Here is a 113,625-nt window from a genome sequence, read left to right on the forward strand (position 1 = left end):
CATGCTGCAATCGCTGCTTCTTGTTAGTTGCTGCGTTTGCATCAGAGACTCGAATTATAGACAGGTTTTTAGCGGTTTTTCAAACGGGCCAGAATTTTTTCACGACCCAGCAGCTCCAGCACCGCGTCCACCGAAGGCGTGTGCGCCGTGCCCAGCGTCAGCACGCGCACCGGCATGGCCAGTTGCGGCATCTTCAGGCCCTGGGCCTTGAGCACTTCCTTGATCAGGGCGGCAATGGCTTCCTTGCTCCACTCCACCGAGGCGATGCCTTCGGCGAAGGCGTCCAGGGCGGGCGCCACGGCGTCGGTCACATGCTTGGCCAGGTCTTCGGCGTTGCGGTCGAAGGCGTCCACATAGAACAGGCGCACCCAGCCGGCCAGATCGACCAGGGTTTCGCAGCGGTCCTTGAACAGGGCGCAGATGCGCGGCAGGCGGTCGTCGGCATCGAGCAGGGCCTGGTCCAGGCCGGTCTTGAGCACGAAGGGGCACACCAGCTCTGCCAGGGCCGCATCGTCCAGGGCCTTCAGGTGCTGGGCATTGACCCAGCGCAGCTTGGCCTCGTCGAACTGGCCTGCGCTGCGGCCCAGGTGGTCGAGGTTGAACCACTCCAGGAACTGGGCGCGGCTGAAGATTTCGTCATCGCCGTGGCTCCAGCCCAGGCGGGCCAGGTAGTTGACCATGGCGTCGGGCAGGTAGCCTTCGTCGCGGTACTGGGTGACGGCCTTGGCGCCGTTGCGCTTGCTCATCTTCTCGCCCTGCTCGTTGAGCACGGTGGGCAGGTGGGCGAACACGGGCACGCTGGCGCCCAGCGCCTCGAAGATGTGGATCTGGCGCGGCGTGTTGTTGACGTGGTCATCGCCACGGATGACATGGGTGATGGCCATGTCCATATCGTCCACGCAGACGCAGAAGTTGTAGGTGGGCGTGCCATCGGGGCGCGCGATCACCAGGTCGTCCAGCTCGCTGTTCTGGAACTCGATGCGGCCCTTGCACTTGTCTTCCCAGGCCACGACGCCGCCCTGCGGCGTCTTGAAGCGCAGCACGGGGCGCACGCCTTCGGGCACGGGCGGCAGCACCTTGCCTTCTTCAGGGCGCCAGGTGCCGTCGTAGCGCGGCTTTTCCTTGTGGGCCATCTGGCGCTCGCGCAGGGCGTCGAGTTCTTCCACGCTCATGTAGCAGGGGTAGACATGGCCCGAGGCCTGCAGGCCTGCCAGCACCTCCTTGTAGCGGTCCATGCGCTGCATTTGATAGAACGGACCTTCGTCATGGTCCAGCTGCAGCCAGGCCATGCCTTCGATGATCACGTCCACCGAGGCCTGGGTGGAACGCTCCACGTCGGTGTCCTCGATGCGCAGGATGAAATCACCACCCGTGGCGCGCGCGAAGGCCCAGGGATACAGGGCCGAGCGGATGTTGCCCAGGTGGATGAAGCCCGTGGGAGACGGGGCAAAACGGGTTCGTACTTTTTGTGTCATTGCAGGGTATCCAGTCCGCGGGACAGATCGTTCTTGATGTCGCCCAGGTATTCCAGTCCGACGGAGATGCGCAGCAGGCCCTGGCCGATGCCGGCGACGCGGCGCTGCTCTTCGCTCAGGCGGCCATGCGAGGTGCTGGCCGGGTGGGTGATGGTGGTCTTGACGTCGCCCAGGTTGGCCGTGATCGAGCACACCAGGGTGCTGTCGGCCACATGGAAGGCATTGGCGCGCAGCTGCTCGGCGCCCTCGCCCACCACGTCGAAGGACAGCACGCCGCCGCCCATGCCGTTTTGCTGGCGCATGGCCAGCTCGTGCTGCGGGTGGCTGGCCAGGCCCGGGTAGTAGACACGGGCGACCTTGGGATGGGCCTCCAGCCAGGTGGCCAGCTCCAGCGCGGCGGCGCTTTGCGCCTTGACGCGCAGGGACAGCGTCTCCAGACCCTTGAGCACCACCCAGGCGTTGAACGGCGCCAGGTTCAGGCCGCCGCTGCGCAGGAAGGTGCCCATGACCTTGTCCACCAGTGCCGTCGTGCCACAGACCGCGCCCGACATGACGCGGCCCTGGCCGTCCAGCAGCTTGGTGCCCGAATGCACGACCAGGTCGGCACCGAACTGCGCGGGCCGCTGCAGCGCGGGCGAGGCAAAGCTGTTGTCCACCGCCAGCAGCGCGCCATGGGCGTGCGCCAGTTCGGCCAGCGCGGCGATGTCGCACAGGTCGGTCAGCGGGTTGGTCGGCGTCTCGGCGAACAGCAATCGCGTGTTGGGACGGATGGCGGCCTTCCAGGCCTGCACATCGGTCTGCGAGACAAAGCTGGTCTCGATGCCGAAGCGCGCCATCTCGCCGCCCAGCAGCTTGATGGTGGAGCCGAACATGGACTGCGAGCAGATCACATGGTCGCCCGCCTTGAGCGTGGTCAGCGCCACCAGCAAGATGGCCGACATGCCGGTGGACGTGGCCACGGCGCATTCCGTGCCTTCCATGGCGGCCAGGCGCTGCTCGAAGCTGGTCACCGTGGGGTTGGAGGTGCGGCTGTAGGTGTAGCCGGGCTCTTCGTTGGCGAAGCGGCGCGCTGCCGTTGCGCAGTCGGGCTGCACGAAGCTGCTGGTCATGTACAGGGCTTCGCTGTGCTCGCCCCACTGGCTTCGTTCCACGGCCACGCGCAGGGCCAGCGTATCGGGATGCAGGCCTTCGGGAAGTGTCTTGTTCGTCACGTTGATGGTCCTTGGGGTCGGGCGCGGCCCGCCGATGGCGGCGGTGCCCGGAAAAAAGGAGCTAGAAACACTTGTCACCTGGGGACTTGCTGGGCGTTGCAGCCTGCAGTCCTCCAGCACCAGCGCTTTTAGCTCATTTGTCAAAAAAGGGCGGGCCTCAGGCCCGCCCCCGTATTGTCACTGAAGCCCGATCGCTCTGACTCAGGCTTCCTGGGCGTTGGGCAGGGACAGGCGCGAGGCGTCGCTGGACTCTTCCTCGCCGCCGCGGTTGCGGCCTTCATTGAGTGCCGTGACTTCGTCCTCGGAGATGTCGCCCGTGATGTAGACGCCGTCGAAGCACGAGGCCTCGAAGCCCTGCACCTGCGGGTTGATCTTGCCCACGGTCTGCTTCATGGCGGCCACGTCCTGGTAGATCAGCGCGTCGGCACCGATGACCTGGCGGATTTCCTCGACCGTGCGGCCATGCGCCACCAGTTCGGCGCGCGTGGGCATGTCGATGCCGTAGACGTTGGGATGGCGCACCGGAGGCGCTGCCGAGGCCAGGTAGACCTTGACGGCACCGGCATCACGCGCCATCTGCACGATTTCCTTGGAGGTGGTGCCGCGCACGATGGAGTCATCCACCAGCAGCACCTTGCGGCCCTTGAACTCGCTGCCGATGGCGTTGAGCTTCTGGCGCACCGATTTCTTGCGCGAGGACTGGCCCGGCATGATGAAGGTCCGGCCCACGTAGCGGTTCTTGACGAAGCCTTCGCGGTACGGAATGCCCAGCAGCTGGGCCAGCTGCATGGCGCTGGGGCGGCTGGATTCGGGAATCGGGATGATGGCGTCGATCTCGTTGGGGGGCACGGTGGAGACCACGCGCTTGGCCAGCGTCTCGCCCATGTTCAGGCGGGCCTGGTAGACGGAGATGCCATCCAGCACGGAGTCCGGGCGGGCCAGGTACACGTACTCGAACACGCAGGGGTGCAGCTCGCTCTTTTCAGAGCACTGGCGGGTTTCGACCTGACCGTCGCTGTGCACGAACACCGCCTCGCCCGGGGCGACATCGCGCTCGAGCTGGTGCAGCGTGCCTTCCAGGGCCACGGACTCGCTGGCCAGCATCACCGAGCCGTCGGCACCGCGGCCCATGCACAGGGGGCGGATGCCGAACGGGTCGCGGAAGGCCAGCAGGCCGTAGCCGGCGATCAGCGCGATCACCGCATACGAGCCCTTGATGCGCTTGTGCACGGCGCTGACGGCCTGGAACACGTCTTCGCTCTTGAGCGGCGCGCCACTGCTGGCGCGGGCCAGCTCGTGGGCCAGCACGTTGAGCAGGACTTCGGAGTCGCTCTCGGTGTTGGTGTGGCGGTGGTCGGTGTCCGACAGCTCCTCGCGCAGCTGCTTGGCATTGGTGAGGTTGCCGTTGTGCACCATGACGATGCCGAAGGGCGCGTTCACGTAGAAGGGCTGGGCCTCTTCCTCGCTGGTCGCGTTGCCGGCCGTCGGGTAGCGCACCTGACCCAGGCCCACCGTGCCCGGCAGGGCACGCATGTTGCGGGTGCGGAACACGTCGCGCACCATGCCCTTGGCCTTGTGCATGAAGAACTTGCGCTCCTGCTGGGTCACGATGCCTGCGGCATCCTGGCCACGGTGCTGCAGCAGCAGCAGGGCGTCATAGATCAGTTGATTCACGGGCGCGGTGCTGACTACACCAACGATTCCACACATAGTTGCGTTCCATCCGTTTGCGAAGGTCGCCCTTCGCTGTCTGGGCCGTAGCAGCCACCCATTGGCCACGCCTGCGCCCGATTTCTCTATCCAAACTGTTTCTGCCAGCCGACTCCTGCGCTGCAGCGCCTTGTCATGCAGCCGGCAGATAGCGTCCCCATTCCTGCGGCAGCTGTGGCAAAACCACAGCCAGCGCCTGCATCAGCCATGGCGCCAGGGCTGAATCCTGCCACCACTGCCCCTGGTGCAGCGGCGTGTAGCTGATCACCATCGTTGCCACCAGGGCCAGCAGCGCCCCGCGCAGCACGCCGAACAGCGCGCCCAGCGTGCGGTCCACGGGCCTCAGCCCCACCGCCTCGATCAGCCGGCGCGACAGCCAGGACACCAGGCCCCAGCCGAACAGCGCCAGCACGAACAACAGCACAAAGCCTGCGGCGTAGCGCAGCTGCATGTCCCAGTCCTGCATGGGCAGCCACAGCGCCACGTCGGCTGCCCAGATGCGGGCCACGACAAAGGCCACCAGCCAGCCCAGCAGAGACAGCACCTCGTACACCAGCCCGCGCCAGGCGCCAAGCAGCATCGAGGCCAGCACGCAGGCCAGCAAAACCCAGTCCACCGTGGACATACGCTATTTCTGTGCGCCCGTGCTGCTTTGCAAGATGTACGTCACCGCGTCAGAGCTTGATCACCGACGCCGGCAGGCCCTGGCCCTTGACGCGCGCCGCCGCCTTGTCGGCTTCGGCCCGGCCATTGAACGGGCCCACACGCACCCGCGTGCGCTTGCCGTCCTTGGTGTCCACCACCTGCGTGAAAGTCTTCAGGCCCGCCAGCTCCAGCTTGGCGCGGATTTCCTGGGCCTTGCCGGCGTCGGAGAAGGCACCGACCTGCACGATGAAGCGTTCGTCCGTCGCTGCGGCCGCCGTTGAAGCGGCGGGCGCGCTGCGTCCTTCCAGCAGGGCCCGGGCACGCGCGGCGTCGTCGCTCCTGGACGGCTCGGGCTTGGGTTCGGGCTTTGGCTTGGGCTCGGGTTTCGGCTCGGGCTTGGGCTCCGGCTTGTGCTCGGGTTTGGCCGGCTCAGGCTTGGGCTTGGGTTCCGGCTTGGGCTCGGGTTTGGTCTCAGGCTTGGCGGCGGGCTTGGGCTCCGGCTTTGCCTCGGGCTTCGCTTCAGGCTTGACCGGAGCCACCTGGGAAACGGGAGGGGCCACAGGCACGGACGGCATGGACGGCGCCGAAGGCCTGCCCATGGGAACCTCTTCCTCATCGGCACCCAGCGAGGCCTGGGCCGACACGCGGCCCGTCGGCGCAGCCGCGCCATGCGAATGGGCGTCCACGGCATTGGCGCCGGGCACGACCAGGGGCGCAACCTTGTCGCGGTCAGGAATCTCGATGGGGATGTCTACGGGAATCGGACGCGGCTGGGTGTCGAACAGCAGGGGGAAGCCCACCACGCCCGCCAGGACCAGCACGGCAGCGCCGATGAGGCGGTGGCGCGCCCGGCGGCGCATGACATCGACGCTTTCCGCCTGTCCCAGCCGTGTGGGCCGCCTCGATGCGGACGACGAATCACCGTCGTCTTTTTTGCCGGGCCAACGAAAATTGAAAAATGCCATGGAGTGCGGACTCGTTCATATCGGCCACCACAGCGGCCACGATGGCCGCCTGCGGTGCGGATCACTGGATTCAGGTGCCCAGATGCTTGGCGTTCAGCCGGGGCGGGCCGTCCTGCAGCACGCCGCCCACCGTGAAGAACGAGCCAAAGACCACGATTCTATCAGTGGGACCTGCGGCCAGAACCGCTGCATCCAGCGCCAGCTGCGGGTTTGCGAAGGTGGCCACCGACAGCTCGCGGGGCACGCCGGGTGCGGGCGGCAGGGCTTCGATCTTCTGGCGCAGCACTTCGGCGCTTTCGGCACGCGGCGTGGGCAGGTCGGTCAGGTACCAGCGGTCGATCAGCGGTGCGATCCTGCCCAGCATGGGCGCCAGGTCCTTGTCGTGCATGGCGCCGAACACCGCATGCGTGCTGGGGAAGTAACCCATGGCGTCGAGGTTGGCCGTCAGCGCCGCCACCGAATGCGGGTTGTGCGCCACGTCCAGCACCAGCGTGGGCTGGCCCGGAATAATCTGGAAACGCCCTGGCAGCTCGACCATGGCCAGCCCCGTGCGCACGGCCTGGGCCGTGACCGGAAGGCGGCTGCGAATGGCTTCGAGCGCGGCCAGCGCACCCGATGCATTGACCAGCTGGTTGGCGCCGCGCAGCGCCGGATAGGCCAGGCCCGCATAGCGCCGCCCGCGTCCTGCCCAGCCCCACTGCTGCTTGTCGCCCGAGAAATTGAAGTCCTGGCCCAGGCGCCAGAGATCGGCGCCAATGGCCTGTGCATGGTCCAGCACGCTTTGCGGCGGCATGGGATCGCTGACCACCACCGGCCGACCGGCGCGCATGATACCGGCCTTCTCGCGGCCGATGCTCTCGCGGTCCGGGCCCAGGAATTCCACATGGTCGATGTCGATGCTGGTGATGACGGCGCAATCGGCGTCGATCACGTTCGTGGCATCCAGCCGTCCGCCCAGCCCCACTTCGAGAATCGCCACATCCAGCCTGGACTGGCTCATCAGCCGCAGGATGGCCAGCGTGGTGAATTCGAAATAGGTGAGCGCCACTTCCGTGCCCTGCACGCGCGCCTGCTCCACGGCCTCGAACTGCGGCAGCAGCTCGGCGGCCTTCACGATCTCGCCGCCCACGCGGCAGCGCTCCTCGAAATGCACCAGATGCGGCGATGTGTAGACGCCGGGACGAAAGCCCGACTGCAGCGCCACGGCCTCCAGCATGGCGCAGGTCGAGCCCTTGCCATTGGTGCCTGCCACCGTGATCACGGGGCAGTCGAAACGCAGGTCCAGGCGCTGGGCGACTTCGCGCACGCGTTCCAGGCCCAGCGCGATATTCTTGGGGTGCAGGCGCTCGCAATATGCGAGCCATGCATCCAATGTGGGAAATGAGGTGTGCATACTGCGCGCTATTGTTACCCAGGGACAGTGTCCTTATGGGGTCCTCGCCATCCGCGGACTGCGGCAACTGCAACCAATCATGACCACCTCAAACACTGTGACGCTCTACGGCATTCCCAACTGCGACACCGTCAAGAAGGCCCGCGCCTGGCTTGCCGACCAGGGCATCGCCTACGAATTCCACGACTTCAAGAAACAGGGCGTCCCTGCCGCGCAACTGCCTGCCTGGATGCAGGCCGTGGGCTGGGAAAAGCTGCTCAACCGTCAGGGCACGACCTGGCGCAAGCTCGATGCCGACACCCAGGCCGGCGCCCAGGATGCGGCCGGTGCCGCCGCCCTCATGCAGCAGCAGCCCAGCGTCATCAAGCGCCCGGTCGTCCAATGGCCGCAGGGACGCATCACCGTGGGTTTTGCGCCCGACGCCTGGGCAGAGCTGGCCCACGAGGGCAAGCGCTAACACTGCCGTCAGGCCTGGAACAGCTTATTACGTGGATTTACGCGGCCGCAAACTGCTTTTCGGGCCCGAGGAATACACTTGCATGGAGCCTGGCAGGAAGTACCGCCAGCGCAACAGGAGTGCAATCATGAAATCCCTGGTTCTTTTGACGCTGGCGGCCACGACCGCCACCGTAGCCCTGGCCCAGGAGCAAGGCCGGGTGCTTTCCGTGACCCCGGTGACGCAACAGGTGGCCGTGCCCCAGCAGGTCTGCCGCGATGAGAACGTCTACTCGGGCCAGCGCAGCACTTCGGGCGCGGGCGCCGTGCTGGGTGCGCTGGCGGGCGGCGTGGTGGGCAACGCCATTGGTCACGGCGGCGGACGCGCTGCGGCCACGGCAGCCGGCGTGATTGGCGGCGCCATGCTGGGCAACCAGGCGGAAGCCTCGGGACAGCAGCCCCAGTACCAGACGGTGCGCAACTGCACCACCCAGACCTACTACCAGAACCGCGCCGTGGCCTACGACGTGGTCTATGAGTACGCGGGCCGCAACTACACGACGCGGACCACCACGCCGCCTGGCGACTGGATTGCACTGAGCGTGCAGCCCGCCGCCAACAGCGGCGCCTACGGCAGCAATGGTTACTACAGCACCAACCAGCCGCCCCAGGCCGCGTACTCCACCACGCCCGTGCCGCCGCCCGTGGTCTATGAAAGCAATTACTACGACGGTGGTTACTACCCGGCCCAGCCGGTGCAACCGGTGTATTCGGCCGGTGACTATGTGGCGCCCGTGGTGATTGGTGCAGCCCTTGCTGCCGGCGTGTACTACGCCTCGCGCCCCAGCTATCACGGCTGGCGCGGCGGCTACCGCCATGGCTGGCGCCGCTGAAGCCGCCATGCGCTCGCCCCGCAAGCCCCGACAAGGGGCTTTTTGCATGGCGGCGGCCAGCACGTACGGGCAGCGGCCGGGTGCTGGCCTAAAATGGGCGGTTTAGTCCACCCTCTGCCCAGCTTCCATGACCACCGAAACCATCTCTGGCATCACCCTGACCACCAAGGCCAATGTCTATTTCGACGGCAAATGCATCAGCCACGGCTTCACGCTGGCCGATGGCACGAAGAAGTCTGCCGGCGTGGTGCTGCCCAGCCAGCTGACTTTCGGCACGGCCGCTGCCGAGATCATGGAATGCGTGGCCGGCTCCTGCGAGTACAAGCTCGACGGCTCGGACCAGTGGCTGACCTCCAAGGCCGGCGAGTCCTTCCAGGTGCCTGCGAACTCCAAGTTCGACATCCGCGTGACCGAGGCCTACCACTACATCTGCCACTACGCATAAGCGCCTGAGCAGACCGACGCATTCGACCTGACGGCGCCCAGGCGCCTTCCGTGTTTTCCGGCAGCCGCGTCCCGCACGCCAGCCGCCATCGTTATTGAGAGAAGCATCGTATGGAAACCATCCTGCAAAACGTTCCCGTCGGCCAGAAGGTCGGCATCGCCTTCTCGGGCGGCCTGGACACCAGCGCTGCCCTGCGCTGGATGAAGAACAAGGGCGCCCTGCCCTACGCCTACACGGCCAACCTGGGCCAGCCCGACGAGGCCGACTACGACGAAATCCCCCGCAAGGCCATGGAGTACGGCGCCGAGCAGGCCCGCCTGATCGACTGCCGCTCGCAGCTGGCCGGCGAAGGCATTGCCGCCATCCAGGCTGGCGCCTTCCACATCTCCACGGGCGGCATCACCTACTTCAACACCACGCCCCTGGGCCGTGCCGTGACCGGCACCATGCTGGTGGCCGCCATGAAGGAAGACGACGTCAACATCTGGGGTGACGGCTCGACCTTCAAGGGCAACGACATCGAGCGCTTCTACCGCTACGGCCTGCTGACCAACCCCGCGCTGAAGATCTACAAGCCCTGGCTGGACCAGACCTTCATCGACGAGCTGGGCGGTCGCGCCGAGATGTCGGCCTTCATGACCAAGGAAGGCTTCGGCTACAAGATGAGCGCCGAGAAGGCCTACTCGACCGACAGCAACATGCTGGGCGCCACGCACGAGGCCAAGGACCTGGAGTTCCTGAACAGCGGCATCCGCATCGTCAACCCCATCATGGGCGTGGCGTTCTGGAAGCCCGAAGTCGAGGTCAAGGCCGAGGAAGTGTCGGTGACCTTTGACGAAGGCCGCCCCGTGGCCATCAACGGCAAGGAAATCGCCGACCCCGTGGAGCTGTTCCTGGAAGCCAACCGCATCGGCGGCCGCCACGGCCTGGGCATGAGCGACCAGATCGAGAACCGCATCATCGAAGCCAAGAGCCGCGGCATCTACGAAGCCCCCGGCATGGCCCTGCTGCACATCGCCTACGAGCGCCTGGTGACCGGCATCCACAACGAGGACACCATCGAGCAGTACCGCATCAACGGCCTGCGCCTGGGCCGCCTGCTGTACCAGGGCCGCTGGTTCGACCCGCAGGCCATCATGCTGCGCGAAACCGCCCAGCGCTGGGTGGCCCGCGCCGTGACCGGCACCGTGACGCTGGAACTGCGCCGCGGCAACGACTACTCCATCCTGAACACCGAATCGCCCAACCTGACCTACGCTCCCGAGCGCCTGTCGATGGAAAAGGTCGAGGACGCGCCCTTCAGCCCCGCCGACCGCATTGGCCAGCTGACCATGCGTAACCTGGACCTGATGGACACCCGCGACAAGCTGGCCATCTACTCCAAGGCCGGCCTGCTGTCGCTGGGCACCAGCACCGCCCTGCCCCAATTGGGCGGCAAGGAATAAGCCACTCTGCGGCGCCCTGCCGCAGATTGCCAAGAGCCGCCGCAAGGCGGCTTTTTTACGCCCTCGCTACCAGCGCGCGCCCTCGAAGCGCTGCACGAGAAAATCCAGCAGCGCGCGCACGGCCACCGGCAGGTGGCGGCGGGAGCTGTACAGCGCATGCACGGTCAGCGGCTGCGGGCGCCAGTCCGGCAGCACCAGCTCCAGCTCGCCGGCCTGCAGCATGGGCTGGACCAGGTAGGTGGGCTGGAAGGCGATGCCCGCGCCCTCGACGGCGGCGGCGGCCAGCACGGTGGCTTCGTTGGCGTTGAACCAGGTGGTGACGGCGATCTGCTGCTCATCGCTCTCATCGTCACGCCGCGCCAATTGCCAGACATTGCGGCCCACGCGCATATGGCCCAGGCAGCGGTGGGCCTGCAACTGGGCCGGTGTCTGCGGCCGCCCTGCCGCGTCCAGGTAGGCAGGCGAAGCCACCAGCACCGATTCGCACACGGCCAGCGGCCGGCCGATGAGTGCGGCGCCCGGATCGGCGCTGATGCGTATGGCCAGGTCGATGCGCTGCTGCACCAGGTCCAGCGCGCCGTCGTCCACCAGCAGGTCGATCTTGAGGTGCGGGTGCTGCCGCATGAACTGCGCAATGGCCGGCGCCATCTGCGCATGGCCGAAGGACATGCTGCAGGTCACGCGCAGCAGGCCGCGCAGCTGGCTGTCGCCCGAGCGCATTTCACTTTGCACCTCATCGGCCAGGGCCAGCATCTGCTGGCTGTAGCGCAGGCACTGTGCACCGGCATCGGTGAGCGAGACGCGGCGCGTGGTGCGGTGCAGCAGGCGCGCGCCCAGCCACTGCTCCAGCGACTCCACATGCCGCGTGGCCATGGCACGCGACAGGTCCAGCCGCTCGGCCGCCGCCGTGAAGCTGCCGCATTCGGCCACCGTGGCAAACACCTGCATCGCCAGCAATCGGTCCATGGATCTGCTCTATTTCTGCAACAAACAAGCGCATATTCTGCGGTTTATCTGCTCGATTTCAAAAACTAAAGTACGACACATGGCAGCACGGCGCTGCCACCCGTTTTCTGTCTTGTGCTTTTTTCAAAGGAAATCGACATGCTTCGCACCACCGTGCTTTCGCTCACCCTGGCCCTGTCGGCCGGCCTGTCCCATGCCCAGGCGCCCGCCCCGCTGCAGATGAAGGTCTACCAGGCAGACGAACACAGCTTTGCCGTGACCTCCACCCTGATCACCGGCGCCAAGGAGGCTGTGGTCGTGGACAGCGGCTTCACCCGCGCCGACGGCCTGCGCATTGCCGCCAATGTGCTCGACAGCGGCAAGCAGCTGACCACCATCCTCATCAGCAATGCCGACCCCGACTACTACTTCGGCGCCGAGGTGCTGAAGAACCTGTTCCCGCAGGCCAAGGTCGTGGCCACGCCCGCCGTGCGCGAGAAGATCGAGTCCAAGCTGCAGGGCAAGCTGGCCTTCTGGGGCCCCAAGATGGGCGCCAACGCCCCCAGCCATCCCGTGCTGCCCGAGGCCCTGCAGGGCAATACGGTGACCGTGGACGGCCAGACGCTGGAGCTGCGCGGCACCACCGGCCCGCTGGCCCACCGCCCCTATGTCTGGGTGCCTGCGCTGCAGGCCATCGTCGGCAACGTGGGTGTGTTCGGCAACCTGCATGTCTGGACGGCGGACACGCAAAAGAGCGCCGAGCGCAAGGCCTGGCTGGCGCAGCTGGACGAGATGCAGGCCCTCAAGCCCGCCGTCGTCGTGCCCGGCCACATGCAGGCCGGCACCGCCATGGACGCCAGCACCATCGCCTATACACGCGACTATCTCCAGCGTTTCGAGGCCGCCGCCGCCAAGGCCGCAAACAGTGCCGAGCTGATCGGCGCCATGAAGCAGGCCTACCCGCAGGCCGGCATGGCGCTGTCGCTGGACATTGGCGCCAAGGTGAACAAGGGCGAGATGCCCTGGTAAGCAGGCACTTTCACAAAAATCCTCATGGAACCTGCATGCTGCGGCCTTGATCCAACGAGTTGCCGCCCTCATTCGTCGTGGCGGCAGGAGGTGCAGCCATGAAATACATGAAGCATTGGCAGGACCCGATCAATGTCCTGCTGGGAGCCTGGTTGGCGGTCTCGCCCTGGGTGCTCGGTTTCCAGGACCAGATGGCGCCCACGGCCAATGGCGTGGTCATCGGCCTGGCGCTGATTGCCGCTGCGCTGGGGGCCATCTTCATGCCCCGCGCGTGGGAGGAATGGACCGAAGGCCTGCTGGGACTGTGGATGGTGATCTCGCCCTGGGTGCTGGACTATGCGGGCCAGATGGACGCCATGCGCAATGCCGTGGTGTCCGGCGTGGTGGTCATGGTGCTGGCGCTGTGGGTGCTGATGACCGACAAGGACTACATGAGCTGGCGCAGCAGCCATTCCGCCCACTGATGCGCTGAAGCACTGAAGCGCTGATACAAAGCAAGCAAAGCGGCCCGCAGGCCTTCATGGTCTGCGGGCCGCTGTTTTCTTGAGGCCGTCGATCGATCAGACCACGACGGGCTCGGGCTCCAGCCGGATGCCGAATCGCTCGTAGACGCTGGTCTGTATCGCGCCGGCCAGCGTCATGACTTCGCCGCCGGTGACGCTGCGGTCCACGCTGTGCCGGTCGCCCCGGTTGACCAGCACCAGGGCCTGCTTGTCATACACCCCGGCGCGGCCCATGGATTTGCCCTTCCAGCCGCAGGCATCGATCAGCCAGCCGGCGGCCAGCTTGATGGAGCCGTCGTCCATGGGGTAGTGCACGATCTTGGGCTCGCGCGCAATGATGTCGGCGCACTGCTCGGGCGTCACCGTCGGGTTCTTGAAGAAGCTGCCGGCGTTGCCGATCTGATCCGGGTCCGGCAGCTTGGCGCGGCGGATCTCGCAGACCCAGTCGAAGATCTGGCGGGCCGTGGGCTCGGCCACGCCGGCCTCGGCCTGGCGGCGCTGCAGGTCCAGGTAGCCCAGGCCGGGCTTCCAGTCCTTGGGCAGGGCCAGGCGCACGCGCGTGATCACGGCGCGGCCCTTGAGGCCCATGCCGCGCGGCGGCACGCCGCTCATGCGCGCCCGCGCCACGGGCGTGGGTTCGGCCGGGGCGTGCTTGAACACCGAGTCGCGGTAGCCGAAGGCGCATTGCGCGGCATCCAGCGTGAAGGACTCGCCCGTGGCCAGGTCGATGGCATCCAGCGACTCGAACCGGTCCTGCAGCTCCAGCCCGTAGGCGCCGATGTTCTGCACCGGCGATGCGCCTACGGTGCCGGGAATCAGCGCCATGTTCTCCAGGCCGCCATAGCCCTGCGACAGGGTCCAGGCCACCAGGTCGTGCCAGCGCTCGCCGGCACCGGCCTCGACGATCCAGTGGCGCTCGGTCTCGCGCAGCAGGCGCATGCCCGCTATCTCCATCTTGAGGACCACGGGATCGACATCGCCCGTGATCACCACGTTGCTGCCGCCGCCCAGCACGAACACGGGCTGGCGGCCCCACAGCGGATCGGCCAGGAAATGGCGAACATCCTCATCGCTGCGCACACGCACCAGGGTGTGGGCACGGGCGGCGATGCCGAAGCTGTTGCAATGCTGCAGCGGAACATTTTTCTCGACTAACATCAGCCGGATTGTCGCACCGCGTCCCCACGCCTCCGGCACCGTGCCCGCATCGCCCGGTCCCGCGCTGCGATACTTTTTCAGAACATTTACAGGAAATATTTGCCATGCCTTCTTTTGACACCGTGTGCGAAGCCGACTTCGTCGAAGTGAAGAACGCCGTGGAGAACACCGCCAAGGAAATCGGCACGCGCTTCGACTTCAAGGGCACTTCGGCCGCCATCGAACTCAAGGACAAGGAAATCACGCTGTTCGGCGATGCCGACTTCCAGCTGCAGCAGGTCGAGGACATCCTGCGCAACAAGCTGACCAAGCGCAGCGTGGACGTGCGCTTCCTGGACATCCAGAAGGCCCAGAAGATCGGCGGCGACAAGCTCAAGCAGACCATCAAGGTCAAGAACGGCATCGAGGCCGAGCTGGGCAAGAAGCTGCAAAAGCTGATCAAGGACAGCAAGCTCAAGGTGCAGGCCGCCATCCAGGGCGACGCCGTGCGCGTCACGGGCGCCAAGCGCGACGACCTGCAGGCGGCCATGGCCCTGATCCGCAAGGACCTGGCTGACCATCCCCTGTCCTTCAACAACTTCCGCGACTGATCGCCCGGCCTCCGCCCCTGCACCACAAGCCCCATGCGCCACCTGCGTGCCGTACTTCTGAGCCTGGCCGGCGTGGCCGCCCTGCTTCCGCCGCTGGCGACAGCGCAGTCCGTGGCACTTCGCGGCGTGCTGGGCAGCAAGGCCCTGCTGGTCATCGACGGCGGCACGCCACGCGCTCTGGCGGCCGGCGACAGCCTGCAGGACGTGCGCGTGCTGCAGGTATCGGGCGACACGGCCGAGGTGGAAATCAAGGGCCGCCGCCAGACATTGCGCCTGGGCGAGGCGCCCATCAGCCTGGGCGGCCGGGGCGCGGCGGCGGGCGATCCCGCGCTTGGCCGGCGCGTGGTGCTCAAGGCCGACAACCGGGGCCATTTCATCGAACGCGGCCAGATCAATGGCAAGACCATGGTCTACATGGTGGACACGGGCGCCAGCTCGGTCGCCATCGGCCGGTCCGACGCCGAACGCATGGGCCTGCCCTTTCTCAAGGGCCAGCCCGTGATGATGCGCACCGCCAACGGCGACGCCCAGGGCTGGAGCCTGCGGCTGGACTCGGTGCGCGTGGGCGATGTCGAGGTCTTTGGCGTGGACGCCGTGGTCGCCCCTCTTGCCATGCCTTATGTGCTGCTGGGAAACAGCTTTCTGGCCCACGTCCAGATGACCCGCCAGGGCAGCGAGATGGTGCTGGAGCGGCGCTGATGCGGCCTGCACGCGCCCCGCTTTCCGCACCCCGCCACCGATGAGCCGACGCCCCGACGATTCCTACGAAGACCTGCTGGGCCTGTGGTCCGACCTGGAGGCCGCGCTGTCCGTGCTGCTGTCCGCGCCGCTGCAGGTGCAGGGCTTCCTGGTCAAGCTGCAGCAGATCGACCTGTGGCTGCAGGAGTTGATCGCCCACGACAGCGATGCCGCGCTGTACCTGATGTTCCAGCGCGCCTGCTCCTCCACCGTGGGCTACAGCGCCTCCCATGCCCTGGTCTGCGCCTGCCTGTGCCATGTGCTGGCGCGCGAGCTGCGCCTGAACGAGACCGAGCACCGCACCCTGGTACGCGGCGCGCTGACCATGAACATCGGCATGAACGCGCTGCAGGACGAACTGGCGCTGCAGCGCGAGCCGCTGACCCCCGCCCAGCAGCAGGCCGTGCAGCGCCATCCGCTGCAAAGCCAGGCCCTGCTGGCGCGTCTGTTCGTCAACGACGCGCTGTGGCTGGAACTGGTGGCCCGCCACCATGAAGCCGTACCCCAGCAGCCCTTGGCCACACTGCCCCCGGTGCAGCGCCTGGTGCGCATCCTGGGCACGGTGGACCGCTACGCGGCCCTGATCAGCCCGCGCAAGTCACGCGAAGGCCGCAGCGCCGCCGAGTCGCTGCGCGCGCTCACCCAGCAGCAGCGCTACTCCGACGAGGTGGGCTTTGCGCTGGTGCGCGCCGTGGGCCTGTGCCCGCCCGGCACCTACGTGCGGCTGGACAACGGCGACATCGCCGTGGTGCTGCGCCGTGGCGAGCCGCCGCAGCCGCCGCTGGTGGCCAGCGTGATCGGCGCCGATGGCGCCAGCCTCTACCCGCCCGTCATCCATGAAGGCGAGGACGGCCCCCGCATCCGCTCGGCACTGGCGCGCGCCGCCATCACGCTGGAGCTGGACCCGCGCACGCTGGCGCAGCTGGGCGTGCTGGCCGCACGCGGCAGCCAGTCGCTGTACCGCATGGTGCAGATGCCGGGCAACATCTGAAGCGCCTGCCACGCGCATGTGGCCACCGCGAACAGCCTCAGGTCCGCGCTGCGGCCCACAGGCCCGCATGGTGGCCGCGCGTGAAGGCCTCTTCCAGCACCGAGTAGCCGGCCCAGTCGGAATGCGCGAACCACAGACGGCGCGTGCCCGGCGTGGGCAGCAGGGCCACGCGCTCGCCGGCGCACTGCGCGCTGCGGCCCCGGTGGCGCGACTGCAGCGCCACCTGGCTGAGCAGTTGCTGGTCGCCAGGCCGGGGAATGGCCATGGCGTGGCCGTAGCGCGTGATCTCCATGCGCGTGGCCTTGTGCAGCAGGTCGGGATGGGGGACGAGCAGGCTGCCGACGATGCGGTCCCGCCAGAAGCCGAAGGGCTGGCCCAGCAGTTGCGCGCGCCCGTCAGGCCAGTCGCCCAGCGCCTGGTAGTAACTGAGCACCGTGGGCCGGGGCGTGAGCCGGTCCAGGCCCTGGTGGCCCGCGTCCACGTAGCCCAGACCGCCCGCATTCGGATCGGCAAACAGCACGTTGTCCCAGGCAGGATCGGCGCCGGGCCGGTCGGCCAGCGGCCGCTGCAGATGGATGTTGGCCACCAGCCAGGGCGCCCAGTCCAGCCGGCCCGCCACCGCGCGCAGGAAATCCGGCGCATCGCGCACCACGCGTGCCGCGATGAAGCTGGGCAGGGCCACGACGCAGCGCGCGGCCAGCCAGCGCTCGTGCTGCTGGCGGCCATGGTGGTAGACGTCGATCTCCACACCGTCGGCACCTTCGGCGATGGATAGCACGCTGCAATCCGTCTGCAGGTCGGTGGAGCCCAGCCCTGCCACCAGCTGCTGCGACAGCCAGCCATTGCCCTGGGGCCAGGTCAGCACGGCGTCGCCGGCCTCTTCGGCCGTGCGCTCGTCCTGGCGGCGCGGGGCCGAGAAGCCATGGCGGCTGGCGAAATAGTGAATGCCTGCCCAGGCCGATACGCGCGCCAGGCCCGCGCCAAAGTCGTCGCGGCAGCAGTACTCCAGATACCAGATCAGTTGCGCATCATCGATGCCCTGGCTGGTCAGCCAGGCCTGCATGGTCTGGCCGTCCAGCGCGGCATGGGCGGCGGGCAGCCGGCCCTCGCGCTGCCAGACACGGATGGACGGCATGGCAAAGGCCGCCCTGTCCATCTCCTGGGCCACGCTGCGCGCAAAGAGTTCGTACTGCTCAAGCGTGCGCGGCGCCACGCCATCGACGGGCAGCAGGCCCTCATGCCAGGCGCCCTGCCAGAACAGGCGCTCCTGCGGGCTGTGGCACAGATGGCGCTCGTCGTACTGCCAGCGGCCTGCGCGGCGCTGGCGCAGGCCCAGGGCCTCCAGCCAGTCCTGCACCTCGGCCGCATCGTCGCTGGGCAGGGGCAGATAGTGGGCACCCAGCGGACAGGGCAGGCCCGCAATGCTGCCGCCCTGGCTGTTGCCGCCCATGGCCTGCTGCGTGTCCAGCAGGGCCACGCCCTGCACACCCGCCAGCTCCAGTGCGCGCGCGGCGGCCAGGCCTGCCATGCCGCCGCCGGCGATCACCACCTTGGCACGGTGCACCACGGCCGGCGGCGGCAGCGCCAGGCCCTGGGCCAGGCGCTGCCAGAACGCGCGCAAGGCATGGCCGCGCTCCAGCGCCACGCCGCTGAATCCGCCGGGCAGGTCTTCAAGCCGCGGTGGCGTTGGCGTGCAGCCGGACAGGCCCAGGGCTGCACCGCCCGCCAGGCCCTGCAGCCATTGGCGCCGGCTCCACAGGGGCAAGAGGCCGGTGCTCAACGCTCCACCCTGCCCCATTCGCGCTCGTAGGTGTTGACCAGCACCTGGTTGGACAGGCGGTTGACTTCGGCCGGAACGCGCGCCATGTCCAGCGGGAAGTCGAACATCAGCGCCATGGTCTGCGCGCTCAGAAAGCGCAGGCCCGCAGGCAGGGCATCGGGCTCGCGCCAAGGCCGGTGGCTGGCGATGACGAAGCCCCATTCGCCAAAGCTGGGCACATGGGCGTGGTAGGGCGTGGCCTGCAGGCCGATGGATTCGATGGTCTGCACCACGGTCCAGTAGCTCTTGCGTGCAATCAGGGGCGAGGTGGTCTGCACCACGGCGTAGCCGCTGGCCGCCAGGCGCTTGTCCAGCAAGGCATAGAAGCTGTTGGTGAACAGCTTGCCGATGGCGAAATTTGTCGGGTCAGGGAAATCGACGATGACAACGTCGAAGGTCTCCCCGCCCTGCTGCAGCCAGTGGAAGGCATCGGTATTGAGGATGTGCACGCGCGCATCGCTGAGCGCTTCGCCGTTGAGCCGGCGCAGCATGGCGTTGTCCTTGAACAGGTCCGTCATGGCCGGGTCCAGCTCCACCAGGGTGACCGACTCCACCGAGGGGTACTTGAGCACCTCGCGCACGGCCATGCCGTCGCCGCCGCCCAGCACGGCCACGCGCTTGGGTGCGCCATGCGCGGCCATCACGGGGTGGACCAGGGCCTCGTGGTAGCGGTACTCGTCGCTTTGGGCGAACTGCAGGTTGCCGTTGAGGTACAGCCGCGCGCCCTGGCGCCCCTGCGTCACCACGATGCGCTGGTAGGGCGAGCTGCTGGAGAGCACGATGCGGTCCTGGTAGAAATGGTCGTCGGCCAGGCGCGTCAGATGGTCGGCGCCCCAGATGCCCGTGCCCAGCAGGGCCAGCACGGCCGCGCAGGCCAGGGCATGGGCACGCGGGCGCCGCAGCTCATGCCGAAACAGCAGCAGTGCCCAGACCGCCACCGCCGCATTCATGAAGCCGAACAGCAGCCCCGTGCGCACCAGGCCCAGCTTGGGTACCAGCAGCAGCGGAAATGCCAGCGACACGGCCAGCGCGCCCAGGTAGTCGAAGGTCAGCACCTGGGACACCAGGTCCTTGAGCGTCACATTGCGCTTGAGGATGCGCATCACCAGCGGAATCTCCAGCCCCACCAGGGTGCCCACCACCAGCACCATGCCGTACAGCAGGAACCGGAACGCGCCGGGCGCGTAGGCATTGGCAATGAACAGCGTGGCCGGCAGCGCGCCGCCGACCAGGGCCACCATCAGCTCGATGCGCAGAAAGTGCGCGGGCAGATGGTCCTCGAAATAGCGCGAAAGCCATGAGCCGATGCCCATGGCGAACAGGTAGCTGCCGATGATGGTGGAGAACTGCAGGACCGAGTCGCCCAGCAGATAGGAAGCCAGCGCACCCGCAGCCAGTTCGTAAAGCAGGCCGCAGGCCGCGATCACGAAGACGCTGACCAGCAGGGCGATGTCGATGGGACGCGCCGGCTGCGCGCCGGCAAGAGGGGCTGAGGTTTGCACGGCCGGTATTGTGCGCGATGCGCCCCTTCCCGCGTGCAACGCACACCGTGCAAGGCGGGAAGGAGCGCAGCGCCTCGGGCGCCGCCGTCAGAACTGGTAGTTGGCGCTGACCAGAACGCTGCGCGGTGCGCCTGGCATGGAGCTGGAGCGCCAGTACTGCTTGTCGAACAGGTTGGACAGCGCCACGGTCACGGTCCAGGCGTCCTGGCGCCAGCCCACCAGCGCATCCCAGCGCGTGTAGCCGGGCAGGAGAGCCGTGTTGGCGGCGTTGGTGAAGCGGCTGCCCGTGTAGGTCACGCCGACTTCGCCATACCAGGGGCCCTTGGGCGCATAGCGCAGGAACAGGTTGCCGTTGCGCTTGGCCGTGTCACGCAGGTACAGGCCCACGTTGGCGGGGTTTTGCGCGTCTTCAGCCACCTTGGCCTCCATGAAGGCCACGCCGCCTCGCACATACCAGGAACTGGCCACGCGGCCGGCCGCGCTGAACTCGATGCCGCGCGAACGGTCCTTGCCCCGGATGGCCCAGGTGTAGGGATCGTTCTCGGGATCGGGGCGGTAGCGGATGTTGTACTTCTCCAGCTGGTAGACGGAGACCTGGGTGGACAGCGCACCGCCCAGCCAGTCGCTCTTGACGCCGACCTCGGACTGGCGCGAGTACTGGGGCTCGTCGTCCGGCACCGCGCCCACGGCGGTTTCCACGGTCAGGATGCCGCGGCCGCCATAGGGCGAGTAGCTCTTGTTCCAGGACGCATAGAAGCTGTGCTCACGCACCGGCTGCCACACCACGCCCACGCGCGGGCTGAAGCCGTTGCCGTCGGTCTTGCGCGTGAGATTGGCGATCTTGTTGGTGCTCTGGAAGTCATAGCTGTCGTAGCGCAGGCCCAGCAGCAGCTTCCACTGCTCGGTCAGGCTGACCAGGTCCTGCATGTACAGCGCCTGGCCCTTGCCCTTGTGATAGTTGTCCTGGGTCGGCTTGCCCTGCACCGGACGGCTGGGCCAGACGATGGGCTGGAACGGATCGTAGGAGAAGGTGCTGCCGGGCTGGCCGACGCGCGGCGCGCGCTCTTCCTCGCTGGCCTCCAGGCCCACCAGCAGATCGTGCTTGATGCTGCCCGTGCTGAACTTGCCCGTCAGGTCCAGCGTGTTGGACAGCGTGGTGTTGCGGGTCTGCTGCCAAGCGTAGTTGGGCGTGATCTTGCCGGTGGCGGCGCGGTAGGTACCGGCGAAATAGTGGTCGAAGTCCTGGCTGGCCTCGCGCTTGCTGGCCACCCAGCGCAGGTTCCAGCGGTTGTTGAAGTCATAGGACAGGTCGGAGCGCAGCACGCGCAGGCGATCTTCCACGTAGTCGCCCGGCGCCGCGAAGCCCTTGCGGATGGAAACGCCAGCTGGCAACTGGTCATAGACCGGGCCGCGATCGGGCACGCGCCAGACGTTGTCATAGGTGTACTGGCCGGTCCAGCGCCATCCCGTGCGGGTGTCCACCAGGATGCTGGGCGAGACCATCTCGTTGCGGTTGCGTATGCCTTCGCGGAAGCTGTGGGCCTGCTCGCGGTCGGCCGTCAGGCGCACGGCCACGTTCTCGTTGAGCACGCGGTTGATGTCGATGGTGCCGCCCACGTTGTCCCAGGAGCCGCCGCGCAGCGTGATGCTGCTCTTGGCGTCGAAGCGCGCCTGCTTGCTCACCATGTTGACCACGCCGCCGCCCGCGCTGCGGCCGTAGAGCACGGAGGCCGGTCCCTTGAGGATCTCGATGCGCTCCACATTGGCCGTGCTGCGGCGCACCTGGCCGCTTTCGCGCACGCCGTCGCGGTAGATGTCGCTCTCGTCGGCCTTGAAGCCGCGGATGTACACGCCCTCGCCACGCATGTCGTAGGTGGTGTTCACGCCCGGCACGCCGTCCAGCATGGTGGCCAGGTCGTTGATGCCGTAGCTCTTGTATTTGTTGACCTCCAGCGTATCGATGGTCTGCGGGATGTCCTTGGGCGCCAGATAGGTCTTGGTCGCCGTGGTCACGCCTTCGGGGCGCACGTCGTCAGGGTCGTACTGGGAAGCGTTGACCTGCAGCGTGGGCAGGGTGTGGGCCTGTTGAGGCTGCGTCTGCGTCTGCGTCTGTGCCTGGGCCGGATCGGCTGGAACGGCTGGAGCGGCCTCCTGGGCATGGACCGCGCCCGCCAGCGCGGTGGTAATGATGCCAGCGGTCACACCCACTGAAAGCCTTGCCCTGCGGGCAGCTTGATGGTCTGTCATGGAAACCCTCTCTTCGAATGAAGGGGGCGATTCTATTTAGAATGCAAACGAATATCATTTGCAAACTCACTATCAACAAGGAATTTGTTGCGACGCAGCAACGCCGCCATGCGCAGCGCAGCCGCACCTTTTCAGGCGGGCTGCGTGTCGGCAGGAGATGGGGAGTGCGGGGGGCCAGGCGGCCCCGTTCAATGGATGGCGGCAGCGACGATGATGCTGATGCCCAGGCACATGGCGGCCACCACCATGGCCAGCGCCTTGTTGTGCTTCTCGACGATCTCGGCCCACATATCCACGGGCGTGATCTTGTCGATGATGATGAAGCACAGCCAGAACACCACCACGCCCACCAGCGCATAGAGGATCGAGCCGAAGAAGGCGGCGGGGTTGAACCAGTCGAAGTTCATGATCAGTTTCTCCGTTGTTTACTTGTGGCTGCCGCCCGAGGTGTAGCCACCCCAGGAGCCGCCGCTGCTGCGGGTGTAGCTGTTGCAGTTGGGATCGGTGTTCGGGTTGCAGTTCGGGCGCGACATGCAGCCGCGCAGCATGACGAACACCAGCCACAGGATGACCACGCCGATGACGATGGTCCACAGGCCGAAGCGGCTGCCCGACATCACGCCGACCTGCGAGCGGTCCCGCAGCTGCTTGAGGCCGAAGGCCGTGGCCAGCGTGGTGGCCGAGACGGCGCTGCCATGCGACCAGGTGGTCTCGCCGTTCTCGGTCTCGCTGGCCAGAAAGGCCTTGTTCTGCGCGCCTGCGCTCACATAGTCCACATTGCGCGTTGTCTGGCCGCGCTGCACGGGCCAGTAGAACTCGCCCAGCGCATAGGTGGTCTCGGCCGTGTAGCGCGATTCAAGCTGGTACTGCCGGCCCATGTACTTGGCCGTGCTGCGGTTCTTGGAGAGCTTGGGCACGCCCGTGGTCACGCGGGCCATGCTCCAGCCATCGGAGGAATCGACCAGGAAGGCGAAGCCGGCCTTCTGGCTGAACAGCAGGTATTCCTCCCAGCCAAAGCTCTCGTCGTCGCCAGGCTCCTGGCCCATGCGGTGCTGAAAGCCCACCACCTGCCACTGCAGGCCTTCCAATGCACCCTTGCTGCCCAGGGGGATGGCGGGGCGCACGGGCTCGTTCTGTTCGGCATAGGACAGTTCCTTGCCAATTCCCTGACTCAGGTCCACCAGCGATCCGCAACTGGGGCAGCTCAGGCTCTTGGTGGTGGTGAAGCGCACAGGCACCACGGCGCCGCACTTGGGGCAGTTGAAGTGCCGGCCCTGTTCGCCCTTGAGCGAGGCGCCGTCGCGCAGGCCCTGCAGCCTGAGGTCGTCCAGCACCACGCGTTCGCCCAGGCTCAGCGCAGGCGGCTGGGCCGAGAAGTCCACGGACAGGACCTGGCCCTGCTCGCTGCGCAGCTCCACCAGCCAGTACGGCGTGCCGGGCTCGGGAAGCTGCGCCAGCTCGCCCTGGGCCGATACCAGCCGCGCGTTCTGCACGCTGCTGACCGTGAAGCTCTTGCCGCCCAGCACGCGCTGCGAGCCCAGCAGCCAGTCGGAGGCCTTGAACGGCCCGTTGCGCAGGGCCTCGGCCTCCCAGGGCCAGGACCAGACGAACTGGCCGTTGTCCTCGCTCAGAAAGCCCAGCGCACCATCGCTGAACGCGGCCACCCATTCGCTCCAGGCGCCCGCCTCGCTCTTGAGCTGCAGCCGCCCGACCAGGGTGAAGTGCTCGGGCTTGCCGTTGCGCAGCATCTGGCCCGTGGCGCCGATGCGCAGGGGGCTGTAGTCCTCGAAGACCTCGGCCATGGAGCCGCGGCGCTGCAGCACATCGCCCTGGCGCACCACGGTGCTGCGGCAGAACTCGCAGACGGCGTAGCTGGCCTGGGCGCTGGAAAATTCCACGGGCGCGCCGCAGCCGGGGCAAGGTGCGCGGTAGACGCGCTGCGATGGACTCGATGCCATGTGGGAAGGTCGTCAGTGGTGAGAGGGCCTGGAGCGCGGCTGGCGGGCCACGCCATTCACGCAAGCTGCGCCCGTGGAGCGCAGCGCGGTGGCGGCGGTCAATGCGGCTTGCCTTTGGCCGTGCCGGGCTTGGCCGCGGCGGCTGCCGGGTCGGCCTTCTTGCTGCCCAGCCTGGATTCCTTGCCGGCCATCAGGCGCTGGATGTTCTCGCGGTGGCGCCAGATCAGCAGGGCCGCCATGGCGACGATGGCGGCGGCAATCGGCGTCTCGGCATACCAGACCACGCCACTGCACAGGAGGTAGTAGACGGGGGCGAACACGGAGGCCACCAGGGCCGCCAGCGAGGAATAGCGGAAGAACACGGCAATGATCAGCCAGGTCAGCGCCACCGCCAGGCCCAGCCAGACGCTGATGCCCAGCAGCACGCCGAGGGCCGTGGCCACGCCCTTGCCGCCCTTGAAGCGGAAGAACACCGGGTACAGGTGGCCCAGGAAGGCGGCCAGCGCCACCACGGCCACCGTGCCGTCGCCCAGGCCGAAGCGGCTGCCGAACCATTGCACCAGGGCCACGGGCAGCCAGCCCTTGGCCGCATCCAGCAACAGGGTCACGGCTGCGGCCGCCTTGCTGCCGGAGCGCAGCACATTGGTGGCGCCGGGGTTGCCGCTGCCATAGGTGCGCGGATCGTTCAGGCCCATGGCCCGGCTGACGATGACGGCGAACGACAGCGAGCCGATCAGGTAGGCCGCCACGGTGGCGAGAAGGGGGTAGAGCGCGTTCAATTGAAGTCCTTGGCCGGTCTGTGGAGCGCCGGCGCGCGATCCGGCCGGCCATGATGGCCCGCCCTCCCTGATCGCCGACACATGTTTTTCATCAGGACCTGCGCGAACCCGTTGGAGGCGGTGGCCGCCTTCCCTGGTGTGCGCAAGTCATGTTCATTTCTTCAGGGCATCTATTCTGCCAGCGCGCAGTGCACGGGCCGTGCATCCAGCAGCTGCACGCAGACCTGCGGGTCCAGCTGCACCAGAAAGCCCCGGCGCCCGCCGTTGATGGCGATGCGCGGCAGCGCCAGGATGCTCTCTTCGATATAGACCGGCATGTCGCGGCGCGTGCCGAAGGGCGAGGTGCCGCCGACCAGGTAGCCGCTGTGGCGGTTGGCGACTTCGGGCTTGCAGGGCTCCACGCTCTTGGCGCCGATCTGCCGTGCCAGGTTCTTGGTGGAGACCTTGCAGTCGCCGTGCATGAGCACGATCAGCGGCCTGGCGTCCTGGTCCTGCATCACCAGGGTCTTGACCACCATGTGCTCGTCCAGGCCCAGGCTGGCCGCGCTGTGCTCGGTGCCGCCGTGTTCCAGGTACTCATAGGGGTGCTCGGTGAACTCCACCTTGTGGGCGCGCAGCAGCTGCGTGGCCGGTGTCTCGCTGACATGAGAGTTTTTCTTGGACATGAATTTTTTATCGTTTTACAATAATTTTTTATCGATTCATCAATACAAGGCTGTGCCATGAACTATACGCCCCACGCCGCGGGCAACGCCCTGAGGCGCCACTCCCAGGCGGCGCGCATCCTGATTGCGCTCGGTGCCGTCGCGCTGCTGGCCCTGCCGGCAGCCGCCCTGCTGTCGCCGCAAGATCTTTCGGGCCAGGCGGAAGGCCTGCTGGGCATGCCGCCCGGCCAGCCGCTGGACATGGCTGCGCGCTGGCGCACCGCACTGGTCAGCCTGCTGCCCGTGGGCTGCGGCCTGTATGCGCTGCGCCAGTTGTGGACACTGTTCGGCGAATACCTGCAGGGCCGTGTCTTCGGCCAGCAGGCGCAGCACGCCCTGATGCGCTTTGCCTGGACGGTGCTGGCGGGCGCGCTGGCCCTGCCCTTCACGCGCGCGCTGATGTCGGTGGCGGCCAGCATGGGCAATCCGCCAGGGCAGCGCTTCGTCACGCTGGGCCTGTACTGGCACGATGGCCTGCTGGTCCTGCTCGGCGTGGTGCTGGTCTCCATCGCCCATGTGATGCTGCAGGCCCGGCGCATCGCCGACGAGAACGCGGGATTCGTATGAGCGGCGTTCCCATCACGATCCACCTCATGGTGCTCCCCGGCCAGCGCCCGCTCTCGCTGCACCTGTACGAGGCCGCATTGGTGCTGCTGGGCCTGATCCTGCTGGCCCTGGTGATCTTCCTTCGCGACGCCAACCGATTCCGGGATGGCGACTGAACCATGCCCATCATCGTCCACCTCGATGTGATGCTGGCGCGCCGCAAGATGCGTTCGCGCGAACTGGCCGAGATGGTCGGCATCACCGAACAGAATATTTCCCTGCTCAAGAGCGGCAAGGTGCGCGGCGTGCGCTTCGACACGCTGGAGCGCATCTGCGAGGCGCTCCAGTGCCAGCCCGGTGACCTGCTGGAATGGGTGGCAGGGCCCGAGGCTTGAGCAGCGGACGGCTGCGGCTGATCGCGGGCCTGCTGCTGTCGCTGCTGCTTCATGGGGTGCTGCTGTGGCAGGGTCTGGCCTCGGACATTGCGCGGCCCGGCACCGGGCAGGCCGAGGCGCACCGCCTTCAGGTGGTCTGGGTCGAGACGCCGATGCCGATGCCGATGCCGATGCCGACGCCGACGCCGGCCCCCTCTCCTGCTCCAGCGGCTGCCCGGCCCGGACCGGCGCCCGCGCACGCGTCCCCGCCTACGCGACGGCCGGACACCGCCGCCGTCGCACCGCCTTCAAGGCAAGGCGCAGGGGCTGCAAAGGCCACGGAGCAGGCCGCGACAGCCGCCGCGCCGCAAGCGCCTGTCCCCGCCGACACCGAGGCCGTCCCGGACACCGCGCGCAGCGCCAGGGCCATGGGCCGCCTGCTGGACTCGGCCGCAGGCCGCGAGGCCGTGCAGTCGGCGGCCCGGCAAGGCCTGGTCAGGCCCCAGATCCATGCGCAGCGCGAGGACCCGCTGGCCAGCGGCATGCGCGAGGCCGCCCAGGGCGATTGCATGAAGGGCGAGTTCAAGGGCGGCGGCATGGGCCTGCTCAGTCTGCCCATGCTGGCGGCCGCTGCGCTCAAGGGCGAGTGCAGCCGCTGAAGGCGCGGGGCCAAGGCCTATTGCGCAGGGCCTAGGCCTATTGCGCAGGGTCGCGCACTTCCCAGCGGATGGCGTCGATGGCCGACAGCAGTTCGGGCGACAGTTGCGTGCCCCAGGCGTTCAGATCCTCATCGAGCTGGGCCACCGAGGTCACGCCGATGATGGTGCTGGCCACCTGCCACTTGGTGTAGCAAAACGCCAGCGCCAGCTGCGTGGGTGTCATGCCGTGCTCGCGCGCCAGCGCGTTGTAGCGGCGCGCGGCGGCCAGGGCTTCGGGCCGGCCCCAGCGCTGCCTGCGCACGGACTCGTAGCGCGCAATGCGTGCGGCCTGCGGCGCAGCGGGATCGGTGGGCGCATGCACGTCGAACTTGCCCGTGAGCAGGCCGAAGGCCAGCGGCGAATAGGCCAGCAGCGAGACACCCAGGCGATGGCAGCTTTCGTCCATGCCGTTTTCCCAACTGCGGTTGAGCAGGCAGTAGGCGTTCTGCACCGAGGCCACGCGCGGCAGGCCGTGCTGCTCGGCCAGGCGCACGAATTCGTGCACGCCCCAGGGCGTTTCATTGGACAGGCCGATGTGGCGCACCTTGCCTTCCCGGACCAGGCGGCCGAGCGCCTCGAGCTGCTCGTGGATGCCGGTCTGCGAGCTTTCCTTGGACGGGTCGTAGTACAGCTGGCCGAAGGCCGGCACATTGCGCTCGGGCCAGTGGATCTGGTAGAGGTCGATCACGTCCGTGCCCAGGCGGCGCAGGCTGCCTTCGCAGGAGGCGGCGATGTCGGCCGCCGTCATGCCCTTGCCCTCGCGCACCCAGGGCATGCCCCGCGAAGGACCGGCCACCTTGGTGGCCAGCACGACCTTGGCGCGCGCGCCGGGGCGCTGGGCGAACCAGCGGCCGATGATGGTTTCGGTGGCGCCGCAGGTTTCGGCGCGTGCGGGCACGGCATACATCTCGGCCGTGTCGAAGAAGTCCACGCCGCGCTCCAGCGCGCGGTCCATGATGGCAAAGGCCTCGGCCTCGCCGACCTGCTCGCCGAACGTCATGGTGCCCAGGCAGATGGGGCTGACTTGCAATGCGCTTTGACCGAGCGCCACCGGTTGCATCGAGGGGGAATTCATGGGCACCGAGTGTAGGGCCGCCCGTGTTTACCCTGACGACAGCGCGCCCACCCGGCCAGGGCCGGGCGGGCGCGCTGCGTCCGTCGGGATCAGGCGCCCTGCGGTGCCTCGGCCTGCAGCACGCCGCGGTTGATCTGGTCGCGTTCCATGGACTCGAACAGGGCCTTGAAATTGCCTTCGCCGAAGCCTTCGCGGTAGTTGCCCTTGCGCTCGATGAACTCGAAGAACACGGGGCCCAGCATGGGCTGGGAGAAGATCTGCAGCAGCAGGCGCGGCTGGCCGCCCTCGGTCGTGCCGTCCAGCAGGATGCCGCGTGCCTGCAGCTCGCCCACGGGCTGGCCGTGGCCGGGCAGGCGGCCTTCCAGGTTCTGGTAGTAGATGTCGTTGGGCGCGGTCAGCAGCGGAATGCCGGCCATCTGCAGCTGGTCGATGGAGTCCAGCAGGTTGTCCGTCAGCAGGGCGATGTGCTGGATGCCCTCGCCGTTGAACTGCATGAGGAACTCCTCGATCTGGCCGCCGCCCTGGCGCGATTCCTCGTTCAGCGGAATGCGGATCAGGCCGTCGGGCGCCGTCATCGCCTTGGAGGCCAGGCCCGTGTACTCGCCCGAGATGTCGAAGTAGCGGATCTCGCGGAAATTGAACAGCTTGCTGTAGAAGTCAGCCCAGTAGGTCATGCGGCCACGGTAGACGTTGTGCGTCAGGTGGTCCACCACGTGGAAGCCGTGGCCCTTGGGGTTGCGGTCCACGCCGGGCAGGAACTCGAAGTCGATGTCGTAGATGGACTTGCCTTCGTCGAAACGGTCGATCAGGTACAGCGGCGCGCCGCCGATGCCCTTGATGGCCGGCAGGCGCAGCTCCATGGGACCCGTGGGGATCTCCACCGGCTGGGCGCCCAGTTCCAGCGCGCGCTTGTAGGCCTGGTGCGCGTCCTTGACGCGGAAGGCCAGGCCGCAGGCCGAGGCGCCGTGCTCGGCCGCGAAATAGGCGGCCTGCCCCGGCTCATTGTTGATGATGAAGTTGATGCCTCCCTGGCGGTACAGCAGCACGTTCTTGGAACGGTGCTTGGCCACCAGGGTGAAGCCCAGCTTCTCGAACAGCGGCTCCAGCACGCCGGGCGCGGGCGACGCGAATTCCACGAATTCGAAGCCCATCAGGCCCATCGGGTTGTCGAACAGGTCTGCCATGGTTGGTTCTCCTTGAAGGTTTCAACGGGGGATGTGCGCGGGTTCCAGTACGGATTCCAGCACAGGCGTGGGACGTTGGCGGAACACGAGGCGATAGGCCCCGTAGACCACCAGGACCCAGATCGGAATGGCCAGCGCGGAGGACCGCACCGACGGTGTCAGCAGCATCACGCCCACCACCAGGGCCATGGCGGCCAGGCAGATGGCGTTGGTCAGCGGCGCAGCCGGTGCGGGAAAGCCCAGCACGGTCTTGCGCGCCACATGCGCCCGGCGAAAGCGCCAGTGCGCCACGATGATGATGGTCCAGGTGATCACCAGGGCCGCCACGATCAGCGACATCAGCAGCTCGAGCACACCGGCCGGCGCCACATAGTTCAGCACGATGGCCAGCGCCGTGAAGATGGCCGGATAGACGATGGCCCGCACCGGCACGCCGCGGCGGTTGACCTGCATCAGCGAGCGCGGTGCGTTGCCTTCGCTGGCCATGCCGTACAGCAGGCGGCTGTTGCTGTAGACCATGCTGTTGTAGACCGACAGCGTGGCCGTGAGGATCACGAAGTTCAGCAGGTGGGCGGCCGTGTTCTCGCCCAGGCCCGAGAACACCAGCACGAAGGGGCTGCTGCTGTAGGTGTCGCCGCCTGCCTTGAGCTGGCCCAGCAGGTCGGTCCAGGGCATCAGCGACATCAGCACGGCCATGGAGCCGATGTAGAACACCAGCACGCGGTAGATGAGCTGGTTCACGGCCTTGGGGATGACGGTGCGCGGCTGGTCGGTCTCGGCCGCCGCGAAGCCCAGCATCTCCACGCCGCCGAAGGCGAACATGATGAAGGCGAAGGCCATCACCAGGCCGGACAGGCCGTTGGGGAAGAAGCCGCCGTGCGTCCACAGGTTGCGCACGGTCTGCTCGGGCCGGTCGGCGTTGGCCAGCAGATACACGCCCGCAGCGATCATGGCCAGCACGGCCGCGATCTTGATCAGCGCGAACCAAAATTCGAACTCGCCATAGGCCTTGACGTTGATGAAGTTCACGCCGTTGATCAGCACGAAAAACACCGCCGCCGTGACCCAGGTGGGTATGCCGGGCCACCAGAACTGGATGAACTTGCCTGCGGCCGTCAGCTCCAGCATGCCCACGAGCACATACAGCGCCACACAGTTCCAGCCCGCCAGAAAGCCCGTGAAGCGGCCCAGGTAGCGGTTGGCGAAATAGCTGAACGAGCCCGCGTTGGGCTCCTCGACCAGCATCTCGCCCAGGAAACGCATGATGAAAAAGATGATCAGCCCGCCAATGGCGTAGCCGAGCAGCACGGACGGGCCGGCCAGCTCGATGATGCCGGCCGAGCCCAGGAACAGGCCCGTGCCGATGGTGCCGCCCAGCGCGATGAGCTGGATATGGCGGTTCTTGAGCCTGCGCTCCAGATGGCCCTGCGAAGAAGAACTGTGCATCAAGAGGGTGCTCCGGCTCTCAGCAAGGCGCGCGGCGGCGCAGGGGTTGGAACACTTCGGTGGTCTTCACGGCAATGTCTCCTCGTGGGGTGCCTGTTGGAATGCGGGGCGTTGTGCGCCCCTTGTTGATGGGTATCAACTATAAAAAACAATAAATTATTATTTCTTGTAATTTATCCCTATGGACAAGCCCAAAAAGAAGGAGTAGCGAAGGCGATCGACGCATTGCCGCCCGCCATGCCGCACTGCGGCGACGGTTGAACGCCCGCAACAAACAAAAACAATCTACTATTATTTTTTTGCCCTCTGGAGCCCAGAACATGACGACGTCCGCCACGCAGCGGCGCGCACGCACGCCGCAGACCGAGCGTGTGGAGACAACGCAACGCAAGATCATCGACTCCGCCCTGGCGCTGCTGCGCGAGGGCGGCTTCAAGAGCGCCACGCTGCAGGCCATCGCGCGCGGCGCCGACGTGTCGCTGGGCGCGCTGCAGCACCACTTCGAGAGCCGCGACGCGCTGATGGAGCGGCTGGTCATCGAGGTCATGGAGCCACTGAGCGACCAGGGCACGGTCTGGCCCGACAAGGCCCTTCCCCTGCGCGAGCGTGCACAGACCTTCGTCACCCTGGCCTGGGACAACATCTTCGGCGCGGCCAACTACCAGGCGGCCTGGAGCATGTTCTTCGGCTGCAAGGCCTCCCCCTCGCTGTTCGACCGCGTGGACGCGCGCCGGGTACATGTGGACAGCGTGTTCTATACGCGCTTCCTGGACGTCTTCCCCGAGATCGCGGCCCACCATCCCCGCCCCCAGGGCTTTGCGGCCATGGCCTTCGCCATCCTGCGCGGCACCGGCGTGCTGGAGCTGTTCGAGGTGGGCGAGCAGGAACGCCAGGGCAGCCTTGATGCGCTGGTCGAGGCCATCGTCCAGGCAGGCACCCCTCAGGCCGGCGGCGGCGCCGCCGCCTGAACCTCGGTCAGCCCCCAGACCCTGCGCAGCTGCGACAGCGTGGCCACCAGGGCCGGGTCGTGCTCGGCCTCGCGCGGGTGGATGAAGCCCAGCTGTGCCGACACGCGCGCGTGCGGCCAGATGGCCACGCAGCCATGCTCGGCCGCGGCCAGGGCGCGGTCCTCGCGCAGCAGCGCCAGGCCCAGGCCGGCGCGCACCAGGCTCTCGGGCGCGGCGGCCGCATCGCTTTCCACGATCTGATTGGGGCTCAGCCCCTGGCGGGCGAACAGCGCCAGCAGCAGGGCCTGCTCATGGTGCTGCGCGGGCGCGCCAATCCAGGGCAGTTGCGCCAGGTCCTTCCAGCCCGATTGCAGGACGCGCTCGCGCAGCGCGGGCGGCGCCGCCACGCGGTAGTGCAGTGTCTGCAGCACCAGCGCGCCCAGGTCGCGCGGCATGTGGGCGCCGATGTAGAACGCGCCCTGCAGGCCGCCGGCCGCGACCTGCGCGCGCAGCTCCTCGGCCCAGCCCTGGCGTGTCTTGATGTCCAGCAGCGGCAGCGCCTCCACCAGGCCATGCAGCAGCGAGCCCAGGCGCAGCGCCTCGGGGTCGGCCACCGTGCCCAGCAGCAGCTGGCCGGTGATCTCGCCCTGCAGCTCGCGGGCCTGGCCCTGCAGGCGTCCTGCCGCATCCAGCACCTGCCGGGCGGGCTCCATCAGGGCCTCGCCAGCCCGCGTGAGGCTGATGCGGCCCGGGCGCCGGTCGAACAGCGCCACGCCCAGCTCTTCCTCCAGCGCCTTGATCTGGGCCGTGATGGCGGGCTGCGTCAGGTGCAGGGCCTCGGCCGTGCGCGTGACGCTGCCCAGCGTGGCCGCCGTGACGTAGGCGCGCAGCTGATACATCTCCATGGGCGGCCAGCCTAGCGCAGGCGCCAGGGCCTGCGGCCCGGGCAGGCCCGGGTGTCAGGGAACATCCCTAGCCGTCTCATCGTTCACTCATCGAGGTAGCGCAGCTGCGTGGGCTCGATGCCCAGGCGCACCGGCATGCCCATGGGGAACATGGCAATGCCCGCGTAGTGAGCCTGGTCGGCGACCACGGCCACCTCGCCCACGCGCACGCGGTAGCGCGAGAACTCGCCCAGGAACTCGGCGCTTTCGATTTGCCCTTCCACCCACACACGCGAGGCATCGCCCGCATCGTCGCGCACCGCAATCTGCACCTGGTGCGGCCGGAAGGCCAGCGCCGCGCGCCCCGGCACGGGCGGCTGGGCCGGGCGCGGCAGGGTCAGCGTGCCCAGGCCCGGCACCTTGAAGACCAGGGACTCGCCTATCGTCGGCAGCACCTCGCCCTCCAGCACATTGGCCGTGCCGACAAAGCCCGCCACGAAGCGGTTGGCCGGATAGTCGTACAGCCCCGCCGCCGAGCCCACCTGCTGCAGCACGCCCTTGTCCAGCACGGCCATGCGGTCGGCCGTGGTCATGGCCTCTTCCTGGTCGTGGGTGACGAAGATGGTGGTCAGGCCCAGCTTGCGCTGCAGGCTGCGCAATTCCTCGCGCATCTGCACGCGCAGCTGCTTGTCGAGGTTGGACAGCGGCTCGTCCAGCAGCAGCAGCTTGGGCGCGATCACCACGGTGCGCGCCAGCGCCACGCGCTGCTGCTGCCCGCCCGACAACTGCCCAGGCCGGCGCTGCGCGTACTGCGATAGGCCCACCAGCTCCAGCACTTCGCCCACCTTGCGGCGGATGGTGTCGCGGCTTTCCCGGCGCTCGACCAGGCCGAAGGCCACGTTGTCGTACACCGTCATGTGCGGCCACAGCGCATAGTTCTGGAACACCATGCCGATGTTGCGCGCATGCGGCGGCACGCCCGTGATGTCCTGCCCGCCCACCAGCAGCTCGCCGCGCTGGTGCCGGTTGAAGCCCGCGATCAGCCGCAGCAGCGTGGACTTGCCCGAGCCCGAAGGCCCCAGCAGCGCGAAGAACTCGCCGGGCTCGATCTTGAGGTTGACGTCGCGCAGCACTTCGTTGCTGCCGTAGCTCAGGCTGATGTGCCTGCATTCGAGGGAGACAGGGTCCAGGTGCATGGCGTTTCACTCCGAAGTCGATTGCACGGTGGCGCGCGAGCGCTCCACGAAGCGGTGCGAGAAATACGTGCCCAGGCCGACCACGACCACGGCCAGCACGCCCAATGCCGCACCGGGCCCGCGCCCCGAAATGCTTTGCATGTACAGGTAGATGCCGTAGCTCATGGGCGCCTGGCTCTGGGCCGAGGCCAGCATGATGGTGGCCGACAGCTCCACGGCCGCCGTGATGAAGCTGGTGACGAAGCCGGCCAGGATGCCGCCGGCCATCAGCGGCACCATCACGCGCCGTATCACGCTGGTGCGGCCCGCGCCCAGGCTTTGCGCGGCCTCCTCCAGCGAGATGTGCACCTGCTGCAGCGCCGCCATGCAAGAGCGCAGCGCATACGGCAGCCGCCGCACCGCATAGGCCAGCATGATCAGCACCCAGGTCGTGACGATGGGTGTGTCGGTGAAGGGCAGGTTCACGCCCTTGAACAGCCGCAGGTAGCCGATGGCCAGCACCAGCCCCGGAATCGCCAGCGCCACCGATGCCAGATAGTCCAGCCACTGCCGGGCAGGCAGCCGGGTGCGCAGGATCAGGTAGGCGATGGCCGTGCCGATCACCACGTCGATGCCCGCCGCCATCAGGCAGTACAGCAGCGTGTTGCCGATCATGTAGCCCGAGTCGGTGAACACCGTGGCGTAGTGCTCCAGCGTGTAGCTGTCGGGCAGCACCGAGAAGCTCCAGACCTTGGAGAACGACATCAGCAAGATGCCGATGTGCGGCGCCAGCACCACCAGCAGCACCAGGGCGATCCAGCCATAGGCCAGCAGCGCCTCCCAGGCCGACAGCCGGCGCTTTTGCAGCGCGCTGCCGCCCTTTTGCAGCGTGGCGTAGTCCTTGCCCTTCATCACCCGCGCGGCCAGCCACAGGGCGACGATGGAGAACGCGATCATGATCACGCTGATCACATAGCCCAGCGGATCATCGAGCCCCACCGAGGTGATGCGCAGATAGGCCTGGGGCGCCAGCATATTGGTCACGCCCATCACCAGCGGCGTGCCCAGGTCGTCGAACACTTTCACGAACACCAGGGCCGCGCCCGCCAGGTAGCCGGGCATGGCCAGCGGAAAGATCACGCGCCGAAACAGCCGAAAGCCACGCGAGCCCAGGTTCAGCGCCGACTCCTCCATGGCCCCGTCGATATTGCGCATGGCCGCCACGAGGTTGAGCAAGATGAACGGGAAGTAGTGGATGCTCTCCACGAAGATCACGCCCGTCAGCCCCTCCATGATAGGCACGGTGAAACCGAACCAGTCGTCCAGCAGCAGGTTGACCGAGCCGCTTCGCCCGAAGATCAGCTGCAGCGCCACCGCCCCCACGAAGGGCGGCATGATCAGCGGCAGCACGCCCAGCGTCTGTATCAGCAGCGCGCCCCGGAACTCGAAGCGCACCGTCAGGTAGGCCAGCGGCACGGCGATCAGGCTGGCGAAGAACACGCTGGCCAGGGACACGCCCAGGCTGTTGAAGAACGACTCGCGGAAGACGGTCTGGCCGAAGAAATTGCCGAAGTGCCCCAGCGTGAGCCCGCCGCCTTCATTGACGAAGGCGGTGTAGACCACCATGCCCACGGGCACGATGAGAAAGGCCAGCAAAAAGGCCAGGATCAGCGCGAAGGCCAGCCACGGCCCCCAGCCCGACGGAATGCGCCGTGCGCGCGCAGCAAGGGGGGCGGCGGCGGGCGCCGCCATGGAATCGATGCTCATGCGAATGCTCCGCAGCGAAAGAGACTGTCAAGGGGAGTGCATGCAGGCGCCCGGTGCCGGGCCCCTGCGCCCGCCACTTACCGGGCCAAGCCGCGCGCCTCGGCGGCCAGCTTGCCTGCGCGCTCGTAGTTGGCACGCGCCTTGTCGGCCCACATCTGCTCCAGGCCCGTCAGCTCCTTGGACACGGCCACATCGCGCCGGCTCTTGCGGAACAGCTCCAGGAACTGCTCGTCCTTCACATTGGCTTCGCCCACCAGCGGCGAGTAGGCGATGTCGCGCGCCTGCGCCAGCAGCTCCTGCCCCTTGGCATTGGGCTTGGCCTGCAGGGCCTTGTGCGCCTCCTGGATGGCGCGCGTGGCCGCCTGCAGCTCCTTGAGGCGGAAGGTCACCATCTGGTCGAACAGGCTGATCACCACGGCATAGCGCGACTCGGACAGGTTGGCGTCGAACTGCACCTTGGCGCGCTGCGCCACCTCCTGCGGCACGGGGTAGCCGGCCGGCGCCTTGAGCTGACTGTAGGGCAGGATGGGCAGGCGGCTGATCTTGGGATCGAACAGCAGCTGCTGGCCCGGCACCGACATGGTGAAGGCCATGAACTTGCGCGCCTCATCGGCATTCTTGGCGCCCGCGATCAGCGCGATGTTGGCCGGCACCACGGCCGTCATCGCCGGGTAGGCGAAGTCCACCGGGAAGCCCGAGTACTTGCCCGCCAGCCCGAAGAAATCGATCACGATGCCTATGCCGTACTGGCCGTTGTTCACGCCATCGGGCACGGCAAAGCTGCGGTCGGTCACGGCGGCGGCATTGCCCATCATGGACAGCAGCTGGCGCCAGCCCTTGTCCCAGCCCTCGCCCTGCAGGATGGTCTCCACCGTCAGCTGCGTGGTGCCCGAGCGCGAGGGCGAGGAGATGGCGATGTGGCCGAAGTACTCGGGCCGCGTCAGATCGCTCCACTCCTTGGGTGCCGCCAGCTTGTGCGCCTTCAGGTAGCGCGTGTTCCACATGATTCCGTAGCCGGCCAGCGCCTGGCCGTAGTACAGGCCCTGCGGGTCGTTGAGCGGGTAGTTGCCGATCTTGGCGGGCGCGGCCGGATTGCGCGTCTCGGGCGCGGCGGTCAGCAGCTTGTTGCGCGCCAGCACCTCGAAGGCATCAGGGGCGCTGGCCCACATGATGTCGGGCCGCTGGCCCTCGGGCAGCTCGCGCACATAGGCCACGGCGGCCGTGGTGTTCTTGTTCAGGATCTCTATCTTGATCCCCGGATTGGCCGCCTCGAAGGCCTTCTGGTAGGCCGTGGTCAGCTCCTTGGGAAACGAGGTCAGCACCGTCACCGTGCCGGCCTGGGCCGCCATGGCGGCGCCCCACAATCCTGCGGCCATGGCGGCCGTCAGCCATCTGCGTTGCTGCATTGCTGTCTCCTTCGGGTTGTTGTGCGGTCAATCTGCAACCCACTGTAGGCAGCGCCGGCCCTGCCGGCCAATCATTGTTTCTGATGCCATGCATCAGCGGCGGCGGCGCTCGGGTTAACCCGGCGCGAAAACACAAGCACGGCAAAGAGCACAAAGACCATGCCAGCAGCCTCAGTCCCAAATTGGGACTAACATCCACCCATGCACATCGTGGCCCGTTCCACCCTCGTCAATTTCTACAGCAGGCCGGAGCATGCGGATGCCAAAGGGCCGCTTGAGGCGTGGTTCGACATGGCCACCCGCGCGCAGTGGACCTGCCCTCAGGACGTGAAGGACCAGATCGGCAATGCCAGCATCGTGGGCAACAACCGGGTCGTGTTCAACGTCAAAGGCAACGACTACCGCCTGATTGCCGCCATCGCCTACAGGCAGCAGTGGCTGTACATCAAGTTCATAGGCACGCACGCGCAGTACGACAAGGTGGATGCAGCCACGGTGGACCAGAGCCTGCAATGAAAGGAATGACCATGGAAATCCGCCCCATCCGGACCGAGCAGGATTACAGGACAGCACTGACCGAGATCTCGCAACTGATCGACAAGGACCCGGCCTCGGGAACGCCCGACGGCGACAGGCTGGACATTCTCGGAACACTGGTTGAGGCCTACGAGGCAAGGCACTACCCCATCGCACCCCCCGACCCTATCGATGCGCTGCGCCTGCTCATGGAGTCCCGGGGCATGACGGTCAAGGACCTGGTGCCCTACATCGGGCAGACCAACCGCATCTACGAAATACTCAACCGCAGCCGCCCTCTGACGCTGAACATGCTCTACAGGCTTCATGACCTGGGCATACCGGCCGAGAGCCTGCTGTCCCGCCCGCGCACCGCCGCATCGGAAAGCCACGGCTGATGCCCACCCCGGCCGGGAGCCGTGCTGACGCACCGGGAAATCCCCAGCCACCGCTGTCCCGCCCCTGACTGCTGCACAGCAGCAAACCGGAATAATCGGCGGGATGCTGCAAGCCCCCTCTTCCCTCCCCGCCACGGCCGCTGAAGAAGCGCCCATCTACGCTCCCACACGCCCCTGGCGCTCGCGCATGGTGCCGGTGCGCACCATGGAGTACCACGTGCGCGAGTGGGGACCTGTGGATGGCGATCCCGCCCTGGCGCCGCTGGTGCTGGTGCACGGCTGGATGGATGTGGCGGCCTCCTACCAGTTCGTGGTCGATGCCTTTGGCGAGGCCTTCATGGCGGGGCGCCGCATCATCGCGCCGGACTGGCGCGGCTTCGGCCTGAGCCGGCCGGCCTGGCCTGCCGACCGGCATGACTTTGCCGACTACCTGGGTGACCTGGACCACCTGCTGGACACCCTGGTGGGCGATGCGCCCGTGGACCTGGTGGGCCACAGCATGGGCGGCAACGTGTCCATGATGTATGCGGGTGCACGGCCTGCGCGCATACGCCGGCTGGTCAATCTGGAGGGTTTCGGCATGCCGGCCACCCGGCCCGACCAGGCGCCCGCACGCTACGCGCAGTGGATGGACGAGCTGCGCCAGCTGCGCAGCGGCGGCATGGAGCTCAAGAGCTATGACAGCGTGCAGGACGTGGCGCGCAGGCTGATGAAAACCAACCGCCGCCTGCCCGAGGACAAGGCGCTGTGGCTGGCCCACCACTGGGCGGCGCCCAATGCGCAGGGCCGCTGGGAAATCCTGGGCGACACGGCGCACAAGCTCATCAGCGCACAGCTGTTCCGCGTGGAAGAAATCCTGGCCCTGTACCGTGCCATCACGGCGCCGGTACTGGCCGTCGAGGCCAGCGACGACAGCCTGGGCATGTGGTGGAAGGACCGCTACACGCTGGCCGAGTACCACGATCGCATCGGGCAGATTGCCGACTGCCGCACGGCCGTGGTCCAGGACGCCGGCCATATGCTGCACCACGACCAGCCGGCGGCCGTGGCCGGGCTGATCGAGCAATTCCTCAGCACCTGAGGCCTGCGCGCGCCGCTACTGCAGCCTATTGCCACCTACTGGGGCCGCAGCATCATGGAATGGCGCCAGCGCGCAGGCGCCATCTGCAGCGGCCGGTAGCGGCCGTCGGCCCATTCGGCAGACATGTCCGCATAGCGGCTGGACAGGGCCACGCCGCTTTGGCCGGTCTGGTAGATGAACAGCGAGCGCTCGGGCTCGGCCAGGTCGTAGATGGCGCGCAGCGATGCCGCATGGCGGTTGGCGAACGGCGCCCTGGCGTCACCGGGCAGGTACTGTCCCACGTTGACGGTGTAGCTGTCGCCACCCGAAGGCACGCTGACATTGAAGATGCCCGCCAGCAGCCCCACGCTGCCCAGCGGCCGGTGGCTGCTCAGGGCCGCATGCGCCGTGCCCCAGCGCCAGCGGCCCAGGTCGCTGCCCTGCATGGACTGCAGGCGCACCAGCGCCCGGTCCAGCGCCTGGCTGACCTGGGCACTGCAGCCTGCAGCCGCGCACCACCAGCCGTCGCGGCGTTCCAGCATGCCTTCGATGCCTGCGCGGTAGTCGCGCTTGCCATAGGTGGCCGCAAAGGTCTGGGCGCCAATGCGCGGGATCACCAGGCCGCGCGTCAGTTCGTCCACCCAGGCGGCAAAGATCAGGGGCGCGGCCTGCGCGGCATCCATGCGGCCGTCGAACTGCGCCATCACCCGGCGCGCCTGCGGGGCCAGCGGATGTGTGGCCGGCGCTTCGTCCAGGGCCTTGAGCATTTGCGGCAACAGGGCGCGGGCGGCCAGCGAGGTCTGGTCGTTCTGGATGGAGGCCATGCTGACCACGTCGTGCCTGTCCTTCGCCTCGATGAGCTCGGAGATGCGGCGGTGGCGGTACGGCAGGCTCCAGTCCTGGGTGAGGAAGTGGGCATAGCCCTCGCGCGTGATGCGCTGGTTGGCGGTGGCCAGATAGCCCAGCGCCGTTCCATCGTCCTGCGGGGCCTGGTCGTAGGGCAGCCAGCCCTGCCAGTCGTAGCGTGCCTCCCAGCCCGGTGCGGGCGCCACGCCGCGCAGGTCGTTGTCGACCGCACGCAGCGGCACCCGGCCTGCGGCCTTGAAGCCGATGGCGCCATGCACATCGGCCGCGACGATGCTCTGCATGGGCGAGTGGTAGTCGGCAAAGGCCTCGAACAGCTGGGCCACGCTGCGCGCCTCGTTGGCCCGCAGGCCCGCCTGCACGGTGAGGTTGTCGGTGTCCAGCGCCGCCCAGCGCAGGGCCACGGCGTAGCGGCGCTTGTCGAGCACGGCCTCGTACTGGGGCTGCACATCGCTGATCACGGGACCGTGGCGCGTGCTGCGCAGCGTGAGCTGCACATCGGCCCGGCCCTTGACCCTGATGCGCTCGCTGCGCTCGGTGAAAGGCGCCCAGCCGTCCGGCGTGCGGTAGCGGCCCGGGTTGCCTGGATCGATCTGCTCCAGGTACAGATCCTGCACATCGGGATTCGTGTTGGTGAAGCCCCAGGCCACCTCGCGCGTGCGCCCCAGCACCACGAAGGGCAGGCCCGGCAGGGTGGCCCCCACCACGTCGATGGGCGACAGCGGCGTGCCGTCCTGCGCTTGACCAGCAGGCGACTGCAGGCGTGCGTAGTACCAGATGGCGGGCGCGCTCAGGCCCAGATGGGGATCGTTGGCCAGCAGCGGTTTGCCGCTGGCCGTGCGGCTGCCCGACAGCACCCAGTTGTTGCTGCCCTTGCCGTCGTTGGTGCCCGCATCGCGCACCATGTCGCGGGACCAGCGGGCCCAGGCATCGCTCGCCTCGCTGGCGGCAGCCACCTTGGGCGCAGAGGCAGCCTGTGCTTCCTGGCGGTACACGCCCAGGCCCCGGTAGAGGGCCGCCAGGTCGGTGGAGGTGGCCGGCGCCTCGCCCGGATAAGGCGGCATCAGCTGCCACAGCTGCTGTGTGTCCAGTTGCGAGAGCGCGGCCAGCCGCGCGAATTCATTGCCCCAGTTGCCGCCCAGGTCCAGCGCCATCATCAGCGCCCAGCCCACGCTGTCCTCGGGCGCCCAGGCCGAGTTGTCGCCGCCGCCCGGCGACGTGTCCAGCAGCATGAACTCGGGCACCTGCGGGTGCTGGCGCATGGGCAGCGCCGCATAGAAGGCCGCGATGCCTTCGCTGTAGGCCTGCAGCGCCTCGCGCGCGTTGGCGGGCAGGGATGCGTACTGGCGCCGCGCCGCGCCGCGTATGTCCAGCGCGCGCATGAGCTTGTCGGTGTCCAGCGTGGCCGGGCCGAGGATCTCGGACAGCGTGCCATGCATCAGGCGGCGGTTGAACTCCAGCTGCCAGCCGCGTTCCTGCGCATGCACATGGCCCAGCGCGCGCCACAGATCCTGCGGCGAGAAGGCGCTGATATGGGTGACGTCGGCATCATCGCGCCGCACGCGCACGGGCTGCTCCAGCCCGGCCAGCGTGAGCTGTCCGTCAAGCACCGGCTGCACGCGCACGGCATAGATGGCCAGCGCGCTGCCGGCCAGCAGGGCCGAGCCGACCACCGCCACGGCGCCCACACCCCACCACCGCGAGTTCAGGATTCGCATGATTCCCATTCTTTTCCCCACCCTCTGCTTTTTTCGTATCGTAGTGTTGCAGTTTGTAGCATATGCGCGCGCGACATGCTCACATTGCTCACGACAGAAAGCCGCGCCTGCAGGGCGCAGGCTTCAGGCGACAATCACTGCCGGCCCTGCGCACATGGATGCAGGGCAACCGACAGAAACAGGAAGTACGTGGAATGTGGCCTTTCAGCCTCTTGAAGAAGCTCACCCAGGACCCGCCCGTGGGCCAGCCCCGTGGTGACTACATCGGCTGCTACCTGCTGGGCACCGAGGCGCCGGGCCAGGCCGGCGTCAGCTATGTCTCGCTGGCCACCACGCGCGAGCAGCTGGAGGCCGACGCCCGCGCCTACCTTGAAGGCTTCGTGCGCGACCACCCCGAAGCGGCCGACACCGACCTGTCCGCCATCCACTCCCTGCTGGAGAACCTGCCCCAGCGCCTGGACGCCCACCTGTCCGGCGACACGCGCGTGCCGCTGGCCGAGCAAGGCGGCACCGTGCTCTTCCTGCGCACCGGCATGCGCGCCCGCCGCAAGGAAAACGGCCGCTACCTCGAATAGCAGTCAGCCCCCACCGCCACCGTACAGAGCCTCAAAAACTGGCGCGGCCAAGAACAAGGGACAGCGAGCAAGGGCCTACGCCGGCCGCGCCGCCCCGCAGCGAGGCTGTCGTCCCCCCCGCGAAGCGAGAGGGGAAGGCGCGCAGCGCCTCAGGGGTAGTTCTGTTTGTGCACGTCTTGCCAGCGCAGCATGTCGGTCACGCGCTCGGCCTTGTCGGCATCAAAGCCCAGGCGCTCCACCCGCTCGGCCGGATTGGCCCAGGTGCCGAACAGCAGGTCCCAGACGGGCAGGCCGTAGTTCTGCGCATGGTGGCCGTACTGGTGGTGCACGGTGTGCATCTCGGGCCGCTGCACGATGTATCCCAGCCAGCGCGGCGTGCGGATGTCGGCATGCAGGAACAGATCGAACGCCCCCGTGAGGCCGATGGCGAAGGCGGCAGCCAGCGGGCTGGCCCCCAGCACCCAGTAGCTGGACAGCGCGCTCAGCAGCACGGCGGCCGCCGTGTCCATGGGGTGGGCGAAGAAAGCCGTGAGCGCCTCCACGCGCGGCGCGCTGTGGTGCAGCTGGTGGAACAGGCGCCACAGCGTGTCCGACCGGTGCGTGGCGCGGTGCCACCAGTAAAAGACAAAGCTGGTCAGCACAAAGCTCAGCGCGCCCACGGCCCAGGCCGGCCATTGCCGGCCCACGTCCAGCAGCGCATGGCGACGGATGCTGTCCGAGAACAGATGGCCTACCGCCAAGGTGGTGGCCAGCGTGCCCAGGCCCAGCAGCGTGGACAGGATCAGCCAGCGCCGGTCGCAATGGTTGCGCGAGGCCGGCGCGATCACCTCGCGCGTGAAGATGCCGACGAACATCAGCGCCAGCAGCGGGTAGGCCGCGAACTCCCACATCTGCAGCATACCGTCCGCTCCTTGCCGCTCAGTGCACGTGGCCCCAGTAGATCAGCGCATCGCGCCCTTCGACCGACAGCGACACGGGCGCGCCCACGGGCAGCATCACCTTGGTCGGCACATGGCCGTAGGGCAGACCCTGCAGCACGGGGCACTTGACCTGGCTACGCAGCCAGTCGATCACGGTCTGCAGCTTGAAGCCCTTGTCGTGCGAGCTGAGCTTGAACTCGCTGAACTGGCCGAACACGATGGCCTTTTGCTGGGCCAGCACGCCGGCATGCAGCAGCTGGGTCAGCATGCGTTCCACGCGGTAGGGATGCTCGCCCACGTCTTCCAGGAACAGGATGCCGCCCTTGATCTGCGGGAAGTAAGGCGTGCCCAGCAGGGAGACCAGCACGGCCAGGTTGCCGCCCCACAGCGTGGCGCCGCCGCTGATGTAGAAGTCCTTGACGGCAGGCTTGCCGTCTTCGCGCAGGCCGATCTTCGGCATCTGCCAGCCCGCGCCTTCGCCCTGGCCGCTGAGCAGGTCGTTGAAGCAGTCCAGCATGATGTCGTCCACGCCGCCCTCATCGTCGGGGCGGCCGAAGTCGTGCACCAGCAGCGGGCCGGCCCAGGTGGTGGCGCCGGTCTTGGCCAGCAGGGCCAGCGACAGCGCCGTGAAGTCGCTCAGGCCCACGAAGCGCGTGCCACCTGCGATGGCCTTGGCCACGGCCTTGTACTTGATGCCCGGCAGGATGCGCGTGAGGCCGTAGCCGCCGCGCGTGGGCAGCGCCAGGTCGGCACCGCTGGCCGCTGCGCGCTCGATGGCCGCCAGGCGCGTGGCGTCGTCGCCTGCAAAGCGCTGGTGGCTGCTCAACGCGTCGGCATCGATCTCCACCTGATGGCCCATGGCCTCCAGGCGGCGCACGCCGCGCTTGAAGCCGGCCTTGTCGCGCACGGCACCGGCGGGCGAGTAGATATAGATGTGGCGCGGACCCTGGTCATGCGCATGGCCGCAGCAGCTGCCGTCGGCGGCATGCACATGGCCGTGATCGTGGTCGTGCTCGTGGCTGTGGGCAGCGCCATGGTCATGTGCCGCAGCATGCGAATGCTCCTGTGCACGGTCATGGCCATGTGGATGTTCGTGCCCGTGGGCACAGCAGGTACCGTCGGCGGAATGCACATGTTCGTGCGCATGATCAACGGGTGCAGGCGCGGCAGCGGCTGCCTTTTTGCGGGGCGTGCCGGATGTGCTGGGTGTGCCGGGCGTGCTGGAAGAGCGGGAACTGCGCGAAGTGGCCAAGGTGGTTCCATGCCGGCCCTGGCCGGCATGCTCCATATTGCAAGGGGAGTGAAGACGGGGCACTGCCGCTGCGCAGCCCCGGCAAGGGGCCGGCGGCGCAGGCCTACGGGCGGAAGTATTCCACAGCGTCGGCCACCATGCCGGCAGCGCACAGGGGAACCCAATGGCCGCACGGGGATAGGCGCAGCTGCGCTGGCGGCAGCTGTGGCAGCGCCTGCAGCCAGGCCTGGCGCCATGCGGGCGCGGGCAGCAGCGCATCGTGCTCGCCGCCCTGCACCCACAGGCGCTGCTGTTGGCTCCACTGCACCAGCAACTCCATCGGCAGGGCCGGCATTTCGGCCTGCACGCGGGGCCATGCCTGCAGCGCGGCGCGGTGGCCGGGTTGGGAAAACGGCAGGTTCCAGGCCTGCGGCTGTGCACCGGCCTCCCCACCCGCCTCGTGCATGGCGCGGCCCACGGGCCATGACGGCTTGCGCGCCGCCTGCGCAAACCATTGCACGCAGGCATCGGGCGCCGGGCCTGCAGGCCAGGCATTCATGAGCCAGGCGCCGCAAAAACGTGCGGGCTCGGCCTGCGCCACGGCCAGGCCCAGGCGCGCGCCATCGTCATGACCGACCAGCACGATGTTCCGCAGGTCCAGCGCCAGCACCAGCTCGCGCAGCACCTGCACATGCCAGGCCGCGCTGTGCGCCTTCTCCTTCTTGGGCTGGTCGCTGCGGCCAAAGCCCGGCAGGTCGGGGACCACCACGCGATGGCCGGCCTGGAGCCAGCCGGGCAGCATGGGCTGGAACAGTTGGCCCCATGAGGGGCTGCCGTGCAGGCACAGCCAGGTCAGCGGCGCATCGTGCGGTCCTTCATCGACCACGGCCAGGCGCAGGCCTGCCAGCGCCGGCAGATCGCTGCGCCACTGCGGCTGGGCAAAGCCGCCGAAGGTGGAATCCGCATGGCGCAGCGCCGTGTCCTTGAGCGGATGCGGCTGGGCCGCGCGCTGCTCGGCGCGGCGCGTACGAAAGAAGTCCGACATCAGGGCCGCGCATTCCCCGGCCAGCACGCCGCGCGTCACCTGCGTGTGGTGGTTGATCTGCGGCAGCGCAAACACGTCCAGCACCGATCCGGCAGCGCCCGTGCGCGGCTCGGCCGCGCCATAGACGACGCGGCCCAGGCGCGCATGCAGCATGGCGCCGCTGCACATGGTGCAGGGCTCCAGGGTCACGTAGAGCGTGCAATCGTCCAGCCGGTAGTTGCCCAGGCGCGCGGCCGCGTCGCGCAGCGCCAGCACCTCGGCATGGGCCGTGGGGTCGCCCTGGGCCACGGGCGCGTTGCGGCCCCGGCCGACGATGGCGCCGTCCTTGACGATGATGGCGCCCACGGGCACCTCGCCTGCCTGGGCGGCGGCACGCGCCAGCTCCAGGGCGGCGCGCATCCAGGCCTCGTCGTCGGCCTGCGGCAGTGGACGGTGCTCGGCAGTCAAGGTGTCACAGTGTCCGGGCGACTGGGGGTCAGGGCAGCGGCTTGCGCACGCCCTGCGCATAGTGGTAGAGCGTGACGACCGGCGCCTGCAGCTCGCCCTGGGGCGTGAAGGCAATCGGCGCCGTCACGCCGTCATGCCGGGTCTGGCGCAGATAGGGGATATAGGCATCGGGCCGGATGGAGTCGGCCCGCACCATGGCCTGGGCCAGCACCATGGTGGCGTCGTAGGCGTAGGGGCTGAAGACCTGGTACTGGTCGGGAAAGCGCTGGTCGTAGCGCTGCTTCCAGGCAGCGCCGCCCGGCATGCGCTCCAGCGGGCTGCCGCCCACGGCGCAGGTCACATTGCGCAGCGGGGACGTGTTGCCCGCCAGCTCGGGCAGGCGCAGCGTGCACAGGCCGTCGCCGCCCAGCAGGCGCACCTTGTCCATGGCCAGCTGGGCCATCTGCCTGAGCATCGGGCCGGCCTGGGCGTCCAGGCCGCCGAAGAAGATGGCATCGGGCTTCTTGCCCTTGATGGCCGTGAGGATGGGCACGAAGTCGGTGGCCTTGTCGCCGGTGAACTGCTTGTCCACGATCTCGATGCCCTGCTCGCGCGCCTCGGCCTCGAACAGCGCCACGATGCCCTGGCCGTAGGCCGAGCGGTCATCGATGATGGCCGCGCGCTTGACGCCCAGCTTGCCCACGGCGTGCGCGACCAGCGCATCGACCATGGCGCGGTCGTCGGCGATCACGCGGTAGGTGGTGTCGTAGCCCGCCTGGGTGATGGCCGGGTTGCTGGCTGCGGGCGTGACCATGACGATGCCGCAGTCGTGGTAGATGGATGTGGCCGGCAGCGTGGTGCCCGACTGCAGGTGGCCGACCACGGCCGCCACCTTCTTGTCGCACAGGCGCCGGGCCAGGGCCACGGCCTGGCCGGGGTCGCCGCCATCGTCGCCGGCCTCCAGCTTCCAGCGCAGCTTGCGCCCGCCGATCTCCAGCCCCTTGGCGTTGAGATCGTCCAGGGCCATGCGCACGCCGTTTTCCTCATCCTTGCCCAGGCTGGCGATGGGGCCGGACACCGGCCCCGCATGGGCAATGCGCACCACCAGGGGCGCATCGGCTGAACTGGGTGCAGCAGGTGCAGCGGCCGTACCGGGCGCAGCGGCCGTACCGGGTGCAGCCGCCGCAGCGGAAGCCCCTGCCGACTGCCCGTTGGCCGGGCCGCTTCCCGGCAGCGCCCAGGCCAGGCCGCCGCTGCCCAGCAGGGTGCACAGCAGGGCCGGGCCGGCCCACGGGAAATGGCGAATCGAGGCGTGCATGGCAACTCCTGGAAAAAACGGTCAATCTGTGAAACAGGCGCCCTGGCAAACGAAATCCGCTGCGGCGTGGCCCACTCGGGCGCTGCCCGGCCGGGCAAGGCCTGGCGCAGAAAGCGCGCATCAGGCCCGGGGCGGGGCAGGCACGGGCCGGGGTATCCGGCATGGCGGCCCGGCCCGTGCAGTGCGCATCCTAAAGGATAGGCAAAAACCGGCGCCGCCCGCCAGGGCATCGGGCGCATACCCCCTGGCGCGCGTTTTTTCGGGGCTGCGGCGATAATGCTGCGCCTCACCGCAAGCGGGCTGCGAGGTTTTCGTCGCCGGACCGCCCCAAGAGTGGGGGCCTTTTTTTGTCGCCGGGCCGCCTCAAGACAAAAAGCGGCCCCCTTGGGGGGCAGCGGACCTTGCGCAGCAAGGGTAGCGTGGGGGCCAGTTTCCCCCGCATTGCGCCCGACGCCCGGCCCCCACGCCGGTGCGGGTACGAACACAGAACACCACAAAGCCCCATGTCCCTCCTGCCCCACCAGCTCGAACTCCTGTCACCCGCGCGCGATGCCGACATCGGCATCGAGGCCGTGAACCATGGCGCCGACGCCGTCTACATCGGCGGCCCGGCCTTCGGCGCACGCGCCACGGCGGGCAACGACATCCGCGACCTGCAGCGGCTGATCAACCACGCGCACCGCTTCGGCAGCCGCATCTTCATCACGCTCAACACCATCCTGCGCGACGATGAACTCGAGGCCGCCCGCAAGATGGCCTGGCAGATCTACGAGGCCGGCGCCGACGCGCTGATCATCCAGGACATGGGCCTGCTGGAGCTGGACCTGCCGCCCATCCAGCTGCACGCCAGCACCCAGACCGACATCCGCACCCCCGAGAAGGCGCGCTTCCTGCAGGACGCCGGCCTGTCGCAGATCGTCGTTGCGCGCGAGCTGGACCTGCAGCAGATCGCCGCCGTGCGCGCGGCCACCGACCCGGCGCGCACCACCATCGAATTCTTCGTGCACGGCGCGCTGTGCGTGGCCTACTCGGGCCAGTGCTACATCACCCACGCCCACACCGGCCGCAGCGCCAACCGCGGCGACTGCAACCAGGCCTGCCGCCTGCCCTACGAGGTACTGGACGCCAGCGGCCGCATCATCGCCCACGAAAAGCACGTGCTGTCCATGAAGGACAACAACCAGAGCGACAACCTGCGCGCCCTGATCGACGCCGGCGTGCGCAGCTTCAAGATCGAGGGCCGCTACAAGGACATGGGCTACGTGAAGAACATCACGGCCCATTACCGCAAGCTGCTGGACGAAATCATCGAGGAGCGCGAGTTCTCCGACACGCCCCTGGCGCGCTCATCCTCGGGCAGCACCACGTTCAGCTTCACGCCCGACCCCGACCAGAACTTCAACCGCGAGTTCACCGACTACTTCGTCAACGGCCGCAAGGAAGACATCGGCGCCTTCGACACGCCCAAGACACCGGGCCGCGCCATCGGCTGGGTCACCAAGGTGGGCGAGAACTTCGTGGAGATCGAGACCTCGAGCCGCGACACCGAACTGCACAACGGCGACGGCCTGTGCTACTACGACCTGCAAAAGGAACTGGTGGGCCTGCAGATCAACCGCGCCGAGTCGGTGGATGCGAAGAAGTCGCTGTGGCGCCTGTTCCCCAAGGACCCCATCGCCGGTTTCAAGGACCTGCGCAAGGGCCTGGAGGTCAACCGCAACCGCGACATGGCCTGGGTGCGCACGCTGGACAAGAAGTCCAGCGACCGCCGCATCGGCCTGTGGGCCGAACTCAAGGAAACGCCCGACGGCTTTGCGCTCACGCTGACCGACGAGGATGGCTTCACCGCCACTGCCGCCATCGCGCAGGAACACCAGGCCGCCACCGACGCAGCCCGTGCCGAGGCCACGCTGCGCGAGCAGCTGGGCCGTTTCGGCGCCACCATCTTCTCCGTGCATGACATCGGCCTGCAGCTGAGCCGGCCCTGGTTCGTGCCGGCCTCGGCCCTGAACCAGCTGCGCCGCGACGCCGTCGCCGCGCTGGAGGCCGCGCGCCACGCCGGCTTCGTGCGCCTGCCGCGCGCCCTGCCCGTGGAGCCGCCCGTGCCCTTCCCCGAGGACACGCTGACCTATCTGGCCAACGTCTACAACCAGAAGGCACACGACTTCTACATCAAGCACGGCGTCAAGGTCATGGACGCGGCCTACGAGAGCAAGGAAGAAGAAGGCGAAGTCAGCCTGATGATCACCAAGCATTGCGTGCGCTTTTCCATGAGCCTGTGCCCCAAGCAGGCCAAGGGCGTCATCGGCGTCAAGGGCACGATCAAGGCCGAGCCGCTGCAGCTGATCAACGGCAAGGAAAAACTCACGCTGCGCTTCGACTGCAAGCCCTGTGAGATGCACGTGGTCGGCAAGATGAAGCGCGCGGTGATCAACCAGCACGCCAAGGAAATGCAGGAGTTTCCGATGCAGTTCTACCGCACGCGTCCCGTGCCTTCGGCCAGCGCCTGACAGGCCTCGGCCTCCACCCACAAGCGCCCGCGCTCCGTCAGGGCCGCCAGCCACCGCCCCTCTTCCTGCTCCAGCCTGACCCAGCCCGGCCCCGGTGTGCCGGCAATGGGCGCATCGCCCATCAGCGCCAGGCAGCGCATGAGCACGCTGGCGCCCTGCCCCAGTCGCTTGCCCAGCCTGGGCAGGGACATGGGTGCGGGCTCGGTGGCCAATTCGCGCAGGATGGCGGCGGCCAGTTCTTCCATGCCTTGCACTTCAGGCCGCCATTTCTTCCAGCGCGGGAGACGGCACGGCAGGCAGCCTGTGCGCCACCAGCTGCACGGGAATGGACTTGGAGCTGGGCGTGCCCGCCACGATGGCCGTGGCCGACAGCGGCACCAGCGGATTGGTCTCCGGATAGTAGGCAGCGATGCAGCCGCGCGGAATGTCGTAGGCCACGAGCCTGAAGCGCTCGGCGCGGCGCTGCTGGCCGTCATCCCACACCGTCTGCAGGTCCACCCAGTCGCCATTCTTCATGCCCAGGGCGCGGATGTCCTCGGCATGGATGAAGACCACGCGGCGCTGTCCGAAGACGCCGCGGTAGCGGTCGTCCATGCCGTAGATGGTGGTGTTGTACTGGTCGTGCGAGCGCGTGGTGAACAGCGTGAACACCGGCGATGCACCGGGGCTTAGCGCGGCGCGTGCGCGGTGCACGGGCGTGTCGCGCGGCACGGCGTGCACGAAGAAGCCTGCCTTGCCCCGGGGCGTCTCCCAGATGCGCTCGCTCGCCGCATTGCGCAGCTTGAAGCCGCCCGGCACGGCCACGCGCGCGTTGAAGTCGTGGAAGTCGTCGAAGACCTGCTCGATCAGCTCGCGTATGCGTGCATAGTCGCCGGCCAGCTCCAGCCAGGGCACGGGCCGCTGCGCGCCCAGCGTGGCGGCGGCCAGGCGCGCGACGATGGCGATCTCGCTGAGCAGGTGCTCCGACGCAGGCGGGTTGATGCCGCTGGAGATATGGACCATGCCCATGGAGTCCTCCACCGTCACGCCCTGCGGGCCGGTGGCCTGCATGTCGATCTCGGTGCGGCCCAGGCAGGGCAGGATCAGCGCCTCGCGGCCGTGCACCAGGTGGCTGCGGTTGAGCTTGGTGGTCACATGCACGGTCAGGTCGCAGCGGCGCAGCGCCTGCCAGGTGGCATGCGTGTCGGGCGTGGCCGCCGCGAAGTTGCCGCCCAGCGCAAAGAAGACCTTGCCCCTGCCTTCGAGCATGAGGCGGATGGACTCGACCACGTCCACGCCGTTGGCACGCGGCGGCTCGAAGCCGAAGACCTGCTGCAGCCGGTCCAGCAGCGCGGCCGGCGGCTTCTCCCAGATGCCCATGCTGCGGTCGCCCTGCACATTGCTGTGGCCGCGCACCGGGCAGGCGCCTGCGCCGGGGCGGCCGATGTTGCCGCGCAGCAGCAGCAGGTTGACCAGCATCTGCACGGCGGCCACCGAATGCATGTGCTGCGTGATGCCCATGCCCCAGCAGACGATGGTGCTGCGGGCGGCGATGTAGACCTCGGCCGCCGTCTGCATCTGCGCGCGGCTCAGGCCGGACTCGGCCTCCAGCAGGCCCCAGTCCTCGGCCCGCAGGTCCTCGGCCAGGGCCTCGAAGCCGGTCGTGTGTTCGGCGATGAAGGCATGGTCCAGCACGCCGCCGCCCCCTTGCCCCAGTGCATCGTCCTGCGCGATCACATGCTTCATGATGCCCTTGACGGCCGCGATGTCGCCGCCCACGCGCAGCTGGAAGTAGTGCGTGCTGATGGGCGTGGCGCCCAGGGTGGCCATCTCCAGCTTGCTTTGCGGATCCTGGAAGCGCTCCAGCCCGCGCTCGCGCAGCGGGTTGAAGCTCAGGATGCGCGCGCCGCGCTTGTGGGCTGCGCGCAGCTCGCCCAGCATGCGCGGATGGTTGGTGCCGGGGTTCTGGCCGAAGATGAAGATGGCATCGGCCTGCTCGAAATCGGCCAGCTGCACCGTGCCCTTGCCCACGCCGATCTGCGGCTTCATGCCGCTGCCGCTGGGCTCGTGGCACATGTTGGAGCAGTCGGGAAAATTGTTCGTGCCGTAGGCGCGCACGAACAGCTGGTACAGAAAGGCCGCCTCGTTGCTGGCGCGGCCCGAGGTGTAGAAGATGGCCTGGTCAGGGTCGGGCAGCGCGTTCAGGTGGCGGGCGATCAGCGCAAAGGCGCTGTCCCAGTCGATCGGCCGGTAGCGGTCGCTGGCCGCGTCGTACACCATGGGTTCGGTGAGCCGGCCCTGGTCTTCCAGCCAGAAATCGCTTTGCGCCATGAGCTCGGCCACCGTGTGCCGGGCAAAGAATTCGGGCGTCACGCGGCGCGCCGTGGCCTCGGCCGCCACGGCCTTGGCGCCGTTCTCGCAGAACTCGAAGGTGGAATGGTGGTTGCGGTCGGGCCAGGCGCAGCCCGGGCAGTCGAAGCCGTCGGGCTGGTTGGCCGACAGCAGGGTCTTGGCGCCCTTGACGGCGATATCCTGGCGCATCAGGGCCTGGCTCACGCTGCGCAGTGCGCCCCAGCCGCCAGCGGCCCCCTTGTAGAACTCGATCTTTTGTTCAGACATGGGGCGGAAGTGTTCCGCCTGTCCATGATCCAGGTCAAATCACATCTCCAAATGGAGAGATTCAGCAAAGATATGAGCACGGCATCCTTGCCCTGCGCCATGCTGGCAACCTCAGCCCCGGACCACCGATGAACTCCACAGCCATACACACCGCCATCCCCGAAGACGCCGAGCTGATCGCGCCGCTGTTCGATGCCTACCGCCAGTTCTACGAGCAACCTGCGGATGCCGACGCGGCGCTGGCCTTCATCACGGCGCGGCTGGAGCGCGGCGAATCCGTCATCCTGCTGGCCCGCCGACCGGACGGCAGTGCCCTGGGCTTTTGCCAGCTCTATCCCTCGTTCTGCTCGGTGCTGGCCGCGCCCATCTACGTGCTCTACGACCTCTTCGTGGTGCCCGATGCGCGCCGCCTGGGCGTGGGCCGCGCCCTGCTGCTGGCGGCCGAAGCCCATGCCCGCGCCACGGGCCATGCGCGCATGGACCTGACCACGGCCCGCAACAACCTGCGCGCCCAGGCGCTGTACGAGTCGCTGGGCTGGGTGCGTGACGAAGTGTTCCTGACCTATGCGCGCCATCTGCAGGCTTGAGCCGCCAGCGGCCTAGCGCAAAACCCGCAGCTCCCGCGCCAGCGCCACGGCCTGGGTGCGGCTGCGCGCGCCCAGCTTGAGGTTGATGCTGCGCAGGTGGGTGCGCACCGTGCTGTCGGAGACGAAGAGCTTTTCGGCCATGGCCGCATTGGAGTAGCCCGAGGCCAGCAGTTCCAGCACGCGCAGCTCCTTGCGGGTCAGGGGCTCGGCAAGCGCCGTGGCCGGCGCCAGGCCCTGGGGCGCATCCGCTGCCTGCAGCTCGGGGGGATCGGCGGACTCGGCAGGCTCGCCCAGGGCAGACAGCAGCCGCTGTGCATGGGCGGCAGCCTCCGGCTCCGCCGGTTCCGTGCGGCGCGATAGTGAAAGCGGCAGTGAAAGCGGCAGTGAAGGCGACAGCACGCGCTGCAGCACGGGCGCGAGCAGCGGCCCCTCATCGAGCATCAGGCGCACAAAGCCTTCGCTGGCACCGTGGCGCAGCGGTTGGCCCAGCATGGCGGCTGCGGCGTCCAAGTCGCCGCAGCCCGCCTCGGCCAGCGCGCACAGCACCTGCAGCTTGAGGCTGCGGTGGCGGCGCCCGCGCAGTTGCGCATCGGCCAGCAAGGGGGCGATGGCATCGCGCACGGCACGGCAGTCGCCAAAGTGCAGACCCCAGCGCAGCCGGGCGATGGCGATGTCCTCCACCTCGTGCGGGGGCAGGCGCAGGCGTTCCACGCGCGGCCATACGCCGGGATCGTCGGCACGCTCCAGCGCCTCGGACGCGGCGGCCCGGTTGCCCTGCAGCACGAAGATGCGCGCATGCTCCAGCCGCGCGCTGGCCGTCACGCGGGGCAGCTGGCGTTCATGCCCCAGGTACTCCAGTTCGGTCAGCAGGCCGAAGGCCGCATCCACATCGCCACGCACGAAGGCAATGCGCGCACGCATGCGGTAGCTGGAGATCACATGGTCGGGCAGGCCCACGTCGCGGGCCAGCGGCAGGTAGACGTTGAGCAGGTGGTCGGCGCCGTCGAGGTCGTTGGTCTCGTAGAGCACGCCGGCATGCAGCACGCCTGCCCAGGCATTGCCGTTGGTGGGGTTGTAGGAGGCGCTGCGCGGCGTGGCGGCCAGCGCCACGCGAAAGCGCGACGCCGCCTGCCGCAGCCGCCCGCCCGACAGGTCCAGCACGCCCTCCATGGCCTCGGTGTACATGCGGCTGAACAGGCTGCCGGCCTGGGTGCTGCGCGCCGCGTCCAGCAGGCGGTGGGCCTCCTCGGCATCGCCCAGCACCGACACCACGTAGGCCATGGCATTGGTCAGCGAGCTGTCCGCAAACGGCCGGCAGCTGGGCAGGCAGGCCAGCGCCTGGCGGCCCAGGGGTGCTGCCTCTTCCACGCGGTCCATCATGGCCAGCAGCAGCGGCTGCAGGGCCATGACCAGCGCCTGCGCGGCGGGGTCCGCGGCCATGCGGGGCCGCAAGGCGTCCAGCCGCTGCTGCGCCTGCCAGGGGCCGCGCGTGAAGCAGTCGGCATAGGCGGCCACGGCCTGCAGCAGCGGCTCGCGCGCCATCAGCGGCGCCGGCATGGCCGAAAACCAGCGCGACAGCAGGCGCATGCGGCCCTGCTCCATCAGCGCCTCGGCGTGGCGCGCCAGCAGGGACAGGGCATGCGGCAGGTCGCCGCCTTCCAGCGCATGCTCGATGGCGGGCACGGGCCGGCCGCAGGATTCGTACCAGCCGCTGGCCGCCAGGTGAAGGCGCGTCAGTTCACCGGGCTGCTCGCGCAGCAGCTGTGCGCGCAGGAAGTCGGCAAACATGCTGTGGTAGCGCCAGCTGTGCCCGCCCTGGCCACCCTGCGCCTCGTCGGCCAGCGGCACCAGGAACAGGTGGGCCTGCTCCAGCGCCTGCAGCATGGCGGCGCCGTCGGCACGCGGCACCAGGGCCTGGCAGACCTGGGCATCCAGCGTGCGCAGGATGCTGGTGCGCAGCAGGAAGTCGCGCACGGACGCGGGCTGCTGAGCCAGCACATCCTCGGCCAGGTAGTCGGCCACGGCGCGCTCCGAGCCCGAGAAGCGCTCGATGAAATCGCTGTGCGGGCCATGGCGCTCCAGCGCCAGCGAGGCCAGCCACAGCGCGCCTATCCAGCCTTCGGTCTTGTCCAGCAGCCGCGCCAGGGCCTCGCGCGGCAGCGGGCAGCCGCGCAGGCGAAAGAACTCCTCGGCCTCGCCCACGGAAAAGCGCAGCAGCGCCGCATCGATCTCCAGCAACTGGCCACTGGTGCGCAGCCGCCCCAGTCCCAGGGCCGGCAGCGCGCGCGAGCCTATGACCAGGCGCCCGCGCTCGGGCAGCTGCTCCATGAGCTGGCGCACCAGGCCGAGCACGGCATCGTTGTGCAGCACCTCGAAATCATCGATGAACAGCGCAAAGGAGCGGCCCTCGCCGGCCAGCGCATGCAGGGCCTGGGACAACTCGCCGGCGCCTTGCGACGGCCCCACTCCCAGGGTGCGCACAGCCGCGCCCAGGCACTGCAGAAAGCGTGAGACATCGTTGTCGGCGGCATCCAGCGTCAGCCAGGCCGTGGCCTGGCCCTCGGCCTGCAGGCGCTCGCGCATCTGGCGCATGGCCGTGGTCTTGCCGAAGCCGGCAGGGGCGCGCACCAGCACCACGCGGGCGCGCAAGGCCTCGGGCCAGCGCGCGGCAACGGCCAGCCGGGCCACCTGGGCGGCAGCGGCGCGCGGCGGGCTCAGCTTGGCCTGCGGCACGTAGCCGGAACCCGGACCGGGGCCGGAGGAAGGGGTGGGCGCTGGGGGCTGCATGCAGGCAGGGGGCACTGTGAAGGGGTGAGGCACCGGGCACTTTCGTCGGTTTCGACGATGGCGGCAAGACGGGGCGATTCCTAGACTTGGAGGCAGATCATAGGTGGCGAACCGCCCCCTGTCCCGATCCAAGGCGACAGGCACCGGCGCACCGCCAACGCACCAACCAAGGAGACCTTCACATGCAGCTTGACGCAAGCATCAGCGCCGTCGTCACGGGCGGGGCATCGGGCCTGGGCGCGGCCACCGCGCGCCGCCTGGCCGCAAAAGGCGTGCGCGTCGCCCTGTTCGACCTCAACGAGACGGCCGGGCAGGCGCTGGCGCGCGAGACAGGCGGCCTGTTCTGCCGCGTGGACGTGACCGACGAGGCCAGCGTGGACGCGGGCTTTGCCCAGGCCCGCGCGGCCCACGGGCAGGAGCGCATCCTGGTCAACTGCGCGGGCACGGGCAATGCCGTCAAGACGGCCAGCCGCGACAAGGCCACGGGCGAGATCCGGCACCTGCCCGTGGCCAATTTCGACCGCATCATCCAGATCAACCTGGTGGGCACCTTCCGCTGCATCGCCAAGTCGGCGGCGGGCATGCTCACGCTGGAGCCGCTGGCCGACGGCGAGCGCGGCGCCATCGTCAACACCGCCTCGGTGGCGGCGCAGGACGGGCAGATGGGCCAGGCCAGCTACTCGGCCAGCAAGGCCGGCATCACGGGCATGACCCTGCCCATCGCGCGCGACCTCATGGGCGAGGGCATCCGCGTGAACACCATCCTGCCCGGCATCTTCGACACGCCGCTGCTGCAGGGCGCGCCCGACAACGTGAAGGCGGCGCTGGCCGCCTCCGTGCCCTTTCCCAAGCGGCTGGGGCAGCCCGACGAATACGCCCACCTGGCCGAAACCATGATCACCAACGGCTACTTCAACGGCGAGTGCGTGCGCCTGGACGGCGCCATCCGCATGGCGCCGCGCTAGGCGTACCGCCCAGTCACCACGGCAGGCACCGTCCCCGCGTTTTCCCTGGCCGGAATCGTCGCTTGCGACGATGCCCGGCCCGCGCCGGCCGGGCCACCATCCCCCCAGGAATACAGGAACAGGAGACATATCCATGGCACAGGCATACATCGTCGCCGCCACGCGCACGGCGGGCGGCAAGCGCGGCGGAAAGCTCTCGGGCTGGCATCCGGCCGATCTCGCGGCCCAGGTGCTGGACGAGCTGGTGCGCCGCAGCCAGGCCGACCCGGCCCAGGTCGAGGACGTGATCATGGGCTGCGTCAGCCAGGTCGGCCAGCAGGCGACGAACGTGGCGCGCAACGCGGTGCTGGCCTCGTCCCTGCCCGAGTCCGTGCCGGGCACCACGGTGGACCGGCAGTGCGGGTCGTCCCAGCAGGCACTGCATTTCGCGGCCCAGGCCGTGATGTCGGGCAGCATGGACATGGTGATCGCCGCTGGCGTGGAGAGCATGTCGCGCGTGCCCATGGGCACGCCCAACGCCCTGCCCGCCAAGGCCGGCCTGGGCGTCTACATGAGCCCGGCCATGCAGAAGCGCTACCCGGGCGTGGAGTTCAGCCAGTTCATGGGCGCCGAGATGATGGCCGGCAAGTACGGCCTGGCCAAGGACCAGCTGGACGCCTATGCGCTGCAAAGCCATGAGCGCGCCGTGCAGGCCGCGCGCGAGGGCCGCTTCGACCACGAGATCCTGGTCGTGCAGGCGCGCAGCGCCGAAGGCGGTGCCGAGGGCGAAGGCCAGCCGCACACGGTGGATGAAGGCATACGCTTCAACGCCACGCTGGAGGGCATTGCCGGCGTCAAGACCATCCGCGAAGGCGGCTGCGTGACGGCGGCCACGGCCAGCCAGATCTGCGATGGCGCCAGCGGCGTCATGGTGGTCAGCGAGCGCGGCCTCAAGGCTCTGGGCGTGCAGCCGCTGGCGCGCATCCACCACATGAGCCTGCTGGGGCATGACCCCGTGATCATGCTGGAGGCCCCCATCCCCGCCACCCAGGCCGCGCTGAAAAAGGCCGGCATGCGCATCTCCGACATCGACCTGTACGAAGTCAACGAGGCCTTTGCCCCCGTGCCCCTGGCCTGGCTGCAGGCCACGGGCGCCGATCCGGCGCGGCTCAACGTCAACGGCGGCGCCATTGCGCTTGGCCATCCGCTGGGCGCCTCGGGCACCAAGCTCATGGCCACGCTGATCCACGCCCTGCACGCACGCGGCGGGCGCTACGGCCTGCAGACCATGTGCGAGGGCGGCGGCATGGCCAACGTCACCATCATCGAGCGCCTGTAGGCGCCGCCATGCCACGGTGCGACCGGCGCGGGCCGCGCCGGCCGCCCACCATCGGGGGGAGGGAAAGCCATGAGCCAGGACTCGCAGCCCCTGCTGCGCATCGAAGGCGTTTCGCTGCGCTTCGGCGGCATCGTCGCGCTGGACGGCGTGAGTTTCGATGTTGCGGCAGGCCAGATCTGCGGCCTCATCGGCCCCAACGGCGCAGGCAAGAGCAGCCTGTTCAACTGCCTGTCGCGGCTGTATGCCTGGCAGGCCGGCCACATCCGCTTTCGCGGCCAGCCGCTGGCCACGCTGGCGCGCCACCGCATGGCCGCGCTGGGCATGGGCCGCACCTTCCAGAACCTGGCCCTGTTTTCCAGCATGACGGTGGCCGACAACGTGCGCCTGGGCACGCACAGCCACCAGCACGCCGGCTTTGTGCGCGACGCCCTGCGCCTGCCCGGCGTGCGCCGGCGCGAGGCAGAAGCCCGCGCCCAGGCGCAATCGCTGATGGCCCTGCTGGAGCTGACGGGCGTGGCAGAGCGCCGCGTGGCCGACCTGCCCTTCGGCACGCAAAAGCGCGTGGAGCTGGCGCGCGCCCTGGCCTGCCGCCCGCAGTTGCTGCTGCTGGACGAGCCGGCCTGCGGCCTCAACCATGAGGAGCTGGCCGGCCTGGGCGACCTGATCCTGTCGCTGCGCGACCGGCTGGGGCTGACCGTGCTGCTGGTGGAGCACCACATGGGCCTGGTCATGCGCGTGAGCGACAAGGTCGTGGCGCTGAACTTCGGCCGCAAGATCGCCGAAGGCACGCCGGGCGAGGTTCGCGCCCATGCCGAAGTCATCCGCGCCTACCTGGGTTCGGACATGCAGCCGCAGGATCAGGACAGGGAGGTGGCGCATGCCGGCACTGCTTGAAATCCGCGGACTGCATGCGGCCTACGGGTCGGTGCGCGTGCTGGACGGCATCGACATGGACCTGGCCGAAGGCCGCGTCACGGCCCTGCTGGGCGCCAATGGCGCGGGCAAGACCACCACGCTGCGCGCCATCTGCCGCCACCTGGTAGACACGCGCGGCGAGGTGCGCCTGGCCGGCGAACGCATAGACCGGCACAGCACCGAGCGCATCGCGCGCCACGGCGTGGGCCATGTGCCCGACGGGCGCGGCACCTTCGCCCAGCTCAGCGCCGAGGAGAACCTGCGCCTGGGCGCGCAGGCCCGCCCCACGCGGGCGGCCCGTGCCGACGTGGCCGGCGACATGGAGCGCCTGTTCGGCTACTTCCCGCGACTCAGGGAACGCCGCACCCAGCAGGCCGGCACGCTGTCGGGCGGCGAGCAGCAGATGCTGGCCATAGGCCGCGCCCTCATGGGCCGCCCGCGCCTGCTGCTGCTGGACGAGCCCTCTTTCGGCCTGGCGCCGCTGGTGGTGCGCGACATCTTCGGCATCCTGCGGCGCATCAACGAGGAGCAGGGCACGACCATTCTTCTTGTGGAGCAGAACGCGCGCCTGGCGCTGGAGCTGGCGCACAGCGCCTACCTGCTGGAGACCGGCCGCATCGTGCTGCACGGCCCCAGCGAAGCCATGCGCCGCAACGATGCGGTACGCCAGGCCTATCTCGGGGAGTAGCGGCCATGGACGCCTTCATCCACCAATTGCTGGCCGGCCTGGCCACGGGCGGCATCTATGCCACCGTGGCCCTGGCCCTGGTCATGATCTACCAGGCCACGCACCACATCAATTTCGCGCAGGGCGAGATGGCCATGTTCTCCACCTTCATCGCCTGGGCGCTGCTGCAGGCGGGGCTGCCGTACTGGTGGGCCTTCCTGGCCACGGTGGCGCTGTCCTTCGTGCTGGGCGCGGCCGTGGAGTTCGCCGTCATCCGCCCCATGCACAAGGCGGCGGACCTGGCCCAGGTGGTGGTCTTCATCGGCCTGCTGATCGTCTTCCACAGCCTGGCCGGCTGGATCTTCGGCTACACCATCAAGGAGTTTCCCAGCCCGTTCCCGGCCGACGCCTGGTATGGCAGCGCCCTGATGTCGGCCCATGAGGTGGGCACCATCTTCGTGGCGCTGTCCATCGTGGACCTGCTGTTTGCCTTCTTCCGGCTCACGCCGCTGGGGCTGGCCATGCGCGCGGCCGCGCAGAACCCGGCCTCCTCGCGCCTGGTGGGCATCTCCGTGGGGCGCATGCTGATGCTGGGCTGGGGCCTGGCCGGCGCCATCGGCGCGGTGGCCGGGATGATGGTGGCGCCCGTGGTCTTCCTCGATCCGCACATGATGAGCGGCGTGCTGCTGTATGCCTTTGCGGGCGCGCTGCTGGGCGGAATCGACAGCCCCGCGGGCGCCGTGCTGGGCGGCTTCATCGTGGGCGTGCTTGAAAACCTGGTGGGCAGCTACGTGGTCGGCACCGAACTCAAGCTCTCGGTGGCCCTGGTGCTGATCGTGGGCGTTCTCATCGTGCGGCCCGCCGGGCTGATGGGCCGCAAAGTCGTCAGGAGGGTTTGAACAATGCCCCCCCTGAGCGGCTACGCCGCTTCCCGTTGCACGGCGCCCCCTCTCTCGCTACGCGGGAGGGGGACGACACCCTCGCGGCGGGGCGGCGCGGCCGGCGTAGGCCCTTGCTCGGTGTCCCTCGCTTTTGGGCCACGCCAGTTTTGTGCCCAACGCCCTGGAGAACAATGATGTCCACACGATCCGCCTCCTCGTCTGACGCACTGGTCGCCGCCACCAGCGCGCGACGCCCCCTGCCCCTGGGCACGGTACTGATCGCGGCGCTGGCGCTGGCGGCCTGCTCGCTGGTCTTCGTGGCCAAGGGCTACCAGCTGTTCCAGGCCTCCATGGTGCTGGCCTATGCCGTGGCCCTGGTGGGGCTGAACATCCTCACGGGCTACAGCGGCCAGATCTCGCTGGGCCATGGCGCCTTCTTCGCCATAGGCGCCTATGCGGCCGGCATCCTGATGGACCGCGCGGGCCTGGCCTACTGGCTGGCCGTGCCTGCAGCGGGCCTGGTGAGCCTGGCGGCGGGCTACCTGTTCGGGCGGCCCGCGCTCAGGCTGGAAGGGCTGTACCTGGCGCTGGCCACCTTTGCGCTGGGCGTGGCCATGCCCCAGCTGCTCAAGTACCGCCACCTGGAGGCCTGGACCGGCGGCGTGGGCGGCATCGTGCTGACCAAGCCCGAGGCGCCCTGGGGCCTGCCGCTGGATGCCGACCAGTGGTTCTACCTCTATGCATTGGCCGTGGCGGCGCTGCTGTTCTGGATGGCGCGCAACCTCATAGACAGCGGCAGCGGCCTGGCGCTGCGCGCCATCCGCGACCACGCCATGGCGGCCGAGGCCATGGGCGTGGACAACGCGCACTGCAAGTCCATGGCCTTTGCGATTTCAGCCGGCTACACGGGCGTGGGCGGCGCGCTGTCGGCCATTGCCGTGCAGTTCGTGGCGCCCGACTCCTTCACCATGTTCCTGTCGATCTCGCTGCTGGTGGGCGTGGTGGTGGGCGGCGTGGGAACGCTGTGGGGCGCCCTGTTCGGCGCCCTGTTCATCATGTTCATCCCGGGGCTGGCCGAGCAGGTGTCCAAGGCCGCGCCCTGGGCCGTCTACGGCACCGTGCTCATCGTCTTCATGTTCGCCATGCCCGGCGGCGTGATGGGCCTGCTGCACCGACTGGGCCGACCGGGCCGGCCGGGCCTGCACCTGCCCCGGCAGCGGCCGCGTGCCTGACTTTCCATCCCCACCCACAGGAGTCCCCCATGAATTCCAGTCCGGCCGTCCGCATGGAACGCCACGGCGACAACGACGACAGCGGCGACAGCGGCGAGATCGCCCTCATCGTCCTCCAGGACAGCGCCCGCATGAATCCGCTGGGCAGGCCCTTGCAGCTGCGGCTGCGCGAACTGCTGGCCGAGGTGCGCGAGGACACCTCCCTCCGCGCCCTGGTGCTCACCGCCGAGGGCCGGGGGTTCTGCGTGGGCGCGGACCTGTCGTCCATGGGCGGCGCGCAAGGCGGGGCACAAGGCGGGGCCCAGGCCGATGGCCGCACGCTGGGCGCGCAGACGGCCGACAACATGCAGCAGTTGTCCAACCGCCTCATCCTGGACCTGCAGCAGTTGCCCGTGCCCGTGGTCTGCGCCATCAACGGCGCGGCAGCCGGGGCAGGCGTGGGCCTGGCCCTGGCCGGCGACGTGGCGCTGGCGGCGCGCTCGGCCTACTTCTACCTGCCTTTCCTGCCGCGCCTGGGCATCGTGCCGGACCTGGGCACCACCTGGTTCATCGAGCGCCGGCTGGGCCGTGCGCGCGCCCTGGGCCTGTCCCTGCTGGGCGACAGGCTGGGCGCGCAGCAGGCTGCCGACTGGGGCCTGGTCTGGGCCTGCGTGGACGACGAGGCCCTGCGCGAACAGGCCCTGGCCACGGCCGCCCGCCTGGCGCGGCTGCCGGCCGGCGCCGTGCTGGAAGCCCGCCGCGCGCTGGACCACGCAGCCGCTTCCACGCTGGAGCAGCAGCTTCACTACGAGGCCGAACGCCAGCGCGAGCTGGTGGGCGCGCCGGCCTTCATGGAAGGCGTGCAGGCCTTCATGCAAAAGCGCGAGCCAGTGTTCGCGCCACGCCAGCCGGGCTGAGCGCCGCGCCTTCCTTCCACGCCGTCCCGACGCGCCTTGCTGCGTCCGCACATGCATTCGTCGGAATCGACGATGGGCGAGCGCCGGGCCGGTTCCTACCATGGACCGGCCACCACAAGAAAAGCGGGCACGCTGCCCGCAAGCCAGGAGACAACCATGCGCAACACCATCGCCCGGGGCCCCTGGGCCCTGATCGCCTGCCTGGCGCTGGCCCTGCCGGCCATCACCCAGGCGCCAGCCCAGGCCCAGACCCAGACCCAAAAGAAGTACGACACCGGCGCCAGCGACACCGAGATCCGCATCGGCAACTTCGTGCCCTACTCGGGCCCGGTGTCGGCCTACGGCACCATCGGCAAGGCCCATGCGGCCTACTTCGCCAAGATCAATGCCGAGGGCGGCATCAACGGCCGCAAGATCACCTACCTCTCCGCCGACGACGCCTACAACCCCGCGCAGAGCGTGGAGCAGACGCGCAAGCTGGTCGAGCGCGACGGCGTGCTGCTGATGTTCGGCGCGCTGGGCACCTCGCACAACCAGGCCGTGCATCGCTACATGAACCAGCGCAAGGTGCCCCAGCTGTTCGTCTCCACGGGCGCCACACGCTGGGGCGATCCGAAGAACTTCCCCTGGACCATGGGCTGGCAGCCCACCTACCAGCTCGAAGGCCGCACCTTCGCCCAGCACATCCTGGCCACGCGGCCCCAGGCCAAGGTGGCCGTCCTGATGCAGAACGACGACTTCGGCAAGGACTACCTCAAGGGCGTGCTCGACGGATTCGGCGAGCAGGCCAAGCAGCGCATCGTCGTGCAGCAGACCTACGAGGTCGGCGACCCCACGGTGGACAGCCAGATGGTGGCGCTCAAGGGCTCGGGGGCGGACACCTTCATCAACATCAGCACGCCCAAGTTCGCGGCCCAATCCATACGCAAGGCCGCCGACATCGGCTGGAAGCCTGCGCACTACCTGGTCAGCGTCTCGCTGTCCATCAGCTCGGTGCTCAAGCCTGCGGGCCTGGACAACGCGCGCGGCGTGATGACGGCCAGCTACCTGCGCGAGCCCTCGGACCCCACCAACCAGGGCACGCCCGAACTGGCCGGCTACCTGGCCTTCATGAAGCAGTTCTACCCGGCGGGCGACCCCAACGATTCGCTCAACGTCATCGGCTACTCCCAGGCCCAGACCCTGGTTCAGGTGCTCAGGCAGGCCGGCGACGAACTCACGCGCGCCAACATCATGAAGCAGGCCGCCAGCCTGAAGATGGACCTGCCCATGCTCTACCCGGGGATCAGCCTGCAGACCGGTGCGGACGATTTCTTCCCCATCAAGAAGATGCAGCTCGTGCGCTTCGACGGCAGCCGCTACGCGCCCGTGCAATGACCCCAGCCTTCAGGACAACGACAGGAGACACCCCATGCCCGCCTTGCAAGGACTGATGCAGGACCGCCCGCTCATGATCTCGTCGCTGATCGAGCATGCGGCGCGCTTTCACCCGCACACCGAGATCGTCTCGCGCCTGCCGGAAACCCGGGACGGTGGCCTGCACCGCACCGACTGGGCCGGCATGCGCCGCGCCTCCTGCCAGGTGGCCAACGCCCTGCAGTCGCTGGGCGTGCAGCCTGGCGAACGCGTGGGCACGCTGGCCTGGAACAGCTGGCGCCACCTGGCGCTGTACTTCGGCGTCTCGGGCAGCGGCGCGGTGCTGCACACCATCAACCCACGCCTGTTTCCCGAGCAGATCGAATACATCGCCAACCATGCCGAGGACCGGGTGCTGTTCTTCGACGTGACCTTCGCGCCGCTGGTGGAAAAGCTCGCACCGCATCTGAAGACCGTCACCACCTATGTCTGCATGAGTTCGCGCGAGCACATGCCCACGCTGGACCTGCCCGACCTGCACTGCTGGGACGAGCTGGTGGGCAACCAGTGCGAGGACTTCGACTGGCCCGAGTTCGACGAGCGCACGGCTTCGTCGCTGTGCTACACCTCGGGCACCACGGGCCACCCCAAGGGCGTGCTGTACTCGCACCGCTCCACCGTGCTGCACACGCTGATGGAGCTGGCGCCCGACACCTTCGGCCTGAACGCGAGCGAGACCGTGATGCTCATCGTGCCCATGTTCCATGCCAACGCCTGGGGCACGCCCTATGCGGCGGCCATGGCCGGTGCCCGGCTGGTGCTGCCCGGCCCCCACCTGGACGGCCAGAGCGTCTACGAGCTCATGCGCGACGAGAAGGTCACCTTCTCGCAGGGCGTGCCCACCGTGTGGCTGATGCTGTTCCAGTACCTGGATGCGCATCCCGACATCGACCCGCGCGCGCTGGGCGTCAAGAGCATAGGCATCGGCGGCGCGGCCGTGCCGCGCGCCATGCTGGAGCGCTTCGAGAACCAGTTCGGCGCCCAGGTCGTGCAGGGCTGGGGCATGACCGAGACCAGCCCCATCGGCGTGGTCAGCAAGCTGCTGCCCCGGCACGACACGCTGTCGGGCGAGGAACTGGTGAAGGTCAAGCTCAAGCAGGGGCGCGGCGTCTGGGGCGTGGACCTCAAGATCGTGGACGACGACGGCCGGCCCCAGCCCTGGGACGGCCAGGCCCGGGGACACCTGCGCGTGCGCGGCCCCTGGATCGCCAGCGGCTACTTCAAGGGCGAAGGCGGCTCGCCCGTCGATGAGGAAGGCTTCTTCACCACGGGCGACGTGGCCACCATCGATGCCGACGGCTTCCTGCAGCTGGTGGACCGCGCCAAGGACGTGATCAAGTCGGGCGGCGAATGGATTTCCTCCATCGACGTGGAGAACGCCGCCATGGGCCATCCCGGCGTGGCCGAGGCCGCCATCATCGGCGTGGCCCATCCCAAGTGGCAGGAGCGGCCGCTGCTGCTGGTGGTGCCGCGCGCAGGCCACAGCGTCAGCCGCGAGTCCATGCTCGACTTCCTGTCCACGCGCATCGCCAAATGGTGGCTGCCCGACGATGTGCTGCAGGTGGCCGAGCTGCCGCACACGGCCACCGGCAAGCTGCTGAAAACGAAGCTGCGCGAGGAGTACAGGAATTACCCCCTGAGCCGCTGAGCGGCTTCCCCCAATGGGGGACGACACCTTCGGTGCGGGGCGGCCCTTCCTCGGTGTCTCTCGCTTGGACAACGCCAGTTCCATAGCGCTCTGCTCTATGGTTCATTGAAGAAAAGAGAACAAAGGAGACCTCCATGCCAGGACCGCTTGAAGGCGTGCGCGTGGTCGAGTTCGCGGGCCTGGGCCCGGGGCCGTTCTGCGCCATGCTGCTGGCCGACATGGGTGCCGAGGTGCTGCGCATCGCGCGGCCCGGCACGCCGGTCGATGCGCAGGACATCACCACGCGCAGCCGCAGCCAGGTCGAGATCGACCTGCGCGGCGAGGAAGGCCAGGCCTCGGCCCTGGCGCTGATCGCACGCGCCGATCTGCTCATCGAGGGCTTTCGGCCCGGCGTGATGGAGCGCCTGGGCCTGGGCCCCGAGCCCTGCCTGGCGCGCAACCCGCGCCTGGTCTACGGCCGCATGACGGGCTGGGGCCAGCACGGGCCGCTGGCGCATGCGGCGGGGCATGACATCAACTACATCGCCATCTCCGGCGCGCTGCACGCCATCGGCCGCGCGGGCGAGGCGCCCGTGCCGCCGCTCAACTACGTGGGCGACTTCGGCGGCGGCGGCATGCTGCTGGCCGTGGGCCTGCTGGCCGCCCTGCACGAGGCCGGGCGCAGCGGCCGGGGCCAGGTCATCGATGCGGCCATGACCGATGGCACGGCCCTGCTGTCGGCCTTCATGTACGGCTTCAAGGCCAAGGGCCAGTGGAGCAACCAGCGCGGAGAGAACCTGCTGGACGGCGGCGCGCACTTCTATGACACCTATGCCTGCGCCGACGGCAAATACATCGCCATAGGCGCCATCGAGCCGCAGTTCTACGCCGAGCTGCGCCAGCGCTGCGGCATACAGGACCCGCTGTTCGACGCGCAACTGGACGCCGCGCGCTGGCCCCTGCTCAAGCTGCGCCTGGCCGACGTGTTCCGCACGCGCACGCGCCAGCAGTGGTGCGAGCTGCTGGAAGGCAGCGATGCCTGCTTCGCCCCCGTGCTCGACTGGGACGAGGCGCCGCAGCACGCCCACAACCGCGCGCGCGCCACGTTCACCGAGGCCGGTGGCGTGCTCCAGCCCGCGCCGGCGCCGCGCTTTTCGCGCAGCGTGCCCGAGCAGCCGCGCCCCCCGCGCGCCGCCAGCCTGCAGGACACGCTGGCCGCGTGGAACGCCCGCTCCTGAGGAAACCCCATGCCCATGTATCTCACCCAGGCCATCCACAAGGGCCGCCGAGAAAAGGCCTGTGCCACGGCGGCCATCTGCGGCGAAGAGCAGGCCAGCTGGTCGCAGCTTGCGCAGCGCATCGAGCGCTGTGCCGGCCTGCTGCGGGCGCTGGACGTGGCGCCCGGCGACCGCGTCGGCATGATGGGCCTGAACTCCATCCGCTACCTTGAATACTTCTATGGCTGCTGGTGGGCAGGCGCCGCGGTCAACCCCGTCAACATCCGCTGGAGCGCGCACGAGGTGGCCTACTCGCTGGACGACTGCGACACGCGCGTGCTCTTCGTGGACGATGCCTTCGCGCCCCTGGTGCCCCGGCTGCGCGAGCTGTCCTCCAGCCTGCGCACCGTGGTGTTCTGCGGCACGGGCGCCGCGCCCGAAGGCGCGCTGCACTACGAGCAATTGCTGGCCGCCGCCACGCCCTGCGCCGACGCGCTGCGCAGCGGCAACGATCTGGCTGCCGTCATGTACACAGGCGGCACCACGGGCCGGCCCAAGGGGGTGATGCTCAGCCACGACAACCTGTTCATCAACGCCCTGTCCAATGCCAGCAACGTGCCGCGCCAGCATGTGAAGGTGGGCATGGTGGTCACGCCCATGTTCCATGTGGCCGGCTGCGGCCTGGCCCTGCTCATGGCCCAGCGCCTGGTGCCCCAGGTCATCGTGCCGGCCTTCGACGAGCTGGCCATCCTGGACGGCATCCAGCAGCACGGCGTGAACGAGCTGTTCCTGGTGCCCACCATGATCCGCCGGCTGATCGAGCATCCGCGCCTGGCCGAGTTCGACCTGTCCAGCCTGCGCCTCATGCTCTATGGCGCGGCGCCCATCGACGCCAGCCTGCTGGAGCGCGCCATGCAGGCGCTGCCCGGCGCCGACTTCGCCCAGGCCTACGGCATGACCGAGCTGTCGCCCACCATCGTGTCCATGGGCCCGGCCGAGCACCGCCCCGGCCCGCAGCGTGAGCGCCTGCTGCGCGCGGCCGGCCGGCCCGTGACCATTGCCGAGGTGCGCATCGTCGATGGCGAGGGCCGCGAGCTGCCGCCCGGCGAGGTGGGCGAGATCACGGCGCGCGGCCCCATGGTCATGCAGGGCTACTGGAACAGGCCCGCCGAGACGGCCGCCGCGCTCAAGGACGGCTGGATGCACACGGGCGACATGGGCCGGCTGGATGCCGACGGCTACCTCTTCGTCGTGGACCGGCTCAAGGACATGATCGTCAGCGGCGGCGAGAACGTGTACTCGGCCGAGGTCGAGAACGCCATCGCCCAGCTGCCCCAGGTCGCCATGTGCGCCGTCATCGGCGTGCCTGACGAACGCTGGGGCGAGCGCGTGCACGCCGTGATCGTCGCGCGCGAGGGCCAGCCGCTGACCGAGGCCAAGGTCATCGCCCACTGCCGCGAACGCATCGCGGGCTACAAGTGCCCGCGCTCGGTGGAGTTCCGCGCCGAGCTGCCGCTGTCGGCCGCCGGCAAGCTGCAGAAATTCCAGCTGCGCGAACCCTACTGGCAGGGCCGCGAACGCCGCATCAACTGAACCCCTCAATCCACCGGTCCAAGCCATGCCACTGCAACTGACACGCTCCTGGAGCACCCCCGAGCTGGAAAGCCTGCGCGCCACCGCCGTGCGCTTTCTGGAAACCGAAATGCAGCCCCAGGACGAGGCCGCACGCCAGCGCGGCAACGTGGGCCACGCCATCTGGCGCCGCGCCGGCGAGCTGGGCCTGCTGTGCACCGACATCCCCGAGGACTACGGCGGCGGCGGCGGCGACTTCCGCCACGAGGCCGTGATCCACGAGGAGATGGCGCGCCGCGCCCTCTCGGGCATGAGCAACTCCGTGCATTCCATCGTGGCCCACTACCTGCTCAACCACGGCACCGAGGCGCAAAAGCGCAAGTACCTGCCCGCCATGGCGCGCGGCGAGCTGGTGGGCGCCATCGCCATGACCGAGCCCGGCGCGGGCTCGGACCTGCAGGGCGTGCGCACGCGCGCAGAACTCAGGGATGGCCGCTACCGCATCAACGGCAGCAAGACCTTCATCACCAACGGCCTGCTGGCCGGCCTGATCCTCGTGGTCTGCAAGACCGACCCGGCCCAGGGCGCGCGCGGCACCTCCATCCTCATCGTGGAGACCCGGGACTGCGCGGGCTTTCGCGTGGGCCGCGTGCTCGACAAGATGGGCATGAAGGCCCAGGACACCTCGGAGCTTTTCTTCGACGACGTGACCGTGCCGCAGGACGCGCTGCTGGGCGGGCGCGAAGGCCAGGGCTTCTACCAGCTCATGGGCGACCTGCCCTACGAGCGGCTGATCATCGGCCTGGCCGCACTGGCCTGCATGGAAGGCGCCTACGAGGCCACGCTGGCCTATGTGCGCGAGCGCCGCGCCTTCGGCCAGGCCATTGCCGACATGCAGAACACCCGGTTCAAGCTCGCCGAGGTGGCCACCACCCTCACCGTGGGCCGCGCCTTCATCGACCGCTGCGTGGAGCAGCTGGTGGCCGGCACGCTGGACACGGCCACGGCCTCCATGGCCAAGCTGTGGGGCTCGGAAGCGCAGGGCCGCGTGCTCGACGAACTCGTGCAACTGCATGGCGGCTACGGCTACATGAACGAATACATGGTCACCCGCATGTACGCCGATGCGCGCGTGCAGCGCATCTACGGCGGCACCAGCGAAATCATGAAGGAAGTGATCTCGCGCGCGCTCTGACGCTCTGATCCCCTGGCGGCGCCAAGCGCTGCCTCAGTCACCCCCTATCCCTTCCCCGGCAGCACAGGAGACAGCAGCCATGACCCTCGACGACCTCATCTACAAGCCCGGCCTGCTCAAGGGCGAACGCATCCTCGTCACTGGCGGCGGCACCGGCCTGGGCCGTGTCATGGCCGAGGCCTTTCTCATGATGGGCGCCGACATCCACCTGTGCGGCCGGCGCGGCGCCGTGGTCGAGCAGACAGCGCAGGAGCTGATGCAGCAGCACGGCGGCCGGGCCACGGGCCATGCCTGCGACGTGCGCCAGCCCGAGGCCGTGGAGCAGATGATCGAGGCCATCTGGGCCGATGGCGGCGCGCTCACGGGTCTGGTCAACAACGCGGCCGGCAACTTCGTCAGCCGCACCGAGGACCTGTCCATGCGCGCCTTCGACGCCGTGGCCAACATCGTCATGCGCGGCAGCTTCAACCTCACGCTGGAGTGCGGCCGCCGCTGGCTGGCCGAGGGCCGCAAGGCCAGCGTGCTGTCCATCCTCACCACCTGGGTCTGGAACGGCTCGGCCTTCACCGTGCCCTCGGCCATGGCCAAGTCGGGCGTGCATGCCATGACGCAGTCGCTGGCCGTGGAATGGGGCAACCGGGGCATACGCTTCAACGCCATCGCGCCGGGCCTGTTCCCCACCGAAGGCATGAGCGCGCGGCTGAACCCGCAGGGCGGCGAGCATGTACGCGCCGACAACCCCATGGGCCGCAACGGCCGCATGCCCGAGCTGGCCAACCTGGCCGTCTTCCTCATGAGCCGCCAGGCCGAGTACCTGACGGGACAGACCATCGCCATAGACGGCGGACAATACCAGGCGACGGGCGGCAACTTCGCCGGGCTGGCCAGCTGGAGCGACCAGGACTGGGCGAATGCGCGCAGCGCCATCGAATCGCGCAACGCGGCCGACCGCCAGCAAAGAACCGCATAGACACAAGGAGACAAGCCATGAGCCAAGAACGCGTGCGCATATCGGTGGACCACGGCGTGGCCGAGGTGACCCTGGCCCGGCCCGACAAGATGAATGCGCTGGACCCCGCCATGTTCGACGCCCTGATCGACGCATTGGCGCGGCTGCGGGACACGCCCGGGTTGCGCGCCGTGGTGCTGCATGGCGAAGGGCGCGCCTTCTGCGCGGGCCTGGACATGGGCAGCATGGCCGGCATTGCCGACGGCCAGCAGACGGCGGACATGACGGACCTGGCCGCGCGCACGCACGGCATGGCCAACCGCTTCCAGCAGATCTGCTGGGGCTGGCGCGAACTGCCCGTGCCCGTGATCGCCGCCGTGCACGGCGTGGCCTACGGCGGCGGCCTGCAGCTGGCCCTGGGTGCGGACATCCGCCTGGTGGCCGATGATGCGCGGCTGTCCATCATGGAAATCAAGTGGGGACTGGTGCCCGACATGGCCGGCTGCGCGCTGGCCGCGCCGCTGGTGCGCGGCGATGTGCTGCGCGAGCTGGTCTACACCGGCCGCATCGTGCCCGGCCCCGAGGCCGTGGCCCTGGGCCTGGCCACGCGCGTGAGCGCTGCGCCGCTGGAGGAAGCGCGCCACCTGGCCCGCCAGATCGCGGCCAGCAGCCCGCACGCCATACGCGCATCCAAGCGCCTGATGCAGCTCAGCGAAACCGCTTCTCCCGCAGACATCCTGCTGGCCGAGGCGCAGGAGCAGCAGGCCCTGCTGGGCAGCTCCAACCAGGCCGAGGCCGTGCGCGCCGGCCTGGAAAAGCGGGTGCCGGTATTCAACGATCAAGGCCTTTAGACACCTTTTGAAACAGCCGCCGGACCCTGCATCGGAGTCCGGCGCAGCCATCCGCAAATACCCTTATTCGACGCCCTTTCGCCACTGCGCTGATTTTTTAGGCATTCCGTGGAAAGCCTTGCAGGGCGCGGATTCGGCAAGTTACACCCGGAGTTTTCCACAACTCCGTCCACACGCACCGGGGATAAAAACCCGGTGCCTGAGGGGCATGCAAGTGCAGGCATACTTGACGGCTTGCCTCGGCTTCCCCCTCTTTTCCCATGCCCCGCCTGCACGCTCCCAGCAAGGATGACAGCCGCCTGCTGCCGCCTTTTGCCGCCCTGCCGGAACGCTGCATCCACGTGCCCGCCACCGACGCCGAATTCGCGGCCGCACGCGCCGCGCTGATGGCGGCTCCCGTGCTCGGTTTCGATACCGAGAGCAAGCCGCTGTTCCACGCCCACCAGACCGACACCGGCCCCCATGTGGTGCAGTTGGCCACCTGCGACCAGGCCTGGCTGCTGCAGTTGCACCATGCGCAGGCACGCGCGCTTGCGGCCGACGTGCTGGCCAGCGAGTCCATCTGCAAGGCCGGTTTCGGCCTGGACCATGACCGCAGCGCGCTGCCCGCGCGCCTGGGCGTTGCGCTGCACAACGTGATCGACCTGGACCGCGTGTTCAAGCGCCACGGCTATGCCAGCTCGGTGGGCGTGCGCGCGGCCGTGGCCCTGGTGCTGGGGCAGAACTTCCACAAGTCCAAGAAGATCTCCACCTCCAACTGGGCTGCACCGCAGCTGAGCCTGGCCCAGCGCCACTACGCGGCCAACGACGCCCACGGCGCCGCCATGGTGCATGCCGCCCTGCCCGCCTGGGAACAGCGCCAGCCGGCCGTGGCCCAGCCGCCCGCCAGGTCCGGCAGGCCTGCGCCTGAACCCCGCGGCCCCGGCAGCTCCAGCGGCCCGCGGGGACCACGCAGGCCCCACGCGCCACGCGAGCAGGACGCACCGCGCGAGCCGCATGTGTCGCACGAGCAGCATGTGTCGCACAAGCCGCACGAGCCGCATGAGCCACATGCACCGCGCGAGTCCAGCGCCCCACGCTCATCGCCACGCCCTTCCCGCACCCCACGCCTGCTGCAGGCGCCGGTCACACCGGGCAAGCCAAGCCCTGGCTAGGCCTCTTCCTCTTGCGGCACCAGCCGCACCCGGTCGCGGCCTGCGCGCTTGGCCTCGTAGAGCATGGCGTCGGCACGCGCCAGCGCCTGCTCCAGCGTCTGGCCCTGGGCCATCCAGGCCACGCCAAAGCTGGCCGTGATGCGTATGTCGTCGGGCAGCGCGCTGAAGCCCATCAGGCGCAGCTGGGTCTGGATGCGCCGGGTGATCCATTGCGCGGCCAGCGGGTCGGCGTGCGGCAGCAGGGCCACGAACTCCTCCCCGCCAAAGCGTGCAACCAGGTCCTGCTGGCGTGTGCTGCGCAGCAGCAGGCGCGCAAAGCGCTGCAGCACCTCGTCGCCCGCCGCGTGGCCCCAGCCGTCGTTGACCCGCTTGAAATGGTCCAGGTCGCACACCAGTACGGCGGCCGACAGCTGCGGCTGCTCGGCCAGCCGGCGCTGCACGGCCTCCTTGAAGGCGCGCCGGTTCAGCAGCCCGGTCAGCGGATCGCGGTCGCGCTCCTCGTGCAGCTCCTGCACGGTGTCGCGCACCGCTGCGGCCAGGAAGAGCATGGCAAACAGCAGGCCGAACACCAGCAGGCTCAGCTGCAGCGCCATCCACGAGGAAGAAATGCCCAGCCATTCCCCGGCTGCGCTGGCCGATACCGAAGCAGCACGCGGCGTCACCCACAGCGTGCGGACGAAAAAGCTCAGCGCAAAGACCACGAACACCCACAGCAGCAGCCGGTCCCAGCCTGTGCAGGGATGCCTGCGTGGCAGCCGCCACAGCGGCAGGGCCAGCTGCAGGCCCAGGCCGAAATTGAGCACATGCTGGCGTGCCTGGGCATCGGGCACGGCCCAGGCGTAGTAGCCCAGCACCACCAGCACCGCGCCGCCAAAGCCGGCCGCCAGCGGTGCGTCCGGGCGCACGCCCTGGCGTATGGCCATGGCCTCGGTGATGAACCAGGCCGCGCACAGTTGCAGCGCGGCCGTCGTCAATGCATTGACCGGAACGGCCGCGGGCCGCTCCAGGATCTGCAGCAGCAGCGCCAGGCTGAAGCCGGTGAAGGCGAAGGACATGCTGCGCAACTCGCGCCGGGCACGCAGATGCCGCCAGCAGACATAGAAACAGCCGGCCAGCAGCAAGGTGCACAGGGGCACCGCCAGCGCCAGAAGATGTCTTGCTGTCAACGTCACCATCAACTCCCTGATGGAGTCTAGCGATCAGGTCACGTTACAACACGTCGTTAACAAAAATACACATTCACTCACGATTCTGGCGATGGCAGGCCGGGCATATCTGCGCGTGGCAGAGGAGCAACCGGGCTGCGGCGTATATGTTCGTAACCAACGCATCGTTGGGCACCGGAGGCCGGCACGCCACAATGCCAACCGTCCTCCGCTAGTAAAACCTCAGGACTTACGCAAACAGGATGCGGGAACGCGCCGCTCCCCATGGCAAATGGCCCGCCCGTGCCCTTCTTGCGTAAGCCGTCACCAGAAAGGCAATCTTCCATGCGCATCGAAACCCTGGCCGTCCACGCCGGCTACTCGCCCGACCCCACCACCAAGTCGGCCGCCGTGCCCATCTACCAGACCGTGGCCTACGCCTTCGACAGTGCCCAGCATGGCGCCGACCTGTTCGACCTCAAGGTGGCCGGCAACATCTACACGCGCATCATGAACCCCACCACCGACGTGCTGGAAAAGCGCGTCGCGGCGCTGGAAGGCGGCATTGCCGCCGTGGCCGTGGCCTCGGGCATGGCCGCCATCACCTATGCCATCCAGGCGATTGCCGAGGCCGGCGACAACATCGTCTCGGCCAGCACGCTCTACGGCGGCACCTACAACCTGTTCGCCCACACCTTCCCGCAGCAGGGCATCACCGTGCGCTTTGCCGATCCGCGCGACCCGGCCAGCTTTGCCCAGCACATCGATGAGAAGACCAAGGCCATCTTCATCGAGTCCATCGGCAACCCGCTGGGCAATGTCACCGACATCCGCGCGCTGGCCGACGTGGCCCATGCCCATGGCGTGCCGCTGATCGTGGACAACACGGTGCCCAGCCCCTATCTGCTGCGCCCCATCGAGCACGGCGCCGACATCGTCGTGCACTCGCTGACCAAGTACCTGGGCGGCCACGGCAACAGCGTGGGCGGCGCCGTCGTGGACAGCGGCAAGTTCCCCTGGGCCGAGCACAAGACACGCTTCAAGCGCCTGAACGAGCCCGATGTCAGCTACCACGGCGTGGTCTACACCGAGGCCCTGGGCGAGGCCGCCTACATCGGCCGCGTGCGCGTGGTGCCGCTGCGCAACACCGGCGCCGCACTGTCGCCGCACAACGCCTTCCTCATCCTGCAGGGCATCGAGACGCTGGCCCTGCGCATGGACCGCATCTGCGAGAACACCCAGAAGATCGCCGAGACGCTGCAAAAGCATCCCAAGATCGAATGGGTGCGCTACGCCGGCCTGCAGGACCACCCCGACCACGCCCTGGTGAAGAAGCAGCTGGGCGGCCGCGCCTCGGGCATCCTCTCCTTCAGCCTCAAGAACGGCAGCGGCGACAGCGACACGCGCGCCGCCGGTGCGCGCTTCCTGGATGCGCTGCAGCTGTTCACGCGCCTGGTCAACATCGGCGACGCCAAGTCCCTGGCCACGCACCCGGCATCGACCACGCACCGCCAGCTCGACGCAGAGGAGCTTGCCAAGGCCGGCGTGACCGAAGGCATGGTGCGCCTGTCCGTGGGCATCGAGCACATCAGCGACCTGCTGGCCGACCTGGAGCAGGCGCTGGCCAAGGTCTGATTCCCGCGCAAGGGCTGGCCGGACTGCGCGGCGGCCCGGCCCTTGCAGGCAGGCCCTGGCCTGTCAGCGCCGCTTGGCGCGCTCTCGCACTTGCTGCGAGGAGTAGAAGATCAGCGGATCGGGCGTGCGCTGCGGGTTGGCGCAGGGCTCGATGGCATGGCCCTTGGGCGGGGCGCAGCGGGCCAGGTCGCGCAACTGGGCCTGGGTGCGTTCGGCGTGGCGCGCGGCGGTCTCGCCTTCGGACGGGCGGCTGCCGGGCACGATGAGGCGCAGCTCCATCTTGCGGATGGCAGGCTCCACGGCATAGGTGCCCTGGTACTGCATCACCACGCGGCGCTCGGCCAGGTCCACCGTGGCCAGCACGGCGCGCATGGGCACGGGAATCATGGCGCCCGACTGGTAGCGCACCAGCACGAAGGGCGCAAAGGGCTTGGGAATCTTCAGCTCCAGTGTCTGGCCCTTGCCGCCGCGCGCATCGGCGCGCACGCGCAGTTGCCCGCCGTCGGGCAGGTAGCGGTCCAGCCGCCAGCCCGTGGATACACGCTGCGCACCTACGCAGGGCGCGTAGTAGTACTCGGTGGCATCAGCATCCTTGCCGGTGTAGAGCATCTGGGCACCTTCATGCTCGGTGAGCGCCTTGGCGGCCATGTCCGCACCGTCGGCCCTGGCGCCAACCAGCGTGCCGCCCCGCACGAACACGCCCGTGTACGGGAACCAGGTGGTGCGCTGGTTGGCGACGGCGCCATAGGGCTTGCATTCGGTGGACATGCTCTGGTCCTGCATGTCGGCCTGGGGCGCCATGGGCTCGCCGCCGTGGCCACCGCCCTGGTCGGCCAGGCTCAGGCGGCCATCGGCCTCGATGGTGAACGTGGCCTTGGCCACCATGGAGTAGTAGCGGCCGGCAGCGTCTTCGCCGATCAGCAGCAGGCTGGGCAGGGGCGTGAGGTTGGCGACCTCGGGTTCGGCGTGCGGCGCATCGGCCGGGGCCTTGGCAGGCACCTCGGGCCGGGGCTGGTCCTGTGGCTGGCTGGGCGCCGGTGCCTGGGGCGGCGCAGTGGCGCAGCCGGCAAGGACCAGGGACAGCGGCATGGCAAGAACAAGCGAACGCAACAACATGGAACTCCCTCGGATCATTGAGGCCGACGATGCTACTGCATGCGCCGGCGCGCGATGCAATGCCAGGCAACGCGGCACGGGCAGGCTCAGGCCAGATCCCTTGCCAGCCGCAGGCCGGTCATCTGCCAGCGCGCCTGGGTGGGGAAGAAATTGCGGTAGCTGGCGCGCGCATGGCCGGGCGGCGTGAGGCAGGAGCCGCCACGCAGCACGTACTGGTTGACCATGAACTTGCCGTTGTATTCACCCACCGCGCCCTCGGCCACCACAAAGCCCGGGTAGGCGGTGTAGGCCGACTGGGTCCACTCCCAGACCTCGCCCAGCGCATGGCTGCCGGGCTGCATGGCGCACGGGTGCACGGGGCCGGGCGGCTCGCCGTGCTGCGGGCGCTGCGCCATCTGCGCGGCAAGGGCCGCCTCCCATTCCGCCTCGGTGGGCAGGCGCGCACCGGCCCAGCGCGCATAGGCATCGGCCTCGAAGTACGAGAGGTGGCAGACGGGCCTGCGCCCGTCCAGCGCCAGCGCGCCATGCAGGCTGAATTCCTGCCACATGCCGTCCATCACGCCGCCGGCCTGGCGCCGCCAGTACCACGGGTGCTCCAGCTTCTGCGCGCAGCGCCAGTCCCAGCCTTCGGCCAGCCACCACTGCGGCTGGGCATAGCCGCCATCCTTGACGAAGCGCAGGAACTCGGCATTGCTTACGGGCCGCTGCGCCATCTCGCAGCCCTGCAGGAACACCTCGTGGCGCGGGCGCTCGTTGTCGAAGGCAAAGCCCTCGCCCGCATGGCCCACGGCATGCATGCCGCGCGGCACGGTCAGCCACTGCAGCGGCGGGGGCAATCCATCGGGCTCTTGCGGCGCAGGCACGCCCTCTTCCTGCGCCCGGTACGCAGGCCACAGCGGGTGGCAGGACAGCAGGTGCTTGATGTCGGTCAGCAGCAGCTCCTGGTGCTGCTGCTCATGCTGCAGGCCCAGCTCCAGCAGCGCGGCCATCCGTGCAGGCGGCTGCGTGCCCCAGTCCTCGAACATCTGCAGCATGCGCTGGTCCACGGCCTCGCGGTAGGCCAGCACCCGCGCCAGCGAGGGGCGCGTCAGCAGCCCTCGCTGCGCACGCGGATGCCGCTCGCCCACCTGCTGGTAGTAGGAGTTGAACAGCACGCGAAAGTCGGCATCGAAGGGCGGCACGCCGGGCGCGTGCTCGGCCAGCACAAAGGTCTCGAAGAACCAGGTGGTATGCGCCAGATGCCATTTGGCCGGGCTGGCGTCTGGCATGGACTGCACGCATGCATCCTCGGCCGACAGGGGCGCGGCCAGCAGCACGGTGCTCTGGCGCACGGCCTCGTAGCGCTGCACCCAGCGGAAGACGGCGGGCATTTCACGCATGGGCATGGATCACGGCAAACCACTGGCGCTCATCCGTCCAGACCTGGCAGGGCCCGAAGCCCGCGCAGGCCAGCATGCCCAGGAATTCGGGCAGCGGGTACTTGTAGCTGTTCTCGGTGTGGATGGTCTCGCCGGCCGAGAAATGCCGCAGCCCCTGCGGCCAGCCCACGATCAGCGGGCGGCGCGCGCGCAGGTGCATCTCGATGCGCGAATGCTCGGCGTTGAAGAAGGCCACATGCTCCCAGTCGTCCGGGTTGAAGTCGCTGCCCAGCAGGCTGTTGACGTGGCTGAGCAGGTTCAGGTTGAAGCGCGCCGTCACGCCCTGTGCATCGTCATAGGCGGGCTCCAGCCATTGCGTGGACTTGGGCAGGTCTATGCCGATCAGCAGGCCGCCGTCGTCGTTGACCATGGCACGCATCTGGCCCAGCATGCGCTGGGCCTGCACCGGGTCGAAATTGCCGATGGACGAGCCCGGATAGAATAGCAGTCGCCCGGCCTGCGGGATATGGGGCGGCAGGGTCAGCGGCTCGGTGATGTCGGCCGTGACGGCATGGGCCTGCAGCTGCGGAAATTCCTCGGCCAGCCGCCGCACGGACTGGCGCAGGAACGCGCCCGCAATGTCCACGCCCACGAAATGCCGTGGCCGCAGGCTGCGGCACAGGGCGCGCACCTTCTCGCAATTGCCGGCGCCCAGCTCGATCAGCACCTCGCTGCCGCGCAGGGCCTCGGCCATGGCGGCGCCAGAGTCGGCCAGGATGGCGGCCTCGGTGCGCGTGGGGTAGTACTCGGGCAGCCGCGTGATCTGCTCGAACAGGTCGCAGCCGCGCGCGTCGTAGAGGTATTTGGGAGAGACCTGGGCCTGGGGCTGCATCAGCCCGTGCTGCAGTTCGGCGCGGGTCGCGCGCAGTGCGTGGTCCGCCCATTCCGGGGCCGCCTCGCGCCTGCCGCCTTCGGCTGGCGCACGCGGCGCCGAAGGCAAAGGCAGCGGCACGCGCTGGGCGCGCGATGCCAGGGCAGAGGAAGACACGGTCGAATCGTGGGCAGACAGCATGGTGGGGGCCTCGCGTTGTGCGCCGCCCGCCGCAGCATGGTGAATGCCGCATCCCGGCTTGCAGCAGGGCGCGGTCGCCAAGGGGCGGACAGCCAATGGTGACTGACGCCTGCAAACGGCAAGCGAGCCTCGCAAGACTCGCACCGGCAGGCCGAGGCACCAGCCTAGGCGCCTGCCCATGGCATGCGGGTAGGACAGTTTCCACCGCGCGTGATTTTTTCGTGACCTGTCCGGTGGTGCGCCGCAGCATGTCCGCAGCAGGCGAAAGCACCGGTTCGGACGAAAAAAATCCGGTATGCCGCGAACGGCATACCGGACCAAGTACCCATCCTTGCCTCACTACGCGCTGCCGGATGAAGCAGCGCGTGCCTCACTCATGATCCGGAGATCAGAAGCGATAGCCCAGTCCCACACCGACCAGCACCGGGTTCACCTTGAAGGTGCCCACCTTGGTGCCGGCGGAGCTCACGTCCGTTTCAATGAAGACCTTCTTCACGTCGAAATTCAGCGACCAGTTCTTGTCCAGCGCGTAGTCGAAACCGATCTGCAGCGCGCCGCCGAAACTGTTCTTCTTGATCGAGGGGTTCAGCGCGGCCTGCACGGCAGGGTTGAAGCTCACGCTCGAAAAGCGGGTGTAGTTCACACCGGCGCCGACGTAGGGCTTGAAGGCGCCGAAATTGGTGAAGTGGTATTGCGCCAGCAGCGTGGGCGGCAGGTGCTTGAGGCTGCCGATCTGGCCCAGGCCGTTGGCACGCAGGTCGTGCTTTTGCGGGTAGGTCAGCACCAGCTCGGCCGCGATGTTGGGCGTGAAGAAGTAGGACACGTCCAGTTCGGGCATCCACTTGTTGTTGATCGACAGACCCAGACCCGTGCTGTCCTTGTTGGCGCTGTCCAGATTCACGGCGCGCACGCGCACCATCCAGGGGCCTTCGGCCTGCTGCGCAAACGCGGCACCCGACGACAGGGCGCAAACGGCAGCAACGGCGAGCAGAGTTCTTTTCATGATGGAGAGTCTTGGAGTAGCCCGGGGCAAATCCCGTAGCTGTATTGCATCAGGGGCGGACGTGGCCGATCTTGTCCTAGCTCAAACCCGAAGGTGCGCAGCCCCGCATGGCCGGATCGCGTTGGATGCATGCAACGCATTGCGCGGCGGGCCAGTTGCGGGCAGGCTGCAGCCATTGCTCAAATAGAATGCGAATCATTATCAAATCCGCATTCCCAGGAACCCGCCCCATGGCCGCCGCGCCTTCGCACCCCGACATCGCCCTGCTCTACAGCGACCACCACGGCTGGCTGGTGGGCTGGCTCAGGCGCCGGCTGGGCAATCCCTGCGATGCGGCCGACCTGGCCCAGGACACCTTCGTTCGCGTGCTGGGCAAGCCCCAGTCCCTGCATGGCGTGCGCGAGCCGCGCGCCTGGCTCACCACCATCGCCCACGGCCTGGTCGTGGACCACACCCGCCGCGCCGCGCTGGAGCGCGCCTGCCTGGACGCCATCGCCAGCCTGCCCGAGCCGCTGGCGCCCTCGGCCGAGGAGCGCCATCTGCTGATCGAATCCCTGGTGCGCATGGACAACCTGCTGGCCGGCCTGCCGCCCAAGGCCCGCAGCGCCTTTCTGCTCTCTCGCCTGGAAGGCCTGAGCTACCCGGAAATCGCCCTGCAGCTGGGCGTGTGCCTGAGCTCCGTCGAGAAATACATGGCCGCCGCCATACGCCACTGCCTTGCCCTGCGCAAGGAACTGACGGCGTGAGCACAGACCAGGCCCCCCAGGCGCTGGAACAGGCCATTGCCTGGGCCGTGCGGCTGGCCTCCGGCACGGCCACCGATGCCGACCGCGCCGCCTGCCAGGCATGGCGCAGCAGCCACGCCGCGCACGAACAGGCCTGGCAACAGGTCCAGGCGGTGGAGGCCCAGTTCGCCCTGCCCGCCGGCCAGGCGGGACTGGCCCACGGCGTCCTGCGGTCCGCTGGTCCAGGTCCGGCGCGAGGCCGGCGCGCAAGCCTGCAGCGGCTGCTGTTCCTGGGCCCCGCTGCCCTGCTGCTGGGATCCATGACATGGCGTTGGGCTGCACCGCGCGAGCAGATCGCGCTGGGCACGGCCATCGGTGAGCGCCGCAGCACCCTGCTGGCCGACGGCAGCCGCCTGCACCTGGCACCGGACACGCTGGTGCAGGTGGATTTCACCTTGCTGCGCCGCGTGGTCCGCCTGGCACGCGGCGAGATCTTCATCGACACCGGCAGCGACCCGCGCTCCCTCGCGGGCCGACGCTCCTTCTGGGTGGAAACGCCGCTGGCCCGCTTCGAGGCCCTGGGCACCAGCTTCGGCGTGCGCCACGAAAAACACCCGGACACGGCCACGCGCCTGTACGTCACCGAGGGCCGCGTGGCCATCCATGTCAGAGCGCTGGACGGCACTGCGCCAGACCCCCTGGACGCCATCGTCGCCACCTCCGGTGAGACCCATGTGCTGCACGCCGGCCAGCACCGCCCTGTGCGCCTGCCCGACGAAGGCCTGGTGCCCGACGCATGGACCGATGGCGTACTGGTCGCCCGCCGCATGCGCCTGGACGCCTTCATGACCGAGCTGTCACGCCAGACCGGCATGCCCATGGAATGCACCGACGACGTGGCTGCCCTGCATGTTTCAGGCGTATTCCAGCTGGACGGGCCGGATCCGGCGGGTCGTGCGCTGGCCGCCATTGCCCGCACGCTGCCTGTGCGTGTGGAGCGCGGACAAGGTGCGGCCAGCGGTGCCCACAGCGCCATGCGCCTGGTCAAAGCCTGAGCCGGAATTTTTTTCAGGCAGTCATTACGGGTTTCACACCGCCCGTTCGGCATAGGAGCAAAGACATCGCTTTTTCCTTTGCCGCTTCTCAAGGACTGCCTCCATGCCCAGCCTGCCCAGCACCCGCCACGCTGCCCATCCGCCCTCCTGCACACGCCCCACGGCCCTGGCCACGCAGGCCTTGGCGCTGGGCCTGTTGATCACGCTGGGCCTGCCAGCGACCGCTCTGGCCCAGAGCCCGAGCTCCGCCCCGGATGCCAGGTCCATCCGGTTCGACCTGCCGGCCGGTGATCTGGAGACCAGCCTGCACAGCCTTGCGCGCCAGGCAGGCATCACCCTCTCGTTCGATCCAGCCCTGGTCCAGGGCCGACAGTCGGCGGCGCTGAGCGGTACGCGCGGCTTGCAAGAAGGGCTTGCCGCCCTGCTCGCCCCGCACCAGCTGCAGGCCACGCGCACGGCCGAAGGCGGCTGGGCCGTGCACCGTGCGCGGCCCGGGGCCGCGGCCGAGCATGCACTGCCTACCGTGAACGTGCTGGCCGATGCCGAGCATGAAAGCGCCTGGGGCGCCGTGCCCGGCTACGCGCCGCGCCGCAGCGCCTCGGCCATGAAGATGGATGTGCCGCTGCTGGAGACGCCGCAGCAGGTCAGCATCATCGGCGAGGCCCAGATCCGCGACCAGGCCATCTCCAGCGTGGCCGAGGCCGTGCGCTACAGCGCGGGCGTGCGTCCCATGGACTACGGCGTCACCGATGACGACGTGGCCGTGCGCGGTTTCTATCTGACCGGCACGGGCCTGTACCGCGACGGCATGCGCATGGTCCACAACGGCTTCATGACCAACCTGGAGCCATATGGGCTGGAGCGGCTGGAAGTCGTGCACGGCCCGGCCTCGGTGCTGTACGGCCAGTCCGCGCCCGGTGGCCTGATCAATGCCGTCACCAAGCGCCCGCGCGCAGGCATGCAGCGCGAAGTGGGCGTGGAATTCGGCAGCCACGACCGGCGCCAGCTCACGGCCGACATCGGTGGCGCCATCAATGAACAGGGCACGGCACTGGCCCGACTGACCGTGCTCAAGCGCGAATCGGGCACGCAGTGGAATGGCCTGCGCGCCGATCGCAGCTACATCGCCCCCTCCTTCACACTGCTGGGCGAGCGCACCAGCCTCACCCTGCTGGCGCAGTACCAGGAGGACGAAACCGGCTTCGTCATCCCCTACTACCGCCAGACGCCTGCGGGCTGGTCGGCCACGGACATCAACGTCAGCGGACCGGGATCTGGCCACCACAAGCGCAATGCCAGCGTGGGCTGGCTGCTGGAGCACCGCCTGAACGACCAGCTCACGCTGCGCAACAACCTGCGCTACCTGGACGGCCGCAACGACCGGCGCGAGATGCGCAACCGGGGCCTGACGGCCGACCAGCGCGGCATGGCACGCCTGGCCATGGTGCGGCCCGACGCCGAACAGACCTGGGTCATGGACACGCAGATCGAAGGCCGCCACCACACGGGTGCCGTCTCGCACCAGTGGGCCGTGGGCTTCGACTACTACCGATCCAGGCTCGACTGGCGCATCTACTCGCTCAACGGCGCCGTGGCGCCGCTGGACCTGGTCAACCCCATCCACATCGCACCGAACTGGAATGACAACTACCTCAGCGACCGCGCGCTGGCCCGCACGCACCAGGCGGGCCTGTACGTGCAGGACCAGATCAAGTTCGGCGAGCGCTGGGTGCTCAGCGCCGGCCTGCGCCGCGACAGCGCACGCATAGACACCGACTACGACGCGCGCGCCGCAGCCACCGCGCCCTTCGCCATCACCACCGTGCGCCGCACCGACAGCGCCGTCACCGGGCGGCTGGGCCTGATCTACCTGGCGCCCAGCGGCCTGGCTCCCTATGTGTCCTTCAACAACTCCTTCCAGCCGCCGCTGACCACGGTCACGGCCACCGACGCCAACGGCAGGCCCTACGAGCCCGAGACCGCGCGCCAGTTCGAGGCCGGCCTGCGCTACGCGCCGCCATCGGCCGGCTACACGCTCAGCGCCGCCGTGTTCGACCTGCGCAAGCGCAATGTGCGCACGCCATCCACACTCAACCCTCGCTTCGACGTGCAGACCGGCGAAGTGCGCAACCGGGGGCTGGAGCTGCAGGCCCAGGGCGAGATCGGCGGCGGCTTCTCGGCCATTGCGGCCTATACCTACCTCGACTCCAGGGTCACGCGCAGCAACAACGCCATCGAGATCGGCGCACGCCCCGGCGCCACGCCGCGCCATGCCGCATCGCTGTGGGGCAAGTACCAGCGCGGCGCCCTGGAGCTGGGCCTGGGCCTGCGCCACATCAGCGCCACGCCTGGCGAGCTGCCCATGGGCGGCGTGAAGACCCCCATGAACGACGCCTACACGCTGTGGGACGCCATGGCCGCCTACACCACCGGCCCGTGGCGCTTCTCGGTCAACCTCAGCAACCTCACCGACAGGCAGTACCGCACGCAATGCAACACCTTCCGTGGCGGCGCGCAATTTTGCGCGCTGGGCTTTGGGCGCGAGGTGCGTGTGGCTGCGGCCTATCGGTTCTGAGTGCCTCCATTGCTGCCCGCCAGAGCGGGAGCAATGCAGGCCCCGCTCTTGGAACAACGCCTGGCGGACAGCAACAGACAGCCCACTCGGCATGCATCTGCAGCACGCTCGGTGCAGCTTCCATCCGGCACAGCGCATCGCGGACCTGCTCGTCTGGATCGGATGGCGTTGCGCCGCCGCAGCTGCATTGGTTCAGGCGCGCACGACGCCATCGACTTGACATTTCGCCTAGTCCACACCGCGCTCTGCTGGCGACAATCAGGTCTTTGAAAGGCGCGCATGCACTACGGCAAATCCCAGGCCATTGGAGACAAGAGCATCTTCATCATCGACACCGCCATGAGCGTGGTCGATGGCCGGCTCTACTACGAGTACTGCAACAAGGGGGACAGCACAACGTCCTTTCTGCGCGCCGTTGATGTGGCCACCGGCAACGTGCTCTGGGACCACCGCATGCGCGAGAGCGAGGGCATGTCGTGGTTCGTGGACGAGCGGCATCTGATGCTTTGCGACCAGGTGCTTGATGCCCGCACCGGCGAATGCCTGTTCGACTTCCATGCCGTGCCGGGCATGCAGGCCAGGCATTGGCCCGTTCCCGTGGAGCTGGACGCGCATCGCTGGCTCGTCGCGATGGAGGAGAGCAGTCCCGAGGGCCGCTATCTGCTGCTGGACCGTCGCAACTGGCAGGGCAGCACGCTGGCGCTGGGCCTGCAGGGTGCGTTTGTGCTGGAGGGGGCGGTCTACGGCTGGATCGTCCACCCTGAGCGCTCGGAGCTGCGGCGCTGGCATGAAACCGACGGGCACACCGAGCATGTGCTGTGGGTGGACAGTGCGCGCAACCTGTACTCGCCCGCCATTGCAGGCGCGTGGGCCGTGTTCGGCCCCGGCAGCAGAGACCACGTGGACATCGATGCACCCTGGCTTCGCATCCATCCTTGCAGCGGCGAAGTCCTGGCCATCACACCTCCCGTTCAACCTGACGATGAGCGCCGGCATGTGCATGCCCAGCGGGCAGCGCATCGTGACGGCGTGGTCTATTTCTGCTTTGCACGCCAGGGCATGTATGGCTATGACATTCGCAGCAACCGTTTCGGACCGTGCCTGTCGCCTACCCATGTCAGCGCGCCGCAATGCCATGCCGGCGTCCTCTATGGAATACAGGACAGGCACGAGGACGGCATGGAGCGGGCCTATCTTGTCGCCGTGGACCCGGACACCGGCACCCCGCTTTGGGAAACCCCGTGCAGCAGCCGCAACTACAGGCATCTGAGCGTGAGCGAATGCGGTGTATTTCTGGGCATTGCGGGCGGCAAAATCCAGCACCTTCCGCCAGCGGGCCGCAGGCGCAGCACCCAAACGGCAGAGCCTGCCAAACGCGCAAAACGCGCCAAGGCCGCCACCCAGCCGGTGCGCACCGTGCCACCCGAGTCTCCCTACGCACACATGCTGGGCGACATGCCCACGCTGCTCGATGCCCTGCAGGCGCGCGCCTGCGCGCAGAGCCCGGATAGCACCCTCACGGCCGTGGCCGTCTCCAGACCCTGGGCCATGGTGGCCTGCGTCGAATATGGCGAGGACCCCGACTTCCCCAATCTGCGCCTGCTGGATCTGCAGACCGATGCCTGGATCGCGCTCGACTGCAACGACCTGATCGACGCACCCATGATTGAAGGCATCACGTTCGTGGATGGCCAGGACGGGAAGCTGGACCTGCTACTGCATGACGGCGGCCGCCACACCATCCACATTGACCTGCCCGCACGCACCGTGCGTTGGAATGCCGAGCAGGCATAAGCAAAGACGCAGATGCCGCTTGCACGGCCGTGCGATACGCACTAACTTGGAGGGCCGGCCCGGCCATCGCGCCGACGGCAGAATCTGCACGTATCCCATCCCTACCCGTCTCTTTCATGACCACCCTCAAGCTCTACTACGCGCCCGGCACCTGCGCCCTGGCCACCCGCATCGCCCTGATCGAAGCCAATGCGCCGCACGAAGTCATCAAGCTCGACTTCCCCAAGGGCGAGCAGCGCAGCCCCGAATACCTGGCCATCAATCCCAAGGGCCGCGTGCCCGCCCTGGTGACCGAGCGCGGCGTGCTCACCGAAACGCCGGCCCTGCTCGCCTACGTCGCGCGCCGCTTCCCCGAGGCCCGGCTCGCCCCGCTCGACGATGCGTATGCCTTTGCCCACATGCAGGATTTCCACAGCTACCTGTCCTCCACCGTGCACGTGGCCCATGCCCACGGGCGCCGCGCAGGCCGCTGGGCCGATGACGAAGCGGCCATTGCCTCCATGCAGCGCAAGGTGGCAGCCAACATGGCCGAATGCTTTGGCGTGATCGAACGCCATTACCTGGGCGATGCCCCCTGGGTGCTGGGCTCGGACTATTCCGTGGCCGACGCCTACCTGTTCACCATTGCCGGCTGGCTGGAGGGCGACGGCGTGGACATCGCCGGCTTCCCCAAGGTGCAGGCGCATTTCAAGCGCATGGGCGAGCGCGCTGCCGTGCGCGGGGCGCTGGGGAACTGAGAGGGGGAGGCTGCGCGCGGCCTGCGATGGCCGCGCTCAGCCAAACAGATCGCTGTGGGTTCCAAGGCGCTTGAAGATGACGATCTCCATGTCCTTGGCTTCGGGATGCGGATCAATGCGATAGATCAGCAGGAAGTCCCCTCCCAGATGGATGTCCCGATCGCCCGCGTCCCATTCATCGTCGGCGATCAAGGCGTGATCGCTCCACTGCGCCGACAGCACCTGCTGCGCCGTGTGGGCGATGAGCAGGCCGCCGACCTGGTTCACCAGAGCCATGTCGTAGCGGCCTGATGCCGCCATGCGCTGGTAGTCCTTCTTGAAGGTCTTGGTGTACGCGATGGTGCGCAACCTGTAGCCCTTCTTGCCGGCCATCAGGCTTCATCCTTTTCCAGGGCCTGCAGCATGGCTTCAACAGAGGCATGTCCAGGTTCACCGCCTCTGGCGATTTCTCTCGCCTCCAAAGTGGCCTGCCGGTTTGTCTCGCGACGCAGCCGCATCGCCTGCACCTGCTCCGCAGTCAGCCGCAGGTCAAAGGGAATCCCGTTGTGCAGCACAACGCCCTGCAGAAACATGCGCACGGCGGCGTTCACATCCATGCCCAGCGTAGAAAGTATGTCGGCAGCGCTGTCGTAGATCTTGTCATCCACAGTAGTACGGATGATGGTCATCTTTTGCTCCTTTGAGGTCACTTGCCGACATATTTTAGGCAATCTCAAATCAACTATTGCTGCGACCTTCCACACGCATTCACTTGCAAAAACAAAAAACCAGACAGCTATTCGTAAATTTCCCTTGGCAGTCCACCAAGCCCCAGACCTCTACCGCCGTCCCCAAGCCTTGCCTACAGTCGCCAGGACAGGCAGGGGCGTTGCGCAAGGCGGCGCCTTTTCGCCATTCCAGAAACGACGGATTCAGACGACAGGGTGGAGCATGCAAAGACAAGCCAGGGTGATTGCCATCAACAACCAGACGGGGCTCATCGGCCTGCAGCCGGAGGGAGAGGACAGCTGCGTGCTGGCGCAGCAGCTCGATACCCGCCCCGTGAATACGGGCCAGATGCTGTCAGGGGAGATGGACAGCGTGGGCATGGAGACGTTTGTGAACGCGCAGACACAGGACCGCATCGAGGTCTTTGTCGAGGCCTACGGGTTGTCTGCGGAGGCCGTGGAGCTCGCCCTGCGCTGAGCGAGCTGCAGGGCGGAATGTGCAGGTGCCAGCGTCAAGGCCGCGCCCACTGCGCCAGCGTGTGCCGCGCCAGGGCCTCGACATCCAGCGGGGACTGCGGGTCTAACGCAAGCTCTCCCAGCATCACCATGGCCTCTGGGATCTGGTTGCGTTCGCGCAGCACCATGGCCTTGTTCAGGAGCAGAAAGCCGCGGGTCTCGGCATCGGGGCCGGCCTTCAGGCCGCTGTCCAGCAGGGCGAGACTTTTTGCGGGGTCATCCTCCAGATGGGCGGCGGTCTTCCAGGCGGGAGCGAAGCCGGGCGTCTCGCGGGTCATGGCCAGCGCGGCCTGGCGCGCCTTGTCGCGGTCGGTTTCCCACTCCAGGGCAAGGTAACGCAAGCAGGTGCCTTGGGGGAGCTTGCCGTCACGCTCCATGCGCAGGCTGTGCACGGCCGTCTTGGCGGTGAAGAAGCCCCTGGGCGCCAGTGCATCCACGCGCCGGTAACGCCGATAGGCCGCGTCAAAGTCCCTTTGCAGCAGGTAGGTGAACGCAGCGTCGTAGACGGGATAGGGCCAGCGGGGCGCCAGCTTCGAGGCGGTCTCGAAATGTGCCAGGGCGGCGCGGTAATCGCCGTTCTGCCCTGCAGCGCGGCCCAAGGCATGGGCATCGCGCGCGGCCTGGCTGACGGGTGTGGCGGAGGGCAGCTCCCAGCTGAAGCGGCCATCGGCCTTGTCCAGGTCGCTGCGCCTGAGCACGCGGCCGGCGCTGTCCTTGAACACGATGTCGTCGGCCGCCAGGGCTGGCGCCGGCGCCAGCAGTTGCAATGCCACAGCCGCGGCAGCAAGCAAGGAGAACTTCATGGTGTATCGGGCCTTGTTGGGAAGCCCCGATATTAGGGCGCAGCCCCTGTGGTGCGGACGGCAGGCAGGGATTCCACTGCACAGGCAGGCGGGGCCGGCCGGCTCCTGGCCCGGCCGCGCTTGCGGGCCAGGTGATTCATTTGCCATTCCAGCGATTCGGTGTCGAAGTCGAAGGCGTCGAGCAAGGCAATGGCCTTTCTGGCCTCCCTGAAGTCGATGTCCGTGATGGGCGGGCCATGCATCAGCGACAGGTCATGCTTGAGCAGCCACTCCTGCAGATCGGCCAGGGCGATGATGGAGACGCCCTGGTTGATGAGCTGTGACGCGCTGACCTGCGCGAGCACGGCCGGCGTCAGCTGCCTGGACGAGCGCAGGCCCAGCACCTGCTTGAGCTTGGCCACCAGCGGCGTGCGCAGCTCGAACTGGGGCAGGCTCTCGAAGTGGGCCAGGGATTCGAGGTACAGCTGCGGCTCCGCGTGGATGGCGGCCAGGTCGTTGGGCAGATGCAGCAGCTCGCAGATGCGGTTGAGCGCCGTGCGCGCGCGCTCGGTGCTGAGTTTCTCGGCCCTGCCCGCTTGCGCGAGCGTGCAGCCGGCGATGACGGACCGCAGCACGCTGGCCTTGGTGAGATTGGAAATCATGAAGTCCCCCTGATGAACACCCAGGGACCGGTGCGGATGCGAATTCAGCCGCCCGGTCCCGACAACGGCTCCGCTGCAGCAATGGGCCGCTCCCGGAGCCTCGGCGGCCGGCAGGCGCAAACGCATTGCGCCGCCGCCAAGGGACAGGAGGACGCCTGGCCTTGCGGAGTTCCAGGGGGAATGCATGTGCTTGCGCCCACAGTCAAATGCGCTGCGCCGAAGCGAAAATTCCATGCAAGCGGGGGTCGTCCGGCCCCCGTGGCGTGCCTTGCCGGCTGCAGGGCCGGCCGGCGATGTTTGCCGCGACTCAGCGGCGGCGCAGACGCTTGATGCCTTCGACAGCCGCCAGCACGATGGCACCGGCCACGATGCCGGCCACCGCGTTGAGCACATTGACGGCCAGCACCCGCCACAGGCCGCCCAGCGCGCCCTGGGCCACGGCCTCGCCCAGGCCTTCCACGGCGTGGTGCAGCGCAGGCACGCCGTGCACGAGGATGCCGCCACCCACCAGGAACATGGCGGCCGTGCCCGCAACGGACAGCCCCTTCATCAGCCAGGGAGCGGCGGCGACGATGCCCCGCCCCAGCGCGCGGGCCGCGGCGCTGGCACGCTGGCCCAGCCACAGTCCCAGGTCATCGAGCTTGACGATGCCGGCCACCAGGCCATAGACGCCCACGGTCATGATGAGGGCAATGCCCGCCAGCACGGCGACCTGCTGCCCGAACGGCGCCGAGGCCACGGTGCCCAGCGTGATGGCAATGATCTCGGCCGAGAGGATGAAGTCGGTGCGCACGGCGCCCTTGATCTTGTCCTTTTCCATGGCGACGAGATCGACGCCCGCATCGGCATTGGCCTGGGTCAGGCGCTCGCGCTCCACGGCATCTTCCTCGGGCGAATGCAGGAATTTGTGGGCCAGCTTCTCGCAACCCTCAAAGCACAGAAAGGCGCCGCCGACCATGAGCAGCGGCGTGACAGCCCAGGGAATGAAGGCGCTGATGAGCAGCGCCGTCGGCACCAGGATGACCTTGTTGACCAGCGAGCCCTTGGCCACGGCCCAGACCACGGGAATTTCGCGCTCGGCCCGCACGCCCGTGACCTGCTGGGCATTGAGGGCCAGGTCATCGCCCAGCACGCCGGCCGTCTTCTGCGCGGCCACCTTGGTCATGACGGACACATCGTCGGCCATGGCCACGCTCTTGCGTGCCGCCACCTTGGTCATGAGGGCCACGTCGTCCAGGATCGCTGCAATATCGTCCAGCAGCATCAGCAAACCAGCACCAGCCATCGCATTACTCCAGTGAATTGTTCGGGGAACTTCTTTTTGCCTGGGCGCCATCATGGGGCCTGGGCATGTCCTGCCCATGTAGGAGATGCCCGGCGGCCAGCCCGATCACGGGGCCGACCGGCCATCCGCTACTTGCTTGTCTTGAAGCCCTGCCCTGCCGCCCAGGCCGCCACGTCATCGCGGCGGATGGCGGCGGCCATGAGCTGCGGGAAGGCGTCCGGCGTGCAGGCGAACGAGGGCACGCCCAGCGCGGCCAGCTTGGCGGCCAGTTGCGCGTCGTAGGCAGGGGCGCCTTCGTCGCTGAGGGCCAGCAGCGTGATGAACTGCACGCCCGACTCCACCAGTTCGGAGGCGCGGCGCAGCAGGCCGCTTTCCACACCGCCTTCGTAAAGGTCGGAGATGAGCACGACGATGGCGTTGCGCGGCTCGCTGATCAGGCCCTGGCAGTAGCCCACGGCACGGTTGATGTCGGTGCCGCCGCCCAACTGCACGCCAAAGAGCACGTCCACCGGGTCGGAGAGCTTGTCGGTCAGGTCCACCACCGCCGTGTCGAAGACCACCAGACGGGTAGCGACGGCCGGCAGGCTGGCCATGACGGCACCGAAGATGCTGGAGTAGACGACAGAGTTGGCCATGGAGCCGCTCTGGTCTATGCACAGGATGACTTCGCGCTGCGGGCGGCGGACCTTGCGGCCGTAGCCGACCAGGGTCTCGGGCACGATGGTGCGGTAGTCGGGCTGCCAGTGGCGCAGGTTGGCGCGGATGGTGCGGTTCCAGTCGATCTCGGAGTGGCGCGGACGGCGGTTGCGCTGGCTGCGGTCCAGCGCGCCCGAGACGGCGCTGCGCATGGGCTCTTCCAGGCGGCGCATGAGGTCGTCCACCACCTTGCGCACGACGATGCGCGCGGTCTCCTTGGTGTTCTGCGGGATGACGGAGCCCAGGGAGATGAGGTCGGCCACCATGTGCACGTCGGGCTGCACATGCTCCAGCATTTCGGGCTGGAGCATGAGTTCGCGCAGGTTCAGGCGCTCCATGGCGTCGCGCTGCATGACCTGCACGACCTGGCTGGGAAAGTACTTGCGGATGTCGCCCAGCCAGCGCGCCACGCTGGGCGAGGAGTTGCCCCTCCCGCCGCGGCGCGAGAGGCCGCCGTCCTTGTTGTCCTCTTCGTAGAGCGCGGCCAGGGCCTTGTCCATCTCGTCGATGGAGCTGCCCTTGGGGCCCAGCCCGCCGCAGCTGGCCTCGGACGGCTGGCCCAGCACCAGGCGCCAGCGTTGCAGGCGGGTGGTGGGCTGGGGGGCGGTCTCCTGCGGGTCGGCGCCAGCAAGGGATGCGTCGTTCACGGTGGCAGCGGTGTTCATGGCTGGGCCTCCTGCAGGCGGGTCAGCGGTTGCGCGGGCAGGTTCAGGCCCAGCAGTTGATCGAGTACGGGAATGGCGAGCACGGCACGCGCCTCGTTCCAGGCGCCGTCGTTCCCATCGCCTGCCGCACCTGCAGCACCCGCGGCACCTGCGGATGCGGCCGCCACGGCCGCACTGCCCTGCCCTCGCCGGGCCTTCTCGCCCAGGCTCTGGCGGTCATGGTTGGAGAAGGCCGAGAAGCTGCGGCGCACCAGGGGCAGTATCTGGGTGAACTGGGTCTCGCCCAGCTGCGCCAACCAGGCATCGACGGCGCCCCAGATGGCGTCGTCGTGCAGCAGCACCAGGGCCTGGCGGTTGAGAAAGCCGTCCAGCCAGGCGGCAGCGTCCAGCGGCGGCACGCCCAGCGAGAGATTGCGGCCCAGTTGCGTGGCCACGGCCTCGCTGTCCAGGCGGTGGGCATCGAGCAGCAGGCGGCAGGCCGCGCCGCGCAGCAAGGCGGCGCCCGCGTCGCCCATGGCAATGCTGCGCAGGGCGCCGAACCAGGCTTCGCGCGGCTCTTCGGCATCGCGCAGGCGCAGGGCCTCGTGGGCCTGCAGCACCGTGGCCTGCATGTGCCTTGCGGCGTCTTCATCCAGCGCCATGCAGGCCAGGGGCAGGCCGATGGCGGCACGCAGCGCCATGCTGTCGATCACCGTGGCCAGCGCCTGAGTGTCGGTCTGGCGCACGCTGCCGTAGCGCAGCACATTGGCCAGCGGCGGCAGCGCCTGCATGAGCTGGGAAACGTCGCCGGTGCTGGCCGAGCGGTCGGCCAGGTCGTGCATGAGGGCATCGACCAGGTGCGGCAGGTCGGCCAGCAGGGCGTCGTCGATGGTCTTGGCCAGCTCGGGCAGCGGTGTCTCGGGCGTCAGCGCCTGGCGCACCTTGGCGGCTGCAGCCTGCACCAGGGTGCCGCCGTAGCGGCTGGCCTCGATGATGCGCACGGCCAGCTCGGGCTCCCACTGCAGCTGCCAGCTTTCGCGGAAGGTGCCGCGGTTGCGCTGCTGGTCGGTGGTGACGCTGCCCCACTCTATGCCCAGCAGGCGCAGCCGGTGCAGGAAGTGGCTGCGTTCGCGGTCCGTGTCCTTGCGCAGGTCCAGGGCCAGGACCTTGGCGGCCGCCTCGGGCTTGAGGCGCAGGCTTTTTTGCTGCTGCTCGATGTCGCGCTGCAGCGGCACCTGGGGCACGTCGGCGGGCACGCCGCCGATGCGGTCGCCCACGCTGAGTTCGCGCTCGATCAGGCGCAGCGGCGTGCGCTCGCCCATGCTGATGACGGTGACGATGGCCTCGTCCAGCTCGGGCAGGCCGGGGCTGGCATGGCCGCGCAGGGCCGCCAGGCTTTCGGCCAGGCGCGTGGCCTCGATGATGTGGGCGCTGGAGCAGTCCAGGTCCTTGGAGCGCAGCAGATGGGCCACGCGCGCCAGCCAGCCGACGGTGCGCTGGGTGCTGGCGCGTGCCGGGTCGGCAGCAGGTGCGGGCTGGAGCAAGGACTCGGGCGCAGGCTCGGAGCAGCGCCACAGATGTTCATACCAGCCCGGCGAATCCACGCCCGCGCCATAGCCGCTGGACGAGCACAGGTTGCGGTAGGTCCAGGGCGCCCAGGTGGCCTGGACCTTGGCCTTGGGCAGGCCCTTGAGCGTGGCGGCATCGGCCTTGGCGGTGACCTGGGCCTGCAGGGCAGGCACATGCCATGCGCCGCAGACCACGGCAATGCGCTGGTGGCCGGCCTTGACGGCCTCGCGCATGCACTGGCGCATCCAGGCTTCGCGCAACGCCTCGCGCTGGGCATGGCGTTCTCCGCGCACTTCGTTGGGCAGCTCGGCGCGCACCACGGTCATGGCTTCGGCAATGCCCTCGAACAGGGTGGCGCCGTCGCCGCGTTCCTCGACCATGCGGTTCCACCAGCTTTCGCCGTCGGGGTAGCCAGCGGCCTCGGCCAGCAGGTCCAGCGGATCGTGCCAGTCCTGCGGAGGCGGTGCCGAGGGATCGACGGCCAGGTCGGCAGCCGGCACGGACTGCGTGGTGTCGTCGCGGTCCAGGGCCTCGGCGGCATTGCTCTGGAGCTGGCTGCCGTCTGCCGCAGCAGCGACCGAGTCGGAGTCGGAGCCGGTGTCGGCATCTGCATCCTGGCCTTCGTCGGTCGCATCCGCGCCTGCATCAGCTGCATCTGCTGCCGCCACCTCGGCCCGGCGCCGCTCCTGCTCGGCCATGTCCAGCGCCATGCGGTGGGTCTGGGGCAGGTCGATGAAACGCGTGGCCACGCCCTGGCGCGCCGCCCATTGCAGGGCCTGCCATTCGGGCGAGAACTCGGCATAGGGATAGAAGGCGGCATGGGCCGGGCTGTCCTGCACATAGACCAGCATGGCCACGGGCGGCTGCAGGTCGGCATGCTGCAGCATGGGCAGCAGGGACTCGCCCTCGGGCGGGCCCTCCACCAGCAGGCAGTCGGGCTGCAGCTGCTCCAGGGCCTGCAGCAGGCTGCGCGCGCAGCCCGGGCCATGGTGGCGGATGCCGAAGAAATGAAGCGGATTGGCAGAGGTGGCCATACAGGGGATGCGCAGAGGGTGCGGTCGGTCAGCGGTGCGGGACTGGGGGCTTCAGAGCTGCTCGCGGCAGGCGCGGTACAGGTCCTTCCAGTCGCTGCGCTCCTTGACCACGGTCTCCAGGTATTCCTTCCAGACCACGCTGTCCTGCACCGGGTCCTTGATCACGGCGCCCAGCAGGCCCGAGGCCACATCGCCCGCGCGCAGCACGCCGTCGCCGAAATGCCCGGCCAGCGCCATGCCGCTGTTGATGACCGAGATGGCCTCGGCCGTGGACAGCGTGCTGCTGGGCGACTTGACGCGCACGGTCTTGCCGTCTTCGGTCTGACCGTTGCGCAGTTCGCGGAAGATCTGCACCACGCGGCGCACTTCCTGCAGGGCCGGCGGCTCGGCGGGCAGGGCCAGGGCGCGGCCCTGCTCGGCCACGCGCTTGGTGACGATCTGCACCTCTTCGTCCTGCGATGCCGGCACGGGCAGGATGACGGTGTTGAAGCGGCGCTTGAGCGCGCTGGACAGCTCGTTCACGCCCTTGTCGCGGTTGTTGGCCGTGGCGATGACCGAGAAGCCCTGCACGGCCTGCACTTCGCTGCCCAGCTCGGGCACGGGCAGGGTCTTTTCGGACAGCACGGTGATCAGCGTGTCCTGCACGTCGGCCGGGATGCGGGTCAGCTCTTCGATGCGGGCGATCTTGCCCAGCTTCATGGCATTGACCAGGGGGCTGGGGATCAGCGCCTTCTCGGACGGGCCGTGGGCCAGCAGTTGGGCGTAGTTCCAGCCGTAGCGCAGCTGCTCCTCGCTGGTGCCGGCCGTGCCCTGCACCAGCATGGTGGAGTCGCCGCTGACGGCGGCCGACAGGTGCTCGGACACCCAGGACTTGGCCGTGCCCGGCACGCCGTACAGCAGCAGGGCGCGGTCGGTGGCCAGGGTGGAGACGGCGATTTCCATCAGGCGCGGATTGCCGATGTACTTGGGGCTGACTTCAAAGCCGTTGCCGAGCTTGCCGCCCATCAGGTACTGGAGCACGGCCCAGGGCGAGAGCTTCCAGTTGGGCGGACGCGGACGGTCGTCCACCTTGCGCAGGGCTTCGAGTTCTTCGGCGAATTGCTGTTCGGCATGCTGGCGCAGGACTTGGCTCATGGTGTGCTTCCGGGAAGGGGTAAGGGTTGGATTCGGTTCGGTTCGGGGTATGCGGCAGGACGGGCGCGGCTCAGGCCGGGCCGCGCAGGGCAACAAAGGCCTGGTGCAGGCCCAGGCGCAGATCGACGATGCGCTCCAGATGGCCGCGCATGCGCTCCTCATCCCAGGGCCGCACGCGGCTGCGTTCGAGGCGCGCCTGCTGCTGGGGCGTGAGGGGAATGCTTGCCGGTGCGGCAACTGCAGCGGCTGTGGCGGTAGCGGTGGCCGTGAATGCTGCCGCAGCAGCAGCAGGTTCGGTTTGCGGCTCGGGCTCAGGCTCGGGTTGCGCATCCAGCACCGAGGGCTTGCGCCACAGGTCGGCAAAGCGCTCCAGCGCGGTCACGTCCAGCATGCGCGCACAGGACAGCAGGGCCTGGTCAGCGCGGTAGCTGTGCCAGTTGCCCGTGATCTGCTTGCCGCCCACGGCCAGGTGCAGTGCCTCGGTCAGCCGCGCCGACAGCGCGGGCGAGAGCAGTTCGGCGCCGCCCAGCGACTGGGACATGCCCTCGATGGCATCGATGAGCTTGTGCCTGTCGCGCTCGAACTGGGCAATCCAGCGGGACTCGCGTTCCTCGCGGGACAACCGGGCCATGAGGGCGGGCAGGAGCGCGTCGTGGCGCATGTCGCGGCCCATGGTCTGGGCGGCATCGATCCATTCCACGTCCAACTGGTATTGCAGGGCCCGCACCCAGCCCTGGCGCAGTGAGGATTTCCAGTCGCTGCGCCGGCTCCACTCCATCACTTCCAGGGGCGTCAGGCCCAGGGCGCGGGTCCAGAAGGACACGGGCGTGAGCTGCACCATCTGCTCCAGCAGCCAGGCCTTCTTGCCGCCACGGTGGTAGGCGTCGGGCTTGAGCGTGATGCCGTCGCGCTCCCATTCCTTGAGGCCTTCTTCGGGAGGCTCCACGATCCACTGGCCCTTGTCGTCCTGCTGCAGCATGGACTGCATCCAGCCCATGACGCGCTGGCTGTGCGCGCTGTCCGGCAGACACGAGAGCATTTGCGCGGCGTTCTCGCGGATCTCCTTGCTGCGGTCGGACAGCAGTTTTTCGAGCAGCGGCTCATCGTCCATGCCCAGCCCCACGGCCAGGGCCTGGACCAGGGGCAGGCGCTCCTTGGCGCCCAGCTCCTTCAGACTGCCTTCCAGCCGCGTGCGGGCCTTGGCGGCATCGGTTGCGCGCTCGCTGCGCAGCAGGGCCACGCGCTGCTCCACCGAGCCCTCCTGCCAGACCAGTTCGGGGTCGGCGGTTTCCTCCACGCCGCTGGCATAGCTCCATTGCGGGTTGAGCGCGCCCAGCCAGCGTCCGCGCTCGCCCAGCACGGGGGCCAGCCACTGGCGCAGTTCCACGGACTGGCGGCCCTGCTCCAGCGCAGGCACCAGCAGATCGTGGGGCAGGCGCTGGCCGGCCTGGTCCAGGGTGCGCAGCATGGAGGCCTGCAGCTCGAACGGGCCGTCCTTGAGCACGTCGCCCATCAGGGTGTGCAGGCGCGCATCGGCAGGCGCGGTGCGCGACTCCGCAGGCGCGGCGGCCGGCACGGCCAGCGGTGCCGTCAGGCGCACCTGCGCGCCAGGCTGCCAGCCGGCCCGCTCGAACACGGCCGCCACGGCGCTGGCGCGCAGCAGTTGCTGGGCGGGCGAGTCACCGGCCACATCAGCGCGGGGCAGCAGCGCGGCCTGCACGGCCTGCTGCGACCCGCTTGCGGACGGGTCCACGCCCGAAGCCAGCGCAGGCGGCACGGCCAGCCGGTCCGAGCCGACCATGGCCGATTGCTGCAGCGCAGCCCAAAGTTGTGCGTTGCTCATACCGGATCACCCTGGTTCTGCCAGATACATTGCTGGGCGGTTTCACCCTCGCGGGCCTGCCAGGCGCTCAGCAGCCGCCAGCGGCCCACGGCCGGGCCGGGCTCCCATTCGCCAAACAGCTGCATGGGCGCACCGCCGCTGAGCGCCAGCAGGCGCCAGGCCTCGGCATCGTCAATCGCCACGGGAACGGGCTGCACTGGCGCCGCCGTGCCAGGGGCGGCCGGCGATGCATCCGGCGCTTGGGGCCAGGCCGCGAACCACTGGCCCTGGGCGGGCACCAGCCGCAGCCGGTCCTGGCAAAGCGGCTGCGTGGCCTGCAGCGGGTTGGCGGCAATGCGCTGGCCCAGCAGTTGCAGGACGTCGCCCACGGCCGATGTGGCCAGCGGGCTGGCGCCATCGGCAGGCAGCGCAGGCCCGTTGCCATTGGCCGCAATGGCGCGCAGCGGCGCATGGCCCGGATAGAAATTCAGCGCGCAGCCGTAGCGATGGCCCGGCACCCAGGCCGATTCAAAACCGCGCCCGCCCTGCGCATAGTCCAGCACCAGGGCCATGCGCCCCGTGCGCTGGCCCTGCAGCCAGACGCGCCGCTCCATGAGCCGGCCTTCGCGCTCGATCATGCGCAGGCCGGCCACCAGCCATTCGTCCTCGACCAGTTGGCCCCTGGCCTGCACCTCGGCCTTGTCCATGGGCCAGCCCAGCGCGGCCATCACGTCGGCCTTGACCTCGGGGCTGAGCGATTCGCGGCGGCGCACGGCGTCGATGATCAACTGCCAGTGGCCCAGCTGCACCAGCATGTCGCGCGGCCAGTCTCGGTGGCTGTCCACCAGATCCCTGCAATCCTTGATGCGCGCCGCCATGCCGGTGGCCTGCGCATCGACCATGCGCGCGGCCATGTTGTTCCAGCGCTGGCGCATCTGCGTGTCGCTGGCCTGGTTGGCCAGGCCAGCACGCACCATGTCCTGCATCCACAGCGACAGTTCCTGCAGGCCGGCTTCGACCTTGTCCCAGCGCTTGTCCTCGCGCCTGGCCTGCTGTTTGGCCGCGACCTCGGGATCGGGTGGCGGCTCGGCCGCTGCGGCGGCAGCCTTTGCCTCTTTCTTCTCGGCCTTTTCCTGGCGGCTGTCCAGCCAGGTCTGCACCCAGGCGGGCGGATCACCGCCTTCGGGGACTTGCCCGCCGGCACGCATCAGCATCAGCGCCAGCCCGTGCTTGCAGGGGAATTTGCGGCTGGGGCAAGAGCATTTGAAGGAAGGCCCCGACAGGTCCACCTGGGTCTGGTAGGGCTTGCTGCCGCTGCCCTGGCATTCACCCCAGACCGCCACGTCATTGGCGCCCATGGCGGGCCATTTGGCGGGCGATTGCAGGCCCTTGGCGGCCTTGCTGGATGAGGCGTCCGGCGACAGCGCCAGCACTTCGCTCTCTGTTCCTAATACACGCGACACCGAAGCTCCCTCTCCAAGTGTTTGTCATCGCCGGGCGCATTGAATGAAACGGCACTGCCCGGCAAACCCGAAAGCCTATCAGCAATAGTTATCGGCAATTTGAAACAATTCACAACAACACCAAACCTCTCTCCCATGAATGGGAAACCCCCATGGCGCGCAGCCAGCTGCGCTATATCAGCTCGTGCATTGATGGCACCAAGCCATGCCAGCCTTCAGGCATTGCGAAAGACGCAGAAAACACGCATTCACCATTTCCTGCGATGCACATCGCCACCCATTGGAAGCGAGCACTCATTCCGCACTGAAAACGGTTTCATTCCATTGCACTGGCAACCATTGCCATCCGCTGGCCATTGCGATAGCCCGACAGTGCGTTCGACCCGCAGCCAGGCAAGGCCGGACCAGACCCTGGCTGGGGGATGGGCTCTCAGAAAACCGGACTGCCAGGCAAATATACTGTATATTTATACAGCCATGGAGCTGCAACGCAAACTTTTCATCCTCGCCGACGCCGCCAAGTACGACGCCAGTTGCGCCTCCAGCGGATCGCAGGGGCGCGACTCGCTGGACGGCAAGGGCATGGGCTCGGTCACCGGCATGGGCATCTGCCACAGCTATGCGCCCGACGGGCGCTGCATCTCGCTGCTCAAGATCCTGCTGACCAATGTCTGCATCTTCGACTGCCGCTACTGCATCAACCGCAAGAGCTCCAACGTGCAGCGCGCCCGCTTCACGGTGGCCGAGGTGGTGCAGTTGACGCTGGACTTCTACCGGCGCAACTGCATCGAGGGGCTGTTCCTGTCCAGCGGCATCATCCGCTCCAGCGACTACACCATGGAGCAACTGGTGGAGGTGGCGCGCCGCCTGCGCGAGGAGCATGACTTTCGCGGCTACATCCATCTGAAGACCATCCCGGATGCCGCCCCCGAATTGCTGGCCCAGGCAGGCCGCCATGCCGACCGCCTGAGCATCAATGTGGAACTGCCCACGGCCAGCGGCCTGGCGCAGTTCGCGCCTGAAAAGGATGGACAGCGCATACGCCAGGCCATGCAGGGCGTGGACCGGCATGTGCAGGCCTGGCGCGCGGCCACGCGCGAGCAGCGCCAGGCGCAGTCCCTGCCCGGCGCGCCCGCGCAGCGCGCCGCCGTGCCGCGCTTTGCGCCGGGCGGGCAGAGCACGCAGATGATCGTGGGCGCCGACCGCGCAACCGATGCCGACATCCTCGAATCCAGCCACACGCTGTATGCGGGCTACGGCCTGCGCCGCGTGTACTACTCGGCCTTCAGCCCCATTCCCGATGCCTCGCGCGATCTGCCGCCGCAGGCGCCGCCCCTCATGCGCGAGCACCGGCTCTACCAGGCCGACTGGCTGATGCGCTTTTACGGCTACGGGGCGGGCGAGATCGCGGCGGCCAGCCGCCACGGCATGCTGGACCTGGAGATCGACCCCAAGCTGGCCTGGGCACTGGCCAACCGACAGCAGTTCCCCGTGGACCTCAACCGTGCGCCGCGCAGCCTGCTGCTGCGCGTGCCGGGCCTGGGCACGCAGACGGTGGACCGCCTGCTGGCGGCGCGCCGCGTGCGCAGGCTGCGGCTGGACGATCTGCTGCGGCTGCGCGCCCCCGTGCAAAAGGCCCTGCCCTTCGTGCTGATCGACGGCCACCGGCCCCTGCTGGGCGAGACCGACTCGGCCGCGCTGCGCACCCGGCTGATCGCGCAGTCGCAGGCCAGCCAGGCCCAGGCACGGCACAGCGGCATGCGCGTGCAAAGCGCGGTGCAGGCCAGCCTGTTCTAGAACCTGGAGCACGCCATGCAAGCACAGGCTCTCACCATTGAACTCGACAGCCCCGACGACTGGCCCGGCTTTCGCGCAGCCTGCCGGGCGCTGCTGGCCCATGGCGCCGACCCCGCTCTGGTGCGCTGGCGGTGGCCCGACACGCGGGGTGCGCAGCAACTCGGCGCGGGCGTGGACCTGTTTTCCAGCGCGCCGGAGCAGGCCATGCCCGCCTCGGCACTCGCCGGGCTGGCCGGCCCCGGCGAGGCAGGGCTGTCCCTGTCGGACACCCAGATGTCCGCGCTGCGCCATGCCTGCATGCACCGCGCGGCGGGCCGCTTCGAGCTATGCCACCGCTGGCTGGCGCGCATGCAGGCCCGGCCCGAACTGCGGCTGGACGCGCTGGATGCGGACTGGCGCGCCATCGAGGCCCTGGCCCGCCCCGTCTCGCGCGAGATCCACAAGATGCACGCCTTTGTGCGCTTTCGGACGACGCAGCGGCCGGACCAGCCCGAGCTGCACATTGCCTGGTTCGAGCCCGAGCACCACATCGTGCGCGCGGCGGCGCCCTTCTTCTGCAAGCGCTTTGCCAACATGCACTGGGCCATCCTCACGCCGCAATGCAGCGCGCACTGGGACGGCCATGCGCTGCGCCTGGCGCCCGGCGCGCGCCGCAGCGATGCCCCGCCAGCCGACGCGGGCGAGGCCCTGTGGCTGACCTACTACGCCAGCACCTTCAATCCGGCACGCCTGAAGGAGCAGGCCATGCTGCGCGAGATGCCGCGCCGCTACTGGCACAACCTGCCCGAGACGGTGCTGATCTCCACCCTGGTCCAGCAGGCCCGCGCGCGCACGGCGCAGATGCTGGCGCCGTAGCGGCAGCCGCCAAAAAGAAACAGAAAAAGAAAAGGCCCCGAAGGGCCTTTGTCTGCTTTGCAGCGTCGCTCAGTGCATCAACCCAGCCACTTGCGGGCGTTGCGCCACACACGCATCCAGGGGCTGAATTCCGACTTGTCGCCGTTGGTCCAGCTCATCTGCACGTTGCGGAACACGCGCTCGGGGTGGGGCATCATGGCCGTGAAGCGGCCATCGGCCGTGGTCACTGCCGTCAGGCCGCCGGCCGATCCGTTGGGATTGAACGGGTACTGCTCGGTGGCCTTGCCGTGGTTGTCCACATAGCGCATGGAGGCGATGGCCTTGTCCGCATTGCCGCGGTAGCGGAAGTTGGCAAAGCCTTCGCCGTGGGCCACGGCGATGGGCAGGCGGCTGCCGGCCATGCCCTGCAGGAACAGGCTGGGCGACTCCAGCACTTCCACCATGGACAGGCGCGCCTCGAAGCGGTTGCTCTGGTTCTGCGTGAAACGCGGCCAGTCCTGGGCACCGGGAATGATGTCGGCCAGCTCGGCAAACATCTGGCAGCCATTGCATACGCCCAGGCCGAAGGTGTCGCTGCGGCCGAAGAACTGCTGGAACTGCGCGGACAGGCTGTCGTTGAAGGTGATGGAGCGCGCCCAGCCGATGCCGGCGCCCAGCGTGTCGCCGTAGCTGAAGCCGCCGCAGGCCACCACGCCGGCGAAGTCCTGCAGCTGCGCGCGGCCGCTTTGCAGGTCGGTCATGTGCACGTCCACCGCGTCGAAGCCGGCTTCGGTGAAGGCGTAGGCCATTTCCACATGGGAGTTCACGCCCTGCTCGCGCAGCACGGCCACGCGGGGGCGCGCACCCAGGTTCAGGAAGGGTGCGGCGGGGTTCTCGGCCGGGTCGAACGTCAGGTGCAGGTGCATGCCCGGGTCGGCAGGCTCGCCGGCTGCGGCGTGCTCGCTGTCGGCGCAGGCCGGGTTGTCGCGCTGCTGGGCAATCTTCCAGCTGACGGCATCCCAGACCTGGTGCAGGTCGCTGAGCGAGGCGCCGAAGACGGACTTGGCATCGCGCCAGACCTGCAGTTCGCCCTTGCCCGCATCGACCTTGGACGAAACGGGGCGCGTCTTGCCGATGATGTGGCTGCAGGTGGACAGGCCATGCTCGCGCAGGGTCTGCAGCACGGCGGCGCGGTCAGCCGTGCGGATCTGCAGCACGGCGCCCAGCTCTTCGTTGAACAGCGCGCGCAGCGTCATGTCGTCGCGGCGGCCGCTGATCTGGGAGGCCCAGTTCTTGCCTTCGCCCGAGTCCATGCGGCTGTCGCTGATGCCGTCGCCTTCGGTGACCAGCATGTCCACGTTGATGGCCACGCCCACATGGCCGGCAAAGGCCATCTCGGCCACGGTGGCCAGCAGGCCGCCGTCGCCCTTGTCGTGGTAGGCCAGGATCTGGCCCTTGGCGCGCAGGTCATTGACGGCATCGACCAGGGCAATCAGGTCCTTGGCGTCATCGAGGTCAGGCGTTTCATTGCCGGACTGGCCCAGCACCTGGCCCAGGATGGAGCCGCCCATGCGCATCTTGCCGCGGCCCAGGTCCACCAGGACCAGGGTGCTGTCGTCTTCCGTGGCGTCCAGCTGGGGCGTGAGCGTGCCGCGCACATCGTCGATGGAGGCGAAGCCCGTGATGATCAGGCTGACGGGCGAGGTCACCTTCTTGACCTGGCCGCCCTCGTTCCACTGGGTGCGCATGGACAGGCTGTCCTTGCCCACGGGGATAGAGATGTCCAGTTGCGGGCACAGCTCCATGCCCACGGCCTTGACGGTGGCGTAGAGCGCCGCGTCTTCGCCGGGCTCGCCGCAGGCCGCCATCCAGTTGGCCGACATCTTGACCTTGGACAGCTCGATGGGCGCCGCCAGCATGTTGGTGATGGCCTCGGCCACGGCCATGCGTCCCGACGCCGGGGCATTGATGGAGGCCAGCGGCGTGCGCTCGCCCATGGCCATGGCCTCGCCCTTGAAGCCACGGTAGTCGGCCAGGGTCACGGCCACGTCGGCCACGGGCACCTGCCAGGGGCCGACCATCTGGTCGCGGTGCGTGAGACCGCCCACGGCGCGGTCGCCAATGGTGATCAGGAAGCGCTTGGAGGCCACGGTGGGGTGGGCCAGCACGTCGATCACGGCCTTTTCCAGGGGCACGCCGGTCAGGTCCATGGGCGGCAGCTCGCGCTGCACGGTGGCCACGTCGCGGTGCATCTTGGGCGGCTTGCCCAGCAGCACGTTCATGGGCATGTCCACGGGGAACTTCTGGTCGCCCGAGGCCACCGCCGTGTCCTCCAGCACCAGCTGGCGTTCTTCCGTGGCCGTGCCGATCACGGCAAACGGGCAGCGCTCACGCTCGCAGAAGGCCGTGAACTCGGCCAGCGATTCGGGAGCGATGGCCATCACATAGCGTTCCTGGCTTTCGTTGGACCAGATTTCCTTGGGCGCCAGGCCGGATTCCTCCAGGTTGACGGCGCGCAGGTCAAAGCGCGCGCCACGGCCCGCATCGTTGGTCAGCTCGGGGAAGGCATTGGACAGGCCGCCGGCACCCACGTCGTGGATGGCCAGGATGGGGTTCTTGTCGCCCTGGGCCCAGCAGTGGTTGATGACTTCCTGGGCGCGGCGCTCGATCTCGGGATTGCCGCGCTGCACGGAGTCGAAGTCCAGCTCGGCCGCGTTCGTGCCGCTGGCCATGGAGCTGGCAGCGCCGCCGCCCATGCCGATGCGCATGCCGGGGCCGCCCAGCTGGATCAGCAGGGTGCCGGCGGGGAACTCGATCTTCTGAGTCAGTTCGGAGTCGATCACGCCCAGGCCGCCCGCGATCATGATGGGCTTGTGGTAGCCGCGCATCACGGCATCGGCACCCACGCCGACCTGCTGCTCGTACTCGCGGAAATAGCCGGTCAGGTTGGGACGGCCGAATTCGTTGTTGAAGGCCGCGCCACCGAGCGGGCCCTCGATCATGATCTGCAGCGGGCTGGCGATGTGCTCGGGCTTGCCCACTTCGCTGCCCCACAGCTTGGAGACCGTGAAGCCCGACAGGCCGGCCTTGGGCTTGGAGCCGCGGCCCGTGGCGCCCTCGTCGCGGATCTCGCCGCCCGCGCCGGTCGATGCGCCGGGGAAGGGGGAGATGGCCGTGGGGTGGTTGTGCGTCTCCACCTTCATCAGCACGTGGTTGACGGCCTGCTTCTTCTGGTAGCTGGGCGCCTTGATCTTGTCCCGGGCCGCCTCGAAGGTGGCGACGAAGCGCTCGACCTCATGGCCTTCCATGATGGAGGCGTTGTCCGAGTAGGCCACCACCGTGTGCTGGGGCGAGACCTGGTGCGTGTTGCGGATCATGCCGAACAGGCTCTTGTCCTGGGCCTCGCCGTCGATGGTGAACTGGGCGTTGAAGATCTTGTGGCGGCAGTGCTCGCTATTGGCCTGCGCGAACATCATCAGTTCCACGTCCGTGGGATTGCGCTTGAGGCCCTTGAAGGCATCGACCAGGTAGTCGATCTCGTCGTCGGCCAGGGCCAGGCCCCATTGGCGGTTGGCGGTCTCCAGCGCGGCGCGGCCGCCGCCCAGCACATCGACGAACTCCATGGGAGCGGCGTCCAGGGCGGAGAACAGTTGCTCGGCCTCGGCGCGCGTGGCGAAGACCGACTCGGTCATGCGGTCGTGCAGCAAGGCGGCGATCCGTGCAGTCTGCTCGGCCGAAAGTTCAGGCGCGCTGCCCAGCACATTGCTCAGCAGGCCGGTCTTGAAGGCGATGCGGTATTCGGTGATGCGCTCCACGCGGAACACGCCCAGGCCGCAGTTGCGGGCAATGTCCGTGGCCTTGGAGGCCCAGGGGGAGATCGTTCCCAGGCGCGGCGTGACCACCAGGGCAGCACCGTCGGCCGGGCCTTCATAGGGGTCTCCATAGGTCAAGAGCGCCTGGAGGCGCTCTTGCAATGCGGGCGTGGGTGCGGCGTCCGTGGCCACCAGGTGCACGAAGCGCGCGGCAATGCCGGTGATTTTGGGATGGATGGAGACCAGTTCGGTCAGGAGCTGCTGGGCGCGGAACGAGCTGAGAGCGTTTCCACCCTCCAACTGTGTCAGATGCAAGGTCACGTGGCGGCCTGTTGGGTGAGGAGGCTTGTGAAAAGCGCCCTGCGGCCCCGCCCTCCGGGGGCTGGCTGCAAGGCGCTGAATCGGTGAGGCCGCTATTTTACCGGGCTGAGCCGTCCCGATGGCGACAGCCGCCCCTTACCCCTGCACGCCCGAAGGCGCAATGGGATAATTGCGGGCATGAGCATCACCATCAAGAGCGCTGAAGACATCGCAGCCATGCGCGTGGCCTGCCGCCTGGCTTCGGAAGTGCTGGACTACATCACCCCCCACATCAAGCCCGGCATCACCACGGCCGAGATCGACCGCCTGGGCGCCGAATGCATGGCGCAGCAGGGCACGGTCTCCGCCACCATCGGCTACCAGCCGCCCGGCTACCCACCCTACCCCGGACACCTGTGCACCTCGGTCAACCATGTGGTCTGCCACGGCATTCCCAATGACAAGCCGCTCAAGAAGGGCGACATCGTCAATGTGGACGTCACGGTCATCACCAAGGACGGCTGGTACGGCGACAACAGCCGCATGTTCATGATCGGAGAGTGCTCCATCGCAGCCAAGCGGCTGTCGGCACTGACCTTCGACGCCATGTGGCTGGGCATCCAGCAGGTCAGGCCCGGTGCCACGCTGGGCGACATCGGCAACGCCATCCAGACCTTTGCCGAAGGCCACGGCCTGTCGGTGGTGCGCGAGTTCTGCGGCCACGGCATCGGCCAGAAGTTCCATGAAGAGCCCCAGATCCTGCACTATGGCCGCCCCGGCACGGGCACCGTTCTCGAAGAGGGCATGGTCTTCACTGTCGAGCCCATGCTCAACCTGGGCAAGCGCGAGATCAAGGAACTGGGCAAGGACGGTTGGACCATCGTGACCAAGGACCACAGCCTCTCGGCCCAGTGGGAACACACCCTGGTGGTGACCAAGACCGGCTACGAAGTCATGACCCTGTCGGCCGGCTCGCCCGCGCTGCCCCCCTTCGTTACCACCACGAGCTGCTGAGGCTCGGCATGTTTCTTGCGTGATGCGCAGGCAAAATGGCATGGCGTCCGGGGCACCCGCTCCCGGCGCCTTCCCTGCCCTCGCCGCGCATGAAACAGACCACTGACCACACTCCTTCCCACGCTGCGCCCTCTGCCCCGGACTCGCTGGAGCAGTTGCGCGTGCAGTACGCCCGGGATCGCGGGCGCTGGATAGGCTCGCTGCTGGCGCCCACCATGGGCCGGCGCGGCGTGCGCCTGGTGCTGCAGCACCTGAGCGATCTGGCCGACACGCTGCTGCGCGCGCTGTGGCATCGCGCCGGCATGCCGCCCGAGGCCTGCCTGGCCGCCGTGGGCGGCTTCGGACGCGCCCAGCTGTTTCCCTATTCCGACATCGATGTGCTGGTGCTGCTGCCAGCCGCTGGCACGGCAGATGCCGAGCTGGCCTCGCGCATAGAGAAATTCATCGGCAGTTGCTGGGACGCGGGCCTGGAGATCGGCTCCAGCGTGCGCACGCTGGCCGAATGCCTGGAGGAATCCGAGCGCGACCTGACGGTGCAGACCGCCCTGCTGGAATCACGCCGCATCTGCGGCAGCGAGCCGCTGTTCGCCGAGTTCCAGACGCGCTACCAGGCCCAGATGAATGCGCACGCCTTTCTGTCCGGCAAGCTGCTGGAAATGCGCCAGCGCCACAACAAGTACGAGAGCACGCCCTACTCGCTGGAGCCCAACTGCAAGGAATCGCCCGGAGGCCTGCGCGATCTGCACACCATGATCTGGCTGGCCCGTGCCGCAGGCCTGGGCAGCAGCTGGCAGGCCCTGGCCGGCAAGGGGCTGATCACCGATTTCGAGCGCCGGCAGCTCGAGGACAACGAAGCCCTGCTGAGCCTGATACGGGCTCGCCTGCATGCGGTGGCGGGCCGGCATGAGGACCGCCTGGTCTTCGACCAGCAGACCGCCGTGGCCGAGGCCTTTGGCTACCGCTCCACCTCGGCCGAAGGGCGCAAGCTGGCCATGCGCGCCAGCGAGACGCTGATGCGCCACTACTACTGGGCGGCCAAGGCCGTGACCCAGCTGTGCCAGATCCTGCGGCTGAACATCGAGGAGCGGCTGAACCCGCGCCCCACGCCGCGCATCCGGCTGAACTCGCGCTTCTACGAGAAGGCCGGCACCATCGAGGTGGCCAGCGACGATCTCTACGAGCGCGAGCCGCACGCCATCCTCGAAACCTTTCTGATGTACGAGACCCATGTGGGCCTCACCGACCTGTCGGCGCGCACGCTGCGCGCGCTGTACGGCGCGCGGGACCTGATGGATGCGGCCTTCCGGCGCGACCCGGTCAACCGCGCCACCTTCATGAAGATCCTGCAGCAGCCCAGCGGCATCACGCACGCCATGCGGCTGATGAACCAGACCTCGGTGCTGGGGCGCTACCTGTGGCCGTTCCGGCGCATCGTGGGCCAGATGCAGCATGACCTGTTCCACGTCTACACGGTGGACCAGCACATCCTCATGGTGCTGCGCAATGTGCGGCGCTTTTTCATGGCCGAGCATGCGCATGAGTACCCGTTCTGCTCCCAACTGGCCAGCGGCTGGGACAAGCCCTGGCTGCTGTACGTGGCCGCGCTGTTCCACGACATCGGCAAGGGCCGCGGCGGCGACCACTCCATCATCGGCGCCGTGGAGGCCAAGCGTTTTTGCCGCGCCCACGGCATTGCGCGCGCCGACGCCGAGCTGATCGAATTCCTCGTGCGCGAGCACCTGACCATGAGCCAGGTCGCGCAAAAGCAGGACCTGTCGGACCCCGAGGTGATCCAGGCCTTTGCCGAGCGCGTGGGCAACGAGCGCAACCTCACGGCCCTGTACCTGCTGACCGTGGCCGACATCCGCGGCACCAGCCCCAAGGTCTGGAGCGCCTGGAAGGGCAAACTGCTGGAGGACACTTATCGCCTGACCTTGCGCGTCATGGGCGGACGCGCGCCCGATGCAGCCGCCGAAATCGAGGCCCGCCGCCGCGAAGCCCTGGTGCAGCTGGCACTGACAGCCCAGCCCTTCGAATCGCACAAGAAGCTCTGGGACACGCTGGGCGTGGACTATTTCATGCGCCACGAGGCGGCCGACATCGCCTGGCACACACGCCACCTGTCGCGCCACGTGGGCACCACCCGCCCCGTGGTGCGCGCGCGCCGCTCCCTGGCCGGCGAGGGGCTGCAGGTGCTGGTCTACGCGCCTGACCAGCCCGATCTGTTCGCGCGCATCTGCGGCTACTTCGACCGGGCGGCCTTCTCCATTCTGGATGCGCGCGTGCACACGGCCCACAACAGCTATGCGCTGGACACCTTCCAGGTGGTCGCGCCCGCCATGCAGGAGCAGTACCGCGAACTGATGCACATGGTCGAGAACGATCTGGTCGCCGCGCTGATGCAGGGCGGGCCGCTGCGCGAGCCATCCCCCCGGCGCCTGTCGCGCCGCGTCAAAAGCTTCCCCTTTGCGCCGCGCGTCACGCTGCAGCCCGACGAGAAAGCCCAGCACTGGCTGCTGTCCATCTCGGCCACGGACCGGGCCGGCCTGCTCTACACCGTGGCGCGCATCCTGGCCCAGCACCACCTGAGCGTGCAATTGGCCAAGGTCAGCACGCTGGGCGAGCGCGTGGAAGACAGCTTTCTGATCGAGGGCGCCGAACTGCAGAACAACCAGCGCCAGTTGCTCATAGAAACCGAGCTGCTGCAGGCCTTGGCGGTCTGAGCTTGCGGCGAAAAAAAGGCCCGCCCTGTCAACCAGGGCGGGCCTTTTGCATCCAGGCGCTGGCGTGGTTGCCGCCGTCAGTGCATGGCAGCCGCAGGCGCCGACACCGTGGCCACTTCCTTGCCCTCGCGGTCATAGAGCTTGCCGTCGACCACCCGGTCGCCATCGGCCAGGGCAGACAGCACGGCCTCGCTGAGCACGCGCTCAGAACCTGCGCCGAACACCGAAGGCTCCTCGGGGTTGCCCTGCTTGAAGTGGTTGAAGACCAGGTTCAGCAGCAGCACGGTCACCGCCGTGGAGCTGATGCCCGAATGGAACATGGTGGCGAACCAGTCCGGGAAGTGGTGATAGAAGTCCGGCTTGACCATGGGCAGCACGCCCATGCCGATGGACGCGGCCACGATGATCAGGTTCATATTGTTGTGATAGTCCACCTTGGCCAGCGTGCGGATGCCGCTGGCCGCCACCGTGCCAAAGAGCACCAGGCCCGCGCCGCCCAGCACCGAGGGCGGCACGCAGGCCACGATGCGCCCCATGATGGGCAGCAGGCCGAAGGCGATCAGGATCAGCCCGCTGAAGGCCACGACATAACGGCTCTTGATGCCCGTGACCGCGACCAGGCCCACGTTCTGGGCAAAGGCGCTCTGCGTGAACGAGCCGAAGAACGGCGCCACCACGCTGGACAGCATGTCGGCGCGCAGGCCGTCGGCCAGGCGGCGCGAATCCACGCGGGTGCCCACGATGTCGCCCACGGCCAGGATGTCGGCCGAGGTTTCCACCAGGGTCACCAGGATCACGATGGACATGGAAAGCGTCGCCGCCAGGCTGAAGGTCGGCCAGCCGAAGTGCAGCGGCATGGGCACGGCGAACCAGGCGCCGCTGCCCACCTCGGAAAAGTCGGACTTGCCGATCATGGCCGCCACCGCCGTGCCGATGACGATGGCCAGCAGGATGGACAGGCGCGAGATCATGGCGTTGCCCAGCTTGCTCAGCGCCAGCACGATGACCAGCGACAGGCCCGCCAGCCCGATGTTGCCCATGCTGCCGTAGTCGGCCGCCTGGGGATTGCCGCCCATGGCCCAGTGGGCCGCCACCGGCATCAGCGACAGGCCGATGATGGTGATCACGCAGCCATTGACCAGCGGCGGGAAAAACCGGGTGAGCTTGGAAAAAATGGGCGCAATGATCAGGCCGAACACCGAGGCAAAGAGCACGGCGCCCAGCACGCCCTGCATGCCGCCGCCCGTGTGCAGGATGCTGACCATGGTGGCCACGCCCGAGAAGGACACGCCCTGCACCAGCGGCAGGCGCGAGCCGAAGAACGGAATGCCCAGCGTCTGCAGCAGCGTGGCCAGCCCGCCCATGAAAAGGCAGGCCGTGATCAGCAGGCCCGTGTCGGCCGCCGACATGCCGGCCGCATTGGCCATGACCAGGGGCACGGCCACGATGCCTCCGTACATGGTCAGCACATGCTGCAAACCATAGAGGGTGTTGGCCGTGAGGCCGAGTTGCTCGTCCTCCGGGCGGATGTCTGTACCCAGGGCAGGCGCATTGCCAGAACTTTTTTCCATCGCTGTCTCCTTGTCCTCTTGTTCACAGAACGCCGGACAAGTACGCGGCAGCCGGATGGCGGCAGGCGCGCCCCCGCGCACCTTTTGCCGCCGACCCGATAGGCCGCGCTCTCCTGCATCCTGCATCGCGAAGCCCGGTGGCTGCTTGGCAGCTCTTGGCGGGCGAACGCACACAATCCCCGCCTTGGCGGGAAGTGCCAATGTACGGCGCCAGCATGGAAAAATTGTCTACCGATTTGTATACAAAGACCTGACCGAAGATCCTTGAATACGGGCAGCGCCCGCCCGCTCAGTCGTCCTCGGCCGCGCTGATACCGGGGAACAGCACATCGGTGAAGCCGAACTGGCTGAAGTCACGCATGCGCATGGGATAGAGCTTTCCCCAAAGGTGATCGCACTCATGCTGGACCACGCGCGCATGAAAACCACCCACCGTGCGGTCGATGGCATCGCCAAACACATCGAAGCCCGTGTAGCGGATATGGTTCCAGCGCGGCACCATGCCGCGCATTCCGGGTACGGACAGGCAGCCTTCCCAGTCCAGTTGCTCGTCCTCGCCCATGGGCGTGATGACCGGGTTGATGAGCACGGTGCGCGGCACCACGGGCGCATCGGGGTAGCGCGGATTGGGCAGGCCGGAGCCGAACACCACCATCTGCAGGTCCACGCCAATCTGCGGCGCGGCCAGCCCCGCGCCGTTGGCTGCATGCATGGTGTCCAGCAAATCGCTGAGCAGCAGGTGCAGTTCGTCGGTGTCGAATTCGGTCACGGGCTGGGCGACGCGCAGCAGGCGCGGATCGCCCATCTTCAAAATGGTGCGGACAGTCATGGCAGTGCAAGGCTATGCATGTAAATGTGGGTTGCCAAGCATAGCGGCCGCCCGGTTCCCGGCTGCCTCCCGACTGCCTCCTGGCCACCTCTTGGCCGCCATGGCCACAGCGCGCTGGCACAATCGCAGCATGCCCAGCACCGCCAGAGAGTCATCCACCGCGTCCCCAGAGGACCGTGAGGCAGGCGCGCAGCAAATACCCACGGCACAGGCCCTGGAGCCAGAGGCCACTGCGCAGGCAGGCACGGCGCCGGCCTTCCATGATGACGATCCCCCTCCCCTGCACCGCATGCCGGCCGCCCCGTTGCGCTGGGCGCTGCAGCTGTTTGCCTGCCTGAGCCTGGCCACGGGCATTGCCGGCATCTTCATTCCAGGATTGCCCACCACGGTGTTCGTGCTCATGGCCGGCTGGGCCGCGGCGCGCAGCTCCCAGCGCATGCACACCTGGCTGTGGCGCCATCGCCTGTTCGGCCCCATGCTGCGCAACTGGGCACGGGGCGGCTGCGTGAGCCGGCGCGCCAAATGGAGCGCCAGCGCCATGATGAGCCTGTGCGCCGTCATACTGCTGTGGACACGCCCGCCCGCCTGGGTGCAGGCCGTGGCGCTGACCTCCATGGGCTGCGTGCTGGTGTGGCTGTGGTTCAGGCCCGAGCCGTGAGAATGAAGGCCTGCAGCCGGCCTTCCTGAAAAAATTCCCCCGAGTTTTCTGTGACGTGTTTTTTACGTCATATAATCTAGGTCTTGTTCCTCAATAGCTCAGTTGGTAGAGCGCCGGACTGTTAATCCGTAGGTCCCTGGTTCGAGCCCAGGTTGAGGAGCCAAAAGAATTTCAAGATCTTGCAACCGCACAAGATCTCTGTCGATAGACGTGTATTCCTCAATAGCTCAGTTGGTAGAGCGCCGGACTGTTAATCCGTAGGTCCCTGGTTCGAGCCCAGGTTGAGGAGCCAAATTTCAGTGGCCTTGCAATCGTACAAGACCCAACGCCAACATATTCCTCAATAGCTCAGTTGGTAGAGCGCCGGACTGTTAATCCGTAGGTCCCTGGTTCGAGCCCAGGTTGAGGAGCCAGATGAAAAGCCCGCATGCCAACGCATGCGGGCTTTTTTGTTGGGTCAGGCTGCACGCACCATGCCCACGGTGGGCGTGTTCGGTGGCGATGGAGTTGCGGCGGGCTCCACGGTGACGGGCTTGCTGTGCCTAGCATGTGCGCGGCGCGAAACATGGGCGGCACGGGATTGCTCGACACCCTCTTCCCATGCGCGCAGCTCTTCTTCCAGCCGCGCGGCACGTTCCGCATACATGTCAGCAGAGGACTTGTAGTACTCCGCTGCAATGGTGTGCTCCAGCATCGCCATGCGGGCTTCCTGCAGGTAGGCCCGGGTGCGACGGATATAGCGCGGCTCGGCAAGGCTTGCGCCAAAGATTTTGCTGAAAAACATCGCTCATCCTCCTTCGATGCCTTCACAGCGAAAGCCAAGCATCCGCAAGAAGACGGAACCAGCATAGCCCAAGCCTGCCAGACGGCACTGTCCCCTGGCGCGACAAGGCCGCGTAGGAGGTTCACTTACCCCGGCCAGGCGATGCCCTCGCATCCACGCAGCCCTCTTGCGCATGGTTTGTGCAAGACTGCGGCTGCAGAGAATACGAATCCATTTCCTCCGTCCGCACCCGATCATGTCCCATCCCCTCCCATGGCTCATCCCCCACCAGGCCTTCCCTCCTG

General features: G+C 68.2%; 97 protein-coding genes and 3 tRNA genes (1 of these 100 only partly in view). 51 read left to right on the forward strand and 49 right to left on the reverse strand.

Annotated elements, in window-relative coordinates:
* Positions 1-68: 68 nt before the first annotated feature.
* The 6 genes from gltX to folC all read right to left on the reverse strand — a co-directional run bounded on the left by gltX (position 69) and on the right by folC (position 7,399).
* Positions 69-1,475: a glutamate--tRNA ligase gene (gltX, locus tag ACUTR7_RS11010; RefSeq protein WP_445608852.1), complete on the reverse strand. Its 1,407-nt coding sequence runs from the start codon at positions 1,473-1,475 to the stop codon at positions 69-71.
* A complete protein-coding gene (locus ACUTR7_RS11015; protein ID WP_063325851.1) occupies positions 1,472-2,686 on the reverse strand; it encodes an O-succinylhomoserine sulfhydrylase in 1,215 nt (404 codons plus the stop codon). Before ACUTR7_RS11015 ends, gltX begins: the two co-directional genes overlap by 4 nt.
* Before the next feature lie 201 nt (positions 2,687-2,887).
* A complete protein-coding gene (gene purF, locus ACUTR7_RS11020) occupies positions 2,888-4,396 on the reverse strand; it encodes an amidophosphoribosyltransferase (RefSeq protein WP_012206568.1) in 1,509 nt (502 codons plus the stop codon).
* Between the two features lie 133 nt (positions 4,397-4,529).
* Complete coding sequence (locus ACUTR7_RS11025; RefSeq protein ID WP_012206569.1) at positions 4,530-5,021, reverse strand: CvpA family protein; 492 nt, start codon at positions 5,019-5,021, stop codon at positions 4,530-4,532.
* A 49-nt stretch (positions 5,022-5,070) separates the two neighbouring features.
* Positions 5,071-6,006, reverse strand: a complete 936-nt coding sequence (locus ACUTR7_RS11030) for an SPOR domain-containing protein (protein ID WP_099751902.1) — start codon at positions 6,004-6,006, stop codon at positions 5,071-5,073.
* A gap of 70 nt (positions 6,007-6,076) precedes the next feature.
* Complete coding sequence (gene folC, locus ACUTR7_RS11035; protein WP_445608853.1) at positions 6,077-7,399, reverse strand: bifunctional tetrahydrofolate synthase/dihydrofolate synthase; 1,323 nt, start codon at positions 7,397-7,399, stop codon at positions 6,077-6,079.
* Between the two features lie 79 nt (positions 7,400-7,478).
* Between folC and ACUTR7_RS11040 the strand changes: the two genes are divergently transcribed.
* From ACUTR7_RS11040 to argG, 4 genes are all read left to right on the forward strand, one after another.
* Positions 7,479-7,856: an ArsC family reductase gene (locus ACUTR7_RS11040; RefSeq protein ID WP_013801585.1), complete on the forward strand. Its 378-nt coding sequence runs from the start codon at positions 7,479-7,481 to the stop codon at positions 7,854-7,856.
* A gap of 127 nt (positions 7,857-7,983) precedes the next feature.
* A complete protein-coding gene (locus tag ACUTR7_RS11045) occupies positions 7,984-8,727 on the forward strand; it encodes a glycine zipper 2TM domain-containing protein (protein ID WP_445608854.1) in 744 nt (247 codons plus the stop codon).
* Positions 8,728-8,854: 127 nt separating this feature from the next.
* Positions 8,855-9,172: a pyrimidine/purine nucleoside phosphorylase gene (ppnP, locus tag ACUTR7_RS11050; RefSeq protein ID WP_012206574.1), complete on the forward strand. Its 318-nt coding sequence runs from the start codon at positions 8,855-8,857 to the stop codon at positions 9,170-9,172.
* A 110-nt stretch (positions 9,173-9,282) separates the two neighbouring features.
* On the forward strand, positions 9,283-10,617 hold the full coding sequence (argG, locus tag ACUTR7_RS11055) for an argininosuccinate synthase (RefSeq protein ID WP_013801583.1): 1,335 nt from the start codon (positions 9,283-9,285) through the stop codon (positions 10,615-10,617).
* Between the two features lie 66 nt (positions 10,618-10,683).
* Here the strand turns inward: argG and ACUTR7_RS11060 are convergent, their stop codons facing one another.
* Positions 10,684-11,583 (reverse strand): LysR family transcriptional regulator, encoded by a 900-nt coding sequence (locus tag ACUTR7_RS11060; protein WP_043819625.1) that lies wholly within the window; start codon positions 11,581-11,583, stop codon positions 10,684-10,686.
* 138 nt (positions 11,584-11,721) lie between these two features.
* Between ACUTR7_RS11060 and ACUTR7_RS11065 the strand changes: the two genes are divergently transcribed.
* Both ACUTR7_RS11065 and ACUTR7_RS11070 read left to right on the forward strand, forming a co-directional pair.
* Positions 11,722-12,591: an MBL fold metallo-hydrolase gene (locus ACUTR7_RS11065; RefSeq protein ID WP_096913583.1), complete on the forward strand. Its 870-nt coding sequence runs from the start codon at positions 11,722-11,724 to the stop codon at positions 12,589-12,591.
* A 98-nt stretch (positions 12,592-12,689) separates the two neighbouring features.
* Positions 12,690-13,055 (forward strand): SPW repeat protein, encoded by a 366-nt coding sequence (locus ACUTR7_RS11070; RefSeq protein ID WP_445608855.1) that lies wholly within the window; start codon positions 12,690-12,692, stop codon positions 13,053-13,055.
* Between the two features lie 96 nt (positions 13,056-13,151).
* Here the strand turns inward: ACUTR7_RS11070 and murB are convergent, their stop codons facing one another.
* Complete coding sequence (gene murB, locus ACUTR7_RS11075) at positions 13,152-14,252, reverse strand: UDP-N-acetylmuramate dehydrogenase (protein WP_445608856.1); 1,101 nt, start codon at positions 14,250-14,252, stop codon at positions 13,152-13,154.
* Between the two features lie 104 nt (positions 14,253-14,356).
* On the opposite strand from murB, the gene ACUTR7_RS11080 reads away from it, so the two are divergent.
* Genes ACUTR7_RS11080 through ACUTR7_RS11090 form a run of 3 tightly spaced genes read left to right on the forward strand, consistent with a single transcriptional unit; the run spans position 14,357 to position 16,571 of the window.
* The gene (locus ACUTR7_RS11080) at positions 14,357-14,842 is read left to right on the forward strand and encodes a YajQ family cyclic di-GMP-binding protein (protein WP_012206580.1); all 486 of its coding nucleotides are present in this window, start codon (positions 14,357-14,359) and stop codon (positions 14,840-14,842) included.
* 33 nt (positions 14,843-14,875) lie between these two features.
* Entirely contained in the window at positions 14,876-15,541 is a 666-nt protein-coding gene (locus tag ACUTR7_RS11085; protein WP_445608857.1) for a retropepsin-like aspartic protease family protein, read from the forward strand.
* A 40-nt stretch (positions 15,542-15,581) separates the two neighbouring features.
* Positions 15,582-16,571, forward strand: coding sequence for an HD-GYP domain-containing protein (locus ACUTR7_RS11090; RefSeq protein WP_445608858.1), 990 nt, complete (start codon positions 15,582-15,584; stop codon positions 16,569-16,571).
* A gap of 37 nt (positions 16,572-16,608) precedes the next feature.
* On the opposite strand, the gene ACUTR7_RS11095 is transcribed toward ACUTR7_RS11090, so the two are convergent.
* From ACUTR7_RS11095 to ybaK, 7 genes are all read right to left on the reverse strand, one after another.
* Positions 16,609-18,369 (reverse strand): FAD-dependent oxidoreductase, encoded by a 1,761-nt coding sequence (locus ACUTR7_RS11095; RefSeq protein WP_445608859.1) that lies wholly within the window; start codon positions 18,367-18,369, stop codon positions 16,609-16,611.
* Positions 18,348-19,892 (reverse strand): polyamine aminopropyltransferase, encoded by a 1,545-nt coding sequence (locus tag ACUTR7_RS11100; RefSeq protein ID WP_013801576.1) that lies wholly within the window; start codon positions 19,890-19,892, stop codon positions 18,348-18,350. Before ACUTR7_RS11100 ends, ACUTR7_RS11095 begins: the two co-directional genes overlap by 22 nt.
* Positions 19,893-19,979: 87 nt before the next feature.
* A complete protein-coding gene (locus ACUTR7_RS11105; RefSeq protein WP_445608860.1) occupies positions 19,980-22,139 on the reverse strand; it encodes a TonB-dependent receptor in 2,160 nt (719 codons plus the stop codon).
* 188 nt (positions 22,140-22,327) lie between these two features.
* The gene (locus tag ACUTR7_RS11110) at positions 22,328-22,546 is read right to left on the reverse strand and encodes a DUF350 domain-containing protein (RefSeq protein WP_013801574.1); all 219 of its coding nucleotides are present in this window, start codon (positions 22,544-22,546) and stop codon (positions 22,328-22,330) included.
* Positions 22,547-22,564: 18 nt separating this feature from the next.
* Positions 22,565-24,097, reverse strand: coding sequence for a DUF4178 domain-containing protein (locus tag ACUTR7_RS11115; RefSeq protein ID WP_088164171.1), 1,533 nt, complete (start codon positions 24,095-24,097; stop codon positions 22,565-22,567).
* Positions 24,098-24,195: 98 nt separating this feature from the next.
* On the reverse strand, positions 24,196-24,876 hold the full coding sequence (plsY, locus tag ACUTR7_RS11120; protein ID WP_445608861.1) for a glycerol-3-phosphate 1-O-acyltransferase PlsY: 681 nt from the start codon (positions 24,874-24,876) through the stop codon (positions 24,196-24,198).
* A 170-nt stretch (positions 24,877-25,046) separates the two neighbouring features.
* The gene (ybaK, locus tag ACUTR7_RS11125) at positions 25,047-25,541 is read right to left on the reverse strand and encodes a Cys-tRNA(Pro) deacylase (protein WP_012206589.1); all 495 of its coding nucleotides are present in this window, start codon (positions 25,539-25,541) and stop codon (positions 25,047-25,049) included.
* Positions 25,542-25,598: 57 nt separating this feature from the next.
* On the opposite strand from ybaK, the gene ACUTR7_RS11130 reads away from it, so the two are divergent.
* From ACUTR7_RS11130 to ACUTR7_RS11145, 4 genes are read left to right on the forward strand one after another with little or no spacing between them, the layout of a single operon-like run.
* Positions 25,599-26,147 carry a DUF2975 domain-containing protein gene (locus tag ACUTR7_RS11130; RefSeq protein WP_013801571.1) on the forward strand — a complete coding sequence of 183 codons (549 nt, stop codon included), beginning with the start codon at positions 25,599-25,601 and terminating at the stop codon, positions 26,145-26,147.
* A complete protein-coding gene (locus tag ACUTR7_RS11135; RefSeq protein WP_179217848.1) occupies positions 26,144-26,302 on the forward strand; it encodes a hypothetical protein in 159 nt (52 codons plus the stop codon). Before ACUTR7_RS11130 ends, ACUTR7_RS11135 begins: the two co-directional genes overlap by 4 nt.
* 3 nt (positions 26,303-26,305) lie before the next feature.
* A complete protein-coding gene (locus ACUTR7_RS11140) occupies positions 26,306-26,521 on the forward strand; it encodes a helix-turn-helix domain-containing protein (protein WP_013801570.1) in 216 nt (71 codons plus the stop codon).
* The gene (locus tag ACUTR7_RS11145) at positions 26,518-27,159 is read left to right on the forward strand and encodes a hypothetical protein (protein ID WP_445608862.1); all 642 of its coding nucleotides are present in this window, start codon (positions 26,518-26,520) and stop codon (positions 27,157-27,159) included. Before ACUTR7_RS11140 ends, ACUTR7_RS11145 begins: the two co-directional genes overlap by 4 nt.
* 37 nt (positions 27,160-27,196) lie before the next feature.
* On the opposite strand, the gene ACUTR7_RS11150 is transcribed toward ACUTR7_RS11145, so the two are convergent.
* The 3 genes from ACUTR7_RS11150 to ACUTR7_RS11160 all read right to left on the reverse strand — a co-directional run bounded on the left by ACUTR7_RS11150 (position 27,197) and on the right by ACUTR7_RS11160 (position 30,903).
* On the reverse strand, positions 27,197-28,258 hold the full coding sequence (locus ACUTR7_RS11150; protein ID WP_445609024.1) for an aldo/keto reductase: 1,062 nt from the start codon (positions 28,256-28,258) through the stop codon (positions 27,197-27,199).
* A gap of 104 nt (positions 28,259-28,362) precedes the next feature.
* Positions 28,363-29,457 (reverse strand): 4-hydroxyphenylpyruvate dioxygenase, encoded by a 1,095-nt coding sequence (gene hppD / locus ACUTR7_RS11155; protein WP_063325866.1) that lies wholly within the window; start codon positions 29,455-29,457, stop codon positions 28,363-28,365.
* 21 nt (positions 29,458-29,478) lie between these two features.
* Positions 29,479-30,903 carry an amino acid permease gene (locus ACUTR7_RS11160; protein WP_445608863.1) on the reverse strand — a complete coding sequence of 475 codons (1,425 nt, stop codon included), beginning with the start codon at positions 30,901-30,903 and terminating at the stop codon, positions 29,479-29,481.
* A 320-nt stretch (positions 30,904-31,223) separates the two neighbouring features.
* On the opposite strand from ACUTR7_RS11160, the gene ACUTR7_RS11165 reads away from it, so the two are divergent.
* Entirely contained in the window at positions 31,224-31,871 is a 648-nt protein-coding gene (locus ACUTR7_RS11165; protein ID WP_047218409.1) for a TetR/AcrR family transcriptional regulator, read from the forward strand.
* Here ACUTR7_RS11165 and ACUTR7_RS11170 read toward each other — a convergent pair.
* The 4 genes from ACUTR7_RS11170 to ACUTR7_RS11185 all read right to left on the reverse strand — a co-directional run bounded on the left by ACUTR7_RS11170 (position 31,844) and on the right by ACUTR7_RS11185 (position 37,082).
* Positions 31,844-32,755, reverse strand: coding sequence for a LysR family transcriptional regulator (locus ACUTR7_RS11170; RefSeq protein ID WP_016449232.1), 912 nt, complete (start codon positions 32,753-32,755; stop codon positions 31,844-31,846). The two genes, ACUTR7_RS11165 and ACUTR7_RS11170, sit on opposite strands and share 28 nt — an antisense overlap.
* 83 nt (positions 32,756-32,838) lie before the next feature.
* Positions 32,839-33,930 (reverse strand): ABC transporter ATP-binding protein, encoded by a 1,092-nt coding sequence (locus ACUTR7_RS11175; RefSeq protein ID WP_012206598.1) that lies wholly within the window; start codon positions 33,928-33,930, stop codon positions 32,839-32,841.
* Positions 33,931-33,936: 6 nt separating this feature from the next.
* Complete coding sequence (locus ACUTR7_RS11180; RefSeq protein WP_034395921.1) at positions 33,937-35,676, reverse strand: ABC transporter permease; 1,740 nt, start codon at positions 35,674-35,676, stop codon at positions 33,937-33,939.
* 77 nt (positions 35,677-35,753) lie between these two features.
* Positions 35,754-37,082, reverse strand: a complete 1,329-nt coding sequence (locus ACUTR7_RS11185; RefSeq protein ID WP_013801562.1) for an ABC transporter substrate-binding protein — start codon at positions 37,080-37,082, stop codon at positions 35,754-35,756.
* Between the two features lie 201 nt (positions 37,083-37,283).
* Between ACUTR7_RS11185 and ACUTR7_RS11190 the strand changes: the two genes are divergently transcribed.
* From ACUTR7_RS11190 to ACUTR7_RS11200, 3 genes are all read left to right on the forward strand, one after another.
* On the forward strand, positions 37,284-37,598 hold the full coding sequence (locus tag ACUTR7_RS11190) for a type II toxin-antitoxin system HigB family toxin (RefSeq protein ID WP_013801561.1): 315 nt from the start codon (positions 37,284-37,286) through the stop codon (positions 37,596-37,598).
* A gap of 5 nt (positions 37,599-37,603) precedes the next feature.
* On the forward strand, positions 37,604-37,996 hold the full coding sequence (locus tag ACUTR7_RS11195) for a helix-turn-helix domain-containing protein (RefSeq protein ID WP_172642952.1): 393 nt from the start codon (positions 37,604-37,606) through the stop codon (positions 37,994-37,996).
* A gap of 103 nt (positions 37,997-38,099) precedes the next feature.
* Entirely contained in the window at positions 38,100-39,077 is a 978-nt protein-coding gene (locus ACUTR7_RS11200) for an alpha/beta fold hydrolase (RefSeq protein ID WP_445608864.1), read from the forward strand.
* 35 nt (positions 39,078-39,112) lie between these two features.
* Here ACUTR7_RS11200 and ACUTR7_RS11205 read toward each other — a convergent pair whose 3' ends face one another.
* A complete protein-coding gene (locus tag ACUTR7_RS11205; protein ID WP_445608865.1) occupies positions 39,113-41,647 on the reverse strand; it encodes a penicillin acylase family protein in 2,535 nt (844 codons plus the stop codon).
* A gap of 185 nt (positions 41,648-41,832) precedes the next feature.
* Here ACUTR7_RS11205 and ACUTR7_RS11210 point away from each other — a divergent pair, with 185 nt between their 5' ends.
* Entirely contained in the window at positions 41,833-42,213 is a 381-nt protein-coding gene (locus ACUTR7_RS11210) for a hypothetical protein (RefSeq protein ID WP_034395933.1), read from the forward strand.
* Between the two features lie 149 nt (positions 42,214-42,362).
* Here the strand turns inward: ACUTR7_RS11210 and ACUTR7_RS11215 are convergent, their stop codons facing one another.
* The 4 genes from ACUTR7_RS11215 to ACUTR7_RS11230 form a co-directional block, all read right to left on the reverse strand.
* Positions 42,363-43,112 (reverse strand): sterol desaturase family protein, encoded by a 750-nt coding sequence (locus tag ACUTR7_RS11215; protein WP_445608866.1) that lies wholly within the window; start codon positions 43,110-43,112, stop codon positions 42,363-42,365.
* A gap of 19 nt (positions 43,113-43,131) precedes the next feature.
* Complete coding sequence (locus ACUTR7_RS11220; RefSeq protein WP_065348046.1) at positions 43,132-44,124, reverse strand: LD-carboxypeptidase; 993 nt, start codon at positions 44,122-44,124, stop codon at positions 43,132-43,134.
* Positions 44,125-44,488: 364 nt separating this feature from the next.
* On the reverse strand, positions 44,489-45,916 hold the full coding sequence (gene tadA / locus ACUTR7_RS11225; RefSeq protein ID WP_445608867.1) for a tRNA adenosine(34) deaminase TadA: 1,428 nt from the start codon (positions 45,914-45,916) through the stop codon (positions 44,489-44,491).
* On the reverse strand, positions 45,885-47,153 hold the full coding sequence (locus ACUTR7_RS11230) for a branched-chain amino acid ABC transporter substrate-binding protein (protein ID WP_445608868.1): 1,269 nt from the start codon (positions 47,151-47,153) through the stop codon (positions 45,885-45,887). Before ACUTR7_RS11230 ends, tadA begins: the two co-directional genes overlap by 32 nt.
* Positions 47,154-47,656: 503 nt before the next feature.
* On the opposite strand from ACUTR7_RS11230, the gene ACUTR7_RS11235 reads away from it, so the two are divergent.
* Positions 47,657-49,663, forward strand: a complete 2,007-nt coding sequence (locus ACUTR7_RS11235; RefSeq protein ID WP_445608869.1) for a peptidase U32 family protein — start codon at positions 47,657-47,659, stop codon at positions 49,661-49,663.
* On the opposite strand, the gene ACUTR7_RS11240 is transcribed toward ACUTR7_RS11235, so the two are convergent.
* Together ACUTR7_RS11240 and ACUTR7_RS11245 are read right to left on the reverse strand one after the other, a co-directional pair.
* On the reverse strand, positions 49,627-49,908 hold the full coding sequence (locus ACUTR7_RS11240) for a hypothetical protein (RefSeq protein ID WP_012206611.1): 282 nt from the start codon (positions 49,906-49,908) through the stop codon (positions 49,627-49,629). The genes ACUTR7_RS11235 and ACUTR7_RS11240 overlap by 37 nt on opposite strands.
* Before the next feature lie 10 nt (positions 49,909-49,918).
* The gene (locus ACUTR7_RS11245) at positions 49,919-52,261 is read right to left on the reverse strand and encodes an FdhF/YdeP family oxidoreductase (protein ID WP_445608870.1); all 2,343 of its coding nucleotides are present in this window, start codon (positions 52,259-52,261) and stop codon (positions 49,919-49,921) included.
* A gap of 128 nt (positions 52,262-52,389) precedes the next feature.
* On the opposite strand from ACUTR7_RS11245, the gene ACUTR7_RS11250 reads away from it, so the two are divergent.
* The gene (locus tag ACUTR7_RS11250; RefSeq protein WP_034363624.1) at positions 52,390-52,848 is read left to right on the forward strand and encodes a GNAT family N-acetyltransferase; all 459 of its coding nucleotides are present in this window, start codon (positions 52,390-52,392) and stop codon (positions 52,846-52,848) included.
* Positions 52,849-52,860: 12 nt separating this feature from the next.
* Here ACUTR7_RS11250 and ACUTR7_RS11255 read toward each other — a convergent pair whose 3' ends face one another.
* Positions 52,861-55,635 (reverse strand): LuxR C-terminal-related transcriptional regulator, encoded by a 2,775-nt coding sequence (locus tag ACUTR7_RS11255; protein ID WP_445608871.1) that lies wholly within the window; start codon positions 55,633-55,635, stop codon positions 52,861-52,863.
* Positions 55,636-55,817: 182 nt separating this feature from the next.
* On the opposite strand from ACUTR7_RS11255, the gene ACUTR7_RS11260 reads away from it, so the two are divergent.
* The 15 genes from ACUTR7_RS11260 (at position 55,818) to ACUTR7_RS11330 (ending at position 72,490) form a co-directional block, all read left to right on the forward strand.
* On the forward strand, positions 55,818-56,600 hold the full coding sequence (locus ACUTR7_RS11260; protein WP_034395951.1) for an SDR family NAD(P)-dependent oxidoreductase: 783 nt from the start codon (positions 55,818-55,820) through the stop codon (positions 56,598-56,600).
* A gap of 133 nt (positions 56,601-56,733) precedes the next feature.
* Positions 56,734-57,918 (forward strand): acetyl-CoA C-acetyltransferase, encoded by a 1,185-nt coding sequence (locus ACUTR7_RS11265; RefSeq protein WP_445608872.1) that lies wholly within the window; start codon positions 56,734-56,736, stop codon positions 57,916-57,918.
* A 69-nt stretch (positions 57,919-57,987) separates the two neighbouring features.
* The gene (locus ACUTR7_RS11270; protein ID WP_016449217.1) at positions 57,988-58,812 is read left to right on the forward strand and encodes an ABC transporter ATP-binding protein; all 825 of its coding nucleotides are present in this window, start codon (positions 57,988-57,990) and stop codon (positions 58,810-58,812) included.
* The gene (locus tag ACUTR7_RS11275; RefSeq protein WP_445608873.1) at positions 58,796-59,521 is read left to right on the forward strand and encodes an ABC transporter ATP-binding protein; all 726 of its coding nucleotides are present in this window, start codon (positions 58,796-58,798) and stop codon (positions 59,519-59,521) included. The genes ACUTR7_RS11270 and ACUTR7_RS11275 overlap by 17 nt, the downstream gene beginning before the upstream one ends.
* A gap of 5 nt (positions 59,522-59,526) precedes the next feature.
* The gene (locus ACUTR7_RS11280; protein ID WP_445608874.1) at positions 59,527-60,399 is read left to right on the forward strand and encodes a branched-chain amino acid ABC transporter permease; all 873 of its coding nucleotides are present in this window, start codon (positions 59,527-59,529) and stop codon (positions 60,397-60,399) included.
* Positions 60,400-60,575: 176 nt separating this feature from the next.
* Entirely contained in the window at positions 60,576-61,613 is a 1,038-nt protein-coding gene (locus tag ACUTR7_RS11285; protein ID WP_445608875.1) for a branched-chain amino acid ABC transporter permease, read from the forward strand.
* A gap of 29 nt (positions 61,614-61,642) precedes the next feature.
* A complete protein-coding gene (locus ACUTR7_RS11290; protein WP_445608876.1) occupies positions 61,643-62,509 on the forward strand; it encodes an enoyl-CoA hydratase-related protein in 867 nt (288 codons plus the stop codon).
* A gap of 156 nt (positions 62,510-62,665) precedes the next feature.
* Positions 62,666-63,886: an ABC transporter substrate-binding protein gene (locus ACUTR7_RS11295; protein ID WP_315533556.1), complete on the forward strand. Its 1,221-nt coding sequence runs from the start codon at positions 62,666-62,668 to the stop codon at positions 63,884-63,886.
* A gap of 34 nt (positions 63,887-63,920) precedes the next feature.
* Positions 63,921-65,573, forward strand: coding sequence for a long-chain-fatty-acid--CoA ligase (locus ACUTR7_RS11300; RefSeq protein ID WP_445608877.1), 1,653 nt, complete (start codon positions 63,921-63,923; stop codon positions 65,571-65,573).
* Positions 65,574-65,707: 134 nt separating this feature from the next.
* Entirely contained in the window at positions 65,708-66,790 is a 1,083-nt protein-coding gene (locus ACUTR7_RS11305) for a CaiB/BaiF CoA transferase family protein (protein WP_012206624.1), read from the forward strand.
* Between the two features lie 9 nt (positions 66,791-66,799).
* Complete coding sequence (locus tag ACUTR7_RS11310; RefSeq protein WP_445608878.1) at positions 66,800-68,362, forward strand: long-chain-fatty-acid--CoA ligase; 1,563 nt, start codon at positions 66,800-66,802, stop codon at positions 68,360-68,362.
* Positions 68,363-68,387: 25 nt separating this feature from the next.
* Complete coding sequence (locus ACUTR7_RS11315) at positions 68,388-69,536, forward strand: acyl-CoA dehydrogenase family protein (protein ID WP_047218395.1); 1,149 nt, start codon at positions 68,388-68,390, stop codon at positions 69,534-69,536.
* A 79-nt stretch (positions 69,537-69,615) separates the two neighbouring features.
* Entirely contained in the window at positions 69,616-70,506 is an 891-nt protein-coding gene (locus ACUTR7_RS11320; protein WP_097201733.1) for an SDR family oxidoreductase, read from the forward strand.
* A 17-nt stretch (positions 70,507-70,523) separates the two neighbouring features.
* Positions 70,524-71,336, forward strand: coding sequence for a crotonase/enoyl-CoA hydratase family protein (locus ACUTR7_RS11325; protein ID WP_013801537.1), 813 nt, complete (start codon positions 70,524-70,526; stop codon positions 71,334-71,336).
* Positions 71,337-71,596: 260 nt separating this feature from the next.
* A complete protein-coding gene (locus ACUTR7_RS11330) occupies positions 71,597-72,490 on the forward strand; it encodes a 3'-5' exonuclease (RefSeq protein WP_230355077.1) in 894 nt (297 codons plus the stop codon).
* On the opposite strand, the gene ACUTR7_RS11335 is transcribed toward ACUTR7_RS11330, so the two are convergent.
* A complete protein-coding gene (locus ACUTR7_RS11335) occupies positions 72,487-73,665 on the reverse strand; it encodes a GGDEF domain-containing protein (RefSeq protein ID WP_013801535.1) in 1,179 nt (392 codons plus the stop codon). The two genes, ACUTR7_RS11330 and ACUTR7_RS11335, sit on opposite strands and share 4 nt — an antisense overlap.
* Before the next feature lie 315 nt (positions 73,666-73,980).
* On the opposite strand from ACUTR7_RS11335, the gene ACUTR7_RS11340 reads away from it, so the two are divergent.
* Entirely contained in the window at positions 73,981-75,270 is a 1,290-nt protein-coding gene (locus ACUTR7_RS11340; RefSeq protein WP_034395982.1) for an O-acetylhomoserine aminocarboxypropyltransferase/cysteine synthase family protein, read from the forward strand.
* A 63-nt stretch (positions 75,271-75,333) separates the two neighbouring features.
* Here ACUTR7_RS11340 and ACUTR7_RS11345 read toward each other — a convergent pair whose 3' ends face one another.
* The 4 genes from ACUTR7_RS11345 to ACUTR7_RS11360 form a co-directional block, all read right to left on the reverse strand.
* Positions 75,334-76,386, reverse strand: coding sequence for a hypothetical protein (locus ACUTR7_RS11345; protein ID WP_445608879.1), 1,053 nt, complete (start codon positions 76,384-76,386; stop codon positions 75,334-75,336).
* An 86-nt stretch (positions 76,387-76,472) separates the two neighbouring features.
* Positions 76,473-77,771 carry an ergothioneine biosynthesis protein EgtB gene (egtB, locus tag ACUTR7_RS11350; RefSeq protein WP_445608880.1) on the reverse strand — a complete coding sequence of 433 codons (1,299 nt, stop codon included), beginning with the start codon at positions 77,769-77,771 and terminating at the stop codon, positions 76,473-76,475.
* Positions 77,758-78,816, reverse strand: a complete 1,059-nt coding sequence (gene egtD, locus ACUTR7_RS11355) for an L-histidine N(alpha)-methyltransferase (RefSeq protein ID WP_099752369.1) — start codon at positions 78,814-78,816, stop codon at positions 77,758-77,760. Before egtD ends, egtB begins: the two co-directional genes overlap by 14 nt.
* A gap of 388 nt (positions 78,817-79,204) precedes the next feature.
* A complete protein-coding gene (locus tag ACUTR7_RS11360; protein ID WP_013801530.1) occupies positions 79,205-79,819 on the reverse strand; it encodes an OmpW/AlkL family protein in 615 nt (204 codons plus the stop codon).
* Between the two features lie 230 nt (positions 79,820-80,049).
* Between ACUTR7_RS11360 and ACUTR7_RS11365 the strand changes: the two genes are divergently transcribed.
* The 5 genes from ACUTR7_RS11365 to ACUTR7_RS11385 all read left to right on the forward strand — a co-directional run bounded on the left by ACUTR7_RS11365 (position 80,050) and on the right by ACUTR7_RS11385 (position 86,705).
* A complete protein-coding gene (locus ACUTR7_RS11365; protein WP_065346612.1) occupies positions 80,050-80,565 on the forward strand; it encodes a sigma-70 family RNA polymerase sigma factor in 516 nt (171 codons plus the stop codon).
* Positions 80,562-81,599, forward strand: coding sequence for a FecR family protein (locus tag ACUTR7_RS11370; protein WP_445608881.1), 1,038 nt, complete (start codon positions 80,562-80,564; stop codon positions 81,597-81,599). Before ACUTR7_RS11365 ends, ACUTR7_RS11370 begins: the two co-directional genes overlap by 4 nt.
* 103 nt (positions 81,600-81,702) lie before the next feature.
* Positions 81,703-84,174, forward strand: coding sequence for a TonB-dependent siderophore receptor (locus tag ACUTR7_RS11375; protein ID WP_445608882.1), 2,472 nt, complete (start codon positions 81,703-81,705; stop codon positions 84,172-84,174).
* A gap of 279 nt (positions 84,175-84,453) precedes the next feature.
* On the forward strand, positions 84,454-85,968 hold the full coding sequence (locus ACUTR7_RS11380) for a hypothetical protein (protein ID WP_445608883.1): 1,515 nt from the start codon (positions 84,454-84,456) through the stop codon (positions 85,966-85,968).
* A 116-nt stretch (positions 85,969-86,084) separates the two neighbouring features.
* Complete coding sequence (locus ACUTR7_RS11385; protein WP_013801525.1) at positions 86,085-86,705, forward strand: glutathione S-transferase family protein; 621 nt, start codon at positions 86,085-86,087, stop codon at positions 86,703-86,705.
* Between the two features lie 36 nt (positions 86,706-86,741).
* Here ACUTR7_RS11385 and ACUTR7_RS11390 read toward each other — a convergent pair whose 3' ends face one another.
* Positions 86,742-87,077: a type II toxin-antitoxin system YafQ family toxin gene (locus ACUTR7_RS11390; protein ID WP_047326786.1), complete on the reverse strand. Its 336-nt coding sequence runs from the start codon at positions 87,075-87,077 to the stop codon at positions 86,742-86,744.
* Positions 87,077-87,373, reverse strand: a complete 297-nt coding sequence (locus ACUTR7_RS11395) for a type II toxin-antitoxin system RelB/DinJ family antitoxin (protein WP_046986771.1) — start codon at positions 87,371-87,373, stop codon at positions 87,077-87,079. Before ACUTR7_RS11395 ends, ACUTR7_RS11390 begins: the two co-directional genes overlap by 1 nt.
* Before the next feature lie 262 nt (positions 87,374-87,635).
* Here ACUTR7_RS11395 and ACUTR7_RS11400 point away from each other — a divergent pair, with 262 nt between their 5' ends.
* Positions 87,636-87,890, forward strand: a complete 255-nt coding sequence (locus ACUTR7_RS11400; protein WP_012206639.1) for a hypothetical protein — start codon at positions 87,636-87,638, stop codon at positions 87,888-87,890.
* Positions 87,891-87,924: 34 nt separating this feature from the next.
* On the opposite strand, the gene ACUTR7_RS11405 is transcribed toward ACUTR7_RS11400, so the two are convergent.
* The 8 genes from ACUTR7_RS11405 to ACUTR7_RS11440 form a co-directional block, all read right to left on the reverse strand.
* Positions 87,925-88,731: a tetratricopeptide repeat protein gene (locus ACUTR7_RS11405; protein WP_445608884.1), complete on the reverse strand. Its 807-nt coding sequence runs from the start codon at positions 88,729-88,731 to the stop codon at positions 87,925-87,927.
* Positions 88,732-88,763: 32 nt separating this feature from the next.
* Positions 88,764-89,372: a hypothetical protein gene (locus ACUTR7_RS11410; RefSeq protein WP_445608885.1), complete on the reverse strand. Its 609-nt coding sequence runs from the start codon at positions 89,370-89,372 to the stop codon at positions 88,764-88,766.
* A gap of 307 nt (positions 89,373-89,679) precedes the next feature.
* Positions 89,680-90,657 carry a DUF808 domain-containing protein gene (locus ACUTR7_RS11415; RefSeq protein ID WP_096913622.1) on the reverse strand — a complete coding sequence of 326 codons (978 nt, stop codon included), beginning with the start codon at positions 90,655-90,657 and terminating at the stop codon, positions 89,680-89,682.
* 128 nt (positions 90,658-90,785) lie between these two features.
* The gene (locus ACUTR7_RS11420) at positions 90,786-92,018 is read right to left on the reverse strand and encodes a VWA domain-containing protein (protein ID WP_012206643.1); all 1,233 of its coding nucleotides are present in this window, start codon (positions 92,016-92,018) and stop codon (positions 90,786-90,788) included.
* Complete coding sequence (locus tag ACUTR7_RS11425; protein WP_445608886.1) at positions 92,015-94,600, reverse strand: DUF5682 family protein; 2,586 nt, start codon at positions 94,598-94,600, stop codon at positions 92,015-92,017. Before ACUTR7_RS11425 ends, ACUTR7_RS11420 begins: the two co-directional genes overlap by 4 nt.
* Before the next feature lie 51 nt (positions 94,601-94,651).
* Positions 94,652-95,734 (reverse strand): AAA family ATPase, encoded by a 1,083-nt coding sequence (locus ACUTR7_RS11430; RefSeq protein ID WP_012206645.1) that lies wholly within the window; start codon positions 95,732-95,734, stop codon positions 94,652-94,654.
* A 70-nt stretch (positions 95,735-95,804) separates the two neighbouring features.
* Positions 95,805-97,577 (reverse strand): DUF5691 domain-containing protein, encoded by a 1,773-nt coding sequence (locus ACUTR7_RS11435; RefSeq protein ID WP_230355068.1) that lies wholly within the window; start codon positions 97,575-97,577, stop codon positions 95,805-95,807.
* The gene (locus ACUTR7_RS11440; RefSeq protein ID WP_445608887.1) at positions 97,574-99,019 is read right to left on the reverse strand and encodes an SWIM zinc finger family protein; all 1,446 of its coding nucleotides are present in this window, start codon (positions 99,017-99,019) and stop codon (positions 97,574-97,576) included. The genes ACUTR7_RS11435 and ACUTR7_RS11440 overlap by 4 nt, the downstream gene beginning before the upstream one ends.
* Before the next feature lie 477 nt (positions 99,020-99,496).
* Here ACUTR7_RS11440 and ACUTR7_RS11445 point away from each other — a divergent pair, with 477 nt between their 5' ends.
* Both ACUTR7_RS11445 and ACUTR7_RS11450 read left to right on the forward strand, forming a co-directional pair.
* Positions 99,497-100,816 (forward strand): putative DNA modification/repair radical SAM protein, encoded by a 1,320-nt coding sequence (locus ACUTR7_RS11445; protein WP_088164141.1) that lies wholly within the window; start codon positions 99,497-99,499, stop codon positions 100,814-100,816.
* A gap of 15 nt (positions 100,817-100,831) precedes the next feature.
* Positions 100,832-101,671, forward strand: coding sequence for a TIGR03915 family putative DNA repair protein (locus ACUTR7_RS11450; protein WP_445608888.1), 840 nt, complete (start codon positions 100,832-100,834; stop codon positions 101,669-101,671).
* A gap of 77 nt (positions 101,672-101,748) precedes the next feature.
* On the opposite strand, the gene purL is transcribed toward ACUTR7_RS11450, so the two are convergent.
* Positions 101,749-105,783: a phosphoribosylformylglycinamidine synthase gene (purL, locus tag ACUTR7_RS11455; RefSeq protein WP_445608889.1), complete on the reverse strand. Its 4,035-nt coding sequence runs from the start codon at positions 105,781-105,783 to the stop codon at positions 101,749-101,751.
* A 177-nt stretch (positions 105,784-105,960) separates the two neighbouring features.
* Between purL and map the strand changes: the two genes are divergently transcribed.
* Together map and ACUTR7_RS11465 are read left to right on the forward strand one after the other, a co-directional pair.
* A complete protein-coding gene (gene map, locus ACUTR7_RS11460) occupies positions 105,961-106,776 on the forward strand; it encodes a type I methionyl aminopeptidase (protein ID WP_034396030.1) in 816 nt (271 codons plus the stop codon).
* Positions 106,777-106,865: 89 nt separating this feature from the next.
* On the forward strand, positions 106,866-109,499 hold the full coding sequence (locus ACUTR7_RS11465; protein WP_013801514.1) for a [protein-PII] uridylyltransferase: 2,634 nt from the start codon (positions 106,866-106,868) through the stop codon (positions 109,497-109,499).
* A 77-nt stretch (positions 109,500-109,576) separates the two neighbouring features.
* Here ACUTR7_RS11465 and ACUTR7_RS11470 read toward each other — a convergent pair whose 3' ends face one another.
* Complete coding sequence (locus ACUTR7_RS11470) at positions 109,577-111,070, reverse strand: nucleobase:cation symporter-2 family protein (protein WP_012206653.1); 1,494 nt, start codon at positions 111,068-111,070, stop codon at positions 109,577-109,579.
* 289 nt (positions 111,071-111,359) lie between these two features.
* Positions 111,360-111,899, reverse strand: coding sequence for a peptide deformylase (gene def, locus ACUTR7_RS11475; RefSeq protein WP_445608890.1), 540 nt, complete (start codon positions 111,897-111,899; stop codon positions 111,360-111,362).
* A gap of 289 nt (positions 111,900-112,188) precedes the next feature.
* Between def and ACUTR7_RS11480 the strand changes: the two genes are divergently transcribed.
* The 4 genes from ACUTR7_RS11480 (at position 112,189) to ACUTR7_RS11495 (ending at position 112,970) form a co-directional block, all read left to right on the forward strand.
* Positions 112,189-112,557, forward strand: a complete 369-nt coding sequence (locus ACUTR7_RS11480) for a YbaN family protein (RefSeq protein ID WP_049801494.1) — start codon at positions 112,189-112,191, stop codon at positions 112,555-112,557.
* Between the two features lie 87 nt (positions 112,558-112,644).
* Positions 112,645-112,720 (forward strand) — tRNA-Asn (locus ACUTR7_RS11485).
* A 53-nt stretch (positions 112,721-112,773) separates the two neighbouring features.
* A tRNA-Asn gene (locus ACUTR7_RS11490) sits at positions 112,774-112,849 on the forward strand.
* A gap of 45 nt (positions 112,850-112,894) precedes the next feature.
* Positions 112,895-112,970: transfer RNA gene (locus ACUTR7_RS11495), tRNA-Asn, on the forward strand.
* Between the two features lie 44 nt (positions 112,971-113,014).
* Here ACUTR7_RS11495 and ACUTR7_RS11500 read toward each other — a convergent pair.
* Positions 113,015-113,341, reverse strand: coding sequence for a hypothetical protein (locus ACUTR7_RS11500; RefSeq protein ID WP_012206656.1), 327 nt, complete (start codon positions 113,339-113,341; stop codon positions 113,015-113,017).
* 235 nt (positions 113,342-113,576) lie between these two features.
* Between ACUTR7_RS11500 and aat the strand changes: the two genes are divergently transcribed.
* Positions 113,577-113,625 carry the beginning of a leucyl/phenylalanyl-tRNA--protein transferase gene (aat, locus tag ACUTR7_RS11505; protein WP_063325907.1) on the forward strand. Its footprint extends 737 nt past the window's final position, so only the first 49 of its 786 coding nucleotides appear in the window; its start codon is at positions 113,577-113,579; its stop codon lies beyond the right edge, outside the window.

This window comes from Delftia sp. NA_296.1, from assembly GCF_052692095.1.

Excerpts from the sequence above, each read along its gene's own strand:
- ACUTR7_RS11400 (WP_012206639.1), top strand. The coding sequence starts at position 87,636 with ATGCAAAGACAAGCCAGGGTGATTGCCATCAACAACCAGACGGGGCTC.
- ACUTR7_RS11090 (WP_445608858.1), top strand. The coding sequence starts at position 15,582 with ATGAGCCGACGCCCCGACGATTCCTACGAAGACCTGCTGGGCCTGTGG.
- ACUTR7_RS11175 (WP_012206598.1), bottom strand. The coding sequence starts at position 33,930 with ATGCACCTGGACCCTGTCTCCCTCGAATGCAGGCACATCAGCCTGAGC.
- ACUTR7_RS11040 (WP_013801585.1), top strand. The coding sequence starts at position 7,479 with ATGACCACCTCAAACACTGTGACGCTCTACGGCATTCCCAACTGCGAC.
- egtB (WP_445608880.1), bottom strand. The coding sequence starts at position 77,771 with ATGCCCATGCGTGAAATGCCCGCCGTCTTCCGCTGGGTGCAGCGCTAC.
- ACUTR7_RS11255 (WP_445608871.1), bottom strand. The coding sequence starts at position 55,635 with ATGCAGCCCCCAGCGCCCACCCCTTCCTCCGGCCCCGGTCCGGGTTCC.
- ACUTR7_RS11250 (WP_034363624.1), top strand. The coding sequence starts at position 52,390 with ATGAACTCCACAGCCATACACACCGCCATCCCCGAAGACGCCGAGCTG.
- ACUTR7_RS11065 (WP_096913583.1), top strand. The coding sequence starts at position 11,722 with ATGCTTCGCACCACCGTGCTTTCGCTCACCCTGGCCCTGTCGGCCGGC.
- ACUTR7_RS11445 (WP_088164141.1), top strand. The coding sequence starts at position 99,497 with ATGGAGCTGCAACGCAAACTTTTCATCCTCGCCGACGCCGCCAAGTAC.
- ACUTR7_RS11330 (WP_230355077.1), top strand. The coding sequence starts at position 71,597 with ATGCCCCGCCTGCACGCTCCCAGCAAGGATGACAGCCGCCTGCTGCCG.
- ACUTR7_RS11165 (WP_047218409.1), top strand. The coding sequence starts at position 31,224 with ATGACGACGTCCGCCACGCAGCGGCGCGCACGCACGCCGCAGACCGAG.
- ACUTR7_RS11080 (WP_012206580.1), top strand. The coding sequence starts at position 14,357 with ATGCCTTCTTTTGACACCGTGTGCGAAGCCGACTTCGTCGAAGTGAAG.
- ACUTR7_RS11215 (WP_445608866.1), bottom strand. The coding sequence starts at position 43,112 with ATGCTGCAGATGTGGGAGTTCGCGGCCTACCCGCTGCTGGCGCTGATG.
- murB (WP_445608856.1), bottom strand. The coding sequence starts at position 14,252 with ATGTTAGTCGAGAAAAATGTTCCGCTGCAGCATTGCAACAGCTTCGGC.
- ACUTR7_RS11025 (WP_012206569.1), bottom strand. The coding sequence starts at position 5,021 with ATGTCCACGGTGGACTGGGTTTTGCTGGCCTGCGTGCTGGCCTCGATG.
- folC (WP_445608853.1), bottom strand. The coding sequence starts at position 7,399 with ATGCACACCTCATTTCCCACATTGGATGCATGGCTCGCATATTGCGAG.
- ACUTR7_RS11345 (WP_445608879.1), bottom strand. The coding sequence starts at position 76,386 with ATGTTGTTGCGTTCGCTTGTTCTTGCCATGCCGCTGTCCCTGGTCCTT.
- ACUTR7_RS11500 (WP_012206656.1), bottom strand. The coding sequence starts at position 113,341 with ATGTTTTTCAGCAAAATCTTTGGCGCAAGCCTTGCCGAGCCGCGCTAT.
- ACUTR7_RS11480 (WP_049801494.1), top strand. The coding sequence starts at position 112,189 with ATGCCGGCCGCCCCGTTGCGCTGGGCGCTGCAGCTGTTTGCCTGCCTG.
- ACUTR7_RS11335 (WP_013801535.1), bottom strand. The coding sequence starts at position 73,665 with ATGGTGACGTTGACAGCAAGACATCTTCTGGCGCTGGCGGTGCCCCTG.
- hppD (WP_063325866.1), bottom strand. The coding sequence starts at position 29,457 with ATGGCAGACCTGTTCGACAACCCGATGGGCCTGATGGGCTTCGAATTC.
- def (WP_445608890.1), bottom strand. The coding sequence starts at position 111,899 with ATGACTGTCCGCACCATTTTGAAGATGGGCGATCCGCGCCTGCTGCGC.
- ACUTR7_RS11130 (WP_013801571.1), top strand. The coding sequence starts at position 25,599 with ATGAACTATACGCCCCACGCCGCGGGCAACGCCCTGAGGCGCCACTCC.
- ACUTR7_RS11110 (WP_013801574.1), bottom strand. The coding sequence starts at position 22,546 with ATGAACTTCGACTGGTTCAACCCCGCCGCCTTCTTCGGCTCGATCCTC.
- purF (WP_012206568.1), bottom strand. The coding sequence starts at position 4,396 with ATGTGTGGAATCGTTGGTGTAGTCAGCACCGCGCCCGTGAATCAACTG.
- ACUTR7_RS11240 (WP_012206611.1), bottom strand. The coding sequence starts at position 49,908 with ATGGAAGAACTGGCCGCCGCCATCCTGCGCGAATTGGCCACCGAGCCC.
- ACUTR7_RS11375 (WP_445608882.1), top strand. The coding sequence starts at position 81,703 with ATGCCCAGCCTGCCCAGCACCCGCCACGCTGCCCATCCGCCCTCCTGC.
- argG (WP_013801583.1), top strand. The coding sequence starts at position 9,283 with ATGGAAACCATCCTGCAAAACGTTCCCGTCGGCCAGAAGGTCGGCATC.
- ACUTR7_RS11095 (WP_445608859.1), bottom strand. The coding sequence starts at position 18,369 with ATGGGGCAGGGTGGAGCGTTGAGCACCGGCCTCTTGCCCCTGTGGAGC.
- ACUTR7_RS11385 (WP_013801525.1), top strand. The coding sequence starts at position 86,085 with ATGACCACCCTCAAGCTCTACTACGCGCCCGGCACCTGCGCCCTGGCC.
- ACUTR7_RS11235 (WP_445608869.1), top strand. The coding sequence starts at position 47,657 with ATGTCCCTCCTGCCCCACCAGCTCGAACTCCTGTCACCCGCGCGCGAT.
- ACUTR7_RS11195 (WP_172642952.1), top strand. The coding sequence starts at position 37,604 with ATGACCATGGAAATCCGCCCCATCCGGACCGAGCAGGATTACAGGACA.
- ACUTR7_RS11290 (WP_445608876.1), top strand. The coding sequence starts at position 61,643 with ATGAATTCCAGTCCGGCCGTCCGCATGGAACGCCACGGCGACAACGAC.
- ACUTR7_RS11405 (WP_445608884.1), bottom strand. The coding sequence starts at position 88,731 with ATGAAGTTCTCCTTGCTTGCTGCCGCGGCTGTGGCATTGCAACTGCTG.
- ybaK (WP_012206589.1), bottom strand. The coding sequence starts at position 25,541 with ATGTCCAAGAAAAACTCTCATGTCAGCGAGACACCGGCCACGCAGCTG.
- ACUTR7_RS11280 (WP_445608874.1), top strand. The coding sequence starts at position 59,527 with ATGGACGCCTTCATCCACCAATTGCTGGCCGGCCTGGCCACGGGCGGC.
- ACUTR7_RS11395 (WP_046986771.1), bottom strand. The coding sequence starts at position 87,373 with ATGACCATCATCCGTACTACTGTGGATGACAAGATCTACGACAGCGCT.
- ACUTR7_RS11380 (WP_445608883.1), top strand. The coding sequence starts at position 84,454 with ATGCACTACGGCAAATCCCAGGCCATTGGAGACAAGAGCATCTTCATC.
- ACUTR7_RS11245 (WP_445608870.1), bottom strand. The coding sequence starts at position 52,261 with ATGTCTGAACAAAAGATCGAGTTCTACAAGGGGGCCGCTGGCGGCTGG.
- ACUTR7_RS11320 (WP_097201733.1), top strand. The coding sequence starts at position 69,616 with ATGACCCTCGACGACCTCATCTACAAGCCCGGCCTGCTCAAGGGCGAA.
- ACUTR7_RS11150 (WP_445609024.1), bottom strand. The coding sequence starts at position 28,258 with ATGCAACCGGTGGCGCTCGGTCAAAGCGCATTGCAAGTCAGCCCCATC.
- ACUTR7_RS11060 (WP_043819625.1), bottom strand. The coding sequence starts at position 11,583 with ATGGACCGATTGCTGGCGATGCAGGTGTTTGCCACGGTGGCCGAATGC.
- ACUTR7_RS11185 (WP_013801562.1), bottom strand. The coding sequence starts at position 37,082 with ATGCAGCAACGCAGATGGCTGACGGCCGCCATGGCCGCAGGATTGTGG.
- ACUTR7_RS11140 (WP_013801570.1), top strand. The coding sequence starts at position 26,306 with ATGCCCATCATCGTCCACCTCGATGTGATGCTGGCGCGCCGCAAGATG.
- ACUTR7_RS11425 (WP_445608886.1), bottom strand. The coding sequence starts at position 94,600 with ATGGCCACCTCTGCCAATCCGCTTCATTTCTTCGGCATCCGCCACCAT.
- ACUTR7_RS11230 (WP_445608868.1), bottom strand. The coding sequence starts at position 47,153 with ATGCACGCCTCGATTCGCCATTTCCCGTGGGCCGGCCCGGCCCTGCTG.
- ACUTR7_RS11045 (WP_445608854.1), top strand. The coding sequence starts at position 7,984 with ATGAAATCCCTGGTTCTTTTGACGCTGGCGGCCACGACCGCCACCGTA.
- ACUTR7_RS11070 (WP_445608855.1), top strand. The coding sequence starts at position 12,690 with ATGAAATACATGAAGCATTGGCAGGACCCGATCAATGTCCTGCTGGGA.
- ACUTR7_RS11265 (WP_445608872.1), top strand. The coding sequence starts at position 56,734 with ATGGCACAGGCATACATCGTCGCCGCCACGCGCACGGCGGGCGGCAAG.
- ACUTR7_RS11420 (WP_012206643.1), bottom strand. The coding sequence starts at position 92,018 with ATGAACACCGCTGCCACCGTGAACGACGCATCCCTTGCTGGCGCCGAC.
- ACUTR7_RS11260 (WP_034395951.1), top strand. The coding sequence starts at position 55,818 with ATGCAGCTTGACGCAAGCATCAGCGCCGTCGTCACGGGCGGGGCATCG.
- ACUTR7_RS11470 (WP_012206653.1), bottom strand. The coding sequence starts at position 111,070 with ATGGAAAAAAGTTCTGGCAATGCGCCTGCCCTGGGTACAGACATCCGC.
- tadA (WP_445608867.1), bottom strand. The coding sequence starts at position 45,916 with ATGCGCAGGGCGTGCGCAAGCCGCTGCCCTGACCCCCAGTCGCCCGGA.
- ACUTR7_RS11210 (WP_034395933.1), top strand. The coding sequence starts at position 41,833 with ATGTGGCCTTTCAGCCTCTTGAAGAAGCTCACCCAGGACCCGCCCGTG.
- ACUTR7_RS11465 (WP_013801514.1), top strand. The coding sequence starts at position 106,866 with ATGAAACAGACCACTGACCACACTCCTTCCCACGCTGCGCCCTCTGCC.
- gltX (WP_445608852.1), bottom strand. The coding sequence starts at position 1,475 with ATGACACAAAAAGTACGAACCCGTTTTGCCCCGTCTCCCACGGGCTTC.
- ACUTR7_RS11340 (WP_034395982.1), top strand. The coding sequence starts at position 73,981 with ATGCGCATCGAAACCCTGGCCGTCCACGCCGGCTACTCGCCCGACCCC.
- ACUTR7_RS11295 (WP_315533556.1), top strand. The coding sequence starts at position 62,666 with ATGCGCAACACCATCGCCCGGGGCCCCTGGGCCCTGATCGCCTGCCTG.
- ACUTR7_RS11275 (WP_445608873.1), top strand. The coding sequence starts at position 58,796 with ATGCCGGCACTGCTTGAAATCCGCGGACTGCATGCGGCCTACGGGTCG.
- ACUTR7_RS11190 (WP_013801561.1), top strand. The coding sequence starts at position 37,284 with ATGCACATCGTGGCCCGTTCCACCCTCGTCAATTTCTACAGCAGGCCG.
- ACUTR7_RS11315 (WP_047218395.1), top strand. The coding sequence starts at position 68,388 with ATGCCACTGCAACTGACACGCTCCTGGAGCACCCCCGAGCTGGAAAGC.
- ACUTR7_RS11410 (WP_445608885.1), bottom strand. The coding sequence starts at position 89,372 with ATGATTTCCAATCTCACCAAGGCCAGCGTGCTGCGGTCCGTCATCGCC.
- ACUTR7_RS11325 (WP_013801537.1), top strand. The coding sequence starts at position 70,524 with ATGAGCCAAGAACGCGTGCGCATATCGGTGGACCACGGCGTGGCCGAG.
- ACUTR7_RS11205 (WP_445608865.1), bottom strand. The coding sequence starts at position 41,647 with ATGGGAATCATGCGAATCCTGAACTCGCGGTGGTGGGGTGTGGGCGCC.
- ACUTR7_RS11105 (WP_445608860.1), bottom strand. The coding sequence starts at position 22,139 with ATGACAGACCATCAAGCTGCCCGCAGGGCAAGGCTTTCAGTGGGTGTG.
- map (WP_034396030.1), top strand. The coding sequence starts at position 105,961 with ATGAGCATCACCATCAAGAGCGCTGAAGACATCGCAGCCATGCGCGTG.
- ACUTR7_RS11200 (WP_445608864.1), top strand. The coding sequence starts at position 38,100 with ATGCTGCAAGCCCCCTCTTCCCTCCCCGCCACGGCCGCTGAAGAAGCG.
- ACUTR7_RS11115 (WP_088164171.1), bottom strand. The coding sequence starts at position 24,097 with ATGGCATCGAGTCCATCGCAGCGCGTCTACCGCGCACCTTGCCCCGGC.
- ACUTR7_RS11305 (WP_012206624.1), top strand. The coding sequence starts at position 65,708 with ATGCCAGGACCGCTTGAAGGCGTGCGCGTGGTCGAGTTCGCGGGCCTG.
- ACUTR7_RS11285 (WP_445608875.1), top strand. The coding sequence starts at position 60,576 with ATGTCCACACGATCCGCCTCCTCGTCTGACGCACTGGTCGCCGCCACC.
- ppnP (WP_012206574.1), top strand. The coding sequence starts at position 8,855 with ATGACCACCGAAACCATCTCTGGCATCACCCTGACCACCAAGGCCAAT.
- ACUTR7_RS11030 (WP_099751902.1), bottom strand. The coding sequence starts at position 6,006 with ATGGCATTTTTCAATTTTCGTTGGCCCGGCAAAAAAGACGACGGTGAT.
- ACUTR7_RS11135 (WP_179217848.1), top strand. The coding sequence starts at position 26,144 with ATGAGCGGCGTTCCCATCACGATCCACCTCATGGTGCTCCCCGGCCAG.
- ACUTR7_RS11300 (WP_445608877.1), top strand. The coding sequence starts at position 63,921 with ATGCCCGCCTTGCAAGGACTGATGCAGGACCGCCCGCTCATGATCTCG.
- egtD (WP_099752369.1), bottom strand. The coding sequence starts at position 78,816 with ATGCTGTCTGCCCACGATTCGACCGTGTCTTCCTCTGCCCTGGCATCG.
- ACUTR7_RS11390 (WP_047326786.1), bottom strand. The coding sequence starts at position 87,077 with ATGGCCGGCAAGAAGGGCTACAGGTTGCGCACCATCGCGTACACCAAG.
- ACUTR7_RS11180 (WP_034395921.1), bottom strand. The coding sequence starts at position 35,676 with ATGAGCATCGATTCCATGGCGGCGCCCGCCGCCGCCCCCCTTGCTGCG.
- ACUTR7_RS11310 (WP_445608878.1), top strand. The coding sequence starts at position 66,800 with ATGCCCATGTATCTCACCCAGGCCATCCACAAGGGCCGCCGAGAAAAG.
- ACUTR7_RS11270 (WP_016449217.1), top strand. The coding sequence starts at position 57,988 with ATGAGCCAGGACTCGCAGCCCCTGCTGCGCATCGAAGGCGTTTCGCTG.
- ACUTR7_RS11435 (WP_230355068.1), bottom strand. The coding sequence starts at position 97,577 with ATGAGCAACGCACAACTTTGGGCTGCGCTGCAGCAATCGGCCATGGTC.
- ACUTR7_RS11450 (WP_445608888.1), top strand. The coding sequence starts at position 100,832 with ATGCAAGCACAGGCTCTCACCATTGAACTCGACAGCCCCGACGACTGG.
- ACUTR7_RS11170 (WP_016449232.1), bottom strand. The coding sequence starts at position 32,755 with ATGGAGATGTATCAGCTGCGCGCCTACGTCACGGCGGCCACGCTGGGC.
- ACUTR7_RS11160 (WP_445608863.1), bottom strand. The coding sequence starts at position 30,903 with ATGCACAGTTCTTCTTCGCAGGGCCATCTGGAGCGCAGGCTCAAGAAC.
- ACUTR7_RS11430 (WP_012206645.1), bottom strand. The coding sequence starts at position 95,734 with ATGAGCCAAGTCCTGCGCCAGCATGCCGAACAGCAATTCGCCGAAGAA.
- ACUTR7_RS11415 (WP_096913622.1), bottom strand. The coding sequence starts at position 90,657 with ATGGCTGGTGCTGGTTTGCTGATGCTGCTGGACGATATTGCAGCGATC.
- ACUTR7_RS11360 (WP_013801530.1), bottom strand. The coding sequence starts at position 79,819 with ATGAAAAGAACTCTGCTCGCCGTTGCTGCCGTTTGCGCCCTGTCGTCG.
- ACUTR7_RS11085 (WP_445608857.1), top strand. The coding sequence starts at position 14,876 with ATGCGCCACCTGCGTGCCGTACTTCTGAGCCTGGCCGGCGTGGCCGCC.
- ACUTR7_RS11365 (WP_065346612.1), top strand. The coding sequence starts at position 80,050 with ATGGCCGCCGCGCCTTCGCACCCCGACATCGCCCTGCTCTACAGCGAC.